The sequence below is a fragment of the Bradyrhizobium sp. CCGB01 genome (genome assembly GCF_024199795.1).
Classification (GTDB): Bacteria; Pseudomonadota; Alphaproteobacteria; order Rhizobiales; family Xanthobacteraceae; genus Bradyrhizobium.
This window is the reverse complement of record NZ_JANADK010000001.1, coordinates 3,418,091-3,533,433: the sequence shown is the minus strand read 5'-3', so window position 1 is coordinate 3,533,433 and position 115,343 is coordinate 3,418,091. Positions and strand designations below refer to the sequence as shown.

The following is a 115,343-nucleotide window of genomic DNA, read 5'->3' as shown; positions in this document are numbered from 1 at the left end:
CGGCGCGCGTAAGCTGCTCGGGATCGCCGCAACCGATGCCTATCAGGGAGAGCGTGAGCATCGCGAGTATCAGGGGCGGCCCTCACGGCCGCCCCTGGTCTCTCAGGCTGCGTTGTGCAGGCGCGGTGTGACGAGGCCGGGCGCGGTGACCCCGCGCAGCGACTTCGCCAATGCCAGCACGGCGAGATCGGCGAGCGGCTCGATCACGATGACCAGCGCATAGGACGCCGCGAACGTCGCGATGCTGGCGAGGTTGCTCATGGCAAAGCCGGAGCCATAGAGTGCCCAGAACGCCACCCAGGCGATCACGCCCGCCTGGTAGGTCGTCGAAAGCGCCAGCGCCTGACGATACTTCAAGTCGACATAGGCGGTGTTGCGCGCAATGATCCGCGAGGCGATCGCCTGGATCGCAAACAGCGGCACCAAAAGTGTCGTCACGTTCATGCCATATTGCGGCAAGTCCGGCGGCTCGAAGAACACGCCCTGGAGCAGCAGGCCGAACGCGAGGCCAAAGGCCGCGGGCGCGGCGCCGAACAGCAGGAACAAGGTCGAGCCCAGGATGAAGTGCACCTCGGAGACGCCGACCGGGAAGTGCGGCAGGATCTCGAAGAAGACGAAGACGAGGCCCGTGGTGACGAGAGTGCGCGCAGCAAACGAGCCGATGCCCTGCTCGCGCACGGTCTCGACCGCCAGCTTCAAGGCAACGCCGCCTGCGGCGATGCCGGTTGCGTAACTCAATACAAGCTTGGCGCCCGTCACTACCCCGGGTTCGATATGCATGGCTCAGATCCTTCCTGCCGTCACACCCGACGGCCTTGGCCTCAAAACGTGCAGGGCCGGTCTCCTGGCTCGCGGCTCACTGGGGTTCTCCGGCCTTCCCGAGCCTTGCGGCCCAGTGGCTGATCGAAGTCCCTCACCGCTTACAGTCGCGGGGGCGGCTGGGGTTTTGGGCGCCGCAACTGGGTCCGCCCACCCCCATTCCCGATTATGCTCCGGCGCTTTGCGCCGCGTCGAGCACCATGCATCCCATGTGTGCCCCTTTCGCAAGCCGGGCGTCAAGGGGCGAAGGGCGGCCGGCGCCGTCACGACGGATAATCCCCCGCCAGCGCACCGAACAGGATCACGGCCGCCGTCGAGGCTGCGCCGCCTCGCGCAAGCCGTTCGGCCAGCTCGGTCACGGTGGTGCGGATCAGCCGCTCGTCCGGACGGCCGAGGGATTCGGCGAACAGCGCCGGGGTGTCCGCGGCGAGGCCGTGCTCGATCAATTTTGCGGCAAGCGCCGGAAAGGTGCGCCGGCCCATATAGACGACGGTCGTCGCCTCCGGATCGGCCAGCGCCGCCCAGTTGAGGTTTGGCGGCAGTTCGCCGGTGACGTCGGCCCCGGTCACGAACTGCACCCGGCGCGAGGTATGGCGCCGGGTCAGCGGAATGCCGGCTTGCGCCGCCGCAACGCAGGCGGAGGTGACGCCGGGAATGATCTCGTAGCCGATGCCGGCCTCGCGCAGCGCGTCGAGCTCCTCCTCCAGCCGCCCGAAAATGCCGGCATCGCCGGACTTCAGCCGCACGACGCGCGAGCCGGTTGCGGCATAGTCGACCAGCAAGCGGTTGACGTGGTGCTGCTTGGTCGAGGGCCGCCCTGCCCGCTTGCCCACCGCGACCAGATTGGCGCCGGGCCGGGCCAGATCGAGGATCGCGCCGGAAGCAAGATCGTCATAGAGCACGACGTCGGCATCCCGCAGCCGCGCGGCGCCCTTGAGCGTGAGAAGCTCGGGGTCGCCGGGGCCGGCCGAAATGAAAGTGACAAAACCGCTCACCGATCCTCCGCGATCAGATGGAAGAACGTGCCGGTGGCATGGTCCCGGCGCGAGCCGGTCTCGGCGATGACCGCACCCGTTGCATCGTGCACGACCGCCAGCGGCGTATCCGGCTGCGCGACGATCGTCGAATAGTGGAACTCGTGACCGCGCAGCCGCGCGCCGACCTGATGCCCCGGCATCGGGGCTGCGAGCGCAGCGAGACGATATCCCAGATGCATGCGGCGCTTGGCAAAGCTCGTCTCGAGGCCAAGCAGGCCCGTCATCTCGTGGCGAATGCCGTCGGCGTCGGTCAAAGCGGTTCCCAGCACCATATAGCCTCCGCATTCGCCGTGCACCGGCCGTGTGTCAGCGAAGGCGCGCAGGCCGCTGCGAAAGTGCGCATTGGCCGCGATTGTGCCGGCATGCAGCTCGGGATAGCCGCCGGGGAGCCAGCATACATCGGCGCTGGCATCGGGCGCTTCATCGGCAAGCGGCGAGAATGTCGAGATCTCGGCGCCGGCCGCGCGCCAGGCTTCCAGCATATGCGGATAGACGAAGGAGAAGGCTGCATCGCGGGCCAGCGCAATGCGCTGGCCGGGCGGCGTCACATTCAGACCATTTGCGGCCGGTTGCGGCGACCAGCTGGCTGCCGAACGCAGCACCGCATCGAGATCGACATGTTCGGCGACGAAGCGCGCGGCCTCGTCGATCAGCTTGCCGATCTCGGCCTGCTCCTCGGCCTGTACCAGGCCGAGATGCCGCTTCGGCAGGCTGATCTCGGCATGGCGTGGCAGCGCGCCGAACACGGCGATGCCGGCATCGTTGAGCGCGCGGCGCACCAGGTCTTCGTGGCGCTGGCTGGCGACACGGTTGAGCACGACGCCGGCAAGGCGCACACCCGCGCGATAGTCGCGAAGGCCCGCGGCAATTGCGGCGGCCGTCTGTGCCTGTCCGGAGGGGTCGATCACCAGCACCACCGGCCAGCCCAGCATCTCCGCGATATCGGCGGTCGCGCCGGTGCCGCAGACGCCGCGCGCGGCAACGCCGTCGAACAAGCCCATCGAGCCTTCGGCGAGCACGACATCGGCATCGGTGCCGCGGCTGACGAGATGCGCGATCGTCCCGCGGTCCATGGCCCAGCTATCGACATTGACGGAAGCACGTCCCGTGGCGGCAGCATGGAAGGCGGGATCGATGTAGTCGGGCCCGCTCTTGAAGCACTGCACGTTCAACCCGCGATTGCGCCAGGCGCGCGCGAGCGCCAGCGTCAGCGTCGTCTTGCCGACGCCGGAGGCAGGCGCGGAGATGACGAGCCCTGCCGGCATCACGATGCCTCCGGAAAGCGCGGCTCGGCGCCAACAGGCCGATAGCGGCGATCGTAATCGGCGGCATAGAGACGACTCTCGTCGAAATCCGTCGCGCCGAGCGTCCTGCCGACCAGGATCAGCGCGGTGCGCTCCATCTCGCCAGCAACAGCAGAATCGATCGTTGCCAGCGTGGCGCGGACGATGCGCTGCTCCGGCCAGCTCGCACGCCAGACGATCGCGACCGGACAATCCGCGCCGTAATGCGGCGTGAGCTCGGCGACGACGTTGTCGAGCAGGTGGATCGACAGATGGATTGCGAGCACCGCGCCGGTCGCGGCGAAGGCGGCGAGCTTTTCGCCTTCAGGCATCGCGCTGGCCCGGCCCGGTGTCCGTGTCAGCACCACGGATTGCGCAAGACCCGGCAGCGTCAGTTCAGTCTCCAGCGCCGCCGCTGCCGCCGAGAACGATGGAACGCCCGGCGTCACCGTATAGGGAATACCGAGCGCGCGCAGGCGGCGGAGTTGCTCGCCCATTGCCGACCAGATCGAGAGATCGCCGGAATGCAAGCGAGCAACATCCTTGCCCTCGGCGTGCGCGGCGGCGATCTCCGCCATGATCTCGTCGAGCGACAGCGGCGCGGTGTTGACGATCCGCGCACCGGGCGGGCAATGCGCCAGTACGCCCTCAGGGACCAGCGAGCCGGCATAGAGGCAGACCGGACACGCCGCGATCAGGTCGCGGCCACGCAGCGTCAGCAAGTCAGGGGCGCCCGGCCCCGCACCGATGAAGTGCACCGTCATGCACCCTCTCCTTCCGCGATCGCCGCCGTCGCGGTGCGATCCTGCGAGACCGCCCGCGTCGCAATCAATCGCGCGCGCGGGCCGGCCGCAGCGAGCGCCGCGGCTTCAGCGACCGATCCGGTACCGAATTTTTCCGCGACGAGCTTCGACTGCGTCGGCGTCTCGATGCCGGCCAGCATGTCGGCCGGGACAGCCATGACCGGCACGCCGCATTCACGCGCGAGCTGCTTCAGCGCCTCCGCATCGGCTTTCTCGCTGACAGTCGCGACCGCCGCAAGGCCTTCACTGCCACCGGCTGCCAGCAGCGCCTCACGCAGCGAAGCCAGCGTGACATCCTTTCTGAATCCGAGCCCGGCGACCTTCATCGGACCGCACTCCACTGCACCACGGGACGCGCAGCCTCCCAGGACCGGTAGCGGCCGAGCGGCCCGGCATGCGCGATCTCGACCCGCATCAGCTCGCCGCCGTGGCGCTGATGCAGCTCGCCAAGCAGCGCCTCCGTCTCCAGCGTCACTGAATGTGCAACCAGCCGGGCACCCGGCGCAAGCCGCGACCAGATCGCGTCGAACATCGCGCTATCGAGACCGCCGCCGATGAAGACGGCATCCGGCAGGTCCAGCGCAGCGAGAGCTTCGGGCGCGCTCCCCCCGATGACGGTGATCCGATGCGCCAATCCGAACGACGCTGCATTGCTGCGAATGTTCGCCGCGCGATCCTCGCGCGCCTCGATGGCGATCGCCGTCCCGCCGCACAGCGCCCACTCGATCGAAATCGAACCCGAGCCAGCGCCAATGTCCCACAGCCGCTCGCCCGAACGCGGCGCCAGCGCCGAGAGCGCGAGCGCCCGCACCGGCCGCTTGGTGATCTGGCCGTCATGGACGAAGAGATCGTCCGAAAGTCCCGAACTGCGGGGAATGCCCTGCGCGCCCTTCGCCTCAATTGCCACTGCGACCAGGTTTCCAGCGAGATCGCCGGCAAAGCGGTCCGCACGATGCTCTTTGAGGCTTTCGCGTGGGCCGCCGAGCGCGGCGAGAGTCCAGAATACCGAGGCCCCCCATCCGCGCGCGCTCAGCCATTTCGCGAGATCACCGGCGGCTTTCCCGTCGCGCAAGAGACAAATGATGCGCGCGCCATTCGCCAGATGCGGAACGAGACGCTCGAACGGCGCGGCGTGGAGACCAAGACAGGCAACAGCTTCGAGGCGCCAGCCCAGCCGCGCGGCAACAAGAGAAAACGTCGACGGGGCTGAATGGGCAACCCACTCGCCCGTGTCGAGCTTCTCGGCAAGACTTGCACCCGCGCCGTGCCAGAAGGGATCGCCGGAGGCAAGCACCGCCGTCGGCCGGCCACGGCAGCTCAGCACGACATCTGCGTCGAACGGCACCGGCCATGGGCGGCCGCGGCCGCTCACGCCGGCAAGCGCAAGATGCCGTTCACCGCCAAAGACGGTTTCGGCGTTAGCAAGCGCCTTTCGGCTTGCTTCCGACAGCCCGGCAAGGCCATCTTCGCCGATACCGATGATGGTCAGCCAGGGATCAGCCATGCCGCGCGCCCTTATTCTGGGCGGAATTGCCGATGCGAGCGTGCTCGCCGCGGAGATCGCGCGCTCGCGCATCGACGCCGTCTATTCCTATGGCGGCCGCACCCGCCTGCCTGCCGATCAGCCGCTGCCGACGCGCATCGGCGGTTTTGGCGGCGTGAGCGGGCTGACCGATTACATCCGCGGCGAAGGCATCACGCATGTGATCGACGCGACGCATCCCTTCGCGGCCGAGATGAGCCGCCACGCGGTCGAGGCCTGTGCGGACACCAAGACGCCGCTGATCGCACTGGAACGTGCGCCCTGGACCAAAGTGCCCGGAGACAACTGGATCGAGGTCGCGGATGTCGACGCCGCAGCCGCCGCGCTTCCCGAGGCGCCGGCAAAAGTGTTCCTCGCCATCGGCCGCCAGCACATCGCGCCGTTCGCGACCAAGCCGCAGCACGCCTACACGCTGCGTTTCGTCGATCCGCCCGAAGCAGCGCTGCCCTTCCCGGCTGACGTGATCGTATCGCGCGGGCCATTCATGCTCGACGGCGAGCTCGAGATGATGCGCGCGCGCGGCATCGCGTGGATCGTCGCCCGCAACTCCGGCGGCGACGGCGCGCGCGCCAAGATCGACGCGGCCCGCAGGCTCGGCCTGCCCGTGATCATGATCGCGCGGCCAAGACTGCCCGAACGGATGCGGGTCGAGAGCGTGGCCGAGATCATGCAGTGGCTCGGTCATCGCACCTGCCTCGGCGCATAGACCCAGCGGCCGACGCGGCGCGTCTGGGAGTTACCGACGATCACCAGCGTGCGCATGTCGGCCATCTCGGGCGTCGCTTCGTTCAGCGTGACCGTCTCGATCTTCTCGTCGGCGGTGCTGATCGCGCGCGCGAAAATCACGAGGCGATCACCGCAGCCTGCCTCTTTCAACACGGCAAGTGTGCGGCCAAAGCCCTCCGGCCGGCTCGCCGAACGCGGATTGTACATCGCAATCGAAAAATCGGCTTCCGCGGCAAGCCGCAGCCGCTTCTCGATCACCGCCCACGGCTTGAGATTGTCGGAGAGATTGATCGCGCAGAAATCATGCCCGAGCGGCGCGCCGGCGCGCGCGGCAGCCGCCAGCATCGCGGTGATGCCGGGCAGCACGCGGATCGGCAGCTCCTGCCATTGCGGCGTCTGCTCCAGCGCCTCGAACACGGCGGACGCCATCGCGAAGACACCGGGATCGCCGGAGGAAACGACGACGACCTGCCCGCCCTCGGCCGCGAGCCGCAGGGCCTCACTCGCGCGTTGCAGCTCCTCGCGATTGTCGGATGGGTGCAGGGTGAGCCCCGCTCGCGGCGGCACGCGCGCGACATAGGGCGCGTAGCCCAGAATGTCGGTGGCGGAGGCAAGCGCGGCGGAGACCTCGGGCGTCACCAGCGCATCGCTGCCCGGCCCGAGGCCTGCGATGGTCAGCGAGCCCATCATTCGCCCGCGTCCAGATGCCGGCCCTTGCCGTGCACGAGCACGATCGCGAAGTAAGGACAATCGGCGGCATCGATCTCGGCGAGCCGCACCACGCGCTCGCCCGGCATCGTGCCGCGCTCGACCAGCCAGGCGTCGTCGAGCCGGCCGGCGGCCGCGAGCGCGCGGCGAACCTTTGCGAGATTGCGCCCGGTCTTCATGATGACGAGCGCATCGGAATCACGCATGCGCCGTTCGAGCTCGTCTTCAGCGAGCGTGCCCATCAGCACCGTCGTCACGTCGTCGCCGAGCGCGATCGGCCGGCCGACGCCGTTCCAGCAGCCGACCATGCCGGGAATGCCCGCGATCACCTCGATCTCGACGCGCCCTTGCAGGCGCGTGTGCAGATGCATGAAGGAGCCGTAGAAATAGGGATCGCCCTCGCAGAGCACGACGACGTCGACCGCGCGCGAAAGCCGCGCCAGCCGCTCCGCCCATTCGTCGTAGAAGCCGGCCAGCAACTGGACGTATTCCGCGCTGTCGAAGGCGAGCTCCGTCGTGACCGGATATTCCATCGGGTATTCGGTGACGTCGGCACCCAGCATGCCCTCGACGATGCGCCGCGCCTGGCCGGGCCGCCCCTTCTTGCGGAAATAGGCGACGTGCTTCGCGCCGCGCACGGTGCGATCCGCGCGCACGCTCATCAAGTCGGGATCGCCGGGGCCGAGACCGCAGCAGATGATGCGTCCCATGGCTACTCGCTCCGGCTCGCCAGCGCGTTCACGGCGGCGACCGTGATCGCGGAGCCGCCGAGGCGGCCCTCGACCGTCAGCGCCGGCACAGGCGGATTGGCCATCAGCGCCGCCTTGGATTCCGCCGCGCCGACGAAGCCGACGGGGCAGCCGATGATCGCCGCGGGCCGCGGGCAGTTCTGGTCTTCCAGCATGTTGAGCAGGTGAAACAGCGCGGTCGGTGCATTGCCGATCGCGACGATCGCGCCATCGAGATGCGGCCGCCACAGCTCCAGCGCCGCGGCGGAGCGCGTGTTGCGCATGGACTTCGCCAGCGCGGGCACGGTCTCGTCGCCGAGCGTGCAGATCACGGCATTGGCCGCCGGCAATCTCGCGCGCGTAATTCCTTCGGAGACCATGCGCGCGTCGCACAGGATCGGCGCGCCCTTCTGCAAAGCCGCGCGCGCGGCGGTCGCCATGCCACGCGTGAAGCGGATATGCGCCTCCAGGCCGACCATGCCGGCGGCATGGATCATCCGCACCACCACCGGCTCCTCGTCCGGCGAAAAGCGCGCAAGATCCGCCTCAGTCCGGATGGTCGCGAAGGATTGGCGGTAGATCGCCGCGCCATCGGTCTCGTAGGTGTGCGGCATCAGTGCCCTCCGACCAGGATGGAGGGATCGCTGACGATGTCGGCGCCGTTCAATCCGCGCAAAACCGGTTCGTCGCGCGTCGAGCCCTCGCGGACGAGATCGAATCCGGCACTGGTCGCAACCAGCGTCACCGCGGACGCGCCGGAACGCGCGCAGCCCTTGGCGCAGCCGGAGACGTGAAGCCGCGTGTCCAGCGCGATACGCGGTGCAAGGGCGGCTGCCAGCGCGCGCGTGTCGGCATGCGCCTCGCGGCAACGCGGCGCACCGCTGCAGGCGATGACGCGCAGTGCCGGATCGTAGGGCTCGGTGATGAGGCCCGTCCCGCTCGGCATCTCGCGCTTGCCTTCGCTCAGCACCATCCGCCATGGCGTGATGCGCAACGCATGGCCGCAGCCGGAGAATTGATGGAGCGTGGTGTGCAGCATCTGCCCGAACGCGACGCCGACCATGGCGCCTTGCGGATAATGCCCGGGCCGTGACGCCGCCATCACGGGCGCGGGCTCGGTGTCGCCGTTCAATGGCCCAGGCAATGCCGCGCCGGCCGCGACATGGGCCGCCATGCGCCCTCGCCCGCCCTTCGCGCCGCCTGATGAGATGAACCAGTGCGCGAGCGCCAGCGCCGTGCTCACCGCCTGTCCGCGCGCGACGGAGCGGCCGAGCCTTGCACCATCGGCCCGCACCAGGAGCCGGCCGCCGTGATCGCGCTCGATGCGCACATCGGCGGAATCGCCAGCGAGCACACGCGAAGTTCCGTCATCGATGGCGAATCCGAACTTTGTGGGAAGGTCGAGCGCGCTGTCGGCAAGTGCCTCTTCAAGCTCCGCGGCGAGCGCCTGCGTCTCGTCGCCAACATTCCAGAATGGTGTCACCAGGATGTTGCGGCGGGCCTCGACGTCCGTGTCGGGGTCGAGCAATTGCAGCCGTGCAAGGCCCTCGAGCAGCGGCCGATGGCCCTGTTCGCTCACGCCCCTGATCTGGAGGTTGGCGCGGCTCGTCACATCGATCAGACCATTGCCATAGCGTTCGGCGAGCTCGGCAAGCCCGGCGACCTGCGCGGCTTCGAGCCGCCCACCGAAGGGGCGTACGCGGACCACGAGCCCGTCGCCCGATTGCATCGGGCGCAGCGCGCCGGGACACCAGCCCTTGACCGCGGAAGCGCTCATGACGCCTCCCTCAGCGCAGCCGCGATCGAATTGCGGCGCGTTTGCCAGAGTGAGGCCTCATGCAGGCGCGTGAAGCAGGTCTCCATGGCAGCGAGCGCCGCCGGATTTTCGCGGGCCATGAAGGCGCGGACGTCGTCGTTGCCGAGCGTCGCGTCATAGTAGAGATCGAACAGATGCGGCGGCACGGCACCCGCCAGATGCGCGAAGGCAGCCATGTGTTCCAGCGTCGCGGTGATCTCGGCGGCGCCGCGAAAACCGTGGCGCATCATGCCGGCGATCCAGGCCGGATTGGCCGCTCGTGCCCGGACGACGCGGGAGATTTCTTCGGTCAGCGTGCGCGCGTGCGGCTGCTCGGGGCGCGTCGTATCGAGATGATAGAGCGATGGGCCCGCCGCGCCGAGATGTGCCGCAGCCGCCGCGATACCGGCTTCGTGCGCGGCGTAGTCGGCGGCGAGCAGCAGATCGGTTTCCGGCAAATCCTGCACGTGAACGAAAGCATCGGCGGCTGCGAGCCGCGTCTCGATGCCGGCGCGATCCGGCTGCATCGCGCCATCGGCGGAAAAAGCCCAGGACGATGCCGACAGCCACGCTTCGCCGGCCGCGTCGCGCGTCTCGGGCGTGAAGGCATCCGGGATCGCGGAGAGGCCGACGCCATATTGTCCGGGACGCGGTGCGAACACGCGGGAGGTACGATGGCGATAGGGATTCTCCTCGCCCTCGTCCTCGCGAGCTGCAAGCGCCTCGGCGGCAGCCTCGAACAATTGCGCAAGGCCCGCGAAGACGTCGCGGAACAGGCCCGACACGCGCAGCGTCACGTCGATGCGGGGACGGCCCAGTTCGGCCGGCGCGATGATGTCGTAGCCGGTGACGCGGCCGGAGGCGTGATCCCAGCGCGGCGCGAGACCGGCCAGATGCAGCGCCATCGCAAACTCCTCGCCCGCGGTGCGCATCGTCGCCGAGCCCCAGAGATCGACCACGAGGCCCTTCGGCCAGTCGCCATGATCCTGAAGGTGCCGGCGCAGCAGCTCTTCCGCGAGCTTGATCCCCTGCGCGTGCGCCGACGGCGTCGGCACTGCGCGCGGATCGACGGCAAAGAGATTGCGCCCGGTCGGCAGCACGTCCTGGCGCCCGCGATAGGGCGAGCCCGACGGTCCCGGTGCGACGCGCATTCCCGCAAGCGCCGCACGGAGCGCATCGCGCTCTGCCTCGCCGCAGGCGCCGCGGCCGAACACGTGCAGGCCATCGCCGAACTGGCTTTCCTTGAGATCGCAGACGAAGCGATCGATCCGCGGAATCGCTTCCGCCGGCGCGGCCGATGCGTCGAGGCCGAGATCGTCCTCGAGGCCCGCGGTGCGCGCCTCGTCGCGGATCGCGGCGATCAGGCGCTGGCGGCGGGCAGGATCGAGCCCGTCGGCGGTCGAATATTCGTCGAGCAGACGCTCGAGCCGGCGCAGGCCTTCCGGCACCGCGGATTGCTCGAGGGGCGGCGGCAGATGGCCGATCGTCACGGCACCCAGACGCCGTTTGGCCTGCGCGGCCTCGCCGGGATCGTTGACGATGAAGGGATAGACGACGGGCAGATCGCCGATCAGTGCTTCCGGCCAGCAGCGAGACGACAGCGCCACCGATTTTCCGGGCAGCCATTCCAGCGTGCCGTGCGCCCCCATGTGCACGACGGCATCACAGCCCTGCTGCCTGAGCCAGAGATAGAACGCGACATAGGCATGGCGCGGCGTGCGGGCGAGATCGTGATAGTCGGCATCGCGGGTGGTCGCATCGCCGCGCTCCGGCTGAACCGCGATGATCGATTGGCCGCAAGCGATAGCCGCGAAATGGAATGCGCCGTCACGACAACCCGGGTCGGTCTCGGGCGCACCCCAGGCTTGCGCAAGATCATCCTGCAGGACTTGCGGAAGGCGCGCGAGCGCCGCTCGGTAATCGGCGATGCTCCAGGTTAATTTCTGCTCGAGCAGCGTCTCGCCGAGGACATGAACCGGCGCGACGTCAAAGCCGGTCGCCGCAAGGTCAGCCAACAACGCCTCGACGGACGCCAGCGCATCGAGCCCCACCGCATGCGCGATCTGATGCGGACGGCCCGGATAGTTCGAGAGCACGATCGCCACGCGCTTCTCAGCGGTCGTTTTCTCCGCGAGGCGACGCCAGGCCGCAACCCGCGCGGCGACGGCCGTCACACGCTCTTCGTCCGGCCTGTGCGCCAGATGCGAAAATTGCAGATCGGGATCACGCGTCGCGGCGGATTTGAAACTCACCACGCCCGTGAACACCCGGCCGTCGACCTCGGGCAGCACCACATGCATGGCGAGGTCGCCCGGCGACAGGCCGCGCAGCGACTCCGCCCAGTCCTCGCGCCGCGCCGTGGAGAGCGCGACCTGGAACACCGGACAGGATGCGGCATCGAACGGCGTCGTGCCGTCGTCGCCTACGGCAGAGAACGCCGTCGCATTCACGATCGCGGCCGGAGGATTCTTGGCGAAATAGGCTCGCAGCCAATCCGCGACACCCGCTGCCTTCAGCGAGGCGGCGAACACGCCGTACGCATCAAACCCCTTTTCGCGTAGCGCAGCGATCAGGGCATCGACCGGGCCGGTGTCCGCCGCGGTGAGATAAGAGCGATAGAAGGTCACGAGCGCGAGCGGCTTCCCCTCGCTCGCTGTCGGTGCCGCAATCACTCCCCGCGCGGGATCGTAAAATCCCATCTCGGGCACGGTCATCTCGCCGACGACCGGCCCGGCATAGAGCCCCGAGGCCAGCGCAAGCTGCGCGATCGCCGCTTGCGCCGCGACCGGCCCACCGGTGTCGCAGAGCACCTTGAGCCGCCGCAGCGTTGAGACCGGCAGCGTCGAGTACGCATCGAGCCGCGGATCATCGCGGCCATCGGCCGGCAGCACGGCCAGCACGATGTTGCGATCCCTAGCGAGCTGTTGCAGGGCAGCTAACCCATACGGCCAGTAGGACTCGCCGCCGATCAGGCGCACCAGAATGCCGCGCGCCTGCGACAGCGTGCGCTCGACATAGGTGTCGACCGACAGCGGATGACGCAGCTCCGCGAGATTGGCGAGCCGCAGTGACGGCAGGCTGCTCTGGCCGCGCCGCCAGCCGGCCGCGAACGCGGCGAGATCGGAATCCGAATACGAGAGCACCACGAGATCGGCCGGGTCCTGGCCGATGTCCCTTGGCGTCGCGGTCTCCTCGAGACCGCGGCTCTCGCGGAAGACGACGTGCATCAGATGCCAGATCCTGAAAGACCAAGTCCTGACCTAATCGCGGCCTCGTCGATATCGCCGTGCTCGCCGATCACGACGAGCTTTGACTGCCTGCTGCCTGCGCCCCAGGGCTTGTCGAACTGGTGACGCACGCGCTCGCCGACGGCTTGCAGCAGCAGACGCATCGGCTTGCCCGCGACCGCGATATAGCCCTTGGCACGCAGCACGTTCTGCTCGCGCGCCAGGCGCTGGACCGAAGCGACCAGCGTGTCGATGTCATTAACCTCCGGAAGATCGATCACGACGGATGCGAAATCATCATGCTCGTGATCTTCCTCGCCGTCATGATGCGAGGGGCGCGCGGCGAGATCGTTCTCGGCGGCAGCGCCGAGGCCGAGGATGACGCGCGCATCGATCGCACCGTCCGTGACGGGGAGCATCGGCACGCGGCGCGGCATCTCGGCGGTGATCGCGGCCTTGGCTGCTTCGATGCCTGCGCTGCCGGCGAGATCGGCCTTGGTCAGCAGCACGATGTCCGCGCAGGCGATCTGGTCCTCGAACACTTCCGACAGCGGCGTCTCGTGATCCAGACTCTCGTCCGCCGCGCGCTGCGCTTCGACAGCAATCGGGTCCGGCGCAAACCGGCCGGCGGCAACGGCTTCCGCATCGGCGAGCGCGATCACGCCATCGACCGTGATGCGCGAACGGATCTCCGGCCAGTCGAACGCCTTCAACAACGGTTTTGGCAGCGCCAGGCCCGAGGTCTCGATCAGGATGTGATCGGGCCGCACCGGGCGCGCCAGCAGCTTTTCCATGGTCGGGATGAAATCGTCGGCGACGGTGCAGCAGATGCAGCCATTGGCGAGCTCGACGATGTTCTCTTCCGGGCAGTTCGCATCGGCGCAGGATTTCAGGATCTCGCCGTCGACGCCCTCGCTGCCGAACTCGTTGACGAGCACGGCGAGCTTCTTGCCGTCAGGGTTTGCGAGCAGATGCTGGATCAGCGTCGTCTTGCCGGAGCCGAGAAAACCCGTGACCACCGTCACCGGGACTTTTGCGAGCGAGTTCATTCAGCGGCCTCCGGCACGACGGCAATGGGGGGAATGCGGGCAAGCGATTGCTTGCGGAATATTTCCGGGCGGCTGCGCCAGGGCACGAGACCGTCAGGCGCGGCCGCATAGGCCGCGGCGCCGGCGACCACGTCGCGCGCGTTCGCGTCCGACAGACGGCCATAGACATAGGACCAGCGGCCGGGCGCGCTGAGCGCGACCGAGCACCCCTGGCTGCATGCCGACAGGCATTCAACGGGAACCACATTGACACCGTCGGGCACGCCGGCGTCGAGGATCGCACCATGCAGGCGCTTGCCGGGCGTCGCCTCGCCCTCGCCAGGCGTCTCGCCGGCACGGCAGGTGATACAGACGTGAAGTGTGACGGTCATCGCCTCTTCCAGGATAAACATCGGGAGGCGATGAGGCACACGGACCGTTCTCTTGAAGGCCCGTTTCCCCGTCGCGGAACACCCCGTCCGCCGGTCCAAAACTCGTCCGCGCTGGCAGGTCTCCCGGCTTGCGGAGCAGGGTTTTCCCCTTCGATCCCCGCCTTCCCGATCCCTGGGGATCAGTGGCTTCGGGCATCTCTCCGGTCACGGTCGCGGGGGCGGCTGCATTTTGAACCCAAATCTGCCGATTCGGACCCTATCGCATTCCCTCTTCGCCTGTCATAGGACAGGAACCAACGCCGGGCCACCATTTGCCCCCGGCCGCCTCTTGTCAAGCCGAAGGACCGGGACCGATGACGCCTGAACCGGATACCCAAACAGCTGAGGAAACCGACGCCCGCCACGCCGCGAAAATGGCGAAGAAGAAGGCCGCCCGCGACAAGATCATGGCGACCAAGAGCGGCGAAAAGGGCCTCGTCATCGTCCATACCGGCGCCGGCAAGGGCAAGTCCTCCTCCGCCTTCGGCATGATCGTCCGTTGCGTCGCCCATGGCTTCCCCTGCGCCGTCGTGCAGTTCATCAAGGGCGCATGGGATACCGGCGAGCGGCGCCTGCTCACCGGCCATTTCGGCGACCTCTGCCAGTTCCACGCCATGGGCGAAGGCTTCACCTGGGAGACGCAGGACCGCACCCGCGACATCGCCGCCGCGCGTGCCGGCTGGGAGAAAGCCAAGGAGCTGATCCTCGATTCCAGCCTGCGCATGGTCGTGCTCGACGAGATCAACATCGCGCTGCGCTACGACTATCTCGACATCGCCGAAGTGGTCGAGTTCCTGACGACGCAGAAGCCGCCGATGACCCATGTCGTGCTCACCGGGCGCAACGCCAAGGACGAGCTGATCGAGATCGCCGACCTCGTCACCGAGATGACGCTGGTCAAGCATCCGTTCCGCTCCGGCATCAAGGCCCAAGCCGGCGTCGAGTTCTGAAGATACTCCCGATGGCGCGTGCGCTGATGATCCAGGGAGCCGGCTCGGACGTGGGCAAGTCGCTCATCGTCGCCGGTCTCGCGCGCGCTTTCACGCGGCGCGGCCTGCGCGTGCTCCCGTTCAAGCCGCAGAACATGTCGAACAACGCGGCCGTCACCGTCGATGGCGGCGAGATCGGCCGCGCCCAGGCGTTGCAGGCCCTCGCCGCCGGCGTCGAGCCGCACACCGACATGAACCCGGTGCTGCTGAAGCCCGAGACCGATGTCGGCGCGCAAGTGATCGTCCACGGAAAGCGCATCGCGACCGCGCGGGCGCGCGAATACGCGGCGATGAAGCCGTCGCTGATGGGCGCCGTGCTTGAGAGCTTCGAGCGGCTGAAGACGCGCGCAGATCTGGTGCTGGTCGAGGGCGCCGGCAGTCCGGCCGAGGTGAATTTGCGCAAGGCCGACATCGCCAATATGGGCTTTGCGCGCAAGGCCGACGTGCCGGTGGTGCTGGTCGGCGACATCGATCGCGGCGGCGTCATCGCCCAGCTCGTCGGCATCAAGACGGTGATCGACCCCGATGATGCCGCCATGATCCAGGGCTTTGTCATCAACAAGTTCCGCGGCGATCCCACGCTGTTCGACGACGGCTACAGGTTGATCGAGCAGAAGACTGCTTGGCGCGGCCTTGGCGTGCTGCCCTGGTTCGCGCGCGCCGGCGAGCTGCCGGCCGAGGATGCGCTGGGCCTCAGCGATGCGCGCAAGCCGGGCCAATGCAAGATCGCCTGCCTCGCGCTGTCGCGGATCGCCAATTTCGACGACCTCGATCCGCTCAAGCTCGAGGCGAACGTCGATCTCGTGATGGTGCGTCCGGGCGACGCGATTCCCGGCGACGTCCGCCTCGTCATCATTCCCGGCTCGAAATCCACCCGCGGCGATCTCGCCTTCTTGCGCGCTCAGGGCTGGGACATCGATCTGCTTGCACATCACCGCAGGGGCGGCCATGTGCTCGGCCTCTGCGGCGGCTATCAGATGCTCGGACGCAGCGTTGCGGACCCGGATGGAATCGAAGGCCCCGCAGGCGACACACCGGGCCTCGGACTTCTGGACGTGGAAACGGTGATGAGCCCGCAGAAGACGCTGACGCGTGTTGCGGCCGTACATGCCGCGACGGATCAGCCGATCGACGCCTACGAAATCCACATCGGCCGCACTGACGGGCCGGATCGCGCCCGCCCGTTCGCGACGCTGGATGGCGAGCCGGAAGGCGCGATATCAAGTGATGGCCGCGTGCAGGGCAGCTATCTGCACGGCCTCTTCACATCGGATGACTTCCGCAGGGCGTTTTTGGCCAGGCTCGATATTCCCGCGGGCAACGAGCCGTATCATGCGAGGGTCGAAAGCGCGCTCGACGCCCTCGCCGACCACATCGAAAAGCATCTCGATGTCGAAGGCCTGCTCGCGCTAGCGCGCTAGGACCTCGGCAAGGCGCGACCATTCGGCCTCGCTGCCGGGAAGTCCGAGGCGCAGCCATGTCGGGTTCCGCGCGAAGACGCGCGACCAGATCTGGCCGCGCGCGAGTTTCTCCTGCGCGGCAAGCGCGTCGCGCGTCTCATAGAGACGAAACAACGACGTGCCGCCAACCAGCGCCCAGCCTTGTTCTCGTGCCATCTCGTCGAGGCGAACACAGTCACGCGCAAGCCGAGCTGATGTGGCCGCCGCCCAGGCATCGTCGCGCAACGCGCGGCTGCCGATCGCGATCGCTGCGCCCGAGACCGGCCATGGCCCCGAGGCCGCCGCGAGCTTCGCGACGTCGGCCGCATTGCCAAGTGCAAAGCCCAGCCGCAGGCCGGCAAGGCCAAAGAATTTTCCAAACGAGCGCAGGATCAGCAACCCCTGCCGATCCGCCTGTGATGCAAGCGAAAGCTGCGGTACCGCATCGGCAAAGCTCTCGTCGACGACGAGACGGCCGACGCGCGGAAGCAATGCGAGCAAATCGCTCGGAGCAAGACACCGGCCATCGGGATTGTTGGGATTGACGACGATGGCGAGGTCCGCGCCGGCCATCGCGTCGAGCTCGCTGACCTCCTGGACATCCCAGCCCGCGGCCGACAACACCCCGGCATACTCGTTGTAGGTCGGAGCCAAGATGCTCGCGCGGCCCCGCGGTGCCAGCTGCGGCAACAATTGAATGGCGGCCTGAGCGCCGCCAAGCGCGACGATCGGCGCGCTCGTGCGATAGGCATGCCGCGCGGCCTGATGCAATGCGTCGATCTCGGCGCGCGACGGCAGCGCGCTCCATGCGCGCGCGCTCACCTCGCCCACGGGATAAGCTAGCCGGTTGATCCCGGTCGACAGGTCGATCCAGTCCTCCGCGCGCCCGCCAAAACGCTGCTGGGCCAGATCGAGATTTCCACCGTGCTCGCGCATGCTCCGTTCTTTCACGCAAAGGCAAGGACCGCAAGCACACCGGCGAGCAGCAGCATGGCGCGGCGGTAGACCGTCAATCCCTCGCTGATGTCGGCGGCGAGCGGATCACGCGCGCCTTCGTTGAGCCACGGCTCGTTGGTGGCGCTGCCGTGATAGATGCGGGGACCGCTGAGGCGCACACCAAGCGCACCGGCCATCGCCGCCTCCGGCCAGCCGGCGTTGGGCGAGCGATGGCGGCCGGCGTCCCGCGTCATGCACGACAGCGCCTCCGATCGCCGCGGCGCCAGCAGCACGAACAAGAATCCGGTCAGGCGCGCCGGAATGAAGTTCGCGACATCGTCGATGCGAGCGGCGGCCCAGCCGAAGGCTTCATGCCGTTCGCTGCGATGGCCGATCATGGAATCCAGCGTATTGATGGCCTTGTAGCCCAAAATACCGGGCAGGCCGAACAACGCGCCCCAGAACACCGGCGCGACGATGCCGTCGGAAGCGTTCTCGGCGAGGCTCTCGATCGCCGCGCGCGCGATGCCGGCTTCATCGAGCGCGGCGGGATCGCGGCCGACGATGCGCGAGACCGCTTCGCGCGCAGCGGCGATGTCACCGGCCTGCAAGGGTGCCGCCACGGCAGCCACATGATCATGCAGCGAGCGCAAAGCGACCAGCGGCCACGCCAGGACGCCCACCAGCACGATCTGAATCCAGCCAGAGGGAAGCAAGGACTGAAGCACCCAGCCAAGCGCGACCGCGAGCGCAATCACCACGAGCGCCCCGGCGATGCCCGCGGCGCGGCGAAGCGCCGGTGGATCGGACGCGCGATTCCAGGCGGTATCGACGGCGGCGATCAGCCGGCCGAGCCAGGTCACGGGATGGCCGATCCGCGCGAACAGCCATGACGGCCAGCCCAGCAGGGCATCCACCGCCATCGCCACCACCATCGCGCCCGCAAAGCCCACATTTGCCTCCTGTCCCGCCCCTGTTGCGCAAAGCGAGGGGCGAGCGCAAGCCCCCGGCCGCCTGATTTCGGCTTTGTCTTTGACCACGATTGGTGATTAGTCAGGCTGACAGGAGACTTTGATGGCCGTCATCTTGATCACGGGCGGAGCGCGATCCGGCAAGAGCAAGCGTGCGGAAATGCGCACGCGCGCTTTTCCCGGACAGCCCGTCTATGTCGCCACGGCCGAGGCGCTCGATGCCGAAATGGAGGCGCGCATTGCGAAGCATCGCGCACGTCGCGGAACCGACTGGATCGAACGCGAAGTGCCGCTCGATCTCGTCAAGGTGCTGCTCGCAACCGACGGCGGCGGTGCAAGGCTGGTGGACTGCCTGACGCTCTGGCTCTCCAACCTGATGCATGCAGAGCGCGACTGGGAACGCGAGGTGACCGAGCTCTCGGGCGCCCTGCCCCGCCTGAAAAGCCCCATCGTCTTCGTCACCAACGAGGTCGGCCTCGGCATCGTGCCCGACAATGCATTGGCGCGCAGCTTTCGTGACGCCGCCGGGATCATGAACCAGATCATCGCGGCCGTTGCTGACGAGGTCGAGTTCGTCGTCGCCGGTCTACCGATGAAATTGAAATGATCCCGCGCGCCGAACTGTTCAAAGACATCGTCGCCGATCTCAGGATGGCGGCGTCGTTCGTCACGATCTTGCCGGTGGCATCCTCGAAGCCCGCGGGCGACGGCGCCGTCGCGCGGGCGACCTGGGCGCTTCCCGTCGCTGGACTGCTGGTCGGCCTTGCCGGCGCCCTGGTCTACAAGATCGCCAGCCGGTTCGGGCTGACACCGAACCTTGCCGCCCTGCTCGCGCTTGCGACGACCGCCCTCATCACGGGCACGCTGCACGAAGACGGCCTTGCCGACACCGCCGACGGGCTCGGCGGCGGCCGCACGCGCGAGCGCAAGCTCGAGATCATGCGCGACAGCCGGATCGGCACTTACGGCGTCTGCGCGCTGATCCTGTCGTTCGGCCTGCGCTGGAGCGCACTCGCGGCGATCGCTAGTCCCTGGGCCGTCGGGCTGGCGCTCTGCGCGGCGCATGCCGCGGCGCGCGCGGGCGTGCCGGCCTTCATGTCGCTGGTCCCGCCGGCGCGGCCGGACGGGCTTTCGGCGAGCGCAGGAGTGCCACCGGGCCGCAGCGTCGCCATTGCCTTCGCTGTTGGAACGCTCGTCCTCGCACTGGCGCTCGGGCCGGGCAAGGCGCTGGTCGGGCTGATCCTGCTGTCGCTCGCCGGCCTGCTGCTGGCGCGGCTTGCCATCCGCCAGATCGGCGGACAGACCGGCGACATCCTGGGTGCGTTCGAGCAGATCGGCGAGATCCTCATTCTGCTGGTGGCGGCGTCCTTCCGGATGGGAGGCTGATCTCATGGTCGAGTTCGACGACACCTTCCGCCAACATTTACGCGAACTGTTCGTGTGGCGCCGCGACGTGCGCCGTTTTCGCACCGATCCGTTGCCGGAGGGCGCCATCGCGCGGCTGATCGGGACGGCCTGTCTTTCCCCGTCGGTCGGCCTGAGCCAGCCTTGGCGCTTCGTCACTGTCGATGATGCTGCGCGGCGCACGGCCGTGATCGACGACTTCAGGGCCTGCAACGCCGATGCGTTGAATGCGTATGCCGGCGAACGCGCGGCGCGCTATGCCACGCTGAAACTGTCGGGCCTCGAACAGGCCCCCGGCCACCTTGCCGTGTTCGCGGACAAGGCCAGCGACATCGGTCATGGCCTCGGCCGCGCGACCATGCCGGAGACGACGGAATATTCCGTGGTCGCCGCGATCACCGCGATGTGGCTCGCCGCGCGCGCCGATAGCATCGGCATCGGCTGGGTCTCGATCCTGAATCCCGCGCGCATCCACACCATTCTCGACGTGCCCAATACCTGGAAGTTCATCGCCTATCTCTGCATCGGCTATCCCGAGACTGAATGCGACCGGCCTGAGCTGGAGCAGGCAGAATGGGAACACCGGCGCGGCGCGGAAGAGTTCACGCTGCGGCGCTGAGATCCCGCACCTCAAGTTCGTCAGCCAGACGCCAGCGGTTAGTCCATCCTCCGTCATTGCGAGCGTAGCGAAGCAATCCAGAGTCTTCCCGCAGAAAGATTCTGGATTGCTTCGTCGCAAGGGCTCCTCGCAATGACGACGGAGAGAGCGGATACCGCTACGACCTGCTTCTGCCGGCAACGGCCGCCACGGGCGCGGGGCTTTGCGGCTTCTCGAACATCAACAGCGGCCGGAAGATGACGCGGCCATAGGCCTCGTAATGGTTCTGGGTCGAGACCGCCATCTTCAGCGGCGTCGCGTAGTTCGCCTCGAACGTCATGAACGAGGCGTAAGTCCAGGAGAAGCCGATGCCGACCGAGGCAAGTTCGGTGACCCCGGGGAAGGTCGAATACACTCCGCCCCAATCGGTGAAGATGTAGGTGTCGAAACCTTTCAGCCATTGCGACCAGTTGTAGTGCAGCTCGGCGTTGAAATAGTAGCCGCTGTCGCCGGACGCCGAGTTGGAGGGATAGCCGCGCACGGTGGTGGGGCCGCCGATCGAGAAGATCTGGTCGCCCGGCAGCAGCTTCTCCTGCGTGTACTGCCAGCTCGCCAGCACATTGGCGCTGAAATTCGCCGGCCCTGCGGCGCTGGTCGCGAGCAGCGAACCGGTATAGGTGTTGAACGCGCGGTTGTTGCCGAGCACGTAATCGTGCCATGCGATGTAGTTCACCGCCGGCGACACCGTGATCGAATAGGTGTTGCCGGACTTGGTCACTGAAACACCCGCCGTCGTCTTGTCGTAGTGATCGTCGGTGACGGCGACCGTGGCGAATCGGCTGACCGTCTTGCCCTCGGTCAAGGCGGCGTTGAGCAGCACCAGCCAGTCCTGCGTCACCCAGACCGGCTGGCTGAAATTGACCGCGGCCTGGCTCGAGCGTCCGGTGACGTCGAGCGCGACGAACGGTCCCTGGATGATCTTGATCTTGCCCTCGGTGTAGCTGACGCCGGCGCGGCCGCCCCAGGGATTGACCGGGATGCTGTAGGCAACGTTGCCGTTGAGATTGCCGTCGGAGCGGACGCCGTAGAAGGTCAGGCGGTCGTCGACGCCGAACAGGCCGTGGCGCTTGTAGAAGGCCCCGCCCTCCCAGCGCCCGGTGTTCTCGACGCCCTGGTTGTCGGTGAAGAGCTGCAAGGTGTCGATCGGCGGCTCGATCACCGCGAACTGGAGGTCGGTGAGGCCGAAGCTCGTACCGGGCTGGAGCAGCGCCTTGATCTGCACGTCGTTGGTGCGGTTGAACCAGATCACGTCGCGATTGAGTTTTGGAACGTCGAGGACCTCGCCTTCGGGCTCCCTAACGCGCTGGAGGATGTAGTCGGCGCGGGTCTGCTTGTTGCCCTCGATGGTCGTCTTCTGGAGCCGGCCTTCGGTCAGCTTGATGCGGACGACCCCACCCTTGGCATCCTGGTCCGGCAGCGTTGCGATGCCCGTGACGATGCCGCGCTCGGTGTAGATCGCGTTGATGTCGGCGACGAGCTGCAACAGCGCGGCGATGTCGACGTTCTTGCCGACATATTTCTTCGCGATCTCGTCCAGCTCCGCCGGCGTGATGAATTTGGAGGACTCGAACTCGACCTTGCGCAGGCGGAATTTCGGCCCGCCCGGCTTCAGCAGCTGGGATTTCTCGCGCTCGGGGCCGATCACCGCCGGACCGGTGAGTTTTGGCGGCGCGCTCTGTTGTTCGAGCTGGCGGCGTTGCCGGTCGATGTCGTTCTGGATCACGCCGGGATTGATCGACTGGGCGCGCGCGGACGCCATGCAGCAAGCTGCAAGCCCGACCCCTAGCGCTGCCCCCCAAATCCGCATCCCGAATCCCGTTACCATGCCTGTGCGAGACGGCCAACCGCGGGCTTCGCCGTCTCAACCGCCGCATCCTTCCAGCCCGGACGCCCCGCACGCTGCCCGTTACGGCGCAGCTTGCGCAGGTCGCTCAGTCCCTCGATGTTGACGGCAGGACCGGAGCCGATGGTCTCGACCGGCCGCGGCGTCAGCAGCGCATCGAGCCGCGCCTGACCGGACAGCCCGAGCAGGTAGAACGTTCCGCCGTCTTTCTTCGCGAGCCAGGTCTCGATGCTCTCGTTGCCCTCGCCGTCGACGGGGATGTTGCGAACCATGCTGGCCCCGGTGAAGCCGTAGCAGCAGGTGTGGGTCGGCCCGTAATTGGTGACGCTCGCCGAGACGTCGCCGGTGTAAAACACGATATAGGCGTTGCTGACATTGGCGTTGCCGACCTGGCTCATCGTGAACACGCCGCCCGGCTGGTAGAGCTGGAGCGTCGGCCAGTTGGACGGCGCCAGCGTGCGGTTATTCAGCAGCACCTGCTGGGTCGCCGTGGTGAGCATCAGCTGGCCCGGGACATAGCCGTTCAGGATCGAGACGGCGTGCGCGTCGGTCCAGAAGTTCGCGTCCACCACCCTGAACTGGTTGACGATGATGCTGTCCGGGTCGATCCAGATATTGGCAGACTTCGCGACTCCGCCATTGTAGCCGGTGATGTTCATGACCAGCGGGATCGACGGGTTCGAGCGGACCTGCTCGCCCCTGACGTTGATCGTGTCGGCCGCGAGGTCGAGCTCCCTAACGACGCTGACCCAATTGATCGTCAGGTCACCCGACGAGGTCATCCTGATCGTGTCGCCGCTGATCCGGTCGAGCGAGACCGATCCGGCCACGTCGAAATGCGTATCGCCGTGGGCGGAGATCGATCCGCCGCGGAGCGAGCCCGTGTCGGACTTGACGTTGAGGTCGCCGGCATCGCCCGGGATGCCCGTCGTGGTGAGCTGGCTGAAGACGATGTCGTTCACGGCGTGCAGGGTCTGCGTGCCGCCGCTGATGGCGGTGCCAACGGTGATCCCGCCGGCCGTCGCGGTGACGTCGAGCGTGCCGCCGGCCAAGAGATTATCCCAATGAACAATTGTTCCGCTCAGGACTGCGTTGCCGGTCGAGGCCGTGAGGTTATGACCGGTGTTGGTGCCCGCCGCGATCAGCTTGGCCGAGCCATGGGCCGAGACCGAGCCAAGCGTGGTCACGCCGCCCGAAATCATCGTCTGCGCCAGGATGAAGCCGGCGTCGGCGGTGACGTTGACGTTGCCGGCGTCGCCGCTATTGCCGGTCGTCGTGAGCGACTTGAACGTCACATTCTGGGTCGCGTGGATCGTCTGCGAGCCGCTGCTCTCGGCGGTGCCGATGACGATGCTGCCGTTGTTCGCAATAGCACTGAAGCTGCCGCTTGCGCCGGTCGCCGTGCCCGCCGCCACCTGGTCGAGCGTCAGCCCGCCGGTGCCGATGATATCCACGTTGCCAGTCACGGCGGACAGCAGGATCACCTCGGCTTCAGTCAGTGCCTTCAGGTAGATGCTGCCGCCGCTGGCGCTGGCCGAGAGCCGCGCGGCGTTGACGGTAAACCGGTTTGCCGTGCTGCCGATGCCGTTCGACGCGCTCAGCGACACTTCGGCGCCCGCACCGGAGGCCACGAACTTGGTCTGGCCGTCGCCATTGTCGATGAGCGCGCCCAGCGAAGCGACGCCGCCCGCCGTGACGACGATCGACGGGGCGTTCGCGGCCGCCGCATAGGACAGCGACGAGTTCAACTGGCCGATGGTCGCATCACCCGTGGTGGTCACCGAGATCGGGCCGGCCGCGTTGATGGCCGAATAGGCGCCCATCGACAGCGTCGCGGCCACCAGCGTCACGCCGGCCGTGTTGCTGGTCGCAACCACCGGCGCCGCGCTGGTGCCGGCGGCGAAGGTCATGCCGCGGTTGGCGAGCAGCTGCATCAGGCCGCCGCTGGTGATGTCGGTATTGATGGTGAGCGCGCCGCGCGCGACATTGACCGTCAGCGCGCCGCCGGCCGTCAACGTCCCAGACGCGCCGCCGGTGCCGACCACGAGATCGCCTGTCACCGCGAGGATGCTGAGATCGCCGACGGCAGAACCGGTCACCGCGCCCGAGATGTTCACCTGCAGCGGCTGGAAGGTCGAGCCGTTGAAGCCGATGCTGCCGCCGGCGCGCAGGTCGAGGTCGGTGCCCAGGATGTGGATCGCCGAACGGTCGGTGAAGCCGGCTTCGGCATAGATGCTGCCGGTCGCGGCGAGCTGGATATCGTTGCCGGCGGCGATGTTGCCGAGGATGAGATCGCCGGTGGTCTGCTTGATGTAGATGCCCTGCCCCGACGAGACCTGGTCGAGCTGATCGTTGGCCGGGTCGGCGAAGGCGATCTGGAGCGCGTTCGCGTTGTTCGCCGGATTGCTTCCGGCCGTTCCCGAGGGCGCGCCGATATTGCCGTGCTCGGCGATCAGGGTCAGGTTGGCGATATCGCCTGATATTGCGGGGCCAGTCATGCCGGCGATGATGCTGTTCACGGCGTGGAGCTTGACGTCGCCACGGCCGGTCACCTCGATGCCGTTGGCGCTCGCCGCCGTCATCGGGCCGTAGTTTGCGGTGACGCCGCCGAGCGTCAGGCTGTTCTTGCTGCCGAGATAGATATTCGACAGCGCCTTGGCCGAGACCGCCGTCGCGTTGTCGAGGACGACGAGGTTCTGCTGCGACAGGCTGACCGTATAGGTCGTGACATGGGTCGTCGGGTCGGTGACCGCGCTGACCGTGAGCTGACCGGGACCGGCGGATGCCAGCAATCCCTTCTGCTCCGGTGTCAGCGACGAGGAATCGGCGCTGGTGAACGAGAACACCTGGGGCGCAGCCGAATTGCCGACCGAGCCGCGCGGCGCGTAGAGCATGATCTGGTTCGCGCTGATATTGGCCATGACGTTGTCGTCGATCGGCGGCGGTGTCGCGCCGACGGCCGACGAAGAGACCGTGTAGGCGAGCTGGTCATGCGTCCACTGCGAGCCCGCGGTGATGATGCTGTAGACTCGCTCGGTCGACGCAAGCGTGTAGCTGTAGGTCGCGCTGTAGGTGTTCAGCGCCGCCTGCAGCGCGGCGTTGGTGGGCAGGCGCTGATCGGCCGCCGCCACGCCCTGGAACAGGCTCGTGAACAGGCCGGACGAGAGCGTGCTGCCGAACACGGTCCCCAGCGCATCCGTGGGTGCGCTTCCGAGCAATGTCGTCAACCCGCTCTGGAGCTCAGCCGTCGAAATCTTGCCGAGCAGGAACTGGTCCTTCAGGTATCTGGTCGTGGCCTCGACCTTCATCTGCGTCGTCGAGACGTTCGCCGGATCGATGCCGAGCTTGGCAGCCACCTGCGCCCGCAACACCGTCAGGCCCACCGAGGTCGGATTGTAGGTGCCGTTCGCGAAGGCAATGTTCTTGAGCTGGAAGTAGTCGTTGTAGGCCGCCGTCACCATGGACTGGTAGCTGTTGACGGCAGCGGTGGCCGGGTTGCCGTTGAGCAGGTTGAGGTTGTTCCAGACCTCCTGGAGATGCGCGCTTTCGGCGGCGGAGATACCAACTGCCGCCCGGCCGTTCAGGATGCTGGCCTGGTTGCCGTCGGAACCGGCTGCCGCCAGGAAGACCGGCCCGCCGGTCGACTGGATCGTGCCGATCCGCAAATCGCCCTTCGACTGGACGATGTAGGTGCCGGTGGCCGAGGCGCTTTCGAGAACGCCGCCATCGACGGTGCCGTCGGACTGCGTCGTGCCCGTCGCCTGGATCACCAGCGGATTGATGTTGGTCAGCGTGGACGCATTGTTGACGACGCTGCTCGTCGCACCGATCGCGCCGCCGGAGGAATTGATCTCGATGTTCTTGCCGATCACGACGGGGTTCGCGGCGTTATACGGGGCTGCCGAGTTGATGTCACCGGTCGCCGAGATGAAGACGCTGCCCTGCGGCGCGCGGCCGGACACACCCGAATTGACCGCCACCTGGTTGATCGAGAGCGAGCCGACGGCCGCGATCGCGATGTCGCGGTCGATCGAGGTTGCGGTCAGGCTGCCACCGTAGACCTGGACCTGGACAGGAACGCCGTTCGCGCCGAGCGAGCCGATGCCGCCATCGGCCTGCAGCGTCACGTTCTTGCCCGAGATCATCGGATTGTTGGCGTTCGCGCCGGAGGTGATTGCCGAATTGGCGCCGGTGGCGATGACCGTCGTATTACCCGAAAGGTTGTTGATAGGACCGTTGATGACGATGCCGGAGTTCGAGCTGACGCTGACCGTGCTCGCGCCGCCTCCGCTGAACTGGATGTTGATCGGGTTCGACGCCTTGACCGTGTTGGTCAGCGTCAGGGTCAGGTGATCGTAGATCTGCTGATACCAGTTGTAATGCCCGTCCGCACCGCAGCACTTGTCAACCGTCGTGTTGTAGCCACCGTTATGATAGCCGCCGGTCGCCGTGATCACTTCCTGGAAGTTCGCGGTCTGCAATTGGCCGGTGTTGCCGCCACCGCCCGTGGCCTGCATCACGTTCTCGACCAGGCTGACGGTGCGGGTCCAGTTCTCCCCTTGCGCATTCGGCGTGTAATGCCAGCCATAGTCGAACTGCGTGCTGGTCGCCGGACGATCCAGCGTCGCCGTGTCGACCCACTGATAGTACATGTTGGGCTTCACGGTGTACTGGATGCCCGCCGTCCCGCTCATGCCGGCCAGCATCCCGGCGGTGTAAGTGCTCGCATTGACGCCGGCCGTCCGGTACGTCGACACCTGCTGAGCGCCCGCCGCGGAGGGATTGTAGACGTACCACGTCGTCTGCTGCTGGAGTTGATCGACGATCTGGATCACGCTGGGCGCGCTGACGCCGGTGTTGATGGTGTTGGTGACGAGCTGCAGCCCGGTCGAGTTGTTGACTGTGATCGAGCCGGCACCACCCTTGACCGCGATCGTGCCCTGAGGCGTGCCGTCGGTCGAGGTCGAGATGATCTTGCCGTTCAGATAGACATAGCCGCCCGAGCCCTGCACCACACCGTTGACGAGGACCTGATCGGTCAGCGCGTTGTACCGCACGCCGATCTTGATGTCGGTGTCGACCTGCTTCGTCACGGCAGATGTGATGTCGTAGTAGCTGCCGTTGCGCGCATTGGCCTGGGCCTGGAGGAAGTCGGCTCCGTTGTTGCGGGTCTTGAGGTCGTTGATGGCGGACAACGCAGAGCCGCCGATGTCGACCGAGTAGTTGCTGCTCGTACCGCTCTGGATGAGGCCGTTGACGTTGATGACCCCCGCCGAAATGATGATCGCCTTGCCGAGAATGAAGGGCTCGTTCACGGGGTTCTGGTATCCCGACGGCGTGGTCGAGGCCCAGTTCGTGCTTGCGTTGGTGTTCGCAGTCCTCGGCGTGATCACGTCGTTCTGGATATTGACGACCTGGAAGTAGGCTCCGCATCCCGCGCAATTGAACGGCGAGTAATACGTGGCCGTGCGATTCTCGGTGACGGTGTGGCCCTGGGCATCCGTGGACGTCACTGTGTAGTCATAGGTCGAGTTACTGAAGACGCCTTGGCCAGCATAGGTGTCCCGCTCCCACGGCGCGGTGACGATCGGCTGGACCGTCGGCCCTTCCATCGCCGCGAGCGTGGCGGTGCTGCCCACACTGCCGCCGCCTCCGTTGGGCGTACCGTTGCCCATCGGCAGGAAGATCGCCGAATAAAGCGACAGGCCGTCGTAATAGGTCATCAGCATGCGCGCGGTGAAGACTGTGCTGTTGGCAGCCGTTTGCTGAACGCCGGAATTCCCGTCGACGCAGCAGTAATAGAAATACGGGTGGTTGCCGCCTGCGGCGATATGCGGGGCGGTATTGTAGTCGCCATAGGCGCCGAGGAAGGTCGCCGCCGCCATCACCGCCGTCAGCGTATCGTTGCTCGCCGGCTTGTACTGGACACCGGCCCATTGCGCGGTGACGTCATGGTTGGAGTTGTAGAAGCTGCCGATACCGCCGAGGAAGACGAACGAGCCGTTGGGTGCCACCATCTGGATGGTCGCGGCATTGAGCGACTGCGAGGCGACGATGCTGCCGAGATTGTTGGTGATCTTGAGCAGACCACCCTCGTTGGTGACGATACCGTCGAAATAGATGTCGGGCTTGCGGGTCAGCTGGTTGCCGCTGCCGTCGACGCCGAGCCCGCTGTCGGGATCGACGCGGTTGTAGGTCGCCGAGATGTCGATGATCGGCGTCGCGCTCGGCGTGGCGGTGAAGGTCACGTTGGAATGCGAATCCGGATCGACATGGTCGATCTGGCGATAGGTGATGTTGCCGCCGGTCACATCCGTGACCGTGAGGTTCGCGAAATCCATGAAGTCGAGGCCGCGGTTCTCGACCTTGATCAACGGCGAGCCGCGCGCGATGACCGCCGGCGCCGAGTGACCGGCGAGGCTGTTTCCGGTCAGCTTCTGCGCCAGGATCGAGACGTTGCCGGCGGACACCAGCATGTCGCCGAACGCAAAGGCGTTGCCGCTGGCATTGGAGGTATACGGCACCTGCTGGATCAACGCGTTGATCTGGCGCTGGATGTCCCCGGTCGCGTCGGCGCCGGCCGGCGCCATCGTGGTGGGATTTGCGGTCGTCGATGTCGCGAGCTGGGCCCGGACCTGCGCGTCGGTCAGGCCGGTCAAGGTGATGAGCTGGTTGACGATGTTATCGTAGGGATTGAAGCTGCTGACGATGGTGTATTGCACCGTCTGGTGGTTCCAGCTCTTCACCGGGCTGAAATGATCGACGTCGGCGACGTATTCGAGCGTCGATGACAGCGACGAGTACGGGCTCGTCGTGCTCAGGGTCGGCGCGCTTGCACCGAGCTCGATCAGGATGGTCAGGTCGCTGTTGATGCCCGCCACCACTAGGCCGTTGAGCGCGACGTCGCCGGTTCCGCTGGTGTGGCTGTGGTTGTCGCTGTTCTTGGCGCTGAAGATGTCCAGATAGGGATTGTAGTTGCTGCCGTTGCCGGAGGCGGTGACCTGCCCCTGCGTGGCGCCCAGATAGATGTCGCGCACGCCGAGTACGCGGGAGCCGTCGGCAAGCGTCAGGCTGCTGTCGCCACTGGCATTCGCCCTGCCGCGGTACAAGGCGGAGATCGGAATCGCCGTGTTGTTGTAGACGACCGTCGTCGCCGTCGCCTGGATGCTGCTGAAGGTGATGGTGTCGCCCGACATGCCGGCGAAGATATTGATATCCCGCCAGGCCTGGATCGTCGTGCCGCTGTCGACCGTGACATCCTGATCCGCGTGGACCCAGCTATTGGTGCTGGCGCCGACGCCGGCGATCGCGCCGTAGAGGCTGGCATTGGCATAATTGGACGCCGACATCTTCGCCGCCGTGCCGATGAAGATCTTGCCGACGCTGAACAGCTCGCGGGCATGGATGTTGACCTGGAGCGTGGCGTTCGCCGTCATATTGGACTCGGCACCGCCGCCGGCGAAGAAGCTGGCGGTGGCCAGGCTCGCCGTGTCCACGGTGTTCAGCGTGTTGTAGGCCTCGATGTCGATCACGCCCGTCGAAACCCGCGGATCGCCGTTGAGGCTCAGGATCGTCCCGGCGCCGATATTGGTGGTGACGTTCTGAGTGACATGGGAGTCGCTCAGCGCCGCCGCGCCCGAGAACGAACCGCCGGAGCCCGAACGCGCGCCGCCGCCGGCCTGGTTCACGATGTCGTTGGAGATGACGACGATATCGCCGCCATCCGTATTGATGATCAGATGCGTTCCGATCTCGGCGGTGGTGGTCGAGGTGACGTCGTTCTGCGCCTTGCCGGCGGAGACACCGGCCGTGGACGCCTGATAGGCGTCGCCGTTGGCCAAATAATTGGTGGTGTGCGTGGCCTTGACGCTGAGACCGCCGAAATAGAGCGTATCATCGGTCGTGCCGCCGTCGAACCGCGCGTTGGTGACCGCGGTCGAGCTGGTCGTGGCGACCGCCGCCGCGCCGGCATAGGTGCCACCCGCGCCGACCAGCGCTTCGGAGACGTTGGTGTCCTTGCCGGTGGCGGTGATCTGAAGGATGCCGGTGTAGTTGGCATGGCCCAGGGTATCCATGTCCGCGGGCGCGCCGAGATAGGCGTAGGTGTGCGCGCTCGAGGACGTCTGCGCGACGGTCGCACCCAGCGCCAGGAACCCGGTCGAGAGACCGGTCGCTTTCGCATATTGGGCACTGTCATTCTCGGCCGCGATGACCACGTCGGCATTGGGAAGCCGGATCCCGACTCCGCCATAGGCGCTGACCGTCGCGTTCTCCGACGCCCTCGCCCAGCTGCCCTGCGCGCCGATCAGCGAGCCGCCACCGCCGGCGAGCGCATAGGCGTAAGTCGTGGTGCCATAGAGCGTTGTCGTGGTTCCGTCAGGATTGTTCTGCGTCCCGATGATCGGGACGAGCGCCATGGCGGTCACGCCGAGCGCGCCGCCCGAGAAGATCGCGTTGTCGCCGACATCGGCCGTAACAATGGCTCCGACCGTCGACTGGGCGATGGCGACGCCGACGGCACCACCACCCACCGAGACGCCAATCGCCTCGCTCGAAAGATTGGGCGTGATCGACGCCGTCACCATCGTGCCGGCATCGGTCGCGGACGTGGTGATCGTGGAGCCGGAGCCGATCTCGGCCTTAACGGTCGAATTCTCGTGAGCCTCGGCATCCGCACCGACGCCGGAGAGGATGCCGCCGCCGAGCGCCGTCGCCGTCGAGGACATTTTACCAGCGCCGGCTGCCCCGACCGAGAGCGTCGACGTATCGACGACGGCATTCGGCAACACCTTCGCGGCCACCGAGCTCGATCGTCCGGCCGTTGCGACGGAAGCGCCGACAGCCGCGGCACCGGCGCTGACGCCGCCCGTGAAGACGACCTGGGTCGAGGAATCCATTGCCATGACGGCAACGCCATCACCGCCAGTGCCGGTGACCTGGCCGCCAAGCTGGGCCGTCACGGTATTGGCGACATTGCCGACCGCAACGGCCGCCTGCGCGCCGAAATAGAGCGCAGCACCGCCGGCGATCGACTCGGTGTCGATGGTCTTGCCGCCATAAGGTCCGGTGGTGGCGTCCTTGACGACCGCGGCAACGTTCACAGTCGGCGCGGAGACGATCGCGCTCAGGTTTGCGAGCACGCTGCTGTTGACGCTGGTGTAGCCGATGCCGGCGCCGATACCGACATTCTTCGCAAAGCCGGCGCCGAGCAGGTACATCTTGTTCGCGTTGGCGCTGGTGGCGCCGACATTGACCTCGGTGCCCGTGACGTTGCCGCCCGCGATCTGCGCGGTGACGCCGTCATTGCCGCCGGTCAGCACCGTGCTGACGTCGTAGGTCGAGGTGGCGTTGGCATTGCTCGGATTGCCGGCCGTCCCGCTCGCGACCGCGTCGCTGCCGTGGCTGGTGCTGGTCCTGGCATTGACAGCCGCGATCGTGCCGTTGCCGCCCTGATTGAGCTGGCCGGTCTGCTCGCCCTGCGTATCCGGATCGGCGGTGTTGGTGCCAATGATGATGACGCCAACAGTCGCGCCGATACCGACGCTGCCGCCGGCACCCACGGTGACCGCGTAGGACAGCACTTCCTTGGTGCTGATCGCGCCGACATTGATCGCGCCGGACGAGTTCAGGTCGCTGTTGCGGCTTTCCGCCGTGGTCTGGCTCTTGAAGACGAGGACATTGGCCGCAGCGCCGATGCCGACGCCGGCACCGCTGGCGCCGACCGCGAGCGCACCCGCGATCTCCTTGATCGCAACGTCCTCGGTCGCATTGATGGTGACGGCACCGGCCGCCCCGCCCGTCACCGACTGCAGCGTGGTGTCGTAGACGCCCGCGATGGTCGTGTTGTTGGCGATCTCGATATTGGCCATGCCGGCAATCGCCGCCGTTCCGGTCGAGAGCGCGCCGCCGACCGAATAGGCCTCGAAGCGGTTCTTCGTGAGCGCCTGGACGTTCAGCGCGCCACTCAAATTGAGCGCGGTCGTGTGTGCGGCGCCATTGCCCTGGTAGTGCCACTCGTCGCCGACATAGGCTTCGGTCCGGTTCGACGAGACCTGGACCAGGAATGCCGCGCCGATCGCGGCCTGGCTGCCATAGGCGCCGGAGCCGTTCGCGGAGAAGATACCGGTGTAATTGTTGGCGTTCACGGTCAGTGAGGCGGCTGTCGTGGCGCCGCCGTCGACATAGGCCTCGGTCGTGGCCTGGAAGACGTTCAGCCCGACCGAGCCGGTGTTGAACCCGGTCGCGATCGAGGATGCATCCTGCTCGGCATTGGCCTTCACGGTAACGGCGCCGGCCGTCGGGCTCGACGACTGGACGCCGCCGACCGTGGCGTTGGTGATGTAGGCGAAGGTGTCGCGGGCCATCGTCGTGGAGATGATGGTGGCGCCGCCGCCGCCCTGGCCGGTGGGCGGCACGATGCCGAAGCCGAACGCACCGGAATAGGAGAAGCTCGATGCTGCGACCGTGATCTGCGGCGCCAGCGTCGTGGAGGTCAACCGCGTGTCGATCGCCGCGCTGTCGATATAGGCCCGGGTCGCCCCGCTCATCACATTGGTGATCGGGTTGATCATGATAGCGATGCCGCTGCTCGCGGCGAGCGAAGCGACATTGGTCGTGACCGCCTGATGCGAGCTCGCAGCCACGGCAAGGCCGCGCACGGTGTCCTGGTTCTCGGACAGATCCGGCGTCGAGTCGCTCGGCGCGTGGGCGGTGCCCAGGTCGAACGCATGGACGAGCGTGCCGTTGTTGACGGACAGCGTATCGGTCGAACTGGTTCCGAGTGCATCGACCTTGGTGTTTGCGCCGCTGATATAGGCTGCGGTGGTCCCGGTGATCTGGTTGGTCACCAGCGAGCCCGCGCCGCCGGCCGCGCCCTTGCTGATCGATACGGCGCCGGCAAACACCGCCACCTTGTCATTGTTGTTGGCGATCACGCCGACATTGTTTGTGGCGGTGACGTCGGCGCCGTTGATCCCGTTGGTGCCGGCCGCCGTGATGTTGGCGGTGACATTCGTCCCCATCAGGTTGGTGGCGACGGAGCCTGCAAGCCCGACCTGCGAGGACATCGCGATACCGACAGCGACCGTCGAGATGCTGGCATTCGAGCTCGCTCCGACGGCGACGTTGCCAGAGGCGGTCAGCTTGGAGCCGGTGACCCCGGCGCTGACATTGTTGGCGATGCTGCTGTTGACGAGCGCCAGGCCCGCGGCGCTGCCTTGCGTCGAGGCGCCCGCGACGGCCGCAGTTCCGGTGATGCTGGAATTGTCGGTCGCGGAGACGGAAATGTTGCGGGCCGTGACGGACGATTGCGTCGCGCTGGACAGGTTGTTGCCGATGGACGCCGAGACGGTGTTGGCGATCGAGCTGATCGTCGTGCCGCCGACGCCCGCAAACTGTCCGGTTGCCAGACCGAAGCCGATCGTGACCGCCTGGATTTTCGAGGAATCGACCGCGCTCACGCTGACATTGCCGTTGCTGCCGGCCGACATCAGGACGTTGGCGATATAGGCCGAATGCGTGGTTGCGATCGTGTTGTAGACGATCGAGGCGCCGACATTGTTCTTGCCGGCCTGGATCAGGCCCGCGACGGAGATGATGCTGGCGCCCGGGCCGTTACCCGTGCCCCCGTTGAGCGCGGCCGCGCCGAAGTCGATGCAGTTCTGCCCGCCGGTGCCGCCGGCGACCGTGCAAGTGTCAGAGGCGAGATGATTGTTGTTCGACTTCTTGACAAGGTTTCCGAGCGCCGTATCCAGCGCCGACACCGCGCCGCTGTCCGCCAGCACCGTCACGCGGCCAACGTCGATGCTCACCGTCGCGCCGCTGTTGATGTAGGCCGTCGTGGTGGGCGAGATCTCGCTGACGACGACCGCGCCGGCAAGGCTGTTGGCGCTGGCCCCTCCCCCGCCCGAGGCCGCACCAGCCGCAATCACGCTGGCGCTGTCGGCCATCACCAGCAGAGTGTCGTAGTTCGAGATTCCGGTGCTACGGATATGCGCGTCGGTGGCGTTGCCGCCCGAGGGATCGGCGATCGACGCATAGGTCAGCCCGATGCCGACGCCGACCTGGCCACCCGATAGATAGAGCGAGCCGCCGCCGATCGCGATGTTCGTGGTCTGGTAGGCGTCGACCTCGAGTGCGCGGTTGACGCCGGTCGCCTGCCCCGTGATCGTCGAGCTCTCGATATAGGCGTTGGCGCTGTCGGTGATGATGCCGACTGAGGCCGACAGCGACGCCGAATTGGATCTCGATCCCGCCACGCCGAGAGCGACAACGGTTTCCGAGCCGCCATTGAGCGCCTGCACCGTCACCGAACTCTGGTCGTTCATGGTGGTGCCGTAGATATAGGCGAGCGTCGCGTTGTTCGACATCGCCGACGCGATCGCGCCGCCGATCGCAGCCCCGGTGGCGGACGCTCCGGCCAGATTGAGCGCCGCGGAGCCGGACCCGTTGTTGAGCATGGTATCGTTGAGCGCCTGAACGATCGTATTGGTCGTGACAGCGCTGGCCGTGGTGTATTTGTTGACCGTCGTGTTCTTGATATAGGCGCTGGTGCCGAGCGAGACGTCGCTCACCGACGAACTGCCGGCGAGATCGAGGCTGAAGCCGCTGGTGCTCGATCCCGAGGTCGAACCGATCTTGCTCACAGCCGTCGTCACGCCGGCAGTGCCTCCCGTCGCGGCGGCGCCGGCAGCGCCGGCCTTGTCGGAGAAACTCGACGAGGCCGGATCGGAGACGGCGGCCGCGACCGCAGCCGCGGTGATGCGCCCCGACGTGGTCGCGCTCAGCGTGAGATTGTCGACGTTCACCGCCCCGCTTCCGCCGCTGGTGCCGGCGAACGGATCGTTGGCGCTGAACACGCCGGGCCGGATATCGGAATGGTTGTCGCCGATATAGGCGGAGGTGTCGGTATTTGCGCCGAGATAGGCGACCGACAGGCCGACCGCCGAACCGCCGCTGCCGTTGTAGCTCATCGCGCCGGACAGGGTCACGACCGACAGGTCCTGCTGCGCCAGGATGCCGAAGGTCGGGGCGTAGACCGTGGCCTGGCTCGAGATCGACGCATGCGTCGTGTTGTTGAGGAAACCGAGCGAGGTGATGCCGTTCAGCGCCAGCGTGCCGGCAGCCTTGCCGGAGGACGGCGCGACAGCGACGAACTGGTCAGAGGTGATCGCGTTGACGGCGATGTCGTCCGCCGCGCGCAGCGTCGCGCGGTCCGAAACGCCCGCGATGGTGTTGGTCTTGAACTGGACGAGATTGAGCGCGCCGCCCACCGACGAGCCGCCCGAGGTATTGCCGAACAGGAAGCCGAGCGTGCCGACATTGCCGGCCGCGTCGATCGACGCCATGGTCGTGGTCGCCGCGATCTGGATGCTGGTGTCGTAGGTATGGACGTCACCGTTGTTTACCGTCGCGGACCAGCTGCTGCCGCAGGCCGCGGTGGTGCAAGTCGCGGTCAGACTGGCGCTGCCGGCCACCCAGGCCGTCGTGTTGTTGTTGACGACGAAATGGTTCATCGAGCCGGCGAGGCCGATCAAATCGCCAGCGTCGGCCGTAGCGTTGGCATAGCTCGTCAGGATATTGCCGCCAACGCCGAGATTGCCGTTGAGATGGCCGAGGACCTCGGTCAGTCCGTCCCACTTCAGCCAGGTATTGGTGATCGGCATCGAGGTGGTGGCCTCAACGGCGATGTTGGCCGCGTTGACGGTGGTGCCGCTGCCGATATAGGCGTTGGAATTGTGGTTGAAATTGCCCCAGGCGACCGCCGCGCTGATCGCGACGCCCTCGCCGCTGGTGACGTCCTTGGTGATCGCGGAAGCCGTCGCATTGCTGCGCACGCCCCGATCGATGAGGGTGCTGACGACCGCGACGTTGCCGCTGACATAAAGGCTGGGCGCGCCGCCACTCGGATTCTGGCCGATCGATGCCGTCGCGTTTTCAGTGCTGTTGGCCAGCGACAGCGCACCGGCGGCCTTGAAATTGAAGTTCACCGGCATCAGCGAGACCATCTGCTGAGCCATCATCCCCGTCAGGCTGGGGCTGGAGACCAGGAACTCCTGGATCGCGCCGACCAAGGCCGGCGTACCGACAATGGTCGACGCCATGGTCGAGTTGCTCGTCGTGTTCGAGGTCGCTTCGACCAGAACGGAGCCGTTCATCCGCGACGACGCGCTGGTGCCCAGCGACGAGCCGAGCTTCGCGGTTGCGGATGTGGTGACGTCGCTGATCGCGAGCGCCCCGCCAACACCACCGCTGGCGGTCGGCGTGCTCAGCGCAATCGACGTGGCGCCGGTCGAGAACGAGTTGTTGTTGATCGCCCGCACTGTCAGCGAGTTGCCGGATGCATTCACGGTGCCGACGGAAAGGTTCGCGCCGGTCGCGACATTGGCCGTGGTCGAGACCGAGCCGGTGGAATAGGCCACCGTCTCGACGAATTGCGCGCTGGAGGTCGCTGCGACCGCGGTGACGGCCATCGTTGCATCGTTGATGGCGTGGATGCCGAGGTTGCCGCCTGCGCTGATCGTGGCGCCGGAGGCAACATTGGTGCTGACATTGCCGTCGATCTTGCCGACGACAGCGGCGGCGCCGATCGGCGAGCCGCCGATCAAGGTGCTCGCAATCGCCGGATCCTGCGCCGTCTCCGAACCATGCGAGGCGATGGAGACGTTGCCGGTGCCGTTGATGTTGGCGTTGCCGTTGATATTGACCGTGGCGGTGGCGCTCGCGGCCACGTAGCCGCCGTTGATGCCGAGCATCGAGGCCGCGAGCGTGGTGCCCACCAGCGTAAAGAGGCCAGGGACCGAGCTCGTGAAGCTGGACGACGCCGTCGAGACCGATGCGATCGTGATGTCGCCGCCGGTGATCCGGCCGTCGACCGTAATTCCCGAGGTCGCAGTGGCTTGGCCCGACAGCTTGCTGTCGCTCGCCGTCGCCGCGAGCGTCACATTGCCGCTGGTGTAATGCGTGCTGGCGGAGTTGACGGCCTGCGCGAGAATTTGCGCGCCGTTCTGGATATCGATTATCCGCGCCTCTATCCGGATGTGGTTGGCATTGCCCGTCGAATAACCATTGGCATCGAGATGACGGGTATCGACCACCGCGTGGGCCGCCAGCGTGACCGAGTTGTCTGCCTGGAGCAGGTAGGTGGCACCGGCGCTGAGCCCGTTGAGCGCCGCCGCGACCGAGCTGTTCGACAGCGTCACGCCGGTGTCGCCCTGGGCGGCATCACCCACGACCAAGTCGGTCGGATCGATCAGCAGCGTGCCGGCCTTGCCGTTTTGCGCGCTGAGGTTGACCTCGATGCCCTGGCCGATGTCGATGATTCCGTTCGCGCTGAAGTCGACGAGACCGGCATTGCCGGTCTTCGCACTGGCGTCGAACTTGGCCCCGCCCGCGACCGTCAGGTTCTGCGCCGCTTTCAGGCGGATCTCACCGGCGCTGCCGTTTGCGCTTGCGATGTTGAGATTGGCTCTCTTGCCGACATCGATGTTGTTGCCGGCCTGCACCGTGATGTTGCTCGGCGTCGCGGTCTTGCTCTGCGCGGTCAGGCGGCCGTTGACCCTGGCGTTGTTGACCGCGCCGATGTGGATCGAGCCGTTGCTCACGGTGATCGAGCTGGCGCTGCGCAGGCCCTTGGAGTTGACCGAGGCTGCGAACTTCGCGGCGTGATCGAGGTTGGCGATGTCGCGCTGGGTGGCGCCGCCGACATAGACGTTCTGCCCGGTCAGGCGCACGCCGTCCTGGGCGTTGACGCGGCCGTAGATGCGGATGTTGCCGTCGGGCGAGACCGGGAACGAGCCGGCCATCAGATTGCCGACCGCGGACTGGTTGATCTGCCCGCCTGCGCCGATCAGGCTGTCGGTGAATTCGCGCGTCGGTGTCGAGACGTTGAGGCTGCCGACGTTCACGGTGCCGGAACGGCCGACCACGAAGCCCTTGGGATCGGCGAAATAGACGTTACCGCCGATCGCACCGTTCATGTACGAATTGAGCGTGCCGTTGACGTAGACCGGCGCGTCGCGAACGATGTTGACGAGGTTTTGCGTGCCGGTCGGCAGCTGCAGATTGACGGTGTTGCCCTGCCCGACGCTGAACTGCGAGAACGAGTTGAAGGCGTTGTTGCCCGAAACCGTCGACGTCGTGACGTTGGTGACGCTGCCGGAGGTCTGAAGGCTGGTTCCGGTGCGCCCGTCGGGAACGATGACGTTGGCCGTCTGCGCCTGAACGCGGACGCTGTACACCGGCAGAAAGACCATCTGCATCGCGCAGAGCAGCGACATCGAACGGAAGCGCGCGAGCCCCCGCAGTGCCGTCAGCTCGTCATTGCCTCGCGTCGCAGACGGTCCGCGCATTTCAGATCCTCTTCATCGGCATAGGCGCCGATCCACAACCGGGTGGGAGAATGTCTTGAAGGATGTCTTGAAAGAGATCCTGGAAGCGTCCGGCATCAGAACTGCCCGGGCGGCAGCTTGAAGATGTCGGGGCTCTTGGCGTCGGCCACGTAGAACAGCAGCAGGCTGGTGGGCGTCAGCACACGCTGGTTGTTCTCCTTGTTCTCGAAGGTGCCCTGGAGCAGCAGGATCACCGAGCGGTCCTTGGCGTCGCTGCCGCGGAACATCACGATGCCGCCGGCGACCGGCATGTTCACCGCGACCGAATCGGGCTTGAAGCCTTCGCCCATGAAATGGGCGCGCAGGATGTTGGCGTTGGAGAACAGCTTTTCGGCCGTCATCGCCGTGTCGGTCCCCTTCGACCAGACCGCGCCGACCTGGATCAGCGACTTCGACTTGTAGCCGAATACATAGGAGAGCTCGGCGGTGCCGCCGTTCGGCAGCAGTTCCGGCGCGGAGAGCAGCAGGCTGCGCGTCAGCTCGGACGCATTGTCCTGGATCTTGATGGCGTCGGGCTTGGCGCTGAAGTCCTTCGTGATCGCCGCCCGCACGTCGGTCTCGCTCATGCCGAACTTGGCCGAGCGGAAGCCGTCGATCGCCTTGATCGCCTTTTCCTCACCGGGGACGGCGGGCGTCTCGGCCGCAGCCGTCGGCGTCGCGCCAGCGGCGGCGGCAGGCGCGGCTCCCGCGGCGGCGGCCCTGGGTGCGGTCTTCTGCTTCGGTACCGCGCCTTGAGCGGCGAGCGGCCCGGCTGCAACAGATGTGAGGAGACCGACGAGGGCCGGCACGAGGTAGATTTTGCGCATCGAAAACCTTCGAAACAAAACAGAAAACAAGCTTCAAAAATCAGCAGCTGCGAAATCGACTTCTCCGAACCGTCGCCCCGACCGGGACGGAAATGTTGCAACGCCACAATGCGTTACAGATCGTCACGGAGCAGACACAGCTCGAAACAGCGACTCTTTGGCGGGGGTAGGAATACGGTATCGGACTGCCGAATGCTGCGAATGAACGTTCATAAGCGCGCTTTTTCATCAATTGTGGACACCGCCCTTTCGCGTTAAGCATCCGGCTTGGGACGGACCATCGTGCAAAGAATTCCATGACCGAACGGCCTTCGGCATTCGCGGTCGATCGCCGCGGCCTCCTTCGCCTTGCGGGCACAACCGCCGCGGGATGGCTTGCGCTCGGCGCAACGTCGGATCGCATGCGGATCGTGGCGTCGCTGACGGGATTGCCGCTCGACGACGCGCTGACCAGAAGGAGCATGACCGAGAGCCCGACCTCGCGCCTCGGTGGCCTCATCGTCGGCTTGAGGCAGCGCGGCTGGGTCGAAGGCGTCAATTTCCGCTTCGAGCTGCGTTCGACCTTCGGTGGACCGGACAAGCTCAAGAGCGCGGTCCAGGAGTTGCTCGAGCTCAAGCCGGACGTGATCCTGACCGGCTCGACCATCGAAACCGCCGCCGTCTTTGCCGCCACCAAGACCATCCCGATCGTTTTCGCGACCGCCAACGACCCCGTCGGCAACGGCTTCGTCGCGAGCCTCGCCCATCCCGGCGGCAACGTGACCGGCTTCACCAACAGCTCGGCCGAGATGGGCGGCAAATGGCTTCAGCTGATCCGGGAGGCCGTGCCGGATCTCGCGCGCGTCGGTGTCCTGTTCAACCCGGCGACCACGCCCCGCGCCGGGCGGTTCTTCCTCGATTCGATCGACCAGGAGGCGGCGTCGTCCGGAATGTCCGTGGTCCCCGCGCCCGTCAACGCGCCAACGGACATTGACGAAGCCATCAGGCGTTTTTCCGAACCGCCCAGGGCGGCGATGGTGGCGCTGGTCGACAGCTTCCTCGTGATCCACCGTCAGGCGGTCGTGACGGCGGCCGCCAAGCATCGCGTCCCCATGATCTATCCGTTTCACTATTTCATGGATGCCGGCGGGCTGATGAGCTACGGGCCGACGCTGGAGGTGCGCTCGGCCGACTATATCGATCTCATCCTGCGCGGCACCAAGGCCGGCGATCTGCCGGTGCAATCGCCGCGCAAATACGAACTCCTGATCAACCGCACGGTCGCACGCTCGCTCGGGTTGACCATTCCATTCACGCTGCTCGCGCGCGCCGACGAGATCCGCGAGTGAACGAGACGATCGACCAGGGACATTTGCGGACGCCTCCGGGCCGGTTGTTCCGCAAATATCTCTACTCGATCGTCGCCCTCGCCTTTGCCGCGCTCGCCATCAACACCGGCTTCGACGTCTGGTTCTCCTATCGCGAGCAGAAGCAGCTTCTCGCGGCGACCCAGCGCGAGCAGGCGGCAAGCGCGGCCATCCAGATCGGCCAGTTCATCGGCCAGATCGAAAGCCAGATCAGGTGGCTCTCGCGCCTGCCGCCGGAGCTGTCGAGCAACGAAGACGATCGCCTGAACGCCATCCGCCTGCTGCGCCTCTCGCCCGCGATCGCGGAAATTGCCGAGCTCGATGCGCAGGGCCGCGAGCAGGTGCGCGTGTCGCGCCGCGTCGCGGACAAGGTCGGCAGCAAGTCCGATCTGTCGGCCTCGCCGGCCTTCCGCGGTGCCAATGAGAGCCGGGCCTATTACGGGCCGGTCTATTTCCTCGGCGACACCGAGCCATTCATGACGATCGCCACACGCGGGACGGGCCGCGAACCCAATGTGATCGTCGCCGACGTCAATCTGCGCTTCATCTGGGACCTCGTCGCCGGGATCAGGGTCGGCAACACCGGCAAGGCCTATGTGGTCGATCGCATGGGAGTCCTGATCGCGCATCCCGATCTGTGGCCGGCGCTGCAACGGAGCGATCTCTCCGGGCATGCGGACGTGCGCGCCGCGCTCGATGGCGCGGGGCCGCCCTCGGGCGGCCTCGTCAAGGAGGATCTGTCCGGCCAGCGCGTGCTCTCGACCTATGCGACGGTCCCCTCGCTCGGCTGGCTGGTGTTCGTCGAGCTTCCGCTCAGCGAGGCCTATGCCCCGATCTATGCATCGATCGGACGCTCCACGTTTCTCCTGGTCATCCTGCTGGCCATTGCGGTGCTGGTGTCCCTCTTCCTCAGCCGGCGCATGACCGTGCCGATCCAGATGCTGACGCAAGGCGCGAAGCGGATCGGCAGCGGCGATCTCGACCTGCGGCTCGCGATCAAGACCGGCGACGAGCTGGAAGCGCTCGGCGACCAGTTCAACCGGATGGCCGCTCACCTGCACGAATCCTACGCGACGCTCGAGCGCAAGGTGATCGAGCGCACCTCCGAGCTCGAGAAGGCCCGCGACCACGCCCTGGCCGAGCACGACGCAGCCGAGCGCGCGCGCCGGGCCGCCGTGCTCGCCAATGAGACCAAATCGCGCTTCCTCGCCGTCGTCAGCCACGAGCTGCGCACGCCGCTGAACGGCGTCATGGGCGTGCTGCAACTGCTCGACGACAGCAGCCTCGGCGACGCCCAGCGCCGCCATCTCGCGACCGCGGCGGCATCGGGCGAAACGCTGATCGCGCTGGTCGATGCCATCCTTGAATATGCCCGCCTGGAGGCCAGCACCGAAACGCTGGAAACGCGCGACTTCCGCCTCGACCAGCTGATCGAGACGGCCGCGGATTTGATGTGTCCGCAGGCCTTCAGCAAGGGCCTGACCTTCGACCTCGCCTGCGATGCGAGCGTCAGCACATCCGTGCACGGCGATCCCGTCAGGCTCAATCGCATCCTGCTCAATCTGATCGGCAACGCCATCAAGTTCACGCCGCGCGGCGGGATCAGCTTGTGTGCAGCCGCGGAGCAGCACGACACTCATGTCCTGCTGCGCGTCACGGTTCGCGATACCGGCATCGGCATCGCGCCCGACATGCACGAGCGGATTTTTGAGGATTTCGTCCAGGCGGATGACAGCATCGCGCGGCGGTTCGGCGGCACGGGCCTGGGCCTTGCGATCGCGCGGCGCCTCACGCGCCTGATGCGCGGCGAGCTGACGGTGGAGAGCACACCGGACGCCGGCAGCACGTTCACGCTCGAAGTGCCGCTCGGCCGCGCCGCGAGCGGCGTCGCGCAGGGTGCGCTTCCGCCGCCATCGCGGCGGCTCCGCGTGCTGCTGGTCGACGACGACCCCGTCAATTGCGAGGTCGGCGAAGCGATCCTGAAGAGGCTCGGCCACCACGCCACGATCGCCAGAAACGGCGCATCAGCCATCAAGCACGCCCGCGATCAGGCCTTCGACGTCATCCTGATGGACCTGCACATGCCCGACATGGACGGCGTGGAAGCGGCCTCCCGCATCGGCAAGCTCGGACTGCCCAGCATGCCGCGCATCATCGCCGTGACCGCCGACGTGTCCAGCAGCGCCCGCGAGCGGCTCGCCGGCGCCGGCATCGCCAAGATCGTCAGCAAGCCGATCCTGATCAATGCGCTGCGCGAGGCGCTCGAGGACGATCCAGCGCAGAAGACGCCCACGGCACAGCTTGCGGCCGGCGCCTTGATCGACCTGCATTTCCTCGACGACCAGAAAGAGCTGTTGGGCGCGACGCAAATCGCAAAGCTCCACCAGCTTCTTGCGCAAACGAGCGAACGACTGATCGACGACATCGCCAGGGCCGCGGAGATTGGCGATCACAAGCAACTTGCGCGATCCGCGCATCAGCTCGGCAGTGCGGCAAGCGCGCTCGGCCTCGTCCGCCTGTTCGAGCGCTGCAGAGAGATCGAGGAAGCCGCGCCCGCGCTGTCCGCGTCCGAATGCGAGAGCGCCGGGCGCGAACTCGCCGCGCTTCAAAAAGCGTCGATGAGCGCGCTGGACGAGTTGTTGCGGGTGGAGGAGCAGCGTACGGTCATCCACTGACATACAAGATGGAGTCGCCCGTGCGCGCAAGATACCTCGCAATTCTCCTCATGCTGTTCGCTCCTGCCGCGCGCGCCGAGGTCGAACAATTCCCGTCCACCTTCAAAACCAAAACCATCGCGGCCAACGGCACGCAGATTCACGTGCGCGTCGGCGGTCAAGGGCCGGCCGTCATCCTGATCCACGGCTTTGGCGATACCGGCGACATGTGGGCAAAGCTTGGCGCTGACCTCGTGCACGATCACACGGTAGTCGTGCCGGATCTGCGCGGCATGGGCCTCTCGGCCAAACCCGATAATGGCTACGACAAATGGACCCAGGCCGCCGACATGCGCGCCATCCTGCAGTCGCTCGGCATCGAGAAGGCTTTCGTCGTCGGACACGATATCGGCACCATGGTGGCCTATGCCTACGCGGCCCGCTATCGCGATCTCACCGAAAAACTGGTCGTCATGGATGCCCCGGTGCCCGGCGTGCCGCCGTGGGACGAGGTCGTCCGCAGCCCGCAGCTCTGGCACTTCGATTTCGGCGGCCCCGACATGGAACGGCTGGTCAAGGGCCGCGAGCGCATCTACCTCGACCGCTTCTGGAACGAATTCGCGGGCACGCCCTCCAAGGTCACGGAAGGGATGCGTCGCCACTACGCAGAGCTCTATGCGCGACCAGGCGCCATGCACGCGGCGTTCGCGCAATTCAGGGCGATCCGCACCGACGCCGAGGACAACAAGAAGGCGATCGCAACCAAGTTGAGCATTCCCGTGCTCGCCGTTGGTGGCGAGAAATCATTCGGCAAGATGGAGGCCGTCGTGATGCGGAATGCGGCGACAGATGTCACCGAGGTCGTCATTCCGGACGCCGGCCACTGGCTGATGGAAGAGCAGCCGGAGGCCACCGTGAAGGCGGTGCGCGCGTTTCTCGACAGCAAGAAATAGGACGACGAGCCGGGCTGATGTTCTCAGCTCGGCTTTCTCGGCGGGACGTCCGAGCATAACATCCGCTTAGCGACGCGAGCTTTGACGTGGCGGATCGCGCGAACCTGCTGGAACTACAAGGCAAACCGTTTGCACCCATCCAAACCTCATGAATCAGCGTTGCCATGTAGCCTGCTGCCGTCCTCAGTTGGGGCCTCTTTCATACCCTAGCCAAACCGCTCCACCAGAAAATCAATGAACAGCCGCACCTTCACCGACAGATGCCGCGTCGGCGGATAGACCGCATAGAGCGCGAGCGGCGGCGCGGAATAGTCGTCCAGCACGGTCTGCAGCTCACCTTTCCGCAAAGCATCGGCAGCGATGAACTCAGGCAGCAGCGCCAGCCCCCTGCCCTTGATCGCGGCGTCGCGCAGCACTTCGGCATTGTTGACGCAGAGCGACCAGGCCGGCTGGATCCAGTGATCGCCGTCGCGGCCGGTGAGTTTCCATTGATTGCCGGTGAGCAGGAAGCCGTAGGTCAACGAGGCATGCTCGCGCAGATCCTGCGGATGTTTTGGCGTGCCGTGACGCGAAAGATAATCCGGCGAGGCGCAGATCATGCGCGCGACCGGCATGATTTTTCGCGCGATCAGGCTGGAGGATTCCAGCTCCGCGATCCGCAGCGTCACGTCAAAGCCGTCCTGGACGGGATCGAGCAGATCGTCGCTGAGCACGATCTGGAGCTGAAGCTCGCCATAGCGCGCCATGAAATCGGCGAGCACCGGCCCTAACCGCATCGTGCCGAACGACATCGGCGCATTGACGCGCAGCAGGCCGCGCGGCGCCGATTGGGCCTGCGTCACCGCCTGGTCGGCGGCCTCGATCTCCGAGAGGATCACGACGGCCCGCTCGAAATAGCGCTGGCCGTTCTCGGTCGGGCTCGCGTGCCGGGTGGTCCGGTTCAGCAGCTGGACGCCGAGGCTCTCCTCGAGGTCGGCGATGTATTTGCTGATCGCCGAGCGCGACAGCCGCAGCTGCCGGCCCGCTTCGGCAAAGCTGCCGCTTTCGACCACTTTGACGAAGGCCCGCAGGCTGGCGACCTTATCCAAGGGCCCGCCCCGGCGATTGTTTCCAAATCGTAGACATAGACGTCATATTTGCACGGATTGTCTCCAATCCAAAGCGGAACGATATTTCCTGCCAGAGCAAGACCGCTCCCCGAATTCTGGAGGACGACCATGTCTGGACTGCACCATGTCACCGCGATCGCCGGCGACCCCATCCGCAATTTCGGCTTCTACACCCGGGATCTCGGCCTGCGCTTCGTCAAGAAGACGGTCAATTTCGACGATCCCGGCACCTATCACTTCTATTACGGCGACGAGACCGGCCGCCCCGGCACCATCCTGACCTTCTTCCCGTGGGCTGGCGTGCCGGCCGGGCGCCGCGGCGTCGGCGAGACCCATCAGACCGCCTTCCGCGTGCCGCAGCGCTCGCTCGGCTACTGGACGCAGCGCTTCACCGAGAAGGGCATCGCCTATGAAGCGCTGGAGAAGCGCTTCGGCGAATCCGTGCTGCCGTTCACCGATCCCGACGGCATGGCGCTCGCCCTCGTTGGCGTCCCCGGCGCCGAGAACGAGCCCGGCTGGAGCAACGGCGACATCCCGGCCGAGCATGCGATCCGCGGCTTCCACGGCGTGACCTTGCTGCTCGACAGCGCGGCGAAGACAGCTGCCGTCCTCGCCGACGTGTTCGGCTTCAAGGAGACGGGGCGCGAAGGCTCCGTGATCCGCTTCAAGGCGCCGGGCGATGCCGAAGGCAGCGTCGTCGATATCTACGAGGCCAAGGGCTTCTTGCGTGGGCATCAGGGCGGCGGCTCAGTGCATCACATCGCCTTCCGCGCAGCCGACGATGCCGAGCAGGGCAAGATGGCCGAGAGGCTCGTGAGCAATCACGGCCTGCATCCGACCGAGCAAAGGGACCGCAACTACTTCCGCTCGATCTATTTCCGCGAGCCCGGCGGCGTGCTGTTCGAGATCGCGACCGACATCCCCGGCTTCGCCGTCGACGAACCCGTCGCGACGCTGGGACGTGACCTCAAGCTGCCGAGCTTCCTCGAAGCGCAGCGCAAGCAGATCGAGGGCGTGCTGCCGAGCTTGGAAGAGACCGCATCATGACCGAGTTCATCCATCGTTACGAGCCCGCGCGCGACGCGGGCTCCCCTTCGCTCCTGCTGTTGCACGGCACCGGCGGTGACGAGAACGACCTGCTCGGGCTCGGCAAGATGATCTCGCCCGGCTCCGCCCTGCTCTCGCCGCGCGGCCGCGTGCTCGAGCACGGCATGCCGCGCTTCTTCCGCCGCCTTGCGGAAGGCGTGTTCGACGAGGAGGACGTGCGTCGCCGCGCGCTCGAGCTCGGCGACTTCGTCGCGGATTCGCGAAAGCAATACGGCATCGCCGCGCCGGTCGCGGTCGGCTTCTCCAACGGCGCCAACATCGCGGCCGCGCTGTTGCTGCTGAAGCCGGAGGCGCTTGCAGGCGCAATCCTGCTGCGCGCCATGGTGCCGCTGTCGGACGCACCGAAGGCGGAACTCGGCGGCAAGCCTGTTCTGCTCCTGTCCGGGCAGGCTGATCCGATCGTGCCGGCGAGCAATTCGGCGCGGCTTGCGGCGCTGCTGTCGGAATCGGGAGCGCGTGTCGACCACAAGGTGCTGCCGGCAGGCCATCAATTGTCGCAGGCCGACGTCACGCTGGCCCGCAACTGGATCGGCAACGTCGACGCGAAAGCAGCATGAACCGACGGGCGGCGCATCGTTCACGAACGGTGCGCCGCTTCCATCACTCGAACCAGCCGCGCCGCCTGAACCAGATCAGCGGCAGCAAGGCGCTGGCGATGATAGCGAGCAGTGCCAATGGATAGCCGAAGGTCCAGCTCAGCTCCGGCATGTTCTTGAAGTTCATGCCCCAGACGCCGACCAGGATCGTCGGCGGCACACCGACGACGGAGACGATGGTCAGGATCTTGAACAGCTCGTTCTGCTGGATGTTGATGAAGCCGAGCACCGCGTCGAGCAGAAGCTGGATCTTGTCCGTCAATCGCGTCTCGTAGTCGCTGAGCGAGGCGACATCCTTCGACACGGCATGGAGGCGCTTCTTCGACGCCTCCGTGATCCACTCTCCGCCCACATCGCCGGCAAATGACGCAATTCGCCCGACCCCGAGCAGGACGTCTCGCGCCTTGGCCAGCCGGTCGGCCAGTTCGCCGATATTCTCCAGCGCCTCGCGCATCCTGCGGCTGGAGCGGACCGGCCTTCTCGAGCGAACCAGTCCGCCTTTGAACACACCTCGCGAGAGCGTGTCGACCCTCGCGGCGAGATGCTCCAGAGTATCGGCGCCGCGGTCGATCATCGCTTCGAGCAGGCTGGTGAACACGCACATGCCGTTCTCGAGGCTGTCATCGGAGCCGACGCGCTTGCTGATCTGGTCGAAGATCGGCAGCTCCGCAAAGCGCACCGTCACCAGCACATGCGGGCCGATGACGAAGCCGACCGGCGTGATCTCGGCCTCGTTGTCCTCGTTGAGCCGGACCGCAGGCGAGCCGAGATAGAGCGTGCCATGATCGAAGATCAGTCGGCTCGACGCCTCGATCTCGCTGAGCGACTCCTCGGACGGGATGCGTATCTTCAGCAATCGCTCGACGAACTGCTTTTCCTCAGCGCTCGCGTTCAGCAGGTCCGCCCAGATGATCTCCGAGGGCATTTCCGCGCCGATGCCTTGCCAGTCGTCAGTCGGCCACCTGTACAGTTTGAGCAAGAACCGAACTCCGCATGGCTTCGCGCCGGATCGCGCGGCATGCGGCCATCCTGCGCCGAGCTAACGCATGAAGGTTCCAAACGTTCAATGTCGGTGCGGCCCAGGCCCGCTCGATTGATAGCGTCCTCTGTTACGCCGGGGTGTGGAATGCAGCGAGGCCATTCATCGATCGGACTACCTCTGCTGCAAGGCCATGCGAACACCGAGACCCAGGTAGATCGCTCCGACGACGCGGCCTTGCCAGCGACCGATGCTGCGGTGACGGGCGAGCCAGCCCGCGACCTGTCCGGCGGCGAGAGCGATCAACGCCGTGTAGATGGCGCTCATGATCACGAAGACGAGACCGAGAACCGCAAGCTGCGCGACGATGGAGCCTCGCTCGGGATGCACGAACTGGGGCAGGAAGGCCAGGAAGAAGAGCGCCGTTTTCGGGTTCAGCACTTCGGCAAGAACGGCCTGCCGGAAGGCGAGCGGCGCATCGACCAGACGCGACCGCGCCAATTTGAGATCTTCGCCTCGTTCCATCAACGTGCGGATGCCGAGATATATGAGGTAGGCAGCACCGGCATATTTCACCAGGCTGAAGGCGAGAGCGGACGTCATCAGCACCGCCGATAATCCGAGCGTGGCCATCGCCGTGTGAAGCATGTCACCGGTGGCGATGCCGAGACCGGTGGCTATTCCGACGCGATGTCCGCCTACAGACGAGCGCGCGAGCACCAAGAGGACGGCGGGACCCGGAATGAGGAAGAGACCGAGAACCACCGCAATGTAGGTCAGCAACGTGTCGAAATGGATCATGGAAAGTTCCGATTTGGCTACGGGCGACCAAGAGCCAGCCAGACGTGGTCTCCCAATGCAAGTCCTGAATGGACCAATTGCAGAGACCTCCAGGCGTTACTCACCGTGCGAGGAGACCTGTGAACGCTACAGGGCTGGCAAACCCGGCGGCGGTTTGCGCATGTTGGAGGCCTGCTCGTAGGCGTAGGCCAGACGCAGAAGCTTGTGCTCGCTCCAGGCACGGCCCGCGAAGGTGATGCCGAGCGGATAGTCGGGCGTGTCCTTGTCGTCAGCTCCCGAGATGAAGCCGCCCGGCACCATGACGCTGGGATAGCCTGCCCTGGCGGCGATCGCGGCGCCTCCGCTGCCGGGGAATAGCACGGCATCGAGCTTGTGCTGGTTCATGTAGGCATCCATGCCGCGGGTCCTGGCGCTGAGCAGGTCCATGGCAAGCGCCGACTTGTACTCGCGCTCGCGCAAGTCTCCTCGGGTGAGGTCGGCGGCGAGGAACAGGTCCTGGCCGAAACGCAGCGCCTTCTCCGCGTTTGCCTCGTTGAAGGCCACGATGTCGGCAATGGACTTGATGGCGGTGTTGGTCGCCCAGTCCTTCAGGTAGAGGTTGAGATCGCGCTTGAGCTCGTAGAGGAAAACGATCCGCTGCACGACCGGATTGCCTTTGTTGCCGCTCAGCGGATTGCGGTTGAGCACCGCCATGATCGTACCTGGTCCGCTCATCCAGCCGGCTGTCGGCATGCTGGCGCGCACGATAACGGCGCCCAGATCCTCCAGCACCTTGATCGCCTCCGCCATCACCTTCGCCGATTTGGGTGGCAGCTTGCCGAAATAGGGATCGTTCAGCGGGTCGGCGGCGTCGCTCGGCACACCGATGCGCGCGCCCTTCATCGCATCGGACGTGAAGTCGGCGGTGTAATCGGCTGGCCGCCGCAGCGGCTCTGTCGCCGGATCGCGCGGGTCCTTCGCCGCCAGTACGTTGAGGAGCAGCGCCGCATCACGTACCGTGCGCGTCATCGGCCCTGCGGTGTCCAAGCTGTGCGCGATCGGCACAATGCCGGCGCGGCTGATCAGCCCGACGGTCGGTTTGACGGTGACGAGGCCGTTCTGGCTGGCGGGGAACAGCAGCGAGCCCGAGGTCTCGGTGCCGATCGAGGCCGCACACAGATCCGCGGCCACAGCGACCGCAGACCCCGAGCTCGAGCCCCCCGGGGACACCGCCGGATGGCCATGATCGTCCATCAACGCCGGCGCGTAAGGGTTCTTCACCTGACCGCCCAGCGATGAGTAGCCCGAGGGCATGTCGATCGCGAGCATGTTGGCGAACTCCGTCAGGTTCGCCTTGCCCAGGATCACCGCCCCCGCCTCGCGCAGCAGCTTGACGACGGTGGAGTCGTCCCTGGCGTGTGCGCCCTCCAGCGCCAGCGAGCCCGCCGTGGTCGGCTGCTTGTCGCCTGTCGCGATGTTGTCCTTCACCAGGATCGGTATGCCGGCCAGCGACTGCCCGGCTGAAGGCCTCGTGCTGTCAAGCTTGCCCGCGATCGCGAGCGCATCGGGATTGAGCGCGCGCACGGAGTTGAGCTTGGGCCCGTCACGGTCGTAGGCCTCAATGCGCGCGAGGTAGGCTTTCGTCAGTGCGGTCGCAGTAGTCCGCCCACTCGCAAGCGCATGAGCAATGTCACTCATGGACGCATTGTCGAGCTTCAGATTGATCGGCGTCTCGGCGCTCACGGCAGCCGCGGCGGTGCCGGCATCGCGGGCGGGAGGGCTGTTCATGGCGTGCCTCGCCTGACGGCGCGTCCCGAACCATAAGGCCGCGATGGTGCCATCATGCCAGTGTTTTGCCCGACGGGTCAATGTACCGGCGCTGCGCGCAGACCTTTGGAATCGCGCAACGCGCAAACCATTGAAATGACTAACCCCGGCTACTGTGCATGGGGTTGTTTTTCAGATTTTGTTTTGGGCCGTTGCCACCTCTCCCGTTGGGAGAGGTGGACAGGAAGGTATCTCGACTTGATCGAGCAGCCCCTACTCCCAATACCAGGTCGAGAAATCGTTCTCGAACTGCGGGACTTCCTTCCAGACGCCCTTCAGCTTCTTGTTGATGACAGTCGGCCATTGCGGCTGGAACAGGTAGGCGGAGACGGCGTCGGTCGCCAGCATGCGCTGGGCGTCGCCGAGCAGTTTGGCGCGCGCGGCTTCGTCCGGCGTCGACACGATCTGCTTGTAGAGCGCGTTGAAGGCCTCGTTGTTGTAGCCGAGATAGTAGTCGGGCTCGGTGATCTTGACGAGGTCGAACGGCTCGACATGGCTGACGATGGTGAGGTCGAAATTGTGCGGCCCATTGCCGGCGAACACTTGCGACAGCCACTGCGCCCATTCGACGTTCTCGATCTTGGCGACGATGCCGACCTTGGCGAGCTGGGCCGCGACGATCTCACCGCCCTGCCGCGCATAGGGCGGCGGCGGCAGCTTCAGCGACAGCTCGAGCGGCGTGGTGACGCCGGCCTCCGCAAGCAGCTTCTTGGCCTTTTCGGGATCGTAGGGGTTGATGCCTGTGGTGTCGACATAGCCCAGCGATCCCGGCGTGTAGAAGCTGCCGATCGGCGTGCCGAACCCTTCGACGGCGCCGTCGATCAATGCCTTACGATCGATCGCAGCGAGGATGGCGCGGCGGACGCGGACATCGTCGAGCGGCTTCTTCCGCTCGTTGATCGCGACAATGGTCTTGGCCCTGGAACCGCCGATCAGCACCGTGAAGCGCGGATCAGACTTGAATTGAGCGACAACGCGGGTCGCGATGCGCGGGAATGCGTCCACGTCGTTCGAGAGCAGTGCCGCGGCCTGGGCGGCCGGATCGGAGATGAAGCGGATCGTCACCTTCGAAAGCTTGATCGCCGAGGCGCTGCGATAGTCGGCCCATTTGTTGAGCGTGATCGACGAGCCCTTGGCCCAGGCGCCGAGCTGGTAAGGCCCGGTCCCGACCGGCTGCGTGACGTTGGTCGCCGCGCTCTTCGGCTCGACGATCGAGCCGCTCGCTTGCCCCAGCAGGAAGGGCAGGTTCGGCTCGGAATATTTCACGGTGATCACGACCGTGTCGGCATCTGGCGCCTCGACCTTCTCGAACGCCTGGAACAGGCTCTTGTCCTTGTTGGTGCTGGTCGGCGCGGCGTTGCGCTCGAACGAGAACTTCACTGCCGCGGAGTCGAACGGCTCGCCATTTTGGAATTTGACGCCCTTGCGCAGCTTGAACGTGTAGGACTTCAGGTCCGGCGATGCGGTCCAGCTCTCGGCCAGCAGCGGCGAGACGGAGCCGTCCTCGTTGATCTTGGTCAGGGTCTCATAGATGTTGTAGAGCGTAACCTCGGCGATCGCGGCGGCCGCCGCGTTGGTCGGATCGAGCCCCGGCGGCTCCAGCGTCATGCCCATGACGACGCTGTCCTTCTTGCTCTGCGCCAGCACGGGCAAAGGCGCCACCGCAAGTGCAGCGGCAAATGCGACGATCGATAGTTTCCTCAACATGCGTAACTCCCCGGCCTGCTGGCTTCCCAGCCTACGCCAATCCTGCTCTGGAGACTAACCTTCCATGGCCGCCTGCGGCAATGCCATCACGGCCTCCGCCTTGTGGCAGGCGGCAAGGTGCCCCTCACCCACCTTGCGTAGCAAGGGCGGAACCTCGCGGCAATGCTGGTCGGCAAGCGCACAGCGCGCGACATAGGGGCATCCGCGAGCTGCCGCCGATTGCGAGGCGATCGCCTGGGCCCCGCGCCGCCGCCGGCCGCCGCCGGCCCGCGCCCGCGGCACCGCGTCCAGCAGGGCCCGCGTATAGGGATGGGCACAGTGCTCGAACAGGTCCTCCGGCCGCCCCTGCTCGACGATCCGGCCGAGATACATCACGGCGACCTCGTCGCAGAGATAATCGACCACCGCGAGGTCATGGCTGATCAGGATGTAGCTGAGGCCGAACTGCTCCTGGAGGTCCTGCATCAGGTTCAGCACCTGCGCCTGCACGGAGACGTCGAGCGCGGAGACAGGTTCGTCGGCGACGATCAGTTTTGGCTGCGTGATCAGGGCGCGCGCAATGGCGATGCGCTGGCGCTGGCCGCCGGAGAACTCGTGCGGATATTTGTCCATGTCCGCTTCACGCAAGCCGACCTGTTTCAGCACCGTCGCAACACGTTCGCGGAACGTGGTGCGGTCGGCGCCATCAAGCACGGTCAGCGGCTCGGCAACGATGCGCGCGATGGTCTGGCGCGGGTCGAGCGATCCGTAGGGATCCTGAAACACCATCTGGAAATCGCGGCGCGCACGGCGAAGCTCGTCGGCCGAGATGCGATTGAGGTCGCGCCCGAGCAGCGCGACCTGCCCCGAGGTCGGCCGCTCCAGCGCCATCACCACCCGCGCGAAGGTCGACTTGCCCGAACCGGATTCGCCGACGACGCCGAGGCTCTTGCCGGCATGGACCTGCACGCTGACACCGTTGAGCGCGCGCACCTGCCCCGGCGGACGGAACAGGCTTTCGCGCGGCAGCGTGTAGCGCTGTTCGAGATCCTTCACATCGAGAAGCGGCGCGGTGCTCATGCGGGCAGCGCTCCGACGCGTTCGGCCATCGAGACATCGGTCCTGATGCAACGAACGAAATGTCCGGGGCCGACGTCAACCATCGGAGGAAGCGCGACACGACACGGCTCGATCACGAGCGGACACCGATCGGCAAAGGTACAGCCGGAAGGCAAATCGGCGAGCTCGGGCACCGTGCCCGAGATCGTCGTCAGCCGTGTCCCCTTGCGGGCGCCGAGCTTCGGCCGGGCGCGGAACAGGCCCTGCGTGTAGGGATGACCCATGCGGCGGAACACCTCGTCGGTCGGTCCGCTCTCGACGACCGTGCCGCCATACATCACCATCATGCGCTGCACGTTCTCGGCGATGACGCCGAGATCGTGCGAGATCAGGATCATCGACATGCCGCGCTCCTCGACGAGATCGGCGATGAGGTCGAGGATCTGACCCTGGATGGTGACGTCCAGCGCGGTGGTCGGCTCGTCCGCGATCAGAAGGTCGGGCTCGCAGGCAAGCGCCATGGCGATGGTGACGCGCTGGCGCTGACCGCCGGAGAACTGGTGCGGATAGGCATCGATGCGCCTCGCCGGATCCGGCAGTCCGACGCGGTCGAGCAAGGCGATCGCCTCACGCCGCGCCTGCGCCGCGGAATATTTCTTGTGACGCCGCAGCGGCTCGGCAACCTGGTGGCCGATCGTGTGCATCGGATTGAGCGCGGTCATCGGCTCCTGGAAGATCATGCTGATACGGTTGCCGCGCAGCCGGCAATATTCCGCATCGGAAAGCCCGGCGAGCTCGCTGCCGTCCAGCTTGATGCTGCCGGTGATGACCGCGCTGTCCGGCAGCAGCCCCATCAGCGACAGCGCCGTCACCGACTTGCCGCAGCCGGATTCGCCGACGAGCCCAAGCGTCTCGCCGCGCTTCAGCGCAAAACTGACGCCGCGCACCGCCTGCGCCGGCCCGCGGCTGGTGTTGAGGCGCACGCCGAGATTGGCGACCTCGATCAGCGGCATGGTTGAGTGCTTGCCCATCGTCACCGCTCCCGCGCCAGGCGCGGATCGAGCAGATCGCGCAATCCGTCGCCAAGCAGATTGAGCCCGAGCACCGCGATCGCGATCGCCGCGCCCGGATAGACCGCGAGCATCGGCGACTGGAACAGCAGCGTCTGCGCATCGTTCAGCATGCGCCCCCAGGACGGCTGCGGAGGCTGCGTGCCGAGGCCGAGATAGGACAGCGCGGCCTCCGCGAGAATGGCGAGCGCGAACTGGATGGTGACCTGCACGATCAGGATCGACAGGATGTTGGGCAGGACATGCTCGATGGTGATGCGGAAGGCGCCCTTCCCCGAGGCGCGCGCCGCCAGCACGAATTCGCGCGCCCAGATCGCGTTGGCCGAGCCGCGCGTCAGCCGCGTCAGCGTCGGGATCTGGAAGATGCCGATCGCGACGATCGAGGTCACCATGCCCGGCCCCACGACCGCGGCGAGCATGATCGCGGACAGCACAGCCGGAAAGGCGAAGGTGAAATCGGAGAAGCGCATGATGATCTCTTCGGTCCAGCCGCGTTTCGCCGACGCGACCAGGCCAAGGCAGACACCGAAGGTGAGACCGATGCTCACGGCGATGATGCCGACCAGAATGGTCGAGCGCGCGCCCGCGAGCAGCAGCGAGACGATGTCGCGTCCGAAGGAATCGGTGCCGAGCCAGTGCGCCGCCGACGGCGGCCGGAGCTTCGAGGCGATGTCGATCTCGTAAGGCGAATACGGCGTCCACACCAGCGAGAGCAGCGCCGAGGCGAGCACCAGCAGGCTCAACGCCCCGCCGAGCACAAAGCTGCGGTGACGCAGCGCGCGGCCCCAGAAGGTGCGGGCCGGCACGCGGCGCGCTGCACCCGGGGCGTCAACCGAAGTGGTCAGTGGCGCGCTCACAAATCGTGGACCTTGATGCGGGGATCGATGAAGGCATAGAGCACGTCGACCACGAAATTGACGATGACGACCATGGTGGCGAGCAGCATCACGCAGTTGCGCACCACGATCAGATCGCGGTTGGCGATCGACTGGAAGATCAGCCGGCCGAGGCCGGGCAGATAGAACACGTTCTCGATCACGATGGTGCCGGCGAGAAGATTGGCGAATTGCAGTCCCATCACGGTCATCACGGGGATCATGGCGTTGCGAAGCACGTGGCTCCACAGCACCTCGCGCTTGCCGAGCCCCTTCGCGCGCGCCGTGCGGACGAAGTCTTCGCGCAGCACTTCCAGGACCGCCGAGCGCGTGACGCGCGCGAGGATCGCGGCCTGCACCACGGCGAGCGAGATCGCCGGCAGCAGCAGCGACTTGATGCCGAGCCAGATGCCGTCCTCCCAGCCGGGAAACCCGCCGGCGGAGAGCCATTGCAGCCGCACCGAGAACAGCAGGACCAGGAGGATCGCGAACCAGAAGTTCGGCAGCGCGATACCCACTTGCGTCAGCGACATCACGCCGACATCGCCGAGCTTGTTGTGATTGGCGGCCGTGTAGATGCCGGCCGAGAGCGCCAGCGTCACCGTGATCGTCATCGACATGATCGCGAGCGGAATGGTCAGGACCAGCCGCTCCGCGATCAGGCCGGCGACCGGCGTGCCGTAGACATAGGAGTTGCCGAGGTCGCCGACGAGGAGGCCCTTGATCCATTGCAAATAGCGAACCGCCAGCGGCTGGTCGAGCCCGAGCTTGACGGTGAGCGCGCGCACCGCATCGGCCGAGGCGTCCGCGCCCATCAGCATCTGAGCGGCATTGCCGGGCAAGGCATCCAGCACCAGGAAAATGATCACGGAGGCGCCGACCAGCGTCGCCAGCAAGGTCAACAGACGTCGGAGGACAAATACGCTCATGCGCGCTCGAATTCACGGCCTACCCGCGGCACGATCAACATGTCCGGGCGCCGGAGGCAAGTCCTTTGCGGCATGTGCCTCACCTCAGCCGGGCCAGCGGGACAGGAGATCGTGCGAGGCCTCGAACAGCGCGCTGACGCGCAGCAAGTCCGCATCGGTGCGGAAGCGGCCGACGAGCTGAAGCGCGATCGGCAGGCCGTCGCGGCCGAAGCCGCAGGGAAGACTGATCGCGGGGTGTCCGGTCATGTTGAACGGCATGGTCCAGGGGAACCAGTGCGGCCGGACGCTGTCGAAGTGCTTGCCGTCGATCTCGATCGTGCCGAACAGGTCCTGGTCGATCGGCAGCGCGGTGCGGGTGAGGGTCGGCATCGCCAACAGGTGCCCGCGCGCAAGCAGGGATTGCACGCGACGGAACAGCGCGGTGCGCGCGAACATCGCCTCCTGATAGGCGACGCCGCTGACCTCGGTGGCGAGCGCAAGCTGCTTGAGGAAGGCCTCGCTCAGCTCGTCCTTGTGCTCGGCCGCGAGTTTTGCAAAGCGCGTGCGCCAGACCGTGTGGTTGATGGCGCGCCAGATCGGCTCGATGTCAAACCCCTCGCCGGAGAACTCTTCGAGCTCGGCACCGAGGCTCGCGAGCCGGTCGAGGCTCGCCTTGAAGCTGGCTGCGACATCCGAAGACACCGGGCGTCCGGGCGGCGACAGGCAGTACAGGATCTTCTGCCCGCGCAGATCGCCGCGCGGCGTGGCCGTCTCGATGAAATCAGGTACGGGCACGCCGATCGACCAGGGATCGCAAGCATCCTCGCCGGCCATCGCCTGCATCATCAGCGCGGTGTCGGCGACGGTGCGCGTCGTCGGCGTGACATAGGTCTGGTTGCCGAAGGCATCGAGCGCCTGGCTGTGCGCGATCACGCCGTTGCTCTGCTTCAGCCCGACCACGCCGTTGCAGGCGGCGGGAATTCGCGTCGAGCCGCCGCCATCGGTCGCAATCGCGAGCGGCGCAATGCCGCTCGCAACGGCAACCGCAGCGCCGCCGCTGGAGCCGCCGGAGGAACGCTCCGCGCTCCAGGCGTTGCGGGTACGACCGAACAGCGGCGAGTCGGTCAGGCATTTGCTGCCGAACTCGGGCGTCGTGGTCTTTCCGATCAGGATAGCACCTTCCGCGCGCAGCCTTGCAACTGCGACGGCATCCTCCATGGGGACATTGTCCTTGTAGGGAACGGCGCCGAAGGTGGTCTTCACGCCCCTGGTGTTGACGATATCCTTGACCGTAACGGGAAGCCCGTGCAGCAGACCGAGCGGCTCGCCGGCCATCACCTTGCGCTCTGCCGCGCGCGCCTCTGCCATCGCCTCGTCGCCACACAGGGTGATGAAGCAGTTCAATTCGCCCTGGAGCGCCTCGGCTCGGGCGAGCACGGCGCTGACGACCTCGACGGGAGAAATCCGCTTCTGCGCGACGAGGCCGCGCAGCTCGGTTGCGGACAGCAGGCAGGGATCGCCGTTCATCGTCACATCACGCTCCGAAGCGGGCCGCCGTTGGCCCAAAGACATTGACAGCGAGAATGACAGTTTTGTTAACTCGCCGTCCAATACGATTTTCGCGAGCAACCCATACGTTTTCGGTATGCCAATGGATCTTCGCCGGCTTCGCTACTTCGTCGCCGTCGCCGAGGCGCGCAGCGTCGGCAAGGCCGCCGAGCGCTTGCGCATGGCGCAACCGCCGCTCTCGGTGCAGATCCGCAAGCTCGAAGCCGAGGTCGGCGCCCCGCTGTTCCGCCGCGGCACGCGCGGCATGGACCTGACCGAGGCGGGCCAGGCCCTGCTGGCGCGCGCGGGCGAGGCGCTGGCGCTGGCGGCCGACGGCATCGAAGCCGCGCGCGCGGTTGCGGCCGGGAGCCGCGGCCGGATCTCGGTCGGCTACATGTTCGTGCTGGCGAATGCGATACTGCCGCGCCTCATCCCCGAGCTGCGCCGCTCGGTTCCCGGCGTCGACCTCGAATTCGCCGAGCTCAGCGCCTCGACACGCGAGGCCCGGGTGCTCGATCGCAGCGTCACGGTCGCGCTGTGCATGCCGGCCATCAACCATCCCGAGATCCAGGTGGCGCGGATCGGTGCGCAGCGCTTCATGCTCGCCATGCCGATCCGCTCGCCACTCGCCCGCCTGAGCTCCGTGCCGATGGCCCGGTTGCACGGCCGCCCGCTGATCGCGCTCCCTCATCCGGACCATGGCCCCGCATCGTCCGCCGTGGTCCCCCTGCTGCGCCGGCACCAGGTGGTGATGCCGATCGCGAGCCGGGTGGAGACGGTGCATTCGGCGATGAGCCTCGTTCTCGCGGGCGAAGGCCTCGCCATCCTGCCGGCCTGCGCACAGCTCGGCGCGCCGCGCGGCATCGCGTTCAGGCCGCTGCGCGACGCCACCGACTCGCTCGACATCGCGGTCTGCTGGCGGCGGGATTCCCAGAGCCCACTGATCGGAACCTTCATCAAATGCGCCGAGAAGGCCGTTGCACGGATGTGAGGCGGCGCTACAGGCTCGAACTGATCTCGTGGCTCCAGGGCGGATCGGCGCCCGGGCGGGTGCAAGTCAGGCCGGCGCAGTTGGCAGCAAAGGACAGCGCGCGGCGGAGTTCGTCGGCCGTGATATCCTTCAGTGCTTGCCGGGCGATGCGGCCCTGCTTGTACAGGGCGAATAGCAGCGCCGCCTGAAAACTGTCACCGGCGCCGATGGTGTCGGCAACTTCCACCTCCGGCGCGGTGACTTCGATCTGCCCTGCGCCCGCATGCCAGGCGACGGCGCCATGGTTGCCGCGGGTGATGACGACGAGACTCGCGCCCTGCCCGAGCAGCGCTTTCGCGCGTTGCTGATAAGGCTCATCGCCGAAGAGATAAGCGAAGTCCACATCCGACATCTTGATGAGATCGGCGCTGGCAGCGAACCCGGCGATCCGCGCCAGATAAGCCGGCTTGTCTTGGACCAGATTGGGCCGGCAGTTCGGATCGAAGGAGATCGTCGATGCGGCCCGCGCGTCCGTAATCAACGCCTTCGTCTCGGCCGCGCCCTGGTCGTTGACCAGGGTGGTCGAACCGACATGAACGGCTTCGACATTCGCGAATGGAATAGTGCCGCGCCGATAGGTCCAGTTTCGCGTCGCGGTCTCGGCGTCATAGAAGGCATAATGCGACTCGCCCGCGACGATGCGGACGAAGGCAAGCGTGGTCTGGTGATCACTGCGGGTGGCTAGGCCGAGCTCGACATGCGATGCGGCGGCGTGATCCGCGATCATGCGCCCGAACAGATCGGTCGAGATGCCGCCGACAAAACCGGTCGGCGCGCCCAGCCGCGCCATGCCGATCGCGACGTTGAGGCAGGAGCCGCCGACCGCCGGCATCACCGCTTCGCGCCCGTCGGCGTTCCGCGTCGGCACGAAATCGATCAGCGCATCGCCGCAAGATATCAGCATTCGTTTCAACCTCCGGCGACGTCGCGCATCGCCGCTCGGCTGCCGCGATCGACATCGCGCAGCAGCCTGTACACGTTGCGCTTGCGAACATGAAACGCGGCCATGTCCGGCGCGGTCGGCTCGCTCTTCCGTCCCAGCGCGGACATCTTTGCCATGGTCTCGCCGATCGAGGCATAGGCGCCGCCGGCCACCGCGCCAAGCATCGCGGCGCCCAGCAACACGGGTTCTTTCGTTTGCGGCAGCGCGACTGTGAGACCCGTGGTGTCCGCCATGATCTGCCGCACCAGCGGGCTTCGGCTGGCGCCGCCGCCCATGATCATGATGCTGGAATGGACGCCATGCGCGGCAAAGGCCTCGATCACCTCGGCGAGCCCATAGGCGAGACCGCAGAGGCCGGCGACGAACAGCCGCTCCATCGAACTGACGTCGGTGTCGAGATCGAGGCCCGCGATCACCGCGCGGGTGTCAGGATCGGCGTAAGGCGAGCGGTTGCCGATGAATTCGGGAAGCACATGGACGTCGCGGGCGAGCAGCGCGGCACGGCTGGCGTTACCGGCGCGCGCGATGATGCGGCGCTCGAGGTACTCGATGAGGTCGACGCCCTCGCTGCGCGCCGCCGCGTTCGCTTCGGCATGGCCCGGATGCGACTTGAGCAGATGATCGATCGCGGCGCCGGCGGCGGACTGGCCACCCTCGTTGAGCCAGACATCCGGCACCATGCCGGAATAATATGGGCCCCACACGCCCGGCACGAAGCACGGCTCCTTCGTCGTCGCCATGATGCAGGCCGACGTCCCCATGATGTAGGCGAGGCGATCGGAAACATCGGTTGCGCCGTCCGATCCGTCGCGACCGCCGATCGCGCCGATGCCGCCGGCATGCGCATCGATCAGGGACGCGCCCACCGGTGTACCCGGTGACAGGCCGAGCTCGGCCGCCGCTGCACGGGTGAGGCCGGCACTGAGCCGCGTGCCCGGCGCGACGATCTCGGTTCCGATGCGGCCGTATTTCTCGGCGACGAAGTCGGACAGGCCAATGCGCTGGAAGAACGGCGCGCTCCAGCCGCCGCCGTCATGCGCGAGGTAGTTCCATTTGCAGGTGACCGTGCAGGTGGAGCGCTGGAGCGAGCCGGTCGCACGCCAGGTCAGATAATCTGCCAGATCGAAGAAATGACCGGCGTCATCGAAGCTCGCACGCATGTGCCGCTTCAGCCATAGCAGTTTCGGCATCTCCATCTCGGGCGAGATCGAGCCGCCGACATAGCGCAGCACAGCATCACCGGTCTCGTTGATCAGCCGCGCCTCGGCCGTGGCACGGTGGTCCATCCAGACGATGACGTTGCGCTGCTTGTCGCCGGAGGCGCTGACGGTGACGGGTTCACCTTGCCGGTCGAGGACGACCAGCGAACAGGTGGCGTCGAAACCGATGCCGCCGACGCCGTCGGGCGCGATGGCAGCTTCCGCCATCGCCGCGCGCACCGATTTGGCGCAGGCCTCCCAGATGTCCGAGGACGACTGCTCGACGATGTCGCCCGCCTCGTGCCAGATCCGGATCGGATGCTTGGCGGTGGCAAGGAGGGTGCCGGCCTCGTCAAACACCCCTGCCCGCGTGCTCGTGGTCCCCACATCGACGCCGATATACGCTCGCGGCATTGTCGCTCCCGGTCGCTTTCCGTCAGTTTTGACGCAAGCCTACCAGCAAGTGTAGCCGCCATCCACCAGCACGATGCTGCCGGTCATCAGGCTCGCGGCCTCGGAAGCGAGGAACAGCACGACCGAAGCGATTTCCTCGACCTGCCCCATCCGCGCCATTGGGGTTCCACCGATCCAGGCGTCGTACATCTTGGCGTTGCTCTTCACGAACGCATTGAGCGGCGTCTCGATATAGGTCGGCGCCACCGCATTGACGCGGATGCCGCGCGCGCCCCATTCGGCGGCAAGCGATTTTGTGAGATGGTGCACACCGGCCTTCGAGGCGTTGTAGAAACACTGTTCCTGCGGCTTGTTGACGATGAAGCCGGACATCGAACCGACATTGACGATGGCGCCGCTCTTCGCCTTCAGCATGTGCTTGCCGAACTCGCGGCAGCACCAGAAGGTGCCGTTGAGGTTGACGTCGATGACGTTGAGCCAGTGCTCGTCGGTGACGGTCTCGGCCGGCGTCTCGCTACGGGCAATGCCGGCATTGTTGACGAGGATGTCGACCTTGCCGTGGCGGGCGACGAGGTCGTTGGCGACCTCCGCCACGCGCTTGGTGTCGGTGACGTCCATGATCGCGGTCTCGATGTCATAACCCTTCGCCTTCAAGTCGGCTTTCGCGTCATTGGCGACCTTGCTGTCGCGGTCGCCGATGATGACCTTTGCGCCGGCTTCGGCCAGCGCTTCGGCGCAGCCAAGGCCGATGCCCTGCCCCCCGCCGGTGATGAACGCGGTCTTGCCGTTCAGCTTGAATTTTTCCAGGTACATGGTGGTCTTTCCGTTTTCTTGCCGTTTCTTGTCAGCCTCGAAGCGCGTTGCCGCTCTGGTCGAAGCGGTGAATGCGTGCGGGGTCCGGCACCAGCGACACGCGATCGCCGGCATGCAGGCTCAACTCGCCGATGTAGCGTGCCGTCAGCATGCCGAGTGGCCCGGCATCGACATAAAGGAAGGTGTCGCTGCCGAGGTGCTCGGCCACCGAAATCGTTCCCTGCCAGCCGCCGGCACCATCGCGCTCGATCTTCAAATGCTCCGGACGCACGCCGATCGTCGCCGCGCCCTTCTGCAATGCCGGCTCGCCGGTGACGAAGTTCATCTTGGGCGAGCCGATGAAGCCGGCGACGAAGAGATTGGCGGGCCGTTCATAGAGCTCCAGCGGCGAGCCATATTGCTCGATCTTGCCGCCATTGAGCACGACGATCTTGTCGGCCATGGTCATGGCCTCGACCTGGTCGTGGGTGACGTAGATCGCGGTGGTGCCGAGCTGCTTCTGGAGTCGCGTCACCTCGATGCGCATCTGCACGCGCAGCGCCGCGTCGAGGTTGGACAGCGGCTCGTCAAACAGAAACGCCTTGGGCTCGCGCACGATGGCGCGGCCGATCGCGACGCGCTGGCGCTGGCCGCCGGACAGCTCGCGCGGCTTGCGGTCGAGATAGGGCGTGAGATTGAGCGTCGCGGCAGCAGCCTCGACCTTCCGGTTGGTTTCGTCCCTGGAAAGGCCCGCCATCTTCAGGCCAAAACCGATATTGCCGCGCACGCTCATGTGCGGATAGAGCGCGTAGGACTGGAACACCATGGAGAGCCCGCGCTTGGCGGGCGGCGTGTCGACGACGTTCTTGCCGTCGATCAGGATCTTGCCGCCGGAGACGTCCTCGAGCCCGGCGATCAGCCGTAGCAGCGTGGTCTTGCCGCAGCCCGAGGGTCCGACGAACACCACGAAGGAGCCATCGGCGATCTCGAGGTCGGCGCCCTTGATGATGTGCACGGGGCCGAAGGATTTCTGCACGCCCTGAAGTGTGATCTGACCCATGGCAGCCCCTCTACTTCACCGCGCCAAAGGTGAGCCCGCGCACGAGCTGCTTCTGGCTGAACCAACCGAGGACGAGAATGGGCGCGATTGCCAGCGTCGAGGCCGCCGACAGCTTGGCCCAGAACAGCCCTTCCGGGCTCGAATAGGAGGCGATGAAGGTCGTGAGCGGCGCGGCGTTCGAGGTCGACAGATTGAGCGTCCAGAACGCCTCGTTCCAGGCGAGGATGAGATTCAGCAGCAAGGTCGAGGCCAGCCCCGGGATCGCCATCGGCGTCAGCACATAGACGAGCTCGCGGCCGATGGTGGCGCCGTCCATGCGCGCGGCTTCGAGGATGTCGCGCGGGATTTCCTTGAAATAGGTGAACAGCATCCAGATCACGATCGGCAGATTGCCGAGACACAGGATGAAGACGAGGCCGATGCGGGAATCGAGCAGGCCGAAGGTCTTGAAGATCAGGTAGATCGGCACCAGCACGCCGACCGGCGGCATCATCTTGGTCGAGAGCATCCAGAGCAGGATGTCCTTGGTACGCTTGGTCGGCGAGAATGCCATCGACCACGCCGCGGGAATGGCGATCAGCAGCGCAATGAGAGTCGAACCGCCGGCGATGATGATCGAGTTCATCGCGTGATGGAAGTAATCGCTACGCTCCTGCACGGTCGCGTAGTTTTCCGTGGTCCAGTGGAAGAACAGGAAGGACGGCGGCACGGCGAAGGCCTCGAGCTCGGTCTTGAAGCTCGCCAGCACCATCCAGAGGATCGGGAAGAAAATCAGGAAGCCGAAGAACCACGCCCCGATCGTCGAGACCACCACCCGCCTTGTCGTCGCCATCCGCGCCATGCTTCAAGCCTCCAGATTGCGGCCGACGATGCGGACGAGGAAGAAGGCGACGATGTTGGCGATCACCACCGCCACGAGCCCGCCTGCGGAGGCGCTGCCGACGTCGAACTGGATCAGCGCCTGCGAATAGATCAGGAAGGCGATGTTGGTGGTCTGCAGCCCCGGCCCTCCGCCGGTGGTGACGAAGATCTCGGCAAACACGGTGAGCAAGAAGATGGTCTCGATCAGGATCACCACCGTGATCGGGCGCGCCAGGTGCGGCAGCGTGATGTAGATGAAGGTCGAGACGGCACTGGCGCCGTCCATCTCGGCGGCTTCCTTCTGCTCCTCGTCGAGCGATTGCAGCGCGGTGAGCAGGATCAGCGTCGCGAACGGCAGCCATTGCCAGGCGACGATCAGGATCACCGCAAACAGCGGCACGTCGTTGAACCAGTCGATCGGCGTCAGGTGGAACAACGAGGCGAGCCAGGCGAACAGGCCGGACACCGGGTGCATGAGCAGGTTCTTCCAGACCAGCGCGCTCACCGTGGGCATCACGAAGAACGGCGCGATCACCATCAGCCGGACGAAATTGCGCCCGATCACGGGCTGGTCCATCAGCAGCGCCAGCGGAATGCCGAGTAGGATCGTCAGCGCCAGCACCGAGCCGACCAGCACCAGCGTGTTCTGGAGCGAGGCGAGGAAGGCGGGATCGGTGAGGAAGTAGCGGAAGTTCTCAAGCCCGACGAACGATTCCGAGCCGGGATCGAGCAGGCTGTAATGCAGGGTCGAGAAATAGATCGTCAGCGCCAGCGGGACGATCATCCAGATGAAGAGCAGCCCGACCGCAGGCGTCAGGAGCGAGCGCGCAAGAAGCTGCGTCTGCCGGGTTGCCATCCCTAACTTCTCCGCTTGCGGGAAGAAGGCGGCCATCCATCCGGGGCTGGGGTGGTGGATGGCCGCAAGTTTGAGCTCAGGGAGAGCTCGGGTTCACTTGATGTAGCCGGCGCGCTTCATCTCGCGCTCGGTAGCGGACTGCGCCGCAGTGAGCGCGGCATCGACCGTCATCGATCCCGCGAGCGCCGCGGAGAATTGCTGGCCCACCTGCGTGCCGATGCCCTGGAATTCGGGGATCGCCGCGTATTGCACACCGACGTACGGCACCGGCTTCACGGTGGGCTTGTTCGGATCGGCAGCATCAATCGAAGCCAGCGTCAGCTTCGCGAACGGCGCGACCTTCAGATAGTCCTCGTTCTGGTAGAGCGAGGTGCGCGTGCCGGGCGGCACATTGGCCCAGCCCTCCTTCGACGCCACGAGTTTTGTGTAGTCCTTGCTCGTCGCCCAGGCGATGAACTTCTCGGCCGCTTCCGTCTTCTTGGAGCCGGCGGGGATCGCCAGATTCCAGGCCCACAGCCAGTTGGCGTTCTTGCCGAGCCCCGTGTTGGGCGCGAGCGCAAAACCGACCTTGTCGGCGACCTTGGAGTCCTTGGGATTGGTCACGAAGGACGCCGCGACCGTGGCATCGATCCACATGCCGCACTTGCCGGCGTTGAACAGCGCGAGGTTCTCGTTGAAGCCGTTGGAGCTCGCGCCGGGAGGGCCGGCCTCCTTCATCAGATTGACGTAGGTCGTGAGCGTCGTCTTCCATTCCGGCGTGTTGAACTGCGGCTCCCACTTCTCGTCGAACCAGCGCGCGCCGTAGGAATTGGCCATGGCCGAAAGGAAGGCCATGTTCTCGCCCCAGCCGGCCTTGCCGCGCAGGCAGATGCCGTACACGCCCGCGCTCTTGTCGGTGAGCTTCTTGGCCGCGTCGATGATGAATTCCCAGGTCGGCTTCTCCGGCATTTTCAGGCCGGCCTTCTCGAACAGATCGGTGCGATACATCACCATCGAGCTCTCGCCATAGAACGGCGCGGCATAGAGCTTGCCGTCGACCGAGACGGCGTCCTTGATCTTCGGCAGCAGGTCGGCGACGTCGTAATCGGCGCCGAGATTGGCAAGCGGCACCAGCCAGCCCTTCTTGGCCCAGATCGGCACCTCATAGGTGCCGATGGTCAAAACGTCGAACTGACCGCCCTTGGTGGCGATGTCGGTGGTGACGCGCTGGCGCAGCACGTTCTCCTCCAGCGTCACCCATTTCACGGTGATGTCTGGATTCTTCTTGGTGAATTCGCTGGTGAGCCCCTGCATGCGGATCATGTCACCGTTGTTGACGGTGGCGATCGTCAGGGTCGTTTCGGCCATCGCGGGGACGGCCAGCAACAGGCAAGACGCGCCGCAGACGGCGCCGAGGACGTGTTTCACGGTGACCTCCCTAAGGCTCGCGCTTTTGAGCATATGCCCACGCGTTGAGCGTATGTTCAACTCAAGGCCTGGGATTGTCAAGCAGTCGCGCGCGCGTTCCCGCAACTTATGAGTGCTGCGGTGCGGGAGTGGATGAGAGGTCGCAGCCCCGCCCAAGCTGTCATGCCCCGCCACCGGGTCTCGCCTTCGGCGAGCCCGATGACAGGCTCAGGCGGGGCATCCAGTACTCCGTGTCGTCTATTGGTTTGCCCCAAGTGAAGCCGCGGCGTACTGGATCGTCCGCCCCGGTGCGCAATTGCGCACGAGGCGGACGATGACAGCGGGGCAAGTGGCGAGCTCGCCCCTACCGTTCCAGAATCGCCCTTGCCGTCGCCTCGTCCGTGATCAGGCCGTTGATCAGGTGCCCGTTCAGTGCAGCCGCGATCGCCGACACCTTGGCCGCACCGACCGCGGCGCCGATCGTCGTGGTCTTGGCCGGTACTTCCGGCGGGATGCTGGTGAGGCGCTTGTTGGTGCCGGCCTTGAGCAGGCGGCCCTTGGAATCATAGGCCCAGCCGGTGATCTCGCCGATCGCCCCCTGCCGCATCATCTCGAACAATTCGTCGCGGGTGACGAATCCGTCGACATGGATCTGCGCCTTCTGGTCCATCTGGCCGATGCCGACGAGGCGCAAGTCCGCCTTCACCGCGACCGCCTTCACCTTTGCGATCGGCTCGATGCGCACCATCTTGTTGCGCTCGTCCTCCGACGACATCAGGAACGGCAGCGGCATCGGGTAGTGCCGCGCGCCGGTGCGGTCGGCGAGCCGGCCGACGGTATCGTAGAAGCTCGCCGAGCCGTCGGCGGAGATGTTGCCGACCAGCGAAACGATCTGGTGGTTGGGCCGGTCGATCGGCGTGACGCGCTCGACGGCGGCGCGTACCGCCCGCCCCGTGCCGAGCGCGACGATGACCGGCGTCTCCGAGCGGAGCGTCGAATCCAGCAGGTTGGCGCAGCGTTCGGCGATGCCCGCTGTGGCCTGCGGCGCCGCCGGATCGGCCGGCACAACCTCGCAATGGACCAGATTGAACCGCTCCTTCAACCGCGCAGCAAGTTCCATGCAGGCGGCGATGGGATGCTCGAGCCGGAAGGTGATGAGACGCTCGGCGAGGCACAGCGAGACCAGCCGCTGCGCGGAGGCCCGCGAGACCTGGAGCATCTTTGCGATCTCGTCCTGGGTGTGACCGGCTATGAAATAGAGCCAGCCGGCCCGCGCGGCATCGTCGAGTCTCGATTTTTCGTTCTCGGCGGCCATGGCAGGCGTCACGCCTCCTTCCAGAAATCGCTCATCTGCGCGAAGACCCGATCGGCCCCGGCTTCGGACAATATAGCCCGCCCGTCGCGCCGGCGATAATGGCTGCCACCGACAAATCCCCAGACGGTCATGCCGGCAGCCTTCGCGGCCAGCACACCACTGACGCTGTCCTCGATCACCAGCGTGCGCGCGGGCTGCGCGCCCATTTTCTCCGCCGCGTGGAGAAAGAGATCCGGCGCGGGCTTGCCGCGCGTGACCATCTGCGCCGTGTAGATCCGGTCGCCGAAATGCGGCATGAGGCCGGTCACCCTCAGCGACAGCGCGACGCGGTCGAGATCACTCGACGAGGCCACGCAATTGGGCACACGCAGGCCGGACAACAAGGTATCGATATCTGGAATCGGGTGGAGCGCCTTCTCGAAGGCGGCCAGCACCCGCGACTTCAGCCGGACGGGAAAGTCGACCGGCACTGCCTGGCCGAGCTCACGATAATGCTGCGTGATCGCGCTGGTGCTGCGTCCGAGAAAGAGTTCCAGCGCCTCTACAAGTGTCAGCGATATCCCAAATCCGGACAGCTCGTCCGACAGGCACTGGCAGCTCAGCAGCTCGCTGTCGACGAGCACGCCGTCGCAGTCGAAGATGACAAGATCGGGCCTTTGCCGGCTTTGGTCCATCCGGCCATTCGATCATATACCCATTCATTGAGCAATAGTTCACCGGCGAAGACGCGCGGCGGATCCTCTCTGGTTCAATGGGCCACCTGCCGATAGATCGCCGGCAGCGCAGCAGGCAACCGGCGGATATTGCCGACGATGGCGTAGCCGCTGCGGCCGAACAGCGTCGGAAAATAGGATTGCGCGGCGACATCGACCGTCACGCCGAAGACCGCGATGCCGAGCCGGCGCGCTTCCTGCACGGCTTTCCGCGTGTCTTCGACCGCGAAGCGTCCCTCGTAATGGTCGACATCGTTCGGCTTGCCGTCGGTGAGGACGAGCAGCAGCTTCTTGCGCTGCGGCTGGCGCGCCAGCTCGGCCGCGGCGTGGCGCACCGCCGCGCCGATCCGCGTGTAGTAGCCAGGCTTCAGTGCGCCGATGCGGCGTTCCACCGCCCCGCTCATCGGCTCGCCGAAAGCCTTGACGGTTTCGAGCCGCACCCAGGAACGCCGGCGCGAGGTGAAGGTGAGGATGCTGTGGTGATCGCCGCAGGCCGACAGCCCATGGGCAAGCACGAGCAGCGCTTCCTTCTCGACGTCGAGCACCCGATAGCCGTCGACCCAGGCGTCCGTCGAGAGCGAGACGTCGACGAGCAGCGTGACGGCAAGATCGTCCCCTCGCGGTCGCATTGCCACATGGACGCGATCGAGACCGCCTCCGCCACTTCCGGCGCGGAGATCGCAGCGCGCACGCACGAGCGCGTCGAGGTCGAGGTCATGACCATCGGCTTGCGCGCGCATCAATTCGTGGCGCGGCCGCAAAATCTCGAAGCGGCGGCGTACCTGGCGGATGTGGCGGCGCATCGTCTCGTCGGGCGCCCAGGTCTCGCCCAGCTCGGGCGCCGCGCCCGCGAGCACGCGGCAATGATCAGGCAGATAGCAGCTGCTGCGGTAGTCCCATTCGGGATAGGTGAGATCGGCATTCAACCGAGAGGCATCGAGCGCTTCCGGCGGCAGATCGAGATCGAATTTGAGCCGGCTCGCCGGCTTGCCGTTGCGGCGACTGAGCGTGATCTCCTCGAGATCATCGGCGGCCTTCTGCGCATCCTCGTCCTCGCTGTCGTCATCCGGGCGGTCGACATTGACCATCTCGGCCATCGCGAGGATCTTCTCGAACCGATTGAGCACGAAGGGATCGCGGCGGTTGGCGCCGTCTTCGCGCTCGCGCACGGCGAAGCGCTTGCGATCATCCTTCGCGGCGGCCTCTGCGCCCGGTGCGCGTTCGTCCTCAGCCGCATGCGCGGGCGAGAGCTCACGCGTCCAGCAGTCACCCCAGAGCGGGCATGCCAGGATCGAATGATAGCCCGGCGGCGCCTTGTCCGGCAGCGGCCCTGTCCCCATCATCGCCGGCCACAGCTTTCCCACCGGCGGCGTATCGGCGCCGAGCAGAGCGAGCACGATCTGCTCCATGTCCTGCTCGATGTGCGGCACCGGGCGGCGCGGCCGCGCCATGGCCGTTTCCGCTGCGAGCCGTGCGTAATCTTCGGCAAGACCGGGACATTCCGTCAGCACAAGCACCGCGATCTCGCTGGCCCGCCGCAGCATCAACAGATCGCGCCGCAACGGATCGGCCTCCGCGATTGCGTCGACCGGTGCAAAAGCAAACCACGCGGCCAGCCAGCGGTACAGCGCAGCATTCAGCCCGCGATCGGCGAAGATCGCGATGCTGTCGGGCAGGAAGATCGTCGCGGCATCGCGCCCCGGTTGCTCCAGGCGCTCGTCGCCGAGCCCGATGCGCTGCCGCCATCCGAGCCGGTGCCCCGCCCGGCGGGCCCCGGCGCTCGCGATCTGCACGCCCGCCTCGCCGCCAAGCGCGCGGAACATGATCGCGATCCGGCTGCGAACTTCCGACAGCGTCACCGCATGCTCGGCATGAACCGGATAGCTCGCGGTGCCGCCGACCAGACGATGCCAGGCGCGACCGACCGTCTCTTCAAGCTCGAGGAAATCGAGCATCGCATCACCCTCAGGAGATCACGGCGCGTGCGACGTCGAGCAGGGCTGCCTTGACGTCGGCGTCATCGGTTAGCGGTTCGATCATGCCGGCCAGCACGGCATCGGCGATCGAGGCTCCGGCGGCAATCAGGGTGGCGCAATAGACGACGAGACGGGTCGAGACGCCCTCCTCCAGATCGTGTCCCTTCAGCGCCCGCAGCCGACCGGCTAGCAGTACCAGCGGCCTGACATAGTCGGGCGCGAGCCCGCTCTCGGCCGCGACCACCGCGATCTCCTGCTCGAGCGGCAGGAACCCGAATTCGATGGCGACGAAGCGCTGCCGCGTCGACGGCTTCAGCGCCTTCAGCAAAGTCTGGTAACCGGGATTGTAGGAGACCACGAGCATGAAGCTCTTCGGCGCAGCCAGCTCCTCGCCGGTGCGCTCCAGCGGCAGGATGCGGCGGTCGTCGGTGAGCGGATGCAGCACCACCGTGACGTCCTTGCGCGCCTCCACCACCTCGTCGAGATAGCAGATGCCGCCTTCGCGCACCGCGCGCGTCAACGGACCGTCGGTCCACACGGTGTCGCCGCCTCTCAGCAGGTAACGGCCGGTGAGATCCGCCGCGGTGAGATCGTCGTGGCAGGCGACGGTATGAAGCGGCAACCCCAGCCGCGCCGCCATGTGGGCGACGAAGCGTGTCTTGCCGCAGCCGGTCGGCCCCTTGAGGAGAACCGGCAACCGATGCCGCCAGGCGTGCTCGAACAGCGCGCATTCGTTGCCGCTCGGAACGTAAGCCGGAAGCTCGGGCGCGGGTGCCGCCAGGGCGTGAAGTGCTGCTGTCATGGTCATTCTCCGGAAATCATTGGGAACGGCGGCCGCGACATGCGCGGCCGCCATCGCGTTTACTCGGCCGGCTGCAGCGCGGCGGGAATGGTTGCCGGCTTCTCGCGACCCGGCACCAGCACCGCCCAGACGAACATCAGCGCAGAGATCGCGACGAACACGCCGGAGCCGAGCCGCACCCAATAGAAGAAGGCAAGCTGGTCCTGCACGTCCATGTAGCTCTGGCCGAGCACGCGCTGGAGATGGACCTGGATCACGCCGGCAAAGGTCAGTGCGAAAGTCATGGTCGTCATCGCCGTGCACATGATCCAGAAGCTGGTCATGCTGAGCCACTGGTTATAGGGCGCACGTCCCTTGATCTGCGGTATCGCATAGGCCATCACCGACAGGTTCAGCATCACATAGGCGCCGAAGAAGGCGAGATGGCCATGCGCGGCGGTGACCTGCGTGCCGTGGGTGTAGTAGTTCACCGAGGACAGCGTGTGCAGGAAGCCCCAGACGCCGGCGCCGAGGAACGCCATCACCGAGCAGCCGACCGACCACAGCAGCGCCGCGCGGTTCGGATGCTTGCGGCCGGCCTTCCATGTCATCTGCACCGTGAAGATCACCATGGTGAAGAACGGCGCGACCTCGAGCGTCGAGAACAGCGAGCCGATCCACTGCCAGTAGCCGGGCGCGCCGATCCAGTAGAAATGGTGGCCGGTGCCGAGAATCCCCGAGAACAGCGCAAGGCCGATGATCACGTAGAGCCACTTCTCGACCACTTCGCGATCGATGCCGTTGAGCTTGATCATGAGATAAGCGAGCACGGAGGCCATGATCAGCTCCCAGACGCCTTCGACCCAGAGATGGACGACGTACCACCAGTACATCTTGTCGACCGCGAGATTGGCCGGGTTGTAGAAGGCGAACAGGAAGAAGATCGCAACGCCCCACAGGCCGAACAACAGGATGTTGGTGACCGTGGTCTTGCGGCCCTTCAGCGCCGTCATGGTGACGTTGAACAGGAACATCAGGCAGACGACGACGATGCCGACCTTGATGATGAAGGGCTGCTCGAGGAACTCACGGCCCTCGTGGTAGTGGAAGAGATAGCCAACCACGGCCACACCCGCCGCGCCGAAGAACATCCAGAACTGGATCTTTGCCAGAAGCGGGCTGTAAAGCTCGGTCTCGGTTTCCTCGGGCAGCAGGAAGTAGGTCGCGCCCATGAAGCCGATCAGCGACCACACGATCAGCGCATTGGTGTGAATCATCCTGACGATGTTGAACGGCAGCAGCACCGACAGCGTGTTGGGCAGGACGTAGATGGTTCCGGCGAGGAGGCCAAACAGGACCTGGGCCAGGAACAGGGTCAGCGCGCCGTAGAAATACAGCATCGCGACTTTCTGGGTCTGATATTTCATCTCGGATTCTCTCTGTCTTGAAAGACGAATGCAGCGAGCTCAGCCAGCCTTGTTCGGCGGCCACTCCTGACGCTTGATCTTGCTGGTCCATTGCAGGAAGTCGGCGAGGTCGTTGAGCTCCTGGTCGGTGAGGTTGAACTGCGGCATCTGCCGCCGGCCCTCCGCGCCCGAGGGCTGCGATTGCATCCAGGCCTTCAGCGTCTCGCGCGCAGCGGCCGGGTCCTCGTTGCCGCCCCAACGATCCCAGACATTGCCGACTTCAGGGGCGAAATAGGCGCCCTCGCCGAGCAGGGTGTGGCAGTTGATGCAGGAGTTCTTCTCCCAGACATGCTTGCCGCGCGCGACCGACGATGTCAGCGTCGTCGCGTCCGTCGAGGTCGTGGCCATGTAATAGTGGCTGTGCGCCGTCAGCCCGATGAAGATGGCGAAGAAAAAGGCCGAGCCGCCGTAGAAGACGTTTCGGGCCGCCGACTTGGTCAGGCGTTCAGCCATTGCCAGTCCTTTCCGTTGTGAATCCAGTCGTGAAGAAGCAGTGATGCTGTATCTTGCCGATTGGGCCGGACGGGTCTTTGTCGGGGCGCAATGAGCGCTGCGTTGGCGTCGTCAGATCAGGGCGATGACGGCGGATGCGAGCCAGGCGAACAGCGCCACGATCAGTATCCACGCGCTGACGAGGCCGCGCCAGAGCGCCGGCGCCGCCCGAAGATCCATGAAGTCGAGCGCAATCCGGCGGCCCTTGATGGCGGCGAAGGTCAGCAATAAAGCGTTGCCGACCAGCGGTCGTGGCATCAGCGGCGGCAGCAGGATGGTCGCCAGCGCGAGGCCGATCAGCACGATCCAGGTGATGTCCAGGCGATCCGGCATCGTCACCTTACCAGATAGAGGATCGGGAACATCACGATCCAGACCAGATCGACCATGTGCCAGAACGCACTTCCCGTCTCGACGCCGGACGCCTCGGCGCTGCGGCAGACCACGGCGAAAATCACGATGCCGAGGCAGACGTGCAGGAGATGGAAGCCGGTCAGCAGGAAGTAGAGCGTGAAGAACGGGCTGGTCTCCAGGCCGATCCCGCGACCGATCTCTTCGGCATATTCGGCGAGCTTGATCGCGATGAAGAGGCCGCCGAGCGCCATGGCGGCGAGGAGCCAGCGGCGCGAGGCCTGCGTCTCGCTGGCCCGTGCGGCCCGCGTCGCTCGCGCCGCCGCCCAGCCGCTGGTCACGAGTACGACGGTATTCAGCCCGGCGAGACCCGGATCAAGCGCCGCCTGCCCGGCCGCGAACACTGCGGGGTGGATCGCGCGCGCGACCGTGAAGGCACCGAGAAACAGACCGAAGGCGACGAGCTCGCTGAAGATCAGCACCCAGATCATGGGATCGCCGGGGAGATCTTCCAGAATTCCCCAGCCGGTTTCCTGTTGTTCGCAATCGGCCGTAGACATCGTCTTTCCGGATCAGGACACCGGCCACCTTTAGCTCACCCTTCCAGTTCGGAAATTGTCGCAGAGCAAACTGGGAGATCGCCGGTGCGCCTTGTTTGCGCCGACGCAACGTCCGGCCGGCCGGGTGGCGGTACGAACCGGCTCAGGGTTCCCGGGGAGCAGCGAGCGATGACATGAGCGATGCACAGATCGGCCTGGTGACCGCGACACCCATCATCATCGCGTTCGCCATCGCGCTGAGGCGCATGGGCGTGCTGTCGACGGTGGCAACCGTATCGGCGGTGAGCCTTTCCGTCGCAATCGCGACGGTGCTGTTCACGACACAGTAATCCCGACGCCGCGGATCGGGGGCGCGATCAGCTCTCCACTGATCGCCGACCGGGCGCCGTTCTCGGCAGGACCAGCTGAAACCGCGTGCCCTCACCCAGCTTGCTTTCGAGCCGGAGCTCTCCGCCCAATCGATCGACGACGATGCTGTGCACGATGTGCAGGCCAAGGCCGCTCGCGCCGTCATGCCGCCGTGTGGTGAAGAAGGGATCGAAGGCCCGCCGCTCCACGTCGGGCGCCATGCCGCAACCGTCGTCCGCAAACAGCAGCTCGATATGCCCGTGGCCCGCCGCGCGCAGCGAGACGTCGATCTTCCCTCCTGCGTCGCTGGAGAAAGCATGCGTCATCGCGTTGACGGCGAGATTGGTGAGCACCTGACCGAACGGACCGGGATAGCTGTCCATGGCCAACTTTGGCTCGCAGCTCAGGCCAAGCGCGATGTCGCGCGTGCGCAGCTGCCGCTCGAACTGGGAGAGAACCTGGCCGGTCAGCTCGCCAGCATCGAAGCTGCGCCGGTGTGACTGGGTCTGATCAGCCGCCACCTGCTTGAAGGACTGCACCCGTTCGGCGGCGCGGCCGAGATTGGTGACCAGCTGCGCCGAGGCATCGCCCACCAGCTCCAGAAAGCCCGTCAATGTCGAACGCTTGAGACTTCCTCGCGCGACCTCCGCGGCGAACTGCTCGGCCTTGCGCTGGAGCGTCGAGGCGACCGTCAGGCTGCTGCCGAGCGGGGTGTTGATCTCGTGCGCGACACCGGCGACCATGCGCCCGAGCGCCGCCAGCTTTTCCGCCTCGATCAGAGTGCTCTGGATATCGCGCAAATGACGAAGCGCGGTCTCCGCGTCATCGCGGGCACTGCGGATCTCCCGCTCGGCGCGCTTGCGCTCGGTGATCTCCTCCGCCGCCACGTTGACCGCGACGATTTCGCCGTCCGGCATCCGCAGCGGATGCCAATAGGTGACCCAGGAGCGCTCCTCGACCTGGTCGGCCCGTTGCCCCGCCACCTCGATGCCGATCACGGGCTCGCCGGTCTTCATAATCGAGCGGACGATCTGCTCGACGGACTCCGCCAGAGCCGGCACGCAATCCCTGACCGTATGCCCGAGATGGCCCTCGACGGATATGCCGCAGATTTCGGTCAGGCGCTGGTTGATCAGCAGGTAGCGGCAGTCCGGTGACAGACAGGCGAGCCCGATCGGGGCAGTGTCGTAGATCAGCTGCAATGCCGGCAACGTCGAGACCAGCATCACCTCCGAAGCCGGCGATGACCTCACTGTACGCGTCACGCGAGTTCCCCGTGATCCCCCTGGGCCCACCGCAGAAGACTAGCACGGAATTGAACACCGGTTGATCTAGATCAAGAAGGCTCGACGGCGCCTCTCATTCCCCAGCTTTGGCCTGGATCGCCTTGCTCAAAACAGAACAAAGGCCCCGATCAACAAACCTGCAGCAAAGGAGCAGAGCCCCAGAGTGCAGGCGGAAACGATGCGCACGAGGATGCGAAGCCGCCCCTCAAATTCGTCGTCCGTCATCTCGTGGATATGAGCCGCCACTGGTGCTGCCCTGCCCGTGCCCTGCTCGGCCCCCCGGATCTAGACCCCAAATCATGGTCATCCCGAGGCATCGGACCCGCTGGCGATGCCGAAGCCGTGATCGAAATCGACGAAAATTGTAATCGCATGGCGCGGGCGGCGCCCGAGCCTCACCCCCGCGACGTGATTTTGCGCCTACCGCCGCTGATTATACACGTCGATGCAGACCGCCCCGAGCAGCACCAGGCCCTTGATGACCTGCTGGTAGTCGATGCCGATACCGAGGATGGACATGCCGTTGTTCATCACGCCCATGATCATGGCGCCGACCACGGCGCCGCCGACGCGCCCCACTCCGCCATAGGCCGAGGCGCCGCCGATGAAGCAGGCGGCAATGACGTCGAGCTCGAAGCCGAGCCCTGCTTTCGGCGTCGCGGTGTTGAGGCGCGCAGCGAAGACGAGGCCCGCGAGCGCGGCCAGCACGCCCATGTTGACGAAGGTGAGGAAGGTCAGCCGCTCGGTCTTGATGCCCGACAGTTTTGCTGCTTTCGCATTGCCGCCGACCGCATAGATATGCCGGCCGATCACGGTGCGGCGCGTCACGAAGCCGTAAAGCGCGATCAAGACGCTCATGATCACCAGCACGTTCGGCAGGCCGCGATAGGTCGCGATCAGATAGGTGAAATAGAGCACCGCGCAGGCCAGCACGACGCTCTTGCCGAGGAAGAACGCGTAGGGTTCGACCTCGATACCGTGCGACAGCTCGCGCGTGCGGCTCTTGGCGCTGGCATAGACCAGCCCCAGAGCCAGCACGGCACCGATCAGCATCGAGGTCGGATGCAGCGTACCGGCTTCAGGGAGGAGCTCCGGAATGAAGCCCGATGACAATTTCTGGAAGGTCGGCGGAAACGGGCCGAGCGACTGGCCCTGCAACACCGCGAGCGCAAGCCCCTTGAACACCAACATGCCCGCCAGCGTGACGATGAAGGACGGAATGCCGAAATAGGCGACCCAATAGCCCTGAGCCGCACCGATCGCCGCGCCCAGCAGCAGGCAGGCGATGAAGGCGAGCGTGTAGTCGATCTTGTACGTCACCATCAGCACGGCGGCGACCGCGCCGACGAAGCCCGCGACCGACCCCACCGAAAGGTCGATGTGTCCGGTCACGATCACCAGCAGCATGCCGAGCGCCATGATGACGATGTAGCTGTTCTGTAGCACCAGGTTGGTCAGGTTGAGCGGCTGCAGCAGCGTGCCGCCGGTCATGACCTGGAAGAACAGCATGATCGCGATCAGCGACATCAGCATGCCGTAGTTGCGCAAATTGTTCTTGATGAAGCTGCCGTGCCGGCGCTCCTCGGGCAGCGAAACCGTCTTGTCGGTCATGGCTGCAATCCTCCCATCTCCGCGGCCTCAGGCACGCCGTTTCCATTGCTTCGTTCGTTGCGCATGATGGCGCGCATGATCTTCTCCTGCGTCGCATCAGTGCCGGAAAACTCGCCGACGAAGGCGCCGTCGTTCATGACGCAGATGCGATCGCAGATACCGAGCAGCTCGGGCATCTCCGAGGAAATGACCACGACGCCGCGACCGGCCTCCGCAAGCTCGTTGATGATACAGTAAATCTCGTATTTGGCACCGACGTCGATGCCCCGGGTCGGCTCGTCCAGGATCAGCACCTTGGGGTCGGTCATCAGCCATTTCGACAGCACCACCTTCTGCTGGTTGCCGCCGGAGAGCTGGCCGGTCTCCTGGTAGACGTCGGAGCAGCGGATACGCATCCGGTTGCGGTAATCGCTGGCGACTTTCAGCTCGGCGATGTCGTCGATCACCCGGCCGGGCGCGACCTGGTCGAGGCTTGCGAGCGTAATGTTCTTGCGGACGTCGTCGGCGAGGATCAGTCCGAGCTGCTTGCGGTCCTCGGTGACATAGGCAAGACCGGCGTCGATCGCCGCCGCGACGCTCGGCAGCACGATCTCCCTGCCCTCCAGCCGGATGCGGCCGCTGATATTGGTGCCCCAGGAACGGCCGAACAGGCTCATGGCGAACTCGGTGCGGCCGGCCCCCATCAGGCCGGCAATGCCGACGACCTCGCCGCGTTTCACGCCGAAATCGACGTTCTTGATCACCTGTCGCTCGGGATGAATTGGATGATAGACCGACCAGTTCTCGACGGTGAGGACGGGATCGCCGATCTTCGCGCTGCGCTCCGGGAAACGGTGGGCGAGATCGCGGTTGACCATGCTGCGGATGATGCGGTCTTCCTGGATCGGCTCGGCGCGGCAGTCGATGCCGTCGACGGTGCGGCCGTCGCGCAGCACGGTGATGTGGTCGGCGACGCGGGCGACCTCGTTGAGCTTGTGCGAAATCAGGATCGAGCCGATGCCCTGCTCGCGGAACGCCATCAGCCGCTCGAGCAGCGCGGCACTGTCGGCCTCGTTGAGGCTCGCGGTCGGCTCGTCCAGGATCAGCATCCGCACCCGCTTGGACAGCGCCTTCGCGATCTCGACCAGCTGCTGCTTGCCGACTCCGAGATCGGTGATCAGCGTATCAGGAGATTCCTTCAGGCCGACCTGCGCGAGCAGTTCCCGCGTGCGCCGGTACACCTCGTCGCGGTCGATGACGCCGAGTTTTGACGGCGGATGCGACAGGAAGATGTTTTCCGCGATCGACATCAGCGGAATCAGCGCCAGCTCCTGGTGGATGATGATGATGCCGAGCGCCTCGGAATCGTTGATGTCGCGGAAGCGGCGCTCCTCGCCATCAAAGACAATGGTGCCCTCGTAGCTGCCATGCGGATAGACCCCGCTCAGCACCTTCATCAGCGTCGACTTGCCGGCGCCGTTCTCGCCCACGAGCGCGTGGATCTGCCCGGCGTGGACCGAGAAGTTGACGTCGCGCAGCGCCTGCACACCGGCAAAGCTCTTGCTGACGTCGCGCATCTCCAGCATTGCGGTCATTACGTCGTGTCCTTTGCTTCGCCTCTCCCCGCCTGCGGGGAGAGGCCGAAATGCGCGCATAGCGCGGATTTCGGGTGAGGGGGAGTCTCCGCAAGGGCAGCTCTCACCGTCCCCGTGGAGAGTCCCCCTCACCCCAACCCTCTCCCCGCAAGCGGGAAGAGGGAGAAGAGAGAGTTTTACTGGAACTGCGACTTCTTGTAGTAGCCGCTCTCGACCAGGACCTTCTCCCAATTGTCCTTGTAGACCACGACCGGCTTCAGCAGATAGGACGGCACGGTCTTGGCGCCGTTCTCGTAGGTCTTGGTGTCGTTGACGGTGACCTGCTTGCCGGCGAGTGCCGCGTCGACCATGTCGGCGGTCACCTTGGCGAGATCGCGGGTGTCCTTGAAGATGGTCGAGTACTGATCGCCGCGCAGCATCGCCTTGATCGAGGGTACCTCGGCATCCTGGCCCGAGATCACAGGCATCGGCTGGCCGGCGCTGCCATAGCCGACGCCCTTCAGCGAGGAGATGATGCCGATCGACAGGCCGTCATACGGCGACAACACCGCGTTGACCTTCTTGTTGCCGTAGTAGGCGCTGAGCAGATTGTCCATGCGGGCCTGGGCGGTGGCGCCGTCCCAACGCAGGGTCGCGACCTTGTCCATGCCCATCTGGCCGGAGACGACGACGAGCTTGCCGCTGTCGATATACGGCTTCAGCACGCTCATCGCGCCGTTGTAGAAGAAGTAGGCGTTGTTGTCGTCGGGCGAGCCGCCGAACAGCTCGATGTTGAACGGACCCTTGCCTTCCTTGAGGCCAAGCCCCTGTTCGATCGACTGCGCCTGGAGCACACCGACCTGGAAGTTGTCGAAGGTCGCGTAATAGTCGACGTTCGGCGTGCCGCGGATCAGGCGATCATAGGCGATGATGGTGATGCCCTTGGCCTTGGCCTGCTTGAGCACGTCGGACAGCGTGGTGCCGTCGATCGCGGCGATCACCAGCGCTTTCGCACCCTTGGTCACCATGTTCTCGACCTGCGAGAGCTGGTTCGGGATGTCGTCCTCGGCATATTGCAGGTCGGTGTTGTAGCCGCGTTCCTTCAGCACCTTGACCATGTTGTTGCCGTCGTCGATCCAGCGCGCCGACGATTTGGTCGGCATGGCAATGCCGACCGTCGCCTTGTCCTGCGCGGAGGCGGTGAGCCCGGAGGCCATCGTCGCAGCGCCGGCCAGCGCCAGCGCGAGGAATGTCGTCTTCAGTTTCAGCATGTTTCACTCCCTTGGGTGTCAGACTGTTTCTTCGTTTCGTCGAGAACGTTGGTCGTGTGCGGCTTCGAGCCTCCTATGCGAGCTTGACGTCAGGCTCCGCGCGGCCACGCGCAGATGCCTGCAACAGGAAAGTGCAACCGGCTTGCGGATCGGCGACACGCGCCGCCGCGTCCATGTCCTGCCAGGCCGAAGTGACGAGGAGGCGCGACAGGTCAGGGCCGACGAAGGCCGGGCAGCTGGACTGTTTCGCCGGCACGCGCAGCGAGCGCAGACGCTCGCCTTGCGGAGAATAGACATCGATGCGGCCCGCACCCCAGCAGGCGTTCCAGATCCGCCCGTCGGCGTCGCACACAGAGCCGTCGAGGCCGCCGATGCCGGTGTGCCGCAGCAGCACCTCGGGTTCGCCTCGCGGCAGGCCGGTCGCGGGATTGAGCGGTACCGAATAGAGCACCGCGCCCGCGGTGTCGGTGAAATAGCCGGTGGCTCCATCAGGCGAGAAGCAGATCGAGTTCGGAATGCTGATGCCCGGAAACAACGTGGAGATCTTGCCGCGATGGAACGCATAGATCGCGCCCGCCCCCCGCTCGGCCTTGCGGCCCATGGTGCCGATCCAGAACGTGCCTGACTGGTGCACGCGGGCGTCGTTGGAGCGGGTGCCGGGATTGTCGGCTTCAAGCGGACAGAGCAGCGTCATCGCGCCGTCGGCGAGCTTGCGGATGTAGAGGCCGTCTTCGGCGACGATCAACTGGCGTTCGGCATCGATGCGCCCGAGACCGCTGGCCATCCGGCCGAGCGCGTGGACGCGAATGCTGCCGCTGCCAAGATGCGCCTCGAAGAGCCGCCCCTCGCGGATGTCGAACCACCAGGCCGTGTCGGTGGTCACGTCATAGGTCGGCCCCTCGCCGAGATGGCAGGGATCATCCGAGAGAACGGAGGTCGGCACCTCTTCGATCATGACGACCTCACCGCGAAGCGATAGACGGTGTGATGGCGATAGACTTCGCCGGGATCGAGGCGCGGACTCGGGAAGTCCGGCCGGTTCGGCGAATTCGGCCACATGTGCGGCTCGAGACACATGGCATCCGACTGCCGGATCAGTTTACCGCCCTTGCCCGCGATCGTGCCGTCGAGATAGTTGCCGGAATAGACCTGAAGGCCGGGCTGATCGGTGAACAGCTCCATGACACGCCCAGAGCGCGGCGCTTCGAGCCGCGCCGTGAGCGCAAGCTTGCCGTCCAGGCCGAGGCAGTAGGTGTGGTCGTAGCCCTTGCCGTTACGCAATTGCTGATCGTTCTGCCGGATACGCGCACCGACCGCCTGGGCATCGCGGAAATCGAACGGCGTGCCGGCCACCCCGCGCGGCGGCTCCGGCAGCGGGATTGCGGTCGGGTCGATGGCAAGAAAATGGTCGGCCGCGACCGTCAGTTCATGATCCAGAATCGATGTGCCTGACGTCGCACCTTCCAGATTGAAAAAGCTGTGGTTGGTCAGGTTGACGATGGTCGGCCGGTCAGTTCGGGCCTCCATGATCAGCGACAGCTCGGCCGGGCCGGTGACGCGATAGGTCAGCCGCACGTCGAGCCGGCCCGGATAATTTTCTTCGCCATGCGGACTCGAATAGGTGAGCGTGACGCCCGGCTCCGCACCGTCGTCAATGCCGGCGATCTCCCAGAGCTTGCGATCGAAGCCGTCGAGGCCGCCATGCAGCGCATTCGGGCCGTTGTTGACGGGAAGCTGCACCGCCTCGCCGTCGAGCGAGAACTGTCCGTTCGCGATGCGATTGGCATAGCGGCCGACAGTGGCCCCAAAGAATTTTCGTTCGGCGAGATAACCGGCGAACACGTCATGGCCGAGCACGACGTCGTCGTAACCGCCCCTGGCGTCCGGCGCGATCAGCGCCTGGATCACCGCGCCATGGGTGATGATGCGAGCTTCGAATCCGCCCTCCCCGCGCAACACGACACGCTCGACGTTGCGGCCGTCCGGCAGCGTTCCGAAGACGTCTTTTTCTATCGTTTTTGAGCCAGCCATGTCTAATCCACAAACGGTTCGACGATCGTGCGCTTGCCGAGCAGGAAAGCATCGGCAACGAGACGCAGCGGCGCCAGGTCGACATCGCTTGCGCCGGTCGCGGTGAGCTCGACGAAGCGCCTGTACAGCTCGCGATATTCCTGATCGGGCGCGTCGGCAACGGCCTTGCCGTCGATCTCCATGCGACGGCCGCCGCCGGACAGCGTCAACTGGCCCTGGTCGGTTGCGACGAGGATATCCCAACTCTGCGGTCCGGTCTGGCGGAAATCGAACTCGGCGGTCACAGGCAAGCCGCCAATGTCGGTCAGCGTCAGGTTCGCGGCGATCGGCGCCTGACAATTGGCTGGAAAGGCCAGCTCGGCCGCGGTGACGAACACCGGCCTGGGCAGAATACGGGTCAGGATCGAGAGCGCGTTGATGCCGGGATCGAAGACGCCGAGCCCGCCCGGCTCCCAGATCCAGCCCTGCCCGGGATGCCAGACACGAACGTCTTCCTTCCAGTTGATGTGCACGGAGGTGATCCGCCGCGTGAGAAGCCACTCGCGCGCCGGCTCGACCGCGGGCGCATAGCGCGAATGCCAGGTCGCAAACAGCGTCCGCTTGGCCTCCGTCGCCATTGCGATCAGCGGATCGAGCTCGGCAACGCCGGTGCCGGGCGGCTTCTCCAGCATCACATGCTTGCCGGCAGCGAGCGCCGCGGCGGCCTGGGCACGCCGTACCTGCGGTGGCGTGCAAAGGGAAACCGCATCAATGTGCGGCCCCTTCTCCAGCAATTCTTCGATGGTCGCAAAATGCGGCAGTCCCGGCAGCGATGCGTTGCGGCTCGCGACGGCCGCGAGCGTCGCGCCCGGAACCGCCGCAATCGCGCCGACATGCTGGTCGCGCGCGATCTTGCCGAAGCCAACGATGGCAATGCGAAGTTCGGTCACGCTTGTTCTCCAGTATCCGCGGACGGCAACGCCTCGGCGGGCGCGGTTTCGATCACCGTGCCCTCGTGGCGGCGCATGCCGTTGTGAATGACATAAACCATCGCCTCCGACGCGCCCTCGGCGTCGCCGGCGGCGATGGTATCGACGATCTTCTGGTGCCAGAGCAGCACGGTGTCGCGGTCCTCCGGCTCGACCGGTGCGCTGAGCAGGAAGGAGGCGCGCAGGGCGGCCTCGATCACGTGGCCGATCGAGCGCATGAACAGATTGCCGGAGGCGCGCGCCACTGCAACATGGAGCGCGAGGTCGGCGTCGGCAAAGCCGACGGAATCGGAAGCCTCGAGCCGCATGCGGTCCATGCAGCGACGGAGTTCGGCGAGGTCGTCCTCGGAACGGTGCATCGCCGCCAGCATGGCGGCGCGCGGCTCGACCGCGAGGCGAATCTCGGCAAGATCGTTGAGGAAGCGCTTGTCGATGCCGGCGTCCAGATGCCAGGCGAGCACGTCGGCATCGAACATGTTCCAGGCGGCACGCTCGCGCACGACCGTGCCGACCCGCGCCTTGGTGGTGAGCAGGCCCTTCGCGACCAGGGTCTTCACGCTCTCGCGCAGCACCGGCCGCGACACGCCGAACATGGCGATCATTTCGGCATCGCCCGGAAGCCGCGTTCCCTCGGCATAGCGGCCCGCGATGATGTCGACGCCGATCGAGCGCGCCACCTCCGCGTGGTTGGAATGCGCCCGCCGTGTCGGGATGACGACAATGCGCGAGGTCATGTGGTTGCTCCCGCGCGCTTCGCCACCGGCCGCCGCGCGAGCGCGACCAACCCCTGCTGCAAGGCGATGAAGGCGAACAGCAGGACGCCGGTCGCGATCTTGGTCCACCAGCTCGAGAGCGTCCCGTCGAAATTGATGTAGGTCTGGATCAAGCCCTGGATCAGCACACCGAGGAAGGTGCCGATCACCGAGCCCTGCCCGCCCGTGAGCAACGTGCCGCCGATCACGACGGCCGCGATGGAGTCGAGCTCGACGCCGACCGCGGAGAGCGAATAGCCGGCGCTGGTATAGAATGAGAAGACGATGCCTGCGATGCCCGCGAGCAGGCTCGACAGCATGTAGATCTTCACCGTCATCTTGCCGACGGCAACGCCCATCAGGCTCGCGGTCGCCCGGCTGCCGCCGAGCGCGTAGACATTGGCGCCGAACCGGGTGAGCTGCAGAAGCAGCGCGCTGCCGATCACGATCACGAGCATGATGATCGCGATCGCCGTCAATCGCCCGCCGCCGGGCATCCGCAGCGCGAAATCCGACACGGTGGAGTAAACGGGCGCGGTGATCGGCACCGATTCCGTCGAGAGCAGGAAGCTCGCGCCACGGGCCAGGAACATGCCGGCGAGCGTCACGATGAACGGCGGCAAATCGAAGACATGGATGACGGCGCCCATCGCCGCGCCAAAGGCCGCCGAGAGTGCGAGGATGGCGACGAAGGCGGCCAGCGGCGGCACGCCCCAGCGTTCGATCGCGAGCGCGACGAACACGGTGGTGAAGCCGATCACCGAGCCGACCGAGAGGTCGATGCCGCCGGAGATGATGACGAAGGTCATGCCGGTGGCGACGATGCCCAGGAAGGCGTTGTCGGTGAGGAGATTGCCGACCACGCGGGTCGAGGCGATGTTGGGGAATTGCACCGCGCAGAGCGCAAAGCCGGCAACGAGCACGATCGCGGTGATGAGGACGGGCGGCAGGCCTTTCATGCCTTGGCCCTCCGCAGCCGCGCGGCGATCCCGGCAATCCCCGAAAATTTCGGCGATTGCAGCAGCAGCACCGCCATCACCACCACCGCTTTGACCAGCAAATTGAACTCCGGTGGATAGCCCGACAGCAGAATGCCGGTGTTCATGGTCTGGATGATCAACGCACCGAGCACGGCCAGCACGAGGCTGAAGCGGCCACCGAACAGCGAGGTGCCGCCGATCACGACCGCGAGGATGGCGTCGAGCTCGAGCCAGAGGCCGGCATTGTTGGCATCGGCGCCCATGATGTCGGCCGCCGCGATCACGCCCGCGAGCGCGGCACAGATGCCGCACCAGACATAGACCGCCAGGATCATGGCGCGCGTGCCGACGCCGGCAAGCTCGCTCGCACGCGCATTGCCGCCGGTTGCCTCGATCAGCAGTCCGAGCGCCGACCCGCGCACCACCGCGCCGGTGAGGATCAGCATGCCCAAGGCAATCGCGACCGGCATCGGCAGGCCGAGCACCGCGCCATTGCCAAGCCAGACCAGATCCGGCGAGGAGAAGGTCACGATGCGCCCCTCGGTAATGAGCTGCGCGATGCCGCGCCCGGCCACCATCAGGATCAGCGTCGCCACGATCGGCTGCATGCCGAGCACCGCGACGAGAAATCCGTTCCACAATCCGCAGACAAGTCCGGCGCCAAGCGCGGCCGCAAGGACCACGGCCAGACTGTGAGTGTCGGCGAGGCTTGCCGCGATCGCGCCCGAGATTGCCATCACCGCACCGACCGACAGATCGATGCCGCGCGTCGCGATCACCAGCACCATGCCGAGCGAGAGCAGCGCCACCGGCGTGCCGCGGTTGAGCACGTCGATCAGGCTGCCGAACAGCCGGCCATCCTGGAGGCGCAGATCGAAGAATTGCGGCGATACGATGCGATCGACCGCCAGGATGACGATCAACGCGAGGATCTGGGCAAGGCCGCGGCGCGGCAACAGCGCTGTCATGCCCGGCCCTCATGCGCGACACCGGCGCCATCGGCGGCGATGGCCGCGAGAATGTTGCCGACGTCGATCGCCTCGCCCGCGAGCTCCTCGACATGGGCGCGGTCGCGCAGCACCACCACGCGGTCGGAATAGGTCACGATCTCGTCCAGCTCGGAGGAGATCACCAGCAGCGCCAGCCCGTCATCACAGAGCTCGCGGATCAGGCGGATGATCTCGGCATGCGCGCCGACGTCGATGCCGCGGGTCGGCTCGTCCAGCACCAGGAGACGCGGCGAGGTCGCGAGCCAGCGCGCCAGCAGCACTTTTTGCTGATTGCCGCCTGACAGCAGGCCCACCGGGCGCTCCGGATCGGGCGGGCGGATGTCGAGCATCTTGACGTAGCGGCCTGCGATCTCGTCCTGCTCACGGCGCGACAGCGGCCGGTGCAGGCCGCGCTTGGCCTGGAGCGCGAGCACGATGTTCTCGCGCACGGTGAGCTCGGCGACGATGCCGTCGGTCTTGCGTTCCTCCGGGCAATAGCCAAAACCGTGACGCACGCCCTCGCGCGGCGAATGGAGCCGCACGGGCGCCCCCTCCACCCTCGCCTGCCCGCCATCGGCACGCTCGGCGCCGAACACCAGCCGCGCCGTCTCGGTCCGGCCCGAACCGAGCAGGCCGGCGAGCCCCACGACCTCGCCATGGCGCAGCTCGAGATTGAACGGCGCGACATAGCCGGCCTTGCCGTAGTTCTCGAAACTCGCGCAGACCTGGCGCGACTGATGCTCTCCCGCCGACGCCCGGGTGCTGGTGGTCTCCGCCAGCTCGCGGCCGAGCATCATCCGGATCAGCTCGAGCCGTGGCAGCGAAGCGGTCTCGCGCTCGCCGACCAGGCGGCCGTTGCGCAACACCGTGATGCGGTCGGAGATCTCGTAGACCTGGTCGAGGAAGTGGCTGACGAAGACGATGCCGATGCCGCGCTTGGCGAGCTGACGCATGATGCCAAAGAGGATCTCGACCTCGTGACGGTCGAGGCTCGCTGTGGGCTCGTCCAGGATCAGCACGCGCGCGGAGAGATCGACGGCGCGCGCGATCGCCGTGACGTGTTGCACGGCGACGGAATAGCCGCCGAGCGGCGCGGCGACGTCGATATCGAGGCCGAAATCGGTGAGCAGCGCTTTCGCGCGGCGTCGCATCTCGCCCTCACGCACGATGCCGAAGCGCATCGGCTGCCGGTCGAGGAACAGGTTCTGCGCCACCGAGAGGTTCGGCAGCAGATTGACCTCCTGGTAGACGGTAGCGATGCCGGCCCGAAGCGCGGCCTTGGCCGAGCGCGGCGCGACATCTTCACCGCCCAGCCTGACGATACCGGCATCGCGTGGGAATACGCCGGTGATCACTTTGATCATCGTTGACTTGCCGGCGCCGTTCTCGCCGAGCAGCGCATGGATCTCGCCGGCACGCAGCGTGAAGTCGACCTCCTGCAACGCACGCACAGCACCGAAGCTTTTGCTGATCCCGCGCACCTCCAGCAGCGAAGGAGCAGGATCCGGGCCGTTCTCCATGGCGACGTCACTCCCACCGGCACCCGCTGACGATGCGGACACCCAGCCTATTCGTTTGCGCAGCAATTTCGAAGGGGGCGCCGGATCACTGGAAGCGATCCGGCGCGGTGCCTGCCTCAGTAGCCGAGGCCCTTCTTGCTGTCGTAGATCTTCTGCGGATCGTCGGCGGCCGTATAGAGCTTGGACTCGGTCTGGATCCACTTCGGCGGAACCGTGCCCTTCGCCTTGAAGGCCGCGATGGCATCGAGCGCGGGGCCCGCCATGTTCGGCGTCAACTCGACCGTGGCGTTGGCTTCGCCGGCGGCCATGGCCTTGAAGATGTCGGGGACCGCGTCGATCGAGACGGTGAGGATGTCTTTGCCCGGCTTGAGGCCGGCTTCCTTCATCGCCTGGATGGCGCCGACCATCATGTCGTCGTTGTGCGCGTAGACGGCGCAGATCGATTTGCCGCCGCCTTCGGCCTTGATGAAGCTCTCCATCACTTCCTTGCCCTTGGCACGGGTGAAGTCACCGGTCTGGCTGCGCACCACCTTCAGGTTCGCATGCTTGGCAATCGCGGTGTCAAAGCCCTTCTTGCGGTTGGCGGCGACGCTGGCGCCGACCGTGCCCTGCAGCTCGACGATGTTGCAGGCCTTAGCCCCGACGGTCTTGGCCAGCCAGTCGCCGGCGACCTCGCCTTCATGCACGCTGTCGGAGGTCACGGCGGTGAGATAGAGCTCCTTGCCGGAGGGGTCGATGTCGCGGTCGAGCAGCACGACCGGGATCTTGGCCTCCTTGGCTTCCTTCAACACCGAGTCCCAACCGGTCGAGACCACCGGCGCAAGGAAGATCGCATCGACGTTCTGCGCGATGAAGGAGCGGATCGCCTTGATCTGGTTCTCCTGCTTCTGCTGGGCGTCGGCGATCTTGAGATTGACCTTGCGCTTGGTGGCCTCCTGCTTGGAGACCGACGTCTCGGCCGCGCGCCAGCCGGATTCCGATCCGATCTGCGAGAAGCCGATGGTGAGCTCGGCGGCGCTGGCCGGCAGCGCGAGCAACAACGCGGCCGTAGCACTGGCCGCAAAGAGGGCTTTGAGGGTCATCAGGCGTGTCTCCCAAGAAGTCATCTTGTGTTATCTCGGGCGCCAATTGGTAGTATGGCACCCGCAGGCCGACTTTTGAGGCGGCGAGACGGACTATTTCACGGAAGATGAGTTCCTACTAGTCATATTATTTGACTATTTGGAGAATTGACGCGGATGTGCGGGCGGGCTGCGCAGACGACACGCCAAGCGGGATTTTGTTCCGGATATACAACGCGGGGATGATGGAATTACGGCCCGGCGAGAGCTGCGCCGTCATGGCCGGGCCTCGTCCCGGCCATCCACGCCTCACCCCGCGGACGCAAGAACGTGGATGCCCGGGACAAGCCCGGGCATGACGACCTCCTGCAAGTTCGCTTACGCGAGTCGAAAACGAACCGACGCTAGATCAGCTTGCGCTGCGCCAGGTTCTTCATCAGCGCGCCGATGCCGAAGGTCCAGGGCTCGCATTCGTCGCTGGTACGCATGCGGTTGACCAGCTTGCCGAGCTGGGGCGCCGCGATCGTGACGATGTCGTCGCGCTTGTGCGTGAACCCCTGCCCCGGCGCATCGCGATCCTTGACCGGCGCGAACATCGTACCGAGGAACAGCACGAAGCCATCCGGATATTGATGCACCTTGCCGATCGTCTGCGCGACGAGATCAGTGGGATCGCGGCTGATCATGCTGATCGAGGAATGGCCGTCGAGGACGAAACCGTCCGCACCTTTCACGTTCAGGCTGATATCGAGCTTGCGCGCATCGTCGAGCGTGAAGCTGTCGTCGAACAGGCGCAGCAAGGGGCCGATCGAGCAGGACGCGTTGTTGTCCTTGGCCTTCGACAGCAGCAGCGCCGAGCGCCCCTCGAAGTCGCGAAGATTCACGTCGTTACCGAGCGCGCCGCCCACGATCTTGCCGCGGCTCGACACGAACAGCACCAGCTCGGGCTCGGGGTTGTTCCAGGTCGATTTCGGATGCAGCCCGGCATCCATCCCGGTGCCGACCGAGGACAAGGTCGGCGCCTTGGTGAAGACCTCGGCATCGGGGCCGATGCCGACCTCGAGATACTGGCTCCAGGCGTTCTGATCGATCAGCACCTGCTTCAGGTGCATCGCTTGGTCCGAGCCCGGCTTGAGTTTTGACAGATCGTCGCCGATCAGCCGCGTCACTTCCTTGCGGATCGCTTCGGCCGAGGCCGGGTTGCCCTTGGCCCGCTCCTCGATGACGCGTTCCAGCATGGAGATGGCGAAGGTGACGCCGGCGGCCTTCAGGGTCTGGAGATCGACGGGCGCGAGCAGCCACGGCTTTTTCGGATCGCGCCGGTCCGGCGCCGTGTTGGCGACGATGGCTTCGAGATCGCCGATGCGCTCGCCCTTGGTCGCGGCAAGTGCCTTGGCCGGATTGTCTTCCTCGCAGAGCGCACTGACGGTCTGGAATTTGGCGGTGACATCGAAGACACCGTCGGCGCGTACGGCGACCACGGCCGGACCGTTCACCTGCGGCAGCCAGACGCGGCCAACCAGCGTCCCCTTCGTTCCATCCTCGGGGAGAAGGTCTTTAACGGACAGTGTCGTCATGGCCGGCGTCCTCGCTGTTTCTCGGATCGGCCACATTCGCTGCAGCCGATCCCATTGGCGAAGACCAATAAACGTCTGACGGGGGAAGTCCAGAGCGGGAGCCGACCCCTCTGTTATGCCCCTGCCCGCGCCTTGCGGGCCGCGATCTGCTGCAGCGCCCAACGCGCGTTCTTGCGGACATCAGGGTCGGCGTCGTCGGCAATGACGGCCAGGAATGCCTCGCCGTCGGGATGGGCGATCTCGCCGAGTGCGGCAGCGGCCTCCTTCCGCAAATTCGCCTGGTCGTGGTTGATGCAATTGCCGATCGGACGCACCGCGCGCTCGATCTTCATCTTGCCGAGGCTGCGGATCGCCTTCAGCCGCACCTGCCAGAATTCGTCGGCGAGCGAGCCGACGAGCTGGTCGGCGGCAAGCGAACCGTTGACGTTGAGACCCAGCGTTTCCGCCGCCATCTCGCGGACCATCCAGTCGGAATCCTTCAGCGCGCGCGTGATCGTCTCGGCCGCCGGCTTCATCTGCGAGAACGCCAGCGCACTCACGGCGGCGCGACGCACATGGGCATCGGGGTCGATGATCAGGGCGGTCAGCGCGGGGATGGATTCTTCCAGCTTGAGGAATCCGATCACGCCGATCGCCTGCACGCGCACAGCGGCATCGGAGTCCTGAAGCGCTTCCAGCGCCGGCTTCAGCGTGTCCTTGCGGCGCAATTCCTTCAGCGCGCGCAAGGCGCCCATGCGGACAAACGCGTGGGCGTGCTTGACCAGCGGCAGGACGATGTCGGCGCAGGCGGGATCCTTGAACTCGGCCATGCTGTCGGCGGCAGCCGCCGCGACGATCCTTTCGGGATCGACCAGCAGCTTGACCAGCGCGCTCGCAGCCTCCGGCCCGTCGAACTCACCGAGTGCCATCGCGACCTGCTGGCGCACGCCGGCGTCGGGATCGGCGACCATGTTGGCGAGATGTGCTACCGCGGCGGGATCACCGGAATGGCCGAGCGCGATGATGGCGACGCGGCGTTCGGCGGGATCGGCGGCCTGAAGCCGCTCGTCCGCGTCCTCCAAGTCGTCGTAGGATTCAAACGGGCTCGACATGATCACCTCAACAGATAGGGAATGTTGACGGTGACGGCGCCGGTCGGGCAATCGGCCTCGCAGGGCATGCAGTACCAGCACTCGTCATAGGCCATGTAGGCCTTGTTGGTCATGTCGCTGATACGCAAGACGTCGAGCGGGCAGACATCGACGCAGACGGTGCAGCCCTTGTCGGCGATGCATTTGGCGTCGTCGACGACCACCGGAACCGATGTCTGGTAGGAGGCGAGAGGCATTTGATGTCTCCTGTTGCTTGCTGTTGCGGTGGGTCAGGCGGTCGCGCGGATGCGCTGCTTGTCGTAGAGGTCCTTCTCGTCGTCCGCGATCGGCACGACATAGGGCTCTACCGCGCGCTTCTCGCTGGTCATCTTGCCGTTCTGCTTGGACAGCAGCGTGTGGCAGAACCAGTTCTCGTTGTCCTTCTCCGGAAAATCCGTGCGCCAGTGATAGAGGCCCCAGCGGCTCTCCTCGCGGTACAGCGAGGCATGCACAGCCATGTCGGCGCAGTCCATGATCGACTGCACCTCAAGGGCGCGGAGCAGCTCATGCGCGTTGCGCGCGATCATGTGCTCCTGCATGTCCTGCCGCGTCTCGGCGAGGCGGCGCGCGCCGAGCTCGTATTTGCGCGTGACTTTTGGCGGCTGGAGATAGTCGTTGACCAGGCGGCGGGTCTTGTACTCGAGCTGGTTCGGCGGGATGCCGTCCTCGCGCTTGGTCGGCGCCAGCACGCGGTCGCGCTCGATAGCGACATCGGCGGCGTCGAACTCCGCGAAATCATGACTATCGGCGAACTCCATGGCGTCGACGCCGGCAACCGCCCCATTGGTGAAGGCGCCGAGCATGTAATTGTGCGGCACGCTCGCCATGTCGCCGGCGGCGTAAAGGCCCGGCACGGTGGTGCGCGCATTGTCGTCGACGAACACGCCGGAGGCGCTGTGGCCGGAGCAGAAGCCGATCTCGGAAATGTGCATCTCGATCGAGTCGTTGCGGTAGTCGACGCCACGCCCCTGCTGGAACAGGCCGCGCGTCGGACGCTCGACCTTGTGCAGCGTGGACTCGATCTCGGAGATGGTGTCGGGATGGAGATGCTTGAGCTGGAGAAACACCGGGCCCTTGCCGGATAGCAGCTCGTTATAGAACTCCAGCATCATCTGGCCCGACCAATAGTCGCATTCGATGAAGCGCGAGCCCTCGTTATTCGCCGTGAAGGCACCGAACGGGCCGGCGACATAGGCGCAGGCCGGGCCGTTATAGTCCTTGATCAGCGGATTGATCTGGTAGCATTCGAGGTTCGCGAGCGCGGCGCCGGCGTGATAGGCCATCGCGTAGCCGTCGCCGGAATTGGCGGCGTTCTCATAGGTGCCGAACATGTAGCCGGAGGTCGGCAAGCCCAGGCGGCCCGCGGCACCCATGCAGAGGATCACGGCCTTGGCTTTGATCACCAGGATCTCGGCGGTGCGGGTGTTGACCGAGATCGCGCCGGCGATGCGGCCGTCGGACGATTTCAGCAGCCGCGTTGCCATGTAGCGATTCGAGATCAGGATGCGGGCGCGGCGGAGCTGGCGATACAGCGCCTTCTTCACGGTCTCGCCGTTCGGCATCGGCAGAACATAGGTGCCGATGTGGTGCACCTTCTTGACGGCATAGTCGCCGTTCTCGTTCTTCAGGAAGCGGATACCGAAGCTGTCGAGCTCCTCGACGATCTTGTAGCAGTTCTGGGCGTATTTATAGACCGCCTTCTGGTCGACGATGCCGTCGTTGGCGATGGTGATTTCCTTGGTGTACTGCTCGGGCGTCGCGTAGCCGGGGATGACGGCGTTGTTCAAGCCGTCCATGCCCATCGAGATCGCACCGGAGCGCTTGACGTTGGCCTTTTCGAGCAGGACGACATTGGCCTTCGGGTTCTTCAGCTTCGCCTTGAGCGCCGCCATCGGGCCGGCCGTGCCGCCACCGATCACTAGCACGTCGCAGGAAACCTCCGAAAGTCCGTCGACGATCTGATCTAGTGCCATCGCTTGCTCCTGGTTCGCCGATAGCCGGCGCCTTTGCGTCAGATTTGTTCAGGCGGCTTCTCGGCGATAGCAATTAGTTGTCGCCGGAATGCGATTTGTCCCTCACCGCTCGACGAAGGCCTTTTCGATCACGAAATGGCCAGGCTGGCTGTGGTTGCCCTCGACAAAGCCGCGCGCGAAGAACATCGCAGGCAGCTCATCCAGCATCGCCGGGCTGCCGCACAGCATGATGCGGTCGGTCTCGATATCGAGACCTGTTAGCCCGATATCGTCGAACAGCTGGTTCGACGCGATCAGATCGGTGATGCGGCCGCGATTCCGGAACGGCTCGCGGGTGACGGTCGGGTAGTAGACGAGCTTGTCGCGGATCAACGGCCCGAAAAATTCGTGATTGCGCAGGCCGTCGACCACGTGCTCGCCATAGGCGAGCTCGGAGACCTGGCGGCAGCCATGGGCGAGCACGATCGTCTCGTAATTTTCGTAGACGTCGGGGTCCTTGATCAGGCTGGCGAACGGCGCGAGGCCGGTACCGGTCGAGAGCAGCAGCAGGCGCTTGCCCGGAATGAGATTGCCGGTGACCAGCGTGCCCGTGGCCTTGCGGCCGACCAGGATGATATCGCCTTCCCTGATCTTCTGGAGACGCGAGGTCAGCGGGCCATCCGGCACCTTGATCGAGAAGAATTCGAGCGCCTCCTCGTGATTAGCACTGGCCATGCTATAGGCTCGCATCAAGGGCTTGCCTTCGACCTCAAGGCCGATCATGGCGAACTGGCCGTTCTGGAAGCGAAAGCCGGGATCGCGCGTTGCGGTGAAGCTGAACAGCGACTCGGTCCAGTGTCTGACCGACAAAACCGTCTCCTTCTGAAATGCGCTCATCCGTCGTCTCTCCTTGCCTGCGGTGACGCAAGGTCTCGGAGAGCGAGGAATCGGGCAACGCGGAAGTGAAATTCCCGGTCGATTAGTTTCACATTTCGCGGGCGATGATCGAAGACGAGGCAGCGAGCGGCTCCGCCGCGCGCTCGCGCCGGCAATTAGTTGCTATCCGCGCTCGCCCGCGCCGACATAAGAAGGAGTCGGAGATACGTCATGACCATGACCTTGATGGCACCGACCGTGGCCGACTATGAAGCGAGCGCCGATCTTGCGTCGCTCCTCGTCCGCACCACGCAGGACGATGCGCTGAGCGTGCCCGCGGAAAAACTTCGCCTCTCCTGCAAATGCGCCCACTGCACCCGCGCCCGCTTCGACGGCCGCTTTCCCCAAGCATTTCCGGGGATCGCCATTACCGAGATCGGCGACCTCGGTTACGGGCTGAACATCTCGTTTTCGGATGGGCACAACCGGGGGATTTACCCGAAGCCGTATCTGTTGAGTTTGGCGGGGCGTTAGGCGCTGAACGTCTCTCACGCTCCGCTGTCATTCCCCGCGAAAGCGGGGAATCCAGTACGCCGCGGCTTCTCCGTAACCCATTGCTGTCTCTGGAATACTGGGTCGCCCGGTCAAGCCGGGCGACGACAGCGGAGTTAATCTGGCACGGACATTGCTCCTCTTTAGAACGATTTAAACGTTCCGGAGGCGGCTCATGTTGCAGGCGGCGAATGCGGTTCGCGGGGCTGTTCCCCCGGCAGTCCGGCCTGCCGGCAGCTCTTCGCTGCTGCTCACCGAGAACCAGCAGTGGATCGGCGGACCGCCGCCGCTGATGGACAAGCTCTCGCCACGCGAGCGGGAACTGGTGCTGAAGCAGGGCCGGCGAAAGGTGCTCAATCGCGGCCAGACGCTGTTCAGCCAGGGTGGCAAGCATGACGGCATCTGGCTGATCGAAAGCGGCCGCATCCGCGTGTTCTACACCTCGCCGCTCGGGCGCGAGATCACGCTGGCGTATTGGCATGTCGGCAATTTCGTCGGCGGGCCCGAGGTGTTCGAGGGTACCGTGCACCAATGGTCCGGCGTCGCCTCCAGCAATTGCAGCGTCGTGCATCTGCCCGGAAAGGAGCTACGGACCCTTGCCGCGGAGATCCCGAACCTCGCGATCGGCCTGATCGAGGGCCTCACCTTCAAGGGTAAATGCTATTCGGCGCTGGCCCAGATGCTGGGGACGCGATCGATCACGCAGCGCCTTGCGCATCTGCTGCTGCATCTCGTCGAGCTTTACGGCGTCGAGGACGCCGACGGCCGCGTGATCGCGGCGGCCTTCACCCATGCCGACATCGCCCACATGGTCGGCGCCACGAGGCAATGGGTCACGATCAGCCTGAAGCGCATGCAGGAGAAGGGAATCGTGCTGACCAAACGGTCGCAGATCGTGGTGTGCCGAACCGACGTGCTGGAGGAGATGCGCGGCCACGCATCTGATTGAAGGAGTTTGCGACCAGGGTCGGTGCACAGGCAAGCAGCTTTATAATGCAGGACTGCCCAAGGAGTATGCAATCGGCTTTTCCCGGCAACTAATCGACTGCGGCACTCATTCCGGATTTGCCCTGCCCGCCCCCTCACCCAATCATGGCAAGCACAGCACATCCAACCGAATGAGGATGAGAATGGTCCGCCATCTTCCCACGCTCTCGATCGCGGTGTCGGTGACGTCGCTTGCGCTTCTCATCGCGCAGCCGGCTTCGGCGGAAACCGTCACCCTCGGCATCGGAACGCAGGACACCACGACCAACACGGTGACCGCCGGCGTCGTCATCAGGCAGCTGCATCTCCTCGAAAAATACCTGCCGACATCAGGCAAGTACGCCAACATCAAGTTCGAGATGGAATGGCAGAACTTCACGTCCGGCCCGCCCGTCACCAACGCGATGATGGCGAACAAGCTGCAGATCGGCATGATGGGCGACTATCCGCTGATTGTGAACGGCTTCACCTTCGACAGCAATCCTGAGAGCAAGAGCCGCCTGATCGGGATCGCCGCTTACAGCCTCTCGGGGTCCGGCAACGGCATCGTCGTCCACAAGGATTCGCCCTACTACGATCTCGCCGATCTCAAGGGCAAGCTCGTCAGCGTGCCGTTCGGATCCGCCGCACACGGCATGGTGCTGAAGGCGATGCAGGACCGCGGCTACGCGTCGGATTTCTTCCAGCTGGTGAGCCAGAGCCCCGAGGTCGGCTCGACCAATCTCCAGGAGAAGAAGATCGATGCGCATGCCGACTTCGTCCCCTTCGCCGAGCTGCTGCCGTTCCGCGGGTTTGCGCGAAAGATCTTCGACGGCGTAGAAACCAATCTGCCGACCTTCCACGGCATCGTCGTCCGCACCGACTTCGCCGAGAAATATCCGGAGGTTGTCGTCGCCTACTTCAAGGCGCTGATCGCCGCCAATCAGTGGCTGCGCGACGATCCCAAGCTGGCCGCCGAGAAGATCCAGGAATGGACCGGCATCAACAAGGAGGTCGTCTACATCTTCTTGGGACCCAGCGGCAACATGACCACCGATCCCACGATCAAGCCCGCGCTGATCGACGCTGCCACCGCCGACGTCAAGGTGCTTCAGAACCTCGGCCGCATGAAGGAGTTCGATCCGAAGAAGTGGGTCGACGACAGCTACATCCGCAAGGCCTATGCCGAGATGAAGCTCGACTATGACGCGCAGCTCGCCAGCACGAAGAACTACGAGATTTCCGGCGGGGACACCTTCTGCAAGAAGCCGATCGCCGATCCGCGCAAGGCCGGCGAGGTCTGGGTCGACGCTTCAGGCATCATGCCCTTCTCGTCGGCCAGTTGCACACTCGGCGCCTATGCCGACTTCAAGGCCAAGGGCAAGAAGATCAACGTTGCCTATGTCTTCGACACCACGCGTGGCATCAAGCTGTTCGCGGACCAGGCCTTCTTCGCAGTCGGCAATGGCGAGGTCGCGCCGTTCCTGCTCAAGAAGGACGCGGAAGCCTATGCCGCCAAGATCAGCGGCAAGGTGCTTGGCTTCGATGACGCGGTGAAGGCAGCGGTCGGCGGAGGCAAGACGTGAGCAGCCCCGCCCTCGCCAGACCTGCCGAGAACAGCATGCCGGCAACATCAGAGGCTGGCCCCGTGCCCGCCGTCACGCCATCCGCGACACCGCCATCCTTCGGCACGCTCGCACTGCGCTGGTACCGCCTCAACCGCGACGGCCTGCGCGCGACTGCGATCGGAATCATCTCGCTGCTCGCCTTCCTGCTGGTCTGGCACCTGCTCACGACCTATCGCGTCGTGTTCTTCGTGCGCTTCACCAACGTGCCCTCGCCGCTCGCGGTCTATGCGAGCTTCACCAAGGCGATCCACGATCCCAAGTTCCTGATGCATGTCGTCCTGAGCTGCCGGCGCATCTTCATCGGCTTCTCGCTGGCGGCCATTGTCGGCGTCCCGCTCGGCCTGATCATGGGTCGCTTCAAGCTGGTCCATGAGATCATCTTCCCCGTGGCCGAAGTGCTGCGGCCGATTCCGGCGATCGCCTGGGTGCCGATGGCGATCATGCTGTGGCCGACCAACGAGCAGAGCATCGTCTACATCACGTTCCTCGGCTCGTTCTTCCCGATCCTGGTCAACACGCTGCACGGCATGTCGCTGGTCGACCCCGTGCTGGTGCGCGCGGCCCAATGTCTCGGCGCCCGCGAGCGCTCGATCTTCCGGGAGGTGTATTTTCCGGCCTCGCTGCCGCACATCTTCACCGGCCTCACGGTGGGCATGGGCGTCGCCTGGGTCTCGCTGATCGCCGCCGAGATGATCTCGGGCCAGTACGGCATCGGCTATTTCACCTGGGAAGCCTATTCGCTGGTCCAATATGCCGACATCGCGCTTGGCATGATCGCGATCGGCGTGCTCGGCCTCGGATCGAGCCTGCTGATCCGGGGGGCCGGACAATTGGTGATGCCGTGGAGGCTGAAATGACCGAGATTCCGACCAAAGCGCCGCAGGGTCATATCGAGGTCAAGAACTTTTCCCTGAGCTACGACAGCATCGAGGGACCGGTTCGGGCCGTCACGGACACGCAGATCCATGTCAGGCCGGGCGAATTTGTCTCCATCGTCGGCCCGTCCGGTTGCGGAAAATCGACGCTGCTCAACGCGGTCGCCGGCTTCCTCAAGCCGACGACAGGAATCGTCACCGTCGACGGCGAGCGCGTGAACGGACCCAGCGCCGAGCGCGGCATGGTGTTCCAGCAATATTCGCTGTTTCCCTGGAAGACGGTGCGGGAGAATGTCGAGTTCGGCCTGAAGATGCGCGGCATGCCGCGCTCGCAGCGCGAGCGCGCCGCACGCACGCTGCTCGGGCTCGCAGGGCTCGAAGCGTTCGAGAAGCATTACCCGGAAAAGCTCTCCGGCGGCATGAAGCAGCGCGTCGGCATCGTCCGCGCGCTCGCGACCGGGCCGAAAGTGCTGCTGCTCGACGAGCCTTTCGGTGCGCTCGACGCGCAGACCCGCGTCATCATGCAGCAGATCCTCACCAACATGTGGCAGCGGCTGAAGATCTCGGTGCTGTTCGTCACTCACGACATCGACGAGGCGATCTTCCTGTCCGACCGCGTCTACTGCATGACCGCGCGTCCCGGCTCGATCAAGGCGGAGATCCCGATCCCGCTGGAGCGGCCGCGGCAGCAATCGATGATGATGTCGTCGGAGTTCCTGGCACTCCGCCGCGGGCTGATGTCGCTGATCCGCGAGGAAAGCATCAAGGCGATGGGCGGCGAGATCAGCGACATGGGTATGCAGGGGCTCAACATCGAGCTGCACGGCGCCTCGCTGGCCGATGTGATTTAGCTCTCTTCTCGACGCTTGCGCGCTGCCTTTCCTTCTCCCCTTGTGGGAGGAGGTGGCGCGAAGCGCCGGATGAGGGCTTCTCTCCGCGTGCTGATAAAGAGTGGGACTCGCGGAGAGAACCCCTCACCCGTCTCGCCGCTCACGCGGCGAGCCACCCTCTCCCACAAGGGGAGAGGGTAAGCACCACCATCGCGGCAAAATCACTTAAACCAGTGCACCAGCGCGATGCTGATTCCGAGCAGCAGCATCAGCGACAGCGTCACAGCCGCTGTCACCCGGCCCCCGACATTCGCCAGCACCCGCACGTCGACGCCCAACCCAAGCGCCGCCATCGAGACGACGGTGAGGAATCCGGTGATCTTGGTCACCGGCCCGACCACCGTGCCCGGCACGATCTCGAGCGAGCGCAGGGTCGCCAGGGCAAGGAAGCCGAGGATGAACCAGGGGACGAGACGGAAGAAGCCCACATTGGTCTTCTTAGCCCCGCTCTGCCAGCGCGAGGCGACCAGTGAGAGGCCGACGACCACCGGCCCGAGCATCAGCACGCGCATCAGCTTCACGAGCGTGCCGATCTGCGTCGAGACCAACCCGGCCGGGACCGTCGCGGCCAGCACCTGCGGCACCGCATAGACGGTGAGGCCCGCGAGGATGCCGTATTGCGTCGCCGACAATTGCAGCAGCGGAATCAGCAGCGGCAGGCCGAGGACCATCATCACGCCGAGGATCGCCGTAAAGGAAATCGAGGATGCGATCTCGTCGTTGTTGGCGCCGATGATCGGCGCCACCGCGGCAATCGCCGAATTTCCGCAGATCGAGTTGCCGCAGGCGATCAGGATCGACAGCCGTGTCGACAGACCCAGCATCCGGCTGAGACCAAAGGAGACGCAGAGCGCGATCACCACGACCGCGGCGATCGATGCCAGCAGCGCGATGCCGGAGGCCGCGATGGCGGCGAAGCTGATCGACGCTCCGAGCAACATCACCGCGACTTCGAGGAGCTGCTTGGCGCTGAAGGCGATGCCGGCCTGCCAGCGCGGCGCGGGCTTCCAGAAGCTGCGGAGCGCCATCCCGAGCAGGATCGCCATCACCAGCGCCTCGACATAGGGATGCTCGAAGACGCCCAATTCCGCGTGCTCGAGCAGGGCCGAGACACCGGCGACGGCAATACAGAGGAGAATGCCGGGAATCAGCGCGACGACGCGGCTAATGGCAGTGGTCGGCTTGGCGTCGGCCTGGCTGGATGCTTGATTCTGCGACACAAATCTCTCCCAGAAGAGAAGGATTTATACGCAGCGCCGTCTGATTGGGGAATAAGTTTTCGGCATATCAGGGTCGAGGGAAGTTCTGTCCCCGACCCGGAATAATCGGCCTCAGAAGATCAGGCTTTTGGCCAGCGAGGCGACGCGGCTGAAGCCGTCATAGATGCCCGGCTCGAAGAAGGCTGCGCGCGCAAGCACGATACCCGCAACCAGCGTCCAGAAGATGCCCGTGCCGGCCCGCAGCAGCATTTTTGAGGCGCGCGACCGCGGCTGGGTGTCGGTTGCGGACACCAGTTGCTCGCCGAAGGGCTCAAATCCAGTACGTTCCATGGCCGTCGATCCATCAATTTCTGACGGAAATGTCGTCGTTTCGGCCCAAAACGGCAATGGAAGCGATTGGCTTTTTTGCCCAGCGAAGGGGAAACTCCTTCCGCAGGACGATCCCGGGGCAATAGTTTTCTTCTTCCGCCCTATTTGGGCACCGGAGCCCCGGCTAGAGCGCCAGGTAACGGCGGCGGATGGCGTCGTTGGCCTTCAGCTCGTCGATTCCGGCGGCATAGACGATCTGGCCCTTGTCGATGACCGTGGCGTGGCTCGCCAGCCCCAGGCAGAAATGCATGTTCTGCTCGGCGATCAGCACGGTCGATCCGAGTTGGCGGAGCTGCCGCAGCAGTTCGCCGATCCGCTGCACGATGATCGGCGCGAGCCCTTCGCTCGGCTCGTCCAGCAGCAGCAGCGCGGGATTGCCCATCAGCGTGCGTGCGATGGCGAGCATCTGCTGCTCGCCGCCGGACAGTCGTCCTGCAATGCGATTGCGCAAAGGCTCCAGCAGCGGGAAGACCTCATAGATGCGCCTGATGGACCATTCGTCCTGTCCATCCGGCCCCTTCTTCTTCCCGATGACGAGATTGTCCTCGACCGTGTGCTCCGGAAAGATCTGGCGATCCTCCGGCACGAAGCCGAGACCGGCGCGCGCGATCGTGTGCGGCTTCAGACCCGAGATTACCGCACCGCGCAGGCTGATCCTGCCCCGCCGCGGCGGCGCCAGCCCCATGATCGCCTTCATGGTCGTCGACTTGCCGGCGCCGTTGCGCCCGAGCAGCGCCATGGTCTCGCCCTGCCGCACCGAAAGGCCGACGCCGAACAGGATCTGGCTGGTGCCGTAATAGACGTCGAGATCGGCGACTTCGATCACGGTCGCGCTCATGCGGCGGCTCCCGCATGTTCGGTGCCGAGATAGGCGTCGATCACCGCGCTGTTGCTCCGGATCTCGTCGGGCGTGCCGGTTGCCAGGATGCGGCCGTAGCAGAGCACGACGATCTTTGGAGCGATCTTGAACACGATATCCATGTCGTGCTCGATGAAGACGACCGTGATCTTCTGGGTGTCCCAGAGCTCGCGCACCTTGTCGATCATGCGCCAGCGCTCTTCCGGACCCATGCCGGCGGTCGGTTCGTCCAGCAGCAGCACCTTTGGTTCGAGCACCAGAGCGAGCGCGATATCGAGGAGTTTCTGGTCGCCGTGCGAGAGCGTCGCCGCCGTGCGGTTACGCTTGCCGGCAAGACCCAGCAGCTCCATCACATGCTCGGCGCGGTCTCGCGTCTCAGCCAGCGGAAAGCGCTTGTGCAGCACCGCCGAGGAGCGCTGGTCGGCGCTGACGGCGGCAAGCATGGTCTCCTGCACCGTCAACGATTTGAAGATGCTCGCCACCTGGAAGGCGCGGCCGATGCCGTGACGCACGATTTCCGGCGGCGAGCGGCCGGCCAGATCGATACCGTCGAGCAGCACCTGGCCTGAATCCGGACTCAAGGCACCGGTGATCAGGTTGAAGAACGTGCTCTTGCCGGCACCGTTGGGGCCGATCACCGCGGTGAGCGAGCCGTCGGGGAAATCCAGCGAGACATCGTTGGTTGCCTTCACGCCGCCGAAGGATTTTGCGAGGTTGCGGATCTCGAGCATGACTAGCGCCCCTCGCCTGCGTCACGTCGGTGGGCGAACCAGTCGGCGACGAAATCCAGCAGGCCTTTGCGCAAGCCCAGCGCGAAGAACAGGATGACGATGCCGAGCACGATGCCGTGGTACTCGGTGAACCGCGTGACGGTATCGTTGAGCAGAAGCAACAGCACGGTGCCGACCATCGGTCCCAGGAAGGTCGAGACGCCGCCGAGCATGTTGATGAAGATGCCCTCGCCCGAGATCGTCCAGTAGGCGAATTCCGGATAGGCGCCGGAGACGAACAGTGCCATCACCATGCCGCCCATCGATGCGAACAGCGCGGCCAGCACGAACACTGTGAGCTTGGCACGCCAGACGTCAATGCCGAGAAAGCTTGCGCGCGCCGCATTGTCGCGGATCATGCGCAGCGTGTAGCCGAACGGCGATTGCGCGATCTGCCGCATCGCGAGCAGACCGAGGATCAACAACGCGCAGCTCGCGACATAGAGATGAACGTGGTTGGCAAGATCGATGCCGAGGAAGACGGGCCGCGGAATGCCGCCGCGCAAGCCCTGGTCGCCGCCGGTAAAGGAGGCCCAGGACAGGATGGTCGAGTGGATGAGCATCTGGAACGCGAGCGTCACGAAGGCGAAGTAGATCTCCTTCAGCCGCACGCAGATCGCGCCGATGACGGCCGCGATCCCGGCCGTGATCGCCAGCGTCGCGACGAAGGCGACCGGAATGGGCACGCCGAGCTTCTGCATGATCAGGCCGAAGCTGTACGCGCCGAGGCCGAAGAACATGCCGTGGCCGAACGACGTGAGCCCGGTGTATCCGACCAGCAAATTGAGCGAGGTCGCGAACAGGCCGTAGGCCGAGCAGCGGATGACGAAATCGAGCAGCGCCTTGCTGCCCGTGAACAGCGGCAGGCTCGCCAGCACGGCGAACGCGATCACCGCAATCAGGACGTCGCGATAGCGTTGAAGGGCCGCACCGCTGCGCACCGGTGCCAGCGTCTCGGCGCGTCCGGCCTCCAGCTCGGTCATGCCGCCTCCTTGCCGAACAGGCCGGTGGGCTTGGAGACCAGCACGATCACCATGAACAGGTACATCAGGCCCTCCGTGAACAGGGGAAAGCCGAGCGAGCCGAACGAGCGGATCAGGCCGAGCAGCAGTGCGCCGATCAGCGCGCCCAGGATCGAGCCCATGCCGCCGATCACGGTGACGATGAAGGATTCGATCAGCACCGAAAAACCCATGCCGGGCGTGAGCGAGCGCACCGGCGCCGCGAGCGCGCCGGCAAGTCCCGCCAGCATGCCGCCGAGCGCGAACACCCCGCCGTAGATCAGGCCGGTGTTGATGCCGAGCGCCGAGACCATGCCGGGATTGTGTGCCGCCGCCCGGATCACCTTGCCGATACGGCTGCGCGAGAGCCCGATGCCGAGCACGATCGCAGCGACGAGCGCGACGCCGATCAGCAGCAGGTAATAAGGCGGCACGACGCCGCCGGCGATGAACAGCGGCATCACCTGGAATGCCGCGGGCATGCCCATCGACTTGAATTCCGGCCCCCAGATGATGCGCACGACATCGTCGAAGATCAGCACGAAGGCGTAGCAGACGAGCAGCTGCATCAGCACGTCGGCGCCATAGACGCGGCTCATGAAGACACGTTCGAAGATCAGGCCGAGGAGCGCGGTGCCCGCCGCTCCCGCGAGCATCGCGAGCGCGAAGCTTCCCGTGAGCTGATAGGCCGTCATCGCAAAATAGGCGCCGAACATGTAGAAGGCGCCGTGGCTGAAATTGACGACCTTGAGCACGCCGAAGATCAGCGTCAGCCCGACCGCCACCAGAAAAAGCAGCATGCCGATGATGAGGCCGCTGGTGGTTTGCGTCACCAGGCAGGAGGAACTGGAGAGACAGCCGGCAAGCGCGTCGAGATCCACGGAAGCACTTTCATTGTCGTGCGCCGGACGCGGCGCGGAAAACGAAACGAAGGCGGAGACGGTTGCCCGCCTCCGCCCCGGACATGATCAGGTGTAGCCCTTGCTCTTCTTCCACTCGGCTTCGAGTTCGAAGATGGTCTTCCAGTCGCCGGCCTTGACTTCGGGCACATACGGCTCCTGCGGGATCGTGGTGCCCCAGCCGATGGCGTAGCCGACCAGCGTGTGATCGTCGCCGCGCATCGTCACAGTGCCGTCGGCGCCGAACGGGCACTTGATGGTGAGGCCCTTCAGGACTTCTGCGATCTTCTTGCCGTCGGTGGAGTTCGCCTTCTTCGCGGCCTCGCTCAGGAACATCACCGCGGTCGCGTTCTGCCATGACCAGTTGGTCGGATATTCGTTGTACTTGGCCTTGTAGGCATCGCCCCAGGCGGCGTTCTCCGGCGTGGTCGGGAACGTCTTGATGTAGCGGTTGCCGGAGTGGATACCCTTCGGCAGGTTCTTGACCACCGTGAGCGCGGTGTAGTCGGCCATGTTGACTGCGAACACCTCCATCTGGCTGAACATCGCGTAGATGTTGGCCTGGTCGATGTAGGAGGTGAGATCGCCGCCCCACAGGCAGGAGTACAGCGCCTGCGGCTTGGCCTGCAGAATCTTCGTCACCACTTCGGTGTAGTCGGGCTGGAACAGCTTTGGCCAGGATTCGCTGATCACCTCGACGTCAGGCGCAAAGCGCTTCAGGTACAGCGTGAATTCGCCGGTGGTGTCACGTCCGTAGGCATAGTCCGGCGAGCAGGTCGCCCATTTCTTCAGGCCCTTGGCCTTCGAGATCGAAGCGGCGTAGCTGCCGCCGACGATGGAATCGTGGATGCCCTGGCGGACGCAGCGGAACGCGTTCGGGATGTGCTGCTTCGGATCGGCCGTCAGCGAGGACGCTTCCGAGCAGGTGTGGACGCAGAGTACGCCAAGATCACGCGCCACTTCGTGCACGGCGAACGATCCGGACGACGCCTCGCCGTCGATCAGCCATTCGCAGCCGTCGGTGTTGACGAGTTCGCGCGCGACGCGAGCGGCTTCCTGCGGCTGGCCCTTGGAATCCCGGATCACCATCTCGATCTGCCGGCCGGCAAGACCGCCGGCGGCGTTGACCTTGTCGACCTCGAGCATCACGGCATTGCGCGACGACGTGCCGAGCTGTGCGACGCGGCCCGACAGAATCGTCGGCATGCCGATCTTGATCGTCTTGGCTTGGGCACGTGCCACCCACGGCGCGGCAACACTCATCGCACCGGCGCCCATCAGCGCCAGTGTTGAACGGCGGCTGATGCCCGGCGTGCGGGTTCTCGTCATTTTCCCCTCCCTCTTTCGGGTCGGCGTTTCCTGGTCCCGTTTCCTAGTTTCTTGCCGGAGATCGTCTCGTCTCCGTGCTCCCAACAATTTCAGAGGCAGGGGGTGACGTCAAGACAAACATGAATTATGAGTCAGTATTCATGGTAGAGGGAAACGGGGCCGGCAATCGGCCGCGAAACCGCAGAATGATCAACCTTTCGAGCTTCATCGCATTCCATGCCCGCCGCACGCCGGAGCGGCCCGCGCTGAAATACCGCGGCGAGGAGATCTCCTATGCCGTCTTCGACGCGCGCATCCGGCACGCGGCCGGCTGGCTCGCATCGCAGGGCATCGGCGCCGGCGATGTCGTGGCGGTGCTGATGAAGAACAGCGCGGCATTCCTGGAGCTGGTCTTCGCGACCAGCCATCTCGGCGCGGTGTTTTTGCCGATCAACTTCCGCCTCTCGCGCGATGAAGTCGGCTACATCGCCGAAAATGCCGGCGCGCGGCTTTTGATTGTCGATGAAGAACTCGCTGCGAATGCAGCGGGCGCCAGGATTGTCGTGCTGAACGAAGCCGCGCAGCACAGCATCGCGCCGCTCGCGAGCGATGCAGCGCCCGCGCCGATGCATGTCCGCCAGCCATCCGACCTGATGCGGCTGATGTACACCTCGGGCACGACCGGCCGCCCCAAGGGCGTGATGCTCACCTACGATAATTTCTACTGGAAGTCGGCCGACCAGACCATCGCCCTTGGCCTCGGCGCCGACACGCGGCTTCTCGTCGTCGGCCCGCTCTATCACGTCGGCGCGCTCGACCTGCCCGGCATCGCCGTGCTCTGGCATGGCGGCTTCATTCACATCGAACGCAATTTCGAGCCGGAGACGGCGCTTGCGGCCATCGCGGAAGACGAGCTCAACGCCGCCTGGTTTGCGCCTGTGATGACCACCGCGATGCTCACCTGCCCCACGCGCGACCGCTACGACGTCTCAAGCCTGAAATGGGCGATCGGCGGCGGCGAGAAGACGCCGGAGCTGCGTATCCGCGCCTTCTCCGAATTCTTCCGCAATGCGCGCTACATCGATGCCTATGGCCTCACCGAGACCGTTGGCGGCGACACTTTCATGGAGGCTGGCCGCGAGATCGAGAAGATCGGCTCGACCGGGCGCGCCATCGCCCATGTCGAGATCGAGATCCGCGACGAGGACGGCAAAAAGCTGCCGCCGAATGTCAATGGCGAGATCTGCCTGCGCGGGCCGAAGATCACGCGTGGCTACTGGAAGGATCCTGAGAAGACCGCCTCCGCGTTCTTCGGCGACTGGTTCCGCAGCGGCGATGTCGGCTATCTCGACGACGACGGCTTTCTGTACCTGACCGACCGCAAGAAGGACATGATCATCTCCGGCGGCGAGAACATCGCCTCCTCCGAGATCGAGCGCGTCATCTACGACCTGCCTGAGGTGCGTGAGGTCGCCGTCATCGGCCTGCGTGATGCGCGCTGGGGCGAGCGGCCGGTCGCCATCGTCGTGCTCGCCGAAGGCGCGAGGCTCGAGCTCCCTGCCCTCACCGAGCACTGCCGTGCGCGACTGGCGAGCTTCAAGGTGCCGAAGGAGCTCGTCATCCGCGACAGCCTGCCCCGCAACCCCTCGGGAAAGATTCTCAAGCGCGTGCTGCGCGCCGAGCTGGAGATGCCTGAATGACGCAAGCCAACGCCAAGGTCACAAAACTCAACCGCGTCGAGCGCAACGCCTGGACCAAGCAAAAGATCTTTGACGCCGCGACCAAGGTCGTCGGCAAGCACGGCTACGCCGAAGCTTCCGTCGCCCGCATCACCGAAGAGGCCGGCGTCGCGCAAGGCACCTTCTACAATCATTTCGAGAACCGGCAGGAACTGCTCGACCAGCTGCTGCCGAAGATCGGCCTCGACATGGTCGAGTTCATCCGCGCCCGCACCGGCACGGCGGATGCGGCGCGGCAGGAGATCGCGCGCTTCTCCGCCTTCTTCGACTTCATCCGCGAGGTGCCGGAGTTTTTACGTATTCTCAACGAAGCCGAATTCTTCGCGCCCATCGGCTACCAGAAGCACCTCGACAACATCTCGGTCGCCTATGTCCGCATTCTGCGTCGCGCGCGACGCTCGGGCGCCATCGCGGATTACAGCGACGAGGAATTCGAGGCCATCGTCCACATGCTGATGGGCTCGCGCGGCTATCTCAGCCGCCGCTACTCCTATTCGGAAGGCGGCGTCACCGCCGTGCCCGATCACGTCATCTCCGCCTATCGCAAGCTGATGACGCGCGGCCTCTTCAGTGCATCCGGAGATCAGGACACGCCATGAACATCGCATCTCCTCAAAGGCCGCTCGACCTCGCCTCGGCAATCGCGGAAGCCGACATCCGCTGCCTGCTGATGGTGCTGGTGCACATGACGGGCGACGAGCGCTGGCTCGCGCCGCCGTACCTGCCCAAGCGCGACATCCGCCTCATCCCCGACCCCGAGGCCGGCGTGCCCCGGGAAGTCCAGGACGAGATCCGCGCCGCGGTGGTCAAGCTGTTTGCCGACGGCACGCCAAAACCCGTCATCAGCGATCCCGGCGAGGACCTGCTGCTGAAGATGATGCGCGCGTGCCTCGGCGAGAACGTCGCACCCGAATATGCGCCCTTGATGCGCGAAGAGATGGGCTTTGTGCCGCGCGAGCCGCGCTGGACCAAGCGTCCCTCGGACGAGAAGCTCGCCGGCCAGCACATCCTGATCGTCGGCGCCGGCGTTTGCGCCATCGCGCTCGGCGCGGCACTCGGCCATCTCGGCATCCCCTACACCATCATCGAGAAGAATGACGAGCTTGGCGGCACCTGGTGGATCAACCGCTATCCCGGCTGCGGCGTCGATACGCCGAACCACTCGTATTCGTATTCGTTCGGCTCGGGAAATGCATGGACGCGCTATTTCTGCCAGCGCGAAGAACTGCTCGGCTACCTGCTGAAGGTCGCGGACGAATACGGCATCCGCAAGCATCTGCGTGTGAATACCGAACTGAAATCATCGCGCTGGGATGAAGGCAAGCGGCGCTGGATCTCGACGCTCAAGACCAGGAACGGCGAAGAGACCTTCGAATCCACCGCGCTGGTCTCGGCCATCGGCCAGCTCAACGATCCCTCCCGCGCACGCTTCAAGGGCGAAGAGAGTTTCAAGGGAACGATCCTGCACTCGGCACTGTGGTCCGGCGAGATCGATATCGACGGCAAGCATGTCGCCGTGATCGGCACCGGCGCGACGTCGATGCAGCTCGTTCCGTCCATTGCCGGCCACGTTGCCTCGGTCACGGTCTATCAGCGCAGCGCGCAATGGGCGCGGCCGGTGCAGGGTTATTCCGATCCGATCACGGAGGGCGCGCGCTGGCTGCTCGCTCATCTGCCGTTCTATGTGCAATGGTACCGTTTCAACATGTTCTGGCGTTACGGCGACGGCCTGCTGCCCTTCCTGCGCAAGGATCCGGCCTGGCCGCACCCGGAGCGCGCCGTCAACAAGGGCAATGACCGGCACCGTCAGGAGCTCACCGATTTCATCCTGTCCGAGTTGAAGGACCGGCCCGACCTGATCGAGAAATGCGTGCCGACCTATCCGCCCTATGGCAAACGCATCCTGCTCGACAACAACTGGTTCAAGACGTTGACGCGGGACAATGTCGAGCTCGTCACCGACACGATCGGTCATTTCGATCAGAGCGGCATCGTCACCGCGGATGGCAAGCACCGCCCCGCCGACATCATCGTGGTCGCGACCGGCTTCAAGGTGACGGAGATGGCCGCGCGCCTCAATATCAGCGGGCGCGAGAGCAAGGATCTGCGCGAAGCCTGGGCCAACGACAATCCGACCGCGTATCTCGGCCTCACCGTGCCTGGTTTCCCCAACTTCTTCTGCATGCTCGGCCCGAACTCCGGGCCCGCCCACGGCGGCAGCGTCATCTTCCAGTCGGAATGCCAGAGCCGCTACATCTCCGCTTGTCTCGCCGACATGATCGAGCACGATGTCGCGGCCATCGACGTCCGCCAGGACGTGCTCGACGACTACGTCCGCAAGGTCGATGCCGAGCACGAGACCATGATCTGGACCCATCCGGGCATGAGCACCTACTATCGCAATTCAAGCGGCCGCGTGTTTTCGGCGATGCCGTGGCGGTTCGTGGACTACTGGCGCATGACGCACGATCCCGATCTGGGGCAGTACAGGCTGACGAAGGCGTGACGCGTTGATCGCGCCGCGGCGACGGTGCACCCTCTCCCCTTGTGGGAGAGGGTGGCTTCGCAACAGCGAAGCCGGGTGAGGGGTTGTCTCCGCGAATGCAACTCCTCACGTATGGATGCAACCCCTCATCCGGCGCTTCGCGCCACCTTCTCCCACAAGGGGAGAAGGGAAGAAGGAAGGAGGCCGCCTATGCCCAAGCCAGTCGTCCGCATCTACACCGACTACAAGAGCCCTTACGCCTTTGTCGCCAACAAGCGCCTGTTCAAGCTCGAGGAGACGCATGGCGTCGAGCTCGAGTGGCTGCCCTATACGCTGCGCGTCGCCGAATTCATGGGGACGGTCGAGGAGCGCACGCCGCATTTCTGGCGCAAGGTGCGCTACGCCTATATGGACGCGCGGCGCCATGCCAATGCGCAGGGGCTCGTCATGAAGGGGCCGCGGCGGATCTACGACGCCTTTTACTCCAGCGTCGGAATGCTGTTCGCACAATCCCACGGCTTCTTCCGCGCCTACCATGACACGGTGTTCCGCAAGTTCTGGAGCCACGAGCTGGAGATCGACGATCTCGCCGCGGTCACCGATGTCATTACGTCGTGCGGCGGCTCGGCGAGCGAGTTCGAAGCCTACGTTACCGGCCCTGCCCGCGACGAGCATGACCGCATCATCCTTGATGCCGAGGCGCTCGGAGTGTTCGGCGTGCCGACCATGGTGTTCAACGGCGAGCTGTTCTGGGGCGGCGACCGCATCGACATGCTGATCGAGCGGATCGAGAAGCCCGAGACCATCGCGGCCGCGCTCGGCAGCCGCCACCGCAAGCCGGCATAACCCGCTAAAGCGCGATCTTCATCGCGCTTTAGATGTGTTGTTTAAACATGATCTGATCGGAAAACCGCTGCGCACTTTTCCGGATCATGCTTTACGCCGCCAGCCCGCTCTCCACCGGCGCAAAATCCATCCCGAGGCTTTCCGCCACCGCCTTGTTGGTGACGCGGCCGCGATGCACGTTCAGCCCGTTGCGCAAATGCGGGTTCTCCAGCACCGCAGCAAAACCCTTGTTCGCGAGCGACAGGCCGAACGGCAGCGTCGCATTGTTCAGGGCCTGGCTGGACGTCACCGGCACCGCGCCCGGCATGTTGGCGACGCAATAATGCACGACGCCGTCGACCTCATAGGTTGGATCGGTATGCGTGGTCGGATGCGAGGTTTCGAAACAGCCGCCCTGGTCGATGGCGACGTCGACCAGCACGGCGCCCGGCAGCATCGATGTCAGCATCGCGCGCGTAACGAGCTTCGGCGCGCTGGCGCCCGGCACCAGTACCGCGCCGATCACGACGTCGGCGGCAAACACTTCCTGCTCGACCGACTCGATCGTCGAGAAGCGGGTGCGCACGCGACCGATAAAGAGATCATCCAGTTGGCGCAGGCGCGGAATCGAGCGGTCGATCACCGTGACTTCCGCGCCAAGGCCAGCGGCCATGCGCGCGGCCTGCGTCCCGACCACGCCGCCGCCGAGCACGACGACCCGAGCCGGCTGCACACCGGGCACGCCGCCGAGCAGCAGCCCGCGGCCGCCAGCCGATCGCTTGAGCGCGGCGCCGGCGGCCTCGATAGCGAGGCGGCCGGCGACTTCGCTCATCGGCGCAAGCAGGGGGAGGTGACCGGCCGCGTCGGTGACGGTTTCATAGGCGATCGCAGTGCAACCGGAAGCGAGCAGGCCCTTGGCCTGTTCCGGATCCGGCGCAAGATGAAGGTAAGTAAACAGTATCTGGCCTTCGCGGAGCTGGACCCATTCGCTTTTCTGCGGCTCCTTCACCTTCACGATCATCTCGGAGGTCGCGAAGATATCGCGTGCGTTCTCGGCAATCGCGGCCCCTGCCCGCCGATAGACGTCGTCGGACGCACCAATGCCGCTACCGGCACCGGTCTCGACCGTCACCTGATGCCCGGCCGCCACATATTCGCGGACGGCGCCCGGCGTCAGCCCGACGCGATATTCCTGCACCTTGATCTCCCTGGGCACACCGACGCGCATCTTCAGCTCCTTTTGATTCCCCCCACGATCGTAACGGCGTGGCCGGTTTGGTTTCGTGCAAATATCCGCTAGTTTCGCCACGTGCGCGCCGGTTTCGGTCGCGGAAGTGCCCTTTCACGCTGGAAACAAAACCTTGGCCCTCGACCGGAAAGACCTCGCCATCCTCGCGGAACTCACCACCAATGCGCGGGCCAGCCACACCGACCTCGCCAACAAGGTCGGGCTCTCGAGCACGGCGCTGGCGCGGCGGCAGAAGGCACTGGAGGACGACGGCTACATCCAGGCCTACCAGGCTGCGCTCGATCTCGCGCAATTCGGCCTCACCACGACCGTGCTGGTCCGCATCGCTTTGGAGAGCCAGAGCGACGAGGCGCTGAAGGCGTTCGAGACCGAGGTGGTGAAATGCCCCTCCGTCGTGCGCTGTTTCCTGATGTCCGGCACCGACGACTACATCCTGATCGTGCTCGCCCGAGACATCCAGGATTTCGAGCGTATCCATCGCACCGAGCTGTCGCGCCTGCCGCGCGTCGCCCGGGTGCAATCGAGCTTTGCGCTGCGCGAGATCGTCAACCGCGCGGTGCCGACGGTGGTGTTCGGCGAGGCGAAACGGTAGCTGTTCCCGCTCCCTCACCAACCCGGCGGAGGTCGATCTGCGCCACTGTCATAGAACTGTCATCGAAAGTGCCGAGACCTGCCAGTCTCTGCATCTTCGGGACACGCCATGGACTATTTCAAGCGCTTCAACTTCCTGTTCGCCGCACCTGTGTTCGACACCGACGACCTGGAAGGCATCCGGTTCAACCAGATCATCGAGGAGATCCAGCGCTCCGGCTTCGAGGTCGTGAGGGCCCGCAGACTGGAGGACGCCGAGATCGCGGTGCAGACCGACGCCGCGATCGGCTGCATGGTGGTGGACTGGGGCAAGAAGGGCCTCGAAGGGAAGACCTCGGCGCTGATCAACCTGATGCGCCGCCGCGGCCTCGACTTTCCGATCATCCTCCTGATCCGGCGCAAGCGCTTCGAGGATCTGCCGGTCGAGGTGCTCGACTTCATCGACGGTTACGTCTTCCTGTCCGAGGAGACGCCTACCTTCATCGCCAAGAATTTGATCAGCCGGCTCAAGCAATATGCCGAGACGCTGAAGACGCCGTTCTTCGGCGCGCTGGTCGACTATGCCGAGGAAGGCAACCAGCTCTGGACCTGTCCGGGTCACAATGGCGGCGTGTTCTACAACCGCAGTCCGATCGGCCGGGTCTTCGTCGAGCATCTCGGCGAATCCGTGTTCCGCGACGACCTCGACAATTCCGTGCTCGATCTCGGCGATCTCCTCACCCATGAGGGACCCGCGCTGAAGGCGCAGAAGGAAGCCGCCCAGATCTTTGGTGCGGAAAAGACCTATTTCGTGCTCAACGGCACCTCGACCTCGAACAAGGTCGCGCTCGGCGCCCTCGTCACCGACGGCGACCTCGTGCTGTTCGACCGCAACAACCACAAGGCTGCCCATCACGGCGCGCTGATGATCAATGGCGGCATCCCGATCTACGTGCCGACCATTCGTAATGCCTGGGGCCTGATCGGCCCGATGCGCTGGGACATGCTCGACGAAAAGGCACTGCGCGAGGCGGTTCGCAACCACCCGCTGGTCACGGACAAGGAGGCCTGGCGCAAGGAACGGCCGTTCCGCGTCGCCGTGGTCGAGCAGTGCACCTATGACGGCTCGATCCACAGCGCCGAGATGATCCTGAAGCGCATCGGCCACCTCTGCGAATACATCTTGTTCGACGAGGCCTGGGCCGGCTTCATGAAATTCCACCCGCTCTATGCCGGTCGCTTCGCCATGGGGCTGGCGAACCTTCCCCCTGAAGCGCCCGGCATCATCGCGACGCAGTCCACCCACAAGCAGCTCGCGAGCTTCTCGCAGGCCTCGCAGATCCACATCAAGGACCGCCACATCCGCGGCCAGAAGCGGCGCGTCGAGCATCGCCGCTTCAACGAAAGTTTCATGCAGCACGCCTCGACCTCGCCGTTCTATCCCCTGTTCGCCTCCCTCGACGTCGGCGCGCAGATGATGAAGGGCCGCTCCGGCGAAGTCCTCTGGGACGACACGATCCGGCTCGGCATCGAGCTGCGCAAGAAGATCCGCGCGATGCGCCGGGAGTTCGAGGAGAAGGAGCAAAATCCGGATCGCCGCTGGTTCTTCGAACCCTTCGTCCCCGATCGTGTCGCCATTCCCGACGTCAGCCGTCCCGGCGCCGCGCACAACGTCGCCTGGGAGACCCTCTCCACCGACGAACTCGCCACCAATCCGGCACTGTGGCAGCTCTCCCCCGACAGCACCTGGCATGGCTTCCCCGGCCTCAGCGAGGGCTTCGCCATGACCGACCCGAACAAGCTGACGCTGCTCACGCCCGGCTTCGATCGCGCGACCGGCGCGTATGCCGAGCACGGCATCCCCGCGCCGGTCGTCGCGCAATATCTGCGCGAGAACCGCATCGTCCCTGAAAAGAACGACCTCAACTCCCTGCTCTTCCTGCTCACCCCTGGGGTCGAGGCGAGCAAGGCCGGCACGCTGATCTCGGGCCTTGTCGCATTCAAGAGGCTACATGACGACAATGCCTTGCTGGCCGACGTCATCCCCGAATTTTACCAGCGGCGCCAGGCCCGCTATGCCGGCGTGCGACTGCGCGATCTCTGCGGCGAGATGCACCGCTTCTTCCGCGCCGCCGACGTCAGCGCGCTCCAGGCCCGGCAGTTCATGCCCGAGCACATGCCTGAGATCGCAATGTCGCCCCGCGATGCGGCGCGCTATCTGTTCAAGAACGATGTCGACTATCTGCCGATCGAGGCGATCGCGGGCCGCATCGCCACCACGCCCTTCGTGGTCTATCCACCGGGCATCGCCACCATCGTGCCCGGCGAGCGGCTGACCGAACGGGCCAAGCCCATGGTGGACTATCTCAAGATGTTCGAGACCTGCTTCAACACGTTCCCGGGGTTCGATGTGGAAATCCAGGGCGTCTACAAGGAGATCGATGCGAACGGCCGCATCGGGCTCTATACTTACGTCGTTGCCGAGTAGGTGCCGATGAACGAAACAGCTGCGCGCGCAAGCGACGAACCGGTCCAGGTCAGGCCCTCGCGCGAGAGCGATGTGGAGGCGATGCTGGCGATCTACCGCCATCACGTCCGCAATGGCGTGCCGCGCGATGTCGAGGGAACCGGCGCGCCCGAACCGGACGATCTGCGAGACCGGCGCAAGAATTTGAAGCAGACCCGCCTGCCGCACCTGGTCGCGACCTTTCGCGGCGAGGTGGTCGGCTATTCCTATGCGGTACTATTCCGCAAACGCCCGGCCTATCGCTACACGGCCAAGCACTCAATCTATGTCCACCACGAGCATCTTGGCCGCGGGGTCGGACGGCTTCTGCTCCAGGAACTGATCGACGCCTGTGCGGCGGCCGGCTTCCGCCAGATGATCGGCTATATCGATGCCGACAACGCGCCATCGCTGGCGCTGCACGAGAAGTTCGGTTTCGCGCGCGCCGGCCTGCTCTCCGGCGTCGCCTATCG

The 115,343-nt window shown here is 65.5% G+C and carries 94 protein-coding genes and 2 riboswitches (2 of these 96 running past the window's edge); of the genes, 25 read left to right on the top strand and 69 right to left on the bottom strand.

Annotated elements, in window-relative coordinates; all coding sequences use genetic code 11:
• The 7 genes from cobF to cbiT all read right to left on the bottom strand — a co-directional run.
• Positions 1-61, bottom strand: partial view of a precorrin-6A synthase (deacetylating) gene (cobF, locus tag NLM25_RS16080; protein ID WP_254137593.1) — the 5' portion only. The gene continues 689 nt to the left of window position 1, outside the view; 61 of the gene's 750 nt are visible here — the first part of the coding sequence; its start codon is at positions 59-61; the stop codon falls past the left edge of the window.
• Between the two features lie 41 nt (positions 62-102).
• Positions 103-780 carry an energy-coupling factor ABC transporter permease gene (locus tag NLM25_RS16075; RefSeq protein ID WP_254117882.1) on the bottom strand — a complete coding sequence of 226 codons (678 nt, stop codon included), beginning with the start codon at positions 778-780 and terminating at the stop codon, positions 103-105.
• A gap of 36 nt (positions 781-816) precedes the next feature.
• Positions 817-1,037: riboswitch (cobalamin riboswitch) on the bottom strand.
• A 45-nt stretch (positions 1,038-1,082) separates the two neighbouring features.
• A complete protein-coding gene (cobA, locus tag NLM25_RS16070; RefSeq protein WP_254117881.1) occupies positions 1,083-1,814 on the bottom strand; it encodes a uroporphyrinogen-III C-methyltransferase in 732 nt (243 codons plus the stop codon).
• Positions 1,811-3,121: a cobyrinate a,c-diamide synthase gene (locus NLM25_RS16065; RefSeq protein WP_254137592.1), complete on the bottom strand. Its 1,311-nt coding sequence runs from the start codon at positions 3,119-3,121 to the stop codon at positions 1,811-1,813. Before NLM25_RS16065 ends, cobA begins: the two co-directional genes overlap by 4 nt.
• Positions 3,121-3,903 carry a precorrin-4 C(11)-methyltransferase gene (gene cobM / locus NLM25_RS16060; RefSeq protein ID WP_254137591.1) on the bottom strand — a complete coding sequence of 261 codons (783 nt, stop codon included), beginning with the start codon at positions 3,901-3,903 and terminating at the stop codon, positions 3,121-3,123. The genes NLM25_RS16065 and cobM overlap by 1 nt, the downstream gene beginning before the upstream one ends.
• A complete protein-coding gene (locus NLM25_RS16055) occupies positions 3,900-4,268 on the bottom strand; it encodes a cobalamin biosynthesis protein (protein WP_254137590.1) in 369 nt (122 codons plus the stop codon). Before NLM25_RS16055 ends, cobM begins: the two co-directional genes overlap by 4 nt.
• Positions 4,265-5,446 (bottom strand): precorrin-6Y C5,15-methyltransferase (decarboxylating) subunit CbiT, encoded by a 1,182-nt coding sequence (gene cbiT / locus NLM25_RS16050; protein WP_254137589.1) that lies wholly within the window; start codon positions 5,444-5,446, stop codon positions 4,265-4,267. Before cbiT ends, NLM25_RS16055 begins: the two co-directional genes overlap by 4 nt.
• Here cbiT and NLM25_RS16045 point away from each other — a divergent pair.
• Positions 5,445-6,191 (top strand): cobalt-precorrin-6A reductase, encoded by a 747-nt coding sequence (locus NLM25_RS16045; protein WP_254137588.1) that lies wholly within the window; start codon positions 5,445-5,447, stop codon positions 6,189-6,191. The two genes, cbiT and NLM25_RS16045, sit on opposite strands and share 2 nt — an antisense overlap.
• Here the strand turns inward: NLM25_RS16045 and cobJ are convergent.
• Genes cobJ through NLM25_RS16010 form a run of 7 tightly spaced genes read right to left on the bottom strand, consistent with a single transcriptional unit; the run spans position 6,167 to position 14,089 of the window.
• Positions 6,167-6,901, bottom strand: coding sequence for a precorrin-3B C(17)-methyltransferase (cobJ, locus tag NLM25_RS16040; RefSeq protein WP_254137587.1), 735 nt, complete (start codon positions 6,899-6,901; stop codon positions 6,167-6,169). The two genes, NLM25_RS16045 and cobJ, sit on opposite strands and share 25 nt — an antisense overlap.
• Positions 6,898-7,629, bottom strand: a complete 732-nt coding sequence (locus NLM25_RS16035) for a precorrin-2 C(20)-methyltransferase (protein WP_254117874.1) — start codon at positions 7,627-7,629, stop codon at positions 6,898-6,900. Before NLM25_RS16035 ends, cobJ begins: the two co-directional genes overlap by 4 nt.
• 2 nt (positions 7,630-7,631) lie before the next feature.
• The gene (locus tag NLM25_RS16030) at positions 7,632-8,261 is read right to left on the bottom strand and encodes a precorrin-8X methylmutase (protein WP_254137586.1); all 630 of its coding nucleotides are present in this window, start codon (positions 8,259-8,261) and stop codon (positions 7,632-7,634) included.
• Complete coding sequence (gene cobG / locus NLM25_RS16025) at positions 8,261-9,424, bottom strand: precorrin-3B synthase (RefSeq protein ID WP_254137585.1); 1,164 nt, start codon at positions 9,422-9,424, stop codon at positions 8,261-8,263. Before cobG ends, NLM25_RS16030 begins: the two co-directional genes overlap by 1 nt.
• Complete coding sequence (gene cobN / locus NLM25_RS16020; RefSeq protein ID WP_254137584.1) at positions 9,421-12,669, bottom strand: cobaltochelatase subunit CobN; 3,249 nt, start codon at positions 12,667-12,669, stop codon at positions 9,421-9,423. Before cobN ends, cobG begins: the two co-directional genes overlap by 4 nt.
• A complete protein-coding gene (cobW, locus tag NLM25_RS16015) occupies positions 12,669-13,718 on the bottom strand; it encodes a cobalamin biosynthesis protein CobW (protein ID WP_254137583.1) in 1,050 nt (349 codons plus the stop codon). The genes cobN and cobW overlap by 1 nt, the downstream gene beginning before the upstream one ends.
• Entirely contained in the window at positions 13,715-14,089 is a 375-nt protein-coding gene (locus tag NLM25_RS16010; protein WP_254117869.1) for a DUF1636 domain-containing protein, read from the bottom strand. The genes cobW and NLM25_RS16010 overlap by 4 nt, the downstream gene beginning before the upstream one ends.
• Before the next feature lie 95 nt (positions 14,090-14,184).
• Positions 14,185-14,402, bottom strand: a riboswitch (cobalamin riboswitch).
• A 40-nt stretch (positions 14,403-14,442) separates the two neighbouring features.
• On the opposite strand from NLM25_RS16010, the gene cobO reads away from it, so the two are divergent.
• Both cobO and NLM25_RS16000 read left to right on the top strand, forming a co-directional pair.
• Positions 14,443-15,078 carry a cob(I)yrinic acid a,c-diamide adenosyltransferase gene (cobO, locus tag NLM25_RS16005; protein ID WP_254137582.1) on the top strand — a complete coding sequence of 212 codons (636 nt, stop codon included), beginning with the start codon at positions 14,443-14,445 and terminating at the stop codon, positions 15,076-15,078.
• Positions 15,079-15,089: 11 nt separating this feature from the next.
• Entirely contained in the window at positions 15,090-16,538 is a 1,449-nt protein-coding gene (locus tag NLM25_RS16000) for a cobyric acid synthase (RefSeq protein WP_254137581.1), read from the top strand.
• Here NLM25_RS16000 and cobD read toward each other — a convergent pair.
• Positions 16,527-17,492 (bottom strand): threonine-phosphate decarboxylase CobD, encoded by a 966-nt coding sequence (gene cobD, locus NLM25_RS15995; RefSeq protein ID WP_254137580.1) that lies wholly within the window; start codon positions 17,490-17,492, stop codon positions 16,527-16,529. The genes NLM25_RS16000 and cobD overlap by 12 nt on opposite strands.
• A gap of 11 nt (positions 17,493-17,503) precedes the next feature.
• Entirely contained in the window at positions 17,504-18,445 is a 942-nt protein-coding gene (gene cbiB, locus NLM25_RS15990) for an adenosylcobinamide-phosphate synthase CbiB (RefSeq protein ID WP_254137579.1), read from the bottom strand.
• A gap of 121 nt (positions 18,446-18,566) precedes the next feature.
• Between cbiB and cobU the strand changes: the two genes are divergently transcribed.
• Genes cobU through bluB form a run of 3 tightly spaced genes read left to right on the top strand, consistent with a single transcriptional unit; the run spans position 18,567 to position 20,486 of the window.
• Positions 18,567-19,070: a bifunctional adenosylcobinamide kinase/adenosylcobinamide-phosphate guanylyltransferase gene (gene cobU, locus NLM25_RS15985; protein ID WP_254137578.1), complete on the top strand. Its 504-nt coding sequence runs from the start codon at positions 18,567-18,569 to the stop codon at positions 19,068-19,070.
• A complete protein-coding gene (gene cobS / locus NLM25_RS15980; protein WP_254137577.1) occupies positions 19,067-19,849 on the top strand; it encodes an adenosylcobinamide-GDP ribazoletransferase in 783 nt (260 codons plus the stop codon). Before cobU ends, cobS begins: the two co-directional genes overlap by 4 nt.
• A gap of 4 nt (positions 19,850-19,853) precedes the next feature.
• The gene (gene bluB, locus NLM25_RS15975) at positions 19,854-20,486 is read left to right on the top strand and encodes a 5,6-dimethylbenzimidazole synthase (RefSeq protein WP_254137576.1); all 633 of its coding nucleotides are present in this window, start codon (positions 19,854-19,856) and stop codon (positions 20,484-20,486) included.
• Between the two features lie 157 nt (positions 20,487-20,643).
• On the opposite strand, the gene NLM25_RS15970 is transcribed toward bluB, so the two are convergent.
• From NLM25_RS15970 to NLM25_RS15960, 3 genes are all read right to left on the bottom strand, one after another.
• Positions 20,644-22,332 (bottom strand): ShlB/FhaC/HecB family hemolysin secretion/activation protein, encoded by a 1,689-nt coding sequence (locus NLM25_RS15970; protein WP_254137575.1) that lies wholly within the window; start codon positions 22,330-22,332, stop codon positions 20,644-20,646.
• 11 nt (positions 22,333-22,343) lie between these two features.
• Complete coding sequence (locus tag NLM25_RS15965; RefSeq protein WP_254137574.1) at positions 22,344-38,717, bottom strand: leukotoxin LktA family filamentous adhesin; 16,374 nt, start codon at positions 38,715-38,717, stop codon at positions 22,344-22,346.
• A gap of 95 nt (positions 38,718-38,812) precedes the next feature.
• The gene (locus NLM25_RS15960; protein WP_254137573.1) at positions 38,813-39,562 is read right to left on the bottom strand and encodes a hypothetical protein; all 750 of its coding nucleotides are present in this window, start codon (positions 39,560-39,562) and stop codon (positions 38,813-38,815) included.
• A 296-nt stretch (positions 39,563-39,858) separates the two neighbouring features.
• Between NLM25_RS15960 and NLM25_RS15955 the strand changes: the two genes are divergently transcribed.
• From NLM25_RS15955 to NLM25_RS15945, 3 genes are read left to right on the top strand one after another with little or no spacing between them, the layout of a single operon-like run.
• Complete coding sequence (locus NLM25_RS15955) at positions 39,859-40,890, top strand: ABC transporter substrate-binding protein (protein WP_254137572.1); 1,032 nt, start codon at positions 39,859-39,861, stop codon at positions 40,888-40,890.
• Positions 40,887-43,583: a hybrid sensor histidine kinase/response regulator gene (locus NLM25_RS15950; RefSeq protein ID WP_254137571.1), complete on the top strand. Its 2,697-nt coding sequence runs from the start codon at positions 40,887-40,889 to the stop codon at positions 43,581-43,583. Before NLM25_RS15955 ends, NLM25_RS15950 begins: the two co-directional genes overlap by 4 nt.
• 50 nt (positions 43,584-43,633) lie before the next feature.
• Positions 43,634-44,515: an alpha/beta fold hydrolase gene (locus tag NLM25_RS15945; RefSeq protein WP_254141193.1), complete on the top strand. Its 882-nt coding sequence runs from the start codon at positions 43,634-43,636 to the stop codon at positions 44,513-44,515.
• Between the two features lie 206 nt (positions 44,516-44,721).
• Here NLM25_RS15945 and NLM25_RS15940 read toward each other — a convergent pair whose 3' ends face one another.
• The gene (locus NLM25_RS15940; RefSeq protein WP_254137570.1) at positions 44,722-45,603 is read right to left on the bottom strand and encodes a LysR family transcriptional regulator; all 882 of its coding nucleotides are present in this window, start codon (positions 45,601-45,603) and stop codon (positions 44,722-44,724) included.
• A 129-nt stretch (positions 45,604-45,732) separates the two neighbouring features.
• Between NLM25_RS15940 and NLM25_RS15935 the strand changes: the two genes are divergently transcribed.
• Together NLM25_RS15935 and NLM25_RS15930 are read left to right on the top strand one after the other, a co-directional pair.
• A complete protein-coding gene (locus NLM25_RS15935; protein ID WP_254137569.1) occupies positions 45,733-46,671 on the top strand; it encodes a ring-cleaving dioxygenase in 939 nt (312 codons plus the stop codon).
• Positions 46,668-47,288: an alpha/beta hydrolase gene (locus NLM25_RS15930; RefSeq protein ID WP_254137568.1), complete on the top strand. Its 621-nt coding sequence runs from the start codon at positions 46,668-46,670 to the stop codon at positions 47,286-47,288. Before NLM25_RS15935 ends, NLM25_RS15930 begins: the two co-directional genes overlap by 4 nt.
• A gap of 43 nt (positions 47,289-47,331) precedes the next feature.
• Here NLM25_RS15930 and NLM25_RS15925 read toward each other — a convergent pair whose 3' ends face one another.
• From NLM25_RS15925 to NLM25_RS15885, 9 genes are all read right to left on the bottom strand, one after another.
• Positions 47,332-48,306 (bottom strand): magnesium transporter CorA family protein, encoded by a 975-nt coding sequence (locus NLM25_RS15925; protein WP_254137567.1) that lies wholly within the window; start codon positions 48,304-48,306, stop codon positions 47,332-47,334.
• A gap of 174 nt (positions 48,307-48,480) precedes the next feature.
• Positions 48,481-49,107, bottom strand: a complete 627-nt coding sequence (locus NLM25_RS15920) for a LysE family translocator (protein ID WP_254137566.1) — start codon at positions 49,105-49,107, stop codon at positions 48,481-48,483.
• A 126-nt stretch (positions 49,108-49,233) separates the two neighbouring features.
• Positions 49,234-50,874: an amidase family protein gene (locus NLM25_RS15915; protein ID WP_254137565.1), complete on the bottom strand. Its 1,641-nt coding sequence runs from the start codon at positions 50,872-50,874 to the stop codon at positions 49,234-49,236.
• A 252-nt stretch (positions 50,875-51,126) separates the two neighbouring features.
• Complete coding sequence (locus NLM25_RS15910; protein WP_254137564.1) at positions 51,127-52,620, bottom strand: ABC transporter substrate-binding protein; 1,494 nt, start codon at positions 52,618-52,620, stop codon at positions 51,127-51,129.
• Between the two features lie 54 nt (positions 52,621-52,674).
• Complete coding sequence (locus NLM25_RS15905) at positions 52,675-53,679, bottom strand: ABC transporter ATP-binding protein (protein WP_254137563.1); 1,005 nt, start codon at positions 53,677-53,679, stop codon at positions 52,675-52,677.
• Positions 53,676-54,689, bottom strand: coding sequence for an ABC transporter ATP-binding protein (locus NLM25_RS15900; protein ID WP_254137562.1), 1,014 nt, complete (start codon positions 54,687-54,689; stop codon positions 53,676-53,678). Before NLM25_RS15900 ends, NLM25_RS15905 begins: the two co-directional genes overlap by 4 nt.
• A gap of 2 nt (positions 54,690-54,691) precedes the next feature.
• A complete protein-coding gene (locus NLM25_RS15895; RefSeq protein WP_254137561.1) occupies positions 54,692-55,585 on the bottom strand; it encodes an ABC transporter permease in 894 nt (297 codons plus the stop codon).
• The gene (locus NLM25_RS15890) at positions 55,582-56,532 is read right to left on the bottom strand and encodes an ABC transporter permease (protein ID WP_254117846.1); all 951 of its coding nucleotides are present in this window, start codon (positions 56,530-56,532) and stop codon (positions 55,582-55,584) included. Before NLM25_RS15890 ends, NLM25_RS15895 begins: the two co-directional genes overlap by 4 nt.
• Before the next feature lie 84 nt (positions 56,533-56,616).
• On the bottom strand, positions 56,617-58,038 hold the full coding sequence (locus NLM25_RS15885) for an amidase (protein ID WP_254141192.1): 1,422 nt from the start codon (positions 58,036-58,038) through the stop codon (positions 56,617-56,619).
• A gap of 124 nt (positions 58,039-58,162) precedes the next feature.
• Between NLM25_RS15885 and NLM25_RS15880 the strand changes: the two genes are divergently transcribed.
• Positions 58,163-59,050: a LysR family transcriptional regulator gene (locus tag NLM25_RS15880; protein WP_254137560.1), complete on the top strand. Its 888-nt coding sequence runs from the start codon at positions 58,163-58,165 to the stop codon at positions 59,048-59,050.
• 7 nt (positions 59,051-59,057) lie between these two features.
• Here the strand turns inward: NLM25_RS15880 and NLM25_RS15875 are convergent, their stop codons facing one another.
• The 15 genes from NLM25_RS15875 to NLM25_RS15805 all read right to left on the bottom strand — a co-directional run bounded on the left by NLM25_RS15875 (position 59,058) and on the right by NLM25_RS15805 (position 74,254).
• Positions 59,058-59,993: a carbohydrate kinase gene (locus tag NLM25_RS15875; protein ID WP_254137559.1), complete on the bottom strand. Its 936-nt coding sequence runs from the start codon at positions 59,991-59,993 to the stop codon at positions 59,058-59,060.
• A 5-nt stretch (positions 59,994-59,998) separates the two neighbouring features.
• The gene (locus NLM25_RS15870; protein ID WP_254137558.1) at positions 59,999-61,645 is read right to left on the bottom strand and encodes an FGGY-family carbohydrate kinase; all 1,647 of its coding nucleotides are present in this window, start codon (positions 61,643-61,645) and stop codon (positions 59,999-60,001) included.
• 39 nt (positions 61,646-61,684) lie between these two features.
• Positions 61,685-62,458, bottom strand: coding sequence for an SDR family NAD(P)-dependent oxidoreductase (locus tag NLM25_RS15865; protein ID WP_254137557.1), 774 nt, complete (start codon positions 62,456-62,458; stop codon positions 61,685-61,687).
• A 31-nt stretch (positions 62,459-62,489) separates the two neighbouring features.
• Positions 62,490-63,497 carry an ABC transporter ATP-binding protein gene (locus NLM25_RS15860; RefSeq protein WP_254117841.1) on the bottom strand — a complete coding sequence of 336 codons (1,008 nt, stop codon included), beginning with the start codon at positions 63,495-63,497 and terminating at the stop codon, positions 62,490-62,492.
• A 10-nt stretch (positions 63,498-63,507) separates the two neighbouring features.
• Positions 63,508-64,338 (bottom strand): carbohydrate ABC transporter permease, encoded by an 831-nt coding sequence (locus NLM25_RS15855; RefSeq protein ID WP_254137556.1) that lies wholly within the window; start codon positions 64,336-64,338, stop codon positions 63,508-63,510.
• Positions 64,339-64,341: 3 nt separating this feature from the next.
• Positions 64,342-65,214, bottom strand: coding sequence for a carbohydrate ABC transporter permease (locus NLM25_RS15850; RefSeq protein WP_254117839.1), 873 nt, complete (start codon positions 65,212-65,214; stop codon positions 64,342-64,344).
• A gap of 93 nt (positions 65,215-65,307) precedes the next feature.
• On the bottom strand, positions 65,308-66,621 hold the full coding sequence (locus NLM25_RS15845) for an extracellular solute-binding protein (protein WP_254137555.1): 1,314 nt from the start codon (positions 66,619-66,621) through the stop codon (positions 65,308-65,310).
• A 343-nt stretch (positions 66,622-66,964) separates the two neighbouring features.
• Positions 66,965-67,915 carry a sugar-binding transcriptional regulator gene (locus tag NLM25_RS15840; RefSeq protein ID WP_254141191.1) on the bottom strand — a complete coding sequence of 317 codons (951 nt, stop codon included), beginning with the start codon at positions 67,913-67,915 and terminating at the stop codon, positions 66,965-66,967.
• A gap of 8 nt (positions 67,916-67,923) precedes the next feature.
• Positions 67,924-68,589: an HAD family hydrolase gene (locus NLM25_RS15835; RefSeq protein WP_254137554.1), complete on the bottom strand. Its 666-nt coding sequence runs from the start codon at positions 68,587-68,589 to the stop codon at positions 67,924-67,926.
• 74 nt (positions 68,590-68,663) lie between these two features.
• Positions 68,664-70,583, bottom strand: a complete 1,920-nt coding sequence (locus NLM25_RS15830; protein ID WP_254137553.1) for a nitric oxide reductase activation protein NorD — start codon at positions 70,581-70,583, stop codon at positions 68,664-68,666.
• Between the two features lie 10 nt (positions 70,584-70,593).
• A complete protein-coding gene (locus NLM25_RS15825; RefSeq protein WP_254137552.1) occupies positions 70,594-71,406 on the bottom strand; it encodes a CbbQ/NirQ/NorQ/GpvN family protein in 813 nt (270 codons plus the stop codon).
• A gap of 59 nt (positions 71,407-71,465) precedes the next feature.
• Positions 71,466-72,812, bottom strand: a complete 1,347-nt coding sequence (locus tag NLM25_RS15820; RefSeq protein ID WP_254137551.1) for a cbb3-type cytochrome c oxidase subunit I — start codon at positions 72,810-72,812, stop codon at positions 71,466-71,468.
• Positions 72,813-72,851: 39 nt separating this feature from the next.
• Positions 72,852-73,304 (bottom strand): cytochrome c, encoded by a 453-nt coding sequence (locus NLM25_RS15815; RefSeq protein WP_085399418.1) that lies wholly within the window; start codon positions 73,302-73,304, stop codon positions 72,852-72,854.
• A gap of 111 nt (positions 73,305-73,415) precedes the next feature.
• The gene (locus NLM25_RS15810; protein WP_254137550.1) at positions 73,416-73,676 is read right to left on the bottom strand and encodes a cytochrome C oxidase subunit IV family protein; all 261 of its coding nucleotides are present in this window, start codon (positions 73,674-73,676) and stop codon (positions 73,416-73,418) included.
• 2 nt (positions 73,677-73,678) lie between these two features.
• Positions 73,679-74,254, bottom strand: a complete 576-nt coding sequence (locus NLM25_RS15805) for a cytochrome c oxidase subunit 3 family protein (RefSeq protein ID WP_254137549.1) — start codon at positions 74,252-74,254, stop codon at positions 73,679-73,681.
• A gap of 173 nt (positions 74,255-74,427) precedes the next feature.
• Here NLM25_RS15805 and NLM25_RS15800 point away from each other — a divergent pair, with 173 nt between their 5' ends.
• Entirely contained in the window at positions 74,428-74,583 is a 156-nt protein-coding gene (locus NLM25_RS15800; protein WP_254137548.1) for a hypothetical protein, read from the top strand.
• Between the two features lie 27 nt (positions 74,584-74,610).
• On the opposite strand, the gene NLM25_RS15795 is transcribed toward NLM25_RS15800, so the two are convergent.
• From NLM25_RS15795 to NLM25_RS15715, 17 genes are all read right to left on the bottom strand, one after another.
• Complete coding sequence (locus tag NLM25_RS15795; RefSeq protein ID WP_254137547.1) at positions 74,611-75,867, bottom strand: sensor histidine kinase; 1,257 nt, start codon at positions 75,865-75,867, stop codon at positions 74,611-74,613.
• 441 nt (positions 75,868-76,308) lie between these two features.
• A complete protein-coding gene (mmsB, locus tag NLM25_RS15790; protein WP_254117830.1) occupies positions 76,309-77,499 on the bottom strand; it encodes a multiple monosaccharide ABC transporter permease in 1,191 nt (396 codons plus the stop codon).
• A complete protein-coding gene (gene mmsA, locus NLM25_RS15785) occupies positions 77,496-79,073 on the bottom strand; it encodes a multiple monosaccharide ABC transporter ATP-binding protein (RefSeq protein WP_254117829.1) in 1,578 nt (525 codons plus the stop codon). Before mmsA ends, mmsB begins: the two co-directional genes overlap by 4 nt.
• A gap of 176 nt (positions 79,074-79,249) precedes the next feature.
• Positions 79,250-80,323 carry a multiple monosaccharide ABC transporter substrate-binding protein gene (chvE, locus tag NLM25_RS15780; RefSeq protein WP_254117828.1) on the bottom strand — a complete coding sequence of 358 codons (1,074 nt, stop codon included), beginning with the start codon at positions 80,321-80,323 and terminating at the stop codon, positions 79,250-79,252.
• A 73-nt stretch (positions 80,324-80,396) separates the two neighbouring features.
• Complete coding sequence (locus tag NLM25_RS15775) at positions 80,397-81,278, bottom strand: SMP-30/gluconolactonase/LRE family protein (protein ID WP_254137546.1); 882 nt, start codon at positions 81,276-81,278, stop codon at positions 80,397-80,399.
• Positions 81,275-82,354, bottom strand: coding sequence for an aldose epimerase family protein (locus tag NLM25_RS15770; protein WP_254137545.1), 1,080 nt, complete (start codon positions 82,352-82,354; stop codon positions 81,275-81,277). Before NLM25_RS15770 ends, NLM25_RS15775 begins: the two co-directional genes overlap by 4 nt.
• A gap of 2 nt (positions 82,355-82,356) precedes the next feature.
• On the bottom strand, positions 82,357-83,283 hold the full coding sequence (locus NLM25_RS15765; protein WP_254137544.1) for a Gfo/Idh/MocA family oxidoreductase: 927 nt from the start codon (positions 83,281-83,283) through the stop codon (positions 82,357-82,359).
• On the bottom strand, positions 83,280-84,056 hold the full coding sequence (locus NLM25_RS15760; protein WP_254137543.1) for a FadR/GntR family transcriptional regulator: 777 nt from the start codon (positions 84,054-84,056) through the stop codon (positions 83,280-83,282). Before NLM25_RS15760 ends, NLM25_RS15765 begins: the two co-directional genes overlap by 4 nt.
• Entirely contained in the window at positions 84,053-85,033 is a 981-nt protein-coding gene (gene yjfF, locus NLM25_RS15755; protein ID WP_254137542.1) for a galactofuranose ABC transporter, permease protein YjfF, read from the bottom strand. Before yjfF ends, NLM25_RS15760 begins: the two co-directional genes overlap by 4 nt.
• Positions 85,030-86,022 carry an ABC transporter permease gene (locus tag NLM25_RS15750; protein WP_254117822.1) on the bottom strand — a complete coding sequence of 331 codons (993 nt, stop codon included), beginning with the start codon at positions 86,020-86,022 and terminating at the stop codon, positions 85,030-85,032. Before NLM25_RS15750 ends, yjfF begins: the two co-directional genes overlap by 4 nt.
• On the bottom strand, positions 86,019-87,563 hold the full coding sequence (locus NLM25_RS15745) for a sugar ABC transporter ATP-binding protein (RefSeq protein ID WP_254137541.1): 1,545 nt from the start codon (positions 87,561-87,563) through the stop codon (positions 86,019-86,021). The genes NLM25_RS15750 and NLM25_RS15745 overlap by 4 nt, the downstream gene beginning before the upstream one ends.
• Positions 87,564-87,679: 116 nt before the next feature.
• Entirely contained in the window at positions 87,680-88,645 is a 966-nt protein-coding gene (gene ytfQ / locus NLM25_RS15740) for a galactofuranose ABC transporter, galactofuranose-binding protein YtfQ (RefSeq protein ID WP_254137540.1), read from the bottom strand.
• 383 nt (positions 88,646-89,028) lie between these two features.
• On the bottom strand, positions 89,029-90,201 hold the full coding sequence (locus tag NLM25_RS15735) for a fumarylacetoacetate hydrolase family protein (RefSeq protein ID WP_254137539.1): 1,173 nt from the start codon (positions 90,199-90,201) through the stop codon (positions 89,029-89,031).
• Positions 90,202-90,314: 113 nt separating this feature from the next.
• Positions 90,315-91,292: a HEAT repeat domain-containing protein gene (locus NLM25_RS15730; RefSeq protein ID WP_254137538.1), complete on the bottom strand. Its 978-nt coding sequence runs from the start codon at positions 91,290-91,292 to the stop codon at positions 90,315-90,317.
• 2 nt (positions 91,293-91,294) lie between these two features.
• A complete protein-coding gene (locus NLM25_RS15725) occupies positions 91,295-91,528 on the bottom strand; it encodes a ferredoxin family protein (RefSeq protein WP_007593252.1) in 234 nt (77 codons plus the stop codon).
• A 33-nt stretch (positions 91,529-91,561) separates the two neighbouring features.
• Positions 91,562-93,304 (bottom strand): fumarate reductase/succinate dehydrogenase flavoprotein subunit, encoded by a 1,743-nt coding sequence (locus tag NLM25_RS15720; RefSeq protein ID WP_254137537.1) that lies wholly within the window; start codon positions 93,302-93,304, stop codon positions 91,562-91,564.
• Between the two features lie 102 nt (positions 93,305-93,406).
• Positions 93,407-94,180, bottom strand: coding sequence for a ferredoxin--NADP reductase (locus NLM25_RS15715; protein WP_254137536.1), 774 nt, complete (start codon positions 94,178-94,180; stop codon positions 93,407-93,409).
• Between the two features lie 216 nt (positions 94,181-94,396).
• Here NLM25_RS15715 and NLM25_RS15710 point away from each other — a divergent pair, with 216 nt between their 5' ends.
• The 5 genes from NLM25_RS15710 to NLM25_RS15690 all read left to right on the top strand — a co-directional run bounded on the left by NLM25_RS15710 (position 94,397) and on the right by NLM25_RS15690 (position 99,031).
• Positions 94,397-94,693 (top strand): gamma-butyrobetaine hydroxylase-like domain-containing protein, encoded by a 297-nt coding sequence (locus tag NLM25_RS15710; protein ID WP_254141190.1) that lies wholly within the window; start codon positions 94,397-94,399, stop codon positions 94,691-94,693.
• A 193-nt stretch (positions 94,694-94,886) separates the two neighbouring features.
• The gene (locus NLM25_RS15705) at positions 94,887-95,660 is read left to right on the top strand and encodes a Crp/Fnr family transcriptional regulator (protein WP_254137535.1); all 774 of its coding nucleotides are present in this window, start codon (positions 94,887-94,889) and stop codon (positions 95,658-95,660) included.
• A 181-nt stretch (positions 95,661-95,841) separates the two neighbouring features.
• Positions 95,842-97,263 carry an ABC transporter substrate-binding protein gene (locus NLM25_RS15700; protein ID WP_254137534.1) on the top strand — a complete coding sequence of 474 codons (1,422 nt, stop codon included), beginning with the start codon at positions 95,842-95,844 and terminating at the stop codon, positions 97,261-97,263.
• Positions 97,260-98,162 (top strand): ABC transporter permease, encoded by a 903-nt coding sequence (locus tag NLM25_RS15695; RefSeq protein WP_254137533.1) that lies wholly within the window; start codon positions 97,260-97,262, stop codon positions 98,160-98,162. Before NLM25_RS15700 ends, NLM25_RS15695 begins: the two co-directional genes overlap by 4 nt.
• On the top strand, positions 98,159-99,031 hold the full coding sequence (locus tag NLM25_RS15690; protein ID WP_254137532.1) for an ABC transporter ATP-binding protein: 873 nt from the start codon (positions 98,159-98,161) through the stop codon (positions 99,029-99,031). The genes NLM25_RS15695 and NLM25_RS15690 overlap by 4 nt, the downstream gene beginning before the upstream one ends.
• A 200-nt stretch (positions 99,032-99,231) precedes the next feature.
• Here the strand turns inward: NLM25_RS15690 and NLM25_RS15685 are convergent, their stop codons facing one another.
• The 7 genes from NLM25_RS15685 to NLM25_RS15655 form a co-directional block, all read right to left on the bottom strand.
• The gene (locus tag NLM25_RS15685; protein ID WP_254117811.1) at positions 99,232-100,290 is read right to left on the bottom strand and encodes a putative sulfate exporter family transporter; all 1,059 of its coding nucleotides are present in this window, start codon (positions 100,288-100,290) and stop codon (positions 99,232-99,234) included.
• 111 nt (positions 100,291-100,401) lie between these two features.
• Entirely contained in the window at positions 100,402-100,620 is a 219-nt protein-coding gene (locus NLM25_RS15680; RefSeq protein WP_254124242.1) for a hypothetical protein, read from the bottom strand.
• A gap of 163 nt (positions 100,621-100,783) precedes the next feature.
• Positions 100,784-101,497: an ABC transporter ATP-binding protein gene (locus tag NLM25_RS15675; RefSeq protein WP_254137531.1), complete on the bottom strand. Its 714-nt coding sequence runs from the start codon at positions 101,495-101,497 to the stop codon at positions 100,784-100,786.
• Positions 101,494-102,249, bottom strand: coding sequence for an ABC transporter ATP-binding protein (locus NLM25_RS15670; protein ID WP_254117809.1), 756 nt, complete (start codon positions 102,247-102,249; stop codon positions 101,494-101,496). The genes NLM25_RS15675 and NLM25_RS15670 overlap by 4 nt, the downstream gene beginning before the upstream one ends.
• Before the next feature lie 2 nt (positions 102,250-102,251).
• A complete protein-coding gene (locus NLM25_RS15665) occupies positions 102,252-103,271 on the bottom strand; it encodes a branched-chain amino acid ABC transporter permease (protein WP_254137530.1) in 1,020 nt (339 codons plus the stop codon).
• Entirely contained in the window at positions 103,268-104,170 is a 903-nt protein-coding gene (locus NLM25_RS15660) for a branched-chain amino acid ABC transporter permease (RefSeq protein WP_254117807.1), read from the bottom strand. The genes NLM25_RS15665 and NLM25_RS15660 overlap by 4 nt, the downstream gene beginning before the upstream one ends.
• A gap of 87 nt (positions 104,171-104,257) precedes the next feature.
• Positions 104,258-105,517 (bottom strand): ABC transporter substrate-binding protein, encoded by a 1,260-nt coding sequence (locus NLM25_RS15655; protein ID WP_254137529.1) that lies wholly within the window; start codon positions 105,515-105,517, stop codon positions 104,258-104,260.
• A gap of 185 nt (positions 105,518-105,702) precedes the next feature.
• On the opposite strand from NLM25_RS15655, the gene NLM25_RS15650 reads away from it, so the two are divergent.
• The 4 genes from NLM25_RS15650 to NLM25_RS15635 all read left to right on the top strand — a co-directional run bounded on the left by NLM25_RS15650 (position 105,703) and on the right by NLM25_RS15635 (position 110,566).
• Complete coding sequence (locus tag NLM25_RS15650; protein WP_254137528.1) at positions 105,703-107,196, top strand: AMP-binding protein; 1,494 nt, start codon at positions 105,703-105,705, stop codon at positions 107,194-107,196.
• On the top strand, positions 107,193-107,834 hold the full coding sequence (locus tag NLM25_RS15645) for a TetR/AcrR family transcriptional regulator (protein WP_254117804.1): 642 nt from the start codon (positions 107,193-107,195) through the stop codon (positions 107,832-107,834). Before NLM25_RS15650 ends, NLM25_RS15645 begins: the two co-directional genes overlap by 4 nt.
• Entirely contained in the window at positions 107,831-109,741 is a 1,911-nt protein-coding gene (locus NLM25_RS15640) for an NAD(P)/FAD-dependent oxidoreductase (protein WP_254137527.1), read from the top strand. Before NLM25_RS15645 ends, NLM25_RS15640 begins: the two co-directional genes overlap by 4 nt.
• A gap of 189 nt (positions 109,742-109,930) precedes the next feature.
• Positions 109,931-110,566 carry a 2-hydroxychromene-2-carboxylate isomerase gene (locus NLM25_RS15635; protein ID WP_254137526.1) on the top strand — a complete coding sequence of 212 codons (636 nt, stop codon included), beginning with the start codon at positions 109,931-109,933 and terminating at the stop codon, positions 110,564-110,566.
• A gap of 91 nt (positions 110,567-110,657) precedes the next feature.
• Here NLM25_RS15635 and ald read toward each other — a convergent pair whose 3' ends face one another.
• Complete coding sequence (ald, locus tag NLM25_RS15630) at positions 110,658-111,773, bottom strand: alanine dehydrogenase (RefSeq protein ID WP_254137525.1); 1,116 nt, start codon at positions 111,771-111,773, stop codon at positions 110,658-110,660.
• Between the two features lie 133 nt (positions 111,774-111,906).
• On the opposite strand from ald, the gene NLM25_RS15625 reads away from it, so the two are divergent.
• The 3 genes from NLM25_RS15625 to NLM25_RS15615 form a co-directional block, all read left to right on the top strand.
• The gene (locus NLM25_RS15625; protein WP_254117800.1) at positions 111,907-112,386 is read left to right on the top strand and encodes an Lrp/AsnC family transcriptional regulator; all 480 of its coding nucleotides are present in this window, start codon (positions 111,907-111,909) and stop codon (positions 112,384-112,386) included.
• 108 nt (positions 112,387-112,494) lie between these two features.
• Positions 112,495-114,852, top strand: coding sequence for an Orn/Lys/Arg decarboxylase N-terminal domain-containing protein (locus tag NLM25_RS15620; RefSeq protein ID WP_254137524.1), 2,358 nt, complete (start codon positions 112,495-112,497; stop codon positions 114,850-114,852).
• Positions 114,853-114,858: 6 nt separating this feature from the next.
• On the top strand, positions 114,859-115,343 hold the 5' portion of the coding sequence (locus NLM25_RS15615) for a GNAT family N-acetyltransferase (protein ID WP_254137523.1). 91 nt of this gene lie beyond the right edge of the window; the window shows 485 of its 576 coding nt (coding positions 1-485); the start codon lies at positions 114,859-114,861; the stop codon falls past the right edge of the window.

Coding starts and splice junctions, on each gene's coding strand:
- NLM25_RS16075 (WP_254117882.1), bottom strand. CDS start 780: ATGCATATCGAACCCGGGGTAGTGACGGGCGCCAAGCTTGTATTGAGT.
- NLM25_RS16065 (WP_254137592.1), bottom strand. CDS start 3,121: ATGCCGGCAGGGCTCGTCATCTCCGCGCCTGCCTCCGGCGTCGGCAAG.
- cobM (WP_254137591.1), bottom strand. CDS start 3,903: ATGACGGTGCACTTCATCGGTGCGGGGCCGGGCGCCCCTGACTTGCTG.
- NLM25_RS16055 (WP_254137590.1), bottom strand. CDS start 4,268: ATGAAGGTCGCCGGGCTCGGATTCAGAAAGGATGTCACGCTGGCTTCG.
- NLM25_RS16045 (WP_254137588.1), top strand. CDS start 5,445: ATGCCGCGCGCCCTTATTCTGGGCGGAATTGCCGATGCGAGCGTGCTC.
- cbiT (WP_254137589.1), bottom strand. CDS start 5,446: ATGGCTGATCCCTGGCTGACCATCATCGGTATCGGCGAAGATGGCCTT.
- cobJ (WP_254137587.1), bottom strand. CDS start 6,901: ATGATGGGCTCGCTGACCATCGCAGGCCTCGGGCCGGGCAGCGATGCG.
- NLM25_RS16035 (WP_254117874.1), bottom strand. CDS start 7,629: ATGGGACGCATCATCTGCTGCGGTCTCGGCCCCGGCGATCCCGACTTG.
- NLM25_RS16030 (WP_254137586.1), bottom strand. CDS start 8,261: ATGCCGCACACCTACGAGACCGATGGCGCGGCGATCTACCGCCAATCC.
- cobG (WP_254137585.1), bottom strand. CDS start 9,424: ATGAGCGCTTCCGCGGTCAAGGGCTGGTGTCCCGGCGCGCTGCGCCCG.
- cobN (WP_254137584.1), bottom strand. CDS start 12,669: ATGCACGTCGTCTTCCGCGAGAGCCGCGGTCTCGAGGAGACCGCGACG.
- cobW (WP_254137583.1), bottom strand. CDS start 13,718: ATGAACTCGCTCGCAAAAGTCCCGGTGACGGTGGTCACGGGTTTTCTC.
- NLM25_RS16010 (WP_254117869.1), bottom strand. CDS start 14,089: ATGACCGTCACACTTCACGTCTGTATCACCTGCCGTGCCGGCGAGACG.
- cobO (WP_254137582.1), top strand. CDS start 14,443: ATGACGCCTGAACCGGATACCCAAACAGCTGAGGAAACCGACGCCCGC.
- NLM25_RS16000 (WP_254137581.1), top strand. CDS start 15,090: ATGGCGCGTGCGCTGATGATCCAGGGAGCCGGCTCGGACGTGGGCAAG.
- cobD (WP_254137580.1), bottom strand. CDS start 17,492: ATGCGCGAGCACGGTGGAAATCTCGATCTGGCCCAGCAGCGTTTTGGC.
- cobU (WP_254137578.1), top strand. CDS start 18,567: ATGGCCGTCATCTTGATCACGGGCGGAGCGCGATCCGGCAAGAGCAAG.
- cobS (WP_254137577.1), top strand. CDS start 19,067: ATGATCCCGCGCGCCGAACTGTTCAAAGACATCGTCGCCGATCTCAGG.
- bluB (WP_254137576.1), top strand. CDS start 19,854: ATGGTCGAGTTCGACGACACCTTCCGCCAACATTTACGCGAACTGTTC.
- NLM25_RS15970 (WP_254137575.1), bottom strand. CDS start 22,332: ATGCGGATTTGGGGGGCAGCGCTAGGGGTCGGGCTTGCAGCTTGCTGC.
- NLM25_RS15965 (WP_254137574.1), bottom strand. CDS start 38,717: ATGCGCGGACCGTCTGCGACGCGAGGCAATGACGAGCTGACGGCACTG.
- NLM25_RS15960 (WP_254137573.1), bottom strand. CDS start 39,562: ATGCGCAAAATCTACCTCGTGCCGGCCCTCGTCGGTCTCCTCACATCT.
- NLM25_RS15955 (WP_254137572.1), top strand. CDS start 39,859: ATGACCGAACGGCCTTCGGCATTCGCGGTCGATCGCCGCGGCCTCCTT.
- NLM25_RS15945 (WP_254141193.1), top strand. CDS start 43,634: ATGCTGTTCGCTCCTGCCGCGCGCGCCGAGGTCGAACAATTCCCGTCC.
- NLM25_RS15935 (WP_254137569.1), top strand. CDS start 45,733: ATGTCTGGACTGCACCATGTCACCGCGATCGCCGGCGACCCCATCCGC.
- NLM25_RS15930 (WP_254137568.1), top strand. CDS start 46,668: ATGACCGAGTTCATCCATCGTTACGAGCCCGCGCGCGACGCGGGCTCC.
- NLM25_RS15920 (WP_254137566.1), bottom strand. CDS start 49,107: ATGATCCATTTCGACACGTTGCTGACCTACATTGCGGTGGTTCTCGGT.
- NLM25_RS15915 (WP_254137565.1), bottom strand. CDS start 50,874: ATGAACAGCCCTCCCGCCCGCGATGCCGGCACCGCCGCGGCTGCCGTG.
- NLM25_RS15910 (WP_254137564.1), bottom strand. CDS start 52,620: ATGTTGAGGAAACTATCGATCGTCGCATTTGCCGCTGCACTTGCGGTG.
- NLM25_RS15905 (WP_254137563.1), bottom strand. CDS start 53,679: ATGAGCACCGCGCCGCTTCTCGATGTGAAGGATCTCGAACAGCGCTAC.
- NLM25_RS15900 (WP_254137562.1), bottom strand. CDS start 54,689: ATGGGCAAGCACTCAACCATGCCGCTGATCGAGGTCGCCAATCTCGGC.
- NLM25_RS15890 (WP_254117846.1), bottom strand. CDS start 56,532: ATGAGCGTATTTGTCCTCCGACGTCTGTTGACCTTGCTGGCGACGCTG.
- NLM25_RS15885 (WP_254141192.1), bottom strand. CDS start 58,038: ATGAACGGCGATCCCTGCCTGCTGTCCGCAACCGAGCTGCGCGGCCTC.
- NLM25_RS15880 (WP_254137560.1), top strand. CDS start 58,163: ATGGATCTTCGCCGGCTTCGCTACTTCGTCGCCGTCGCCGAGGCGCGC.
- NLM25_RS15875 (WP_254137559.1), bottom strand. CDS start 59,993: ATGCTGATATCTTGCGGCGATGCGCTGATCGATTTCGTGCCGACGCGG.
- NLM25_RS15870 (WP_254137558.1), bottom strand. CDS start 61,645: ATGCCGCGAGCGTATATCGGCGTCGATGTGGGGACCACGAGCACGCGG.
- NLM25_RS15865 (WP_254137557.1), bottom strand. CDS start 62,458: ATGTACCTGGAAAAATTCAAGCTGAACGGCAAGACCGCGTTCATCACC.
- NLM25_RS15860 (WP_254117841.1), bottom strand. CDS start 63,497: ATGGGTCAGATCACACTTCAGGGCGTGCAGAAATCCTTCGGCCCCGTG.
- NLM25_RS15855 (WP_254137556.1), bottom strand. CDS start 64,338: ATGGCGCGGATGGCGACGACAAGGCGGGTGGTGGTCTCGACGATCGGG.
- NLM25_RS15850 (WP_254117839.1), bottom strand. CDS start 65,214: ATGGCAACCCGGCAGACGCAGCTTCTTGCGCGCTCGCTCCTGACGCCT.
- NLM25_RS15840 (WP_254141191.1), bottom strand. CDS start 67,915: ATGGCCGCCGAGAACGAAAAATCGAGACTCGACGATGCCGCGCGGGCC.
- NLM25_RS15835 (WP_254137554.1), bottom strand. CDS start 68,589: ATGGACCAAAGCCGGCAAAGGCCCGATCTTGTCATCTTCGACTGCGAC.
- NLM25_RS15830 (WP_254137553.1), bottom strand. CDS start 70,583: ATGCTCGATTTCCTCGAGCTTGAAGAGACGGTCGGTCGCGCCTGGCAT.
- NLM25_RS15825 (WP_254137552.1), bottom strand. CDS start 71,406: ATGACAGCAGCACTTCACGCCCTGGCGGCACCCGCGCCCGAGCTTCCG.
- NLM25_RS15820 (WP_254137551.1), bottom strand. CDS start 72,812: ATGAAATATCAGACCCAGAAAGTCGCGATGCTGTATTTCTACGGCGCG.
- NLM25_RS15815 (WP_085399418.1), bottom strand. CDS start 73,304: ATGGCTGAACGCCTGACCAAGTCGGCGGCCCGAAACGTCTTCTACGGC.
- NLM25_RS15810 (WP_254137550.1), bottom strand. CDS start 73,676: ATGCCGGATCGCCTGGACATCACCTGGATCGTGCTGATCGGCCTCGCG.
- NLM25_RS15805 (WP_254137549.1), bottom strand. CDS start 74,254: ATGTCTACGGCCGATTGCGAACAACAGGAAACCGGCTGGGGAATTCTG.
- NLM25_RS15800 (WP_254137548.1), top strand. CDS start 74,428: ATGAGCGATGCACAGATCGGCCTGGTGACCGCGACACCCATCATCATC.
- mmsB (WP_254117830.1), bottom strand. CDS start 77,499: ATGACCGACAAGACGGTTTCGCTGCCCGAGGAGCGCCGGCACGGCAGC.
- mmsA (WP_254117829.1), bottom strand. CDS start 79,073: ATGACCGCAATGCTGGAGATGCGCGACGTCAGCAAGAGCTTTGCCGGT.
- chvE (WP_254117828.1), bottom strand. CDS start 80,323: ATGCTGAAACTGAAGACGACATTCCTCGCGCTGGCGCTGGCCGGCGCT.
- NLM25_RS15775 (WP_254137546.1), bottom strand. CDS start 81,278: ATGATCGAAGAGGTGCCGACCTCCGTTCTCTCGGATGATCCCTGCCAT.
- NLM25_RS15770 (WP_254137545.1), bottom strand. CDS start 82,354: ATGGCTGGCTCAAAAACGATAGAAAAAGACGTCTTCGGAACGCTGCCG.
- NLM25_RS15760 (WP_254137543.1), bottom strand. CDS start 84,056: ATGACCTCGCGCATTGTCGTCATCCCGACACGGCGGGCGCATTCCAAC.
- yjfF (WP_254137542.1), bottom strand. CDS start 85,033: ATGAAAGGCCTGCCGCCCGTCCTCATCACCGCGATCGTGCTCGTTGCC.
- NLM25_RS15750 (WP_254117822.1), bottom strand. CDS start 86,022: ATGACAGCGCTGTTGCCGCGCCGCGGCCTTGCCCAGATCCTCGCGTTG.
- NLM25_RS15745 (WP_254137541.1), bottom strand. CDS start 87,563: ATGGAGAACGGCCCGGATCCTGCTCCTTCGCTGCTGGAGGTGCGCGGG.
- ytfQ (WP_254137540.1), bottom strand. CDS start 88,645: ATGACCCTCAAAGCCCTCTTTGCGGCCAGTGCTACGGCCGCGTTGTTG.
- NLM25_RS15735 (WP_254137539.1), bottom strand. CDS start 90,201: ATGACGACACTGTCCGTTAAAGACCTTCTCCCCGAGGATGGAACGAAG.
- NLM25_RS15730 (WP_254137538.1), bottom strand. CDS start 91,292: ATGTCGAGCCCGTTTGAATCCTACGACGACTTGGAGGACGCGGACGAG.
- NLM25_RS15725 (WP_007593252.1), bottom strand. CDS start 91,528: ATGCCTCTCGCCTCCTACCAGACATCGGTTCCGGTGGTCGTCGACGAC.
- NLM25_RS15720 (WP_254137537.1), bottom strand. CDS start 93,304: ATGGCACTAGATCAGATCGTCGACGGACTTTCGGAGGTTTCCTGCGAC.
- NLM25_RS15715 (WP_254137536.1), bottom strand. CDS start 94,180: ATGAGCGCATTTCAGAAGGAGACGGTTTTGTCGGTCAGACACTGGACC.
- NLM25_RS15710 (WP_254141190.1), top strand. CDS start 94,397: ATGACCTTGATGGCACCGACCGTGGCCGACTATGAAGCGAGCGCCGAT.
- NLM25_RS15705 (WP_254137535.1), top strand. CDS start 94,887: ATGTTGCAGGCGGCGAATGCGGTTCGCGGGGCTGTTCCCCCGGCAGTC.
- NLM25_RS15700 (WP_254137534.1), top strand. CDS start 95,842: ATGGTCCGCCATCTTCCCACGCTCTCGATCGCGGTGTCGGTGACGTCG.
- NLM25_RS15690 (WP_254137532.1), top strand. CDS start 98,159: ATGACCGAGATTCCGACCAAAGCGCCGCAGGGTCATATCGAGGTCAAG.
- NLM25_RS15680 (WP_254124242.1), bottom strand. CDS start 100,620: ATGGAACGTACTGGATTTGAGCCCTTCGGCGAGCAACTGGTGTCCGCA.
- NLM25_RS15675 (WP_254137531.1), bottom strand. CDS start 101,497: ATGAGCGCGACCGTGATCGAAGTCGCCGATCTCGACGTCTATTACGGC.
- NLM25_RS15670 (WP_254117809.1), bottom strand. CDS start 102,249: ATGCTCGAGATCCGCAACCTCGCAAAATCCTTCGGCGGCGTGAAGGCA.
- NLM25_RS15665 (WP_254137530.1), bottom strand. CDS start 103,271: ATGACCGAGCTGGAGGCCGGACGCGCCGAGACGCTGGCACCGGTGCGC.
- NLM25_RS15655 (WP_254137529.1), bottom strand. CDS start 105,517: ATGACGAGAACCCGCACGCCGGGCATCAGCCGCCGTTCAACACTGGCG.
- NLM25_RS15650 (WP_254137528.1), top strand. CDS start 105,703: ATGATCAACCTTTCGAGCTTCATCGCATTCCATGCCCGCCGCACGCCG.
- NLM25_RS15645 (WP_254117804.1), top strand. CDS start 107,193: ATGACGCAAGCCAACGCCAAGGTCACAAAACTCAACCGCGTCGAGCGC.
- NLM25_RS15640 (WP_254137527.1), top strand. CDS start 107,831: ATGAACATCGCATCTCCTCAAAGGCCGCTCGACCTCGCCTCGGCAATC.
- NLM25_RS15635 (WP_254137526.1), top strand. CDS start 109,931: ATGCCCAAGCCAGTCGTCCGCATCTACACCGACTACAAGAGCCCTTAC.
- ald (WP_254137525.1), bottom strand. CDS start 111,773: ATGCGCGTCGGTGTGCCCAGGGAGATCAAGGTGCAGGAATATCGCGTC.
- NLM25_RS15620 (WP_254137524.1), top strand. CDS start 112,495: ATGGACTATTTCAAGCGCTTCAACTTCCTGTTCGCCGCACCTGTGTTC.